The sequence below is a fragment of the Candidatus Paceibacterota bacterium genome (assembly GCA_035546035.1).
Classification (GTDB): Bacteria; Patescibacteriota; Minisyncoccia; order Phycocordibacterales; family UBA6065; genus UBA6065.
Genome location: DASZXC010000008.1, coordinates 113,039 through 223,305, shown reverse-complemented (window position 1 = coordinate 223,305; position 110,267 = coordinate 113,039). Strand labels below are relative to the sequence as shown.

Here is a 110,267-nt window from a genome sequence, read left to right as displayed (position 1 = left end):
TGTAGATCACACAGTTGATGTTATCGCTTGGCGCAAAGGAAGGGCCGAGTCCAAACACAATCTCTTCACGCCCATTACCAGGCTTCGGTACCTTAGCGGGCGGATAATTTATTTGCCAGCCTGTGATACTAAAAAACATCTGCGGCTCCTTAATCTTTTTGAAAGGTCGAATGTAGGCGCGCTTGCTTATGTGCTTATGACCATCCTGTTTCGCGGGGTCTTTGTATGTAATAGCCCCATCTTTGTGATATGAGATCTCGATCTGATCCCCTTGAAGAGGCATTCTTGGCCCATCTTGCCCAAACTTCTTTCCGGTAACGGTATCAACCATCGGACTCGGGCCATACTTCAGGCCTGAATATTTTAAAATAAGCTTGATCTCGTTCATCTCGCCGTCGACCAAATCGACCATGAGCTTCACGAGCTGGTGAAAAGTCCTGTCGTTCGCCTGAACGTAGAACTGGGTTATGAGGCTTTTGCGTTTGGGTTTTTCTGGAGGCATAAATTTATCGAATACCAACGCGGCGCAACAGCCACCCCACGAATAAATAGCTAGCTATACCCACGAGAGCGAGATAGATATCGGCCCAATCGCTCGTGAATATGCCGAGACCGAATATAGATACTATGGCTAGCAACGATCCCCAGTTGATAATCCTATAGAGGACCTGACCAAGCATCTTCCAGCGGCCTGTGAAGAGGTATTCAGCAAAAGCCATGAACAAAATCAAGAGAACGATACCGATTACAGCGAGCCAGTGTTGAGCAAGAAGTTCACGTACCACTCCCCAGATCATCTCGGCGGCCATTTTAGTACCCGACGCAAAAGCATCGATCATCATTTTGGCGACGTCTCTTGGAAAAGTCTTTGCGAAATCAGTGCTGGTTGCGTTCACGGGATGGTAAATGAGACAAATGAGACACACGTAGGTGCCATGGGCCTTATTTGCCCACACACTCTACTCCTTCCGAGGGAAAGAACAAATTCGACCCCTCCCCGCTATACTTAATATGCGAGGTTAAGGATCGGCATATGCGCATACGCCGAAATCGAGAGGGGTCTCACCTTAGCTGTACCACCTAAATTGTAAAAGGATTCATCAAACACATATGACCTCTTATCACGTCGGTTAAGCCAGTAAAAATATGTCTATAGAAACCATGAAGGTAGACCATGTTCCATCGAGCGTCTTGAAAGTGCCTGAGTATTACGTCCGCAAGCATTCGACCGAGGTAGCCGAACAGCTCAAGGAGTCGCTGAGGAAGTTCGGATGCCTCAATCCACTGCTCTGCAACAATGCCCCAAGCCGAGAGAACGTCATCCTTGGCGGCGTATTCAAATGGGAGATGATGAAGGAGCTGGGCTTTGAGACCGTCCCCGTCGTCTCCGTTAACATTACCGATCTCGACAAGGAGCGAGAGATCTCCCTCCGCTTGAACAAAGCTGTCGGCGAATTCGACTTCGAACTCCTTCAAGAGCATTTCGACGAGATCTTCCTTCAAGACGTCGGCTTCTCGTCAGAGGAGATCGACAATATCTTCGGTGAGGACGAGAAAGAAGAGATCTTCGACCTACAGAAGGAGCTGGAGAAGCTCGATATAAACAACATCGAGATAAAGAAGGGCGACGTCTACGATCTGGACGGCTCAAAGCTTATGTGCGGCGACTCGACTATCGAGGCCGACATGCTGAAGCTCTGCGGAGACGAGAAGATAGACATGGTCATGACCGATCCACCGTACATCCTCGACTACCTGCACGGCAAAGGAAAGAACGGCGAGGCCACAACGGGCTTCGGAACCAAGAAGAACCGTAGGTACCTCGAGACCGAGTCCATTCCCGACGATTTCACCGAGCTCTGGATGGGAAACGTCGCTAAAGTACAGGCCGAGAACTTCTCGATCATCGTCTACGAGAACTGGAAGAACATTCCCGTCATATGGTCCGAGCTAGCCAAGCATTGGAAGGTCAGGAACATGCTCGTCTGGCACCTCCCCAACAGGAATCAGGGCTATGCGGGCAAGCTCAAGTTCTTCTCCAAGCACGACATAGCCATGGTCGGGACGAGCGAGGAGCATTCTGGACTCAATCTCGAGCCAGAGGACGATTCGCTTCTCGAGAACGAGTATCAGACCGCCCTCTTCGCCATCCAAGGCAAGCCTCAATGGGAGGCGTACGGTAAAGGCAACAAGTACTGCCCGACCGACTTCATCGAATGCGTTGCTTCGGACGAGAAATCGTCCGGCCAGAGCATCATCTTCGGCACGAAGCCTGTCGAGATACTGATCCCGTACATCAAAGTTCTCACGAAGCGTGGCCAGCTCGTCCTCGAGCCCTTCGGAGGAAGCGGATCGACGCTTATAGCCTCGACACGACTCAAGCGCCGATGCTTCCTCATGGAAAAGTCGCCCGTCTACGCAGAAGTAATTAAAAAACGATGGGAGAATCTAACGGGACTCAAGGCCACGAAGATTCAATAAAGCATCGCAGAGCCTCTATCGCGGCTCGCCAGAGAAAAGAGAAGACTTTCCTTCTCGAGAAGCTCCGCGAGACACCCGTAATAGAGGTCGCGTGCAAGAAAGCGGGTATATCCCGTGCGACCTTTTACCGTTGGTATCACTCCGACAAGAGGTTCAAGAAGATGGCAGATGAGGCTGGCGAATACAGCCGACGCTTCATGAACGATATGTGCGAGTCGCAAATCATCTCCCTTATCCGAGAGAGAAAGATGCCCGCCATATCGTTCTGGCTCAGTCATAACGACCCAAGATATATGAAGGCGAAAGAAGTAAAACCCCATCAAACAGTAGATCCCGCAAAAGAAACCACTACGATAGCAACCGAGAACGTACGTAACTTTCTGATCGAGGGCGACAAGATGATAACCCGATGGTTCATGCAGAAATACATGCCGAATGACTATGGGACAACACCTCGTGAGAAAGAATTACTAGAGAAGCTCGACTTCCACAATGCAATGCAAGGTCATGTAGATATAAACACCCTCTCACTGAATATCCAGAAGGCTCTTATGGAACAGCGAGAGAAGGATCTTCAAGAACTCATTGCGAGCAAACCCTACCGAGACGCCAAGCTAGCGGAACTTCGTCAGAAGATAGAAGATGAGAATAAGAACCAGTATAAACCCCGTCACTGAAATGGCCGCGATTCTATCTGATTTCTTCTCCTCCGGACTCTTCTCTGTCTTAGGTTCAACAATCTCCTTAGATTCCTCTTGAACTGGAAGATCCGCCCCGCAGTACCTGCACTTGATCGCCTCCTTCTTAACAAGCTCGGCGCAATGGATACATTTCTTCATTCCCGCCTCGACCCTGCTCTGACTAGGCTTAGAGACTGCTACCGCCACAAAACCAACAAGAGGAGAAAAAACCATGGAGACAAAAAATCCAAGGAAGAATCCTCCCGCAGTTTTTCTGTTGCTCGCATACGCGCCCACCAACATAGACAACCCTAACCAAATAAAGAAAAACATATAAGAGCCTGCTAACTGGTAATCCCGGAAGGCTCTTTGAATACAAAAAGCCCCACACCAGGTGATAGCCCGAAGGCTATCCATACCAGTTTCCTGATATGACCGATTAAGTAGCCCTGATGGGGGCCTTTTTATACTTAATCGGATTTCCTTCGCCATGCCGCCGATTTCTCGAGGGTTTAGGCTACTTTTTTATTCAGTTGTAACTACATGATATCCCAAAAAGAGATACCAGTCAGTACCTTAGCTTAGATACAAAAGATTGTGTAATACCTCCAAAGACTTAGTGTTTAAGAGGTAAATCTAGTATCCATTGATCCTTTTAATTTGGAGTCGTCAGGAAAACCATACGTACCCGTAATATCTAACCTCCCTTTGAAATCTCTTCCCGCTAACGATCCTCCTATTATCTGTTTTTCTCCGAGAAGCGTCCAAAATATTTTGTATCCGGCATCATCAAGAAACTTTAAGAGCGCCTTTTTATCTATTAGAAGCGCAGACGGAAAAGATTCCTTGAAAACGTTAGTCGTATAGGAAATGATCTTATTATCTTTGTCAGAAAAAATACCGTCGAGATTTTTCTGCACCAATTGCATCTCATTTACTATAAACTTTGAGGGCATTCTTACAGATACAGCCCCTTCATGCGAACAGTCGAGCGTGAATTCATTTAGATAAGCATCGTCAGTAACGACGAGCGGTACATCAAGCTTATCATTTGCTTTCCTCCAAATATTATAGTCGCCTCTTAAATCATCGAAGGCAAAAGAATTAGGGTATTCACCAATAAATGTCTCGTAGAACTGGTGAGACTCTGGCAACCAGTTGCCGAAGCCCTTGGCATTAAGCCAGGATAGTGTTTTTTCATAGTCACTTTTTCTGATAATGAAACTTTTGAGGATATAGAAGACCTCTCGCGTCGGTATATCGTATTTTTTATGCTCCGGAGCAGTTTCTGCCTGCCAAACGAATATTCCTTGTAGAGTTAGCCACTTATTACCCGCATCATCTGCGATTTCTATTATATTTTTAGGATCGAGTAGATCATCTTTTACCTCCAACCAACTTTTGTCGTCTAGTGACAAATTCCAAGCATTGTACTTGCCAGATTTGCTCTTCCAATTTTCAAACGTTGCAACTTTCTGATTAGTTCGATCATTTTGCATGATGAAAGAAGGATCAATATCTCTTATCCGAGGCGTCCACGGACCTTTGTAGTGTTCAGAGGTTGCTCCCCAGCGTCTGCCACTGAACTCAAAATGGTCAGACACAAGCGCCATAAACTCATGATAGGCGATCCACTGATATTTTTTACCTATTCTCTCTGCCTTATGTTCCGATCTACCACTTCTATCGTAATAATTTACATTGGAATCGAATTCACCATGCAATTTTGGGTCGTAACCAATCTCTGTAACCCTGTTGAATATCTATCAGAGATTGGAAGATCTACGTTTAACTCAGGAGTATAACGAGCGTCCGCGATTACCCTGATCTGTTTTATATGATTTGTATACCACTCTTCTTTCATGTTTTTGCGTAGCAATCTTAACAAAAGATTAAACATCTCTCGGAATTAGTTACCAACTAGCCTCTTTGGGCGGGATGCGGCATTGATTGCTATATGAGCAATATAGCCCAAGCCCCAGCCGGAGTCATTATCAAGCCCTTACAAGCCCCTATAAAGGCAAAATACTGCCTTTACGCGCGTAAAAGCACCGAATCCGAGGAAAGACAGGTGCTTTCCATAGATTCGCAGATTAAAGAGATGCTGGAGCTCGCCTCGCGCGATAATCTCGAAGTCGTAGAAATAAAGCGTGAGTCGCATTCCGCCAAAGAGACAGGTCAACGGCCGATCTTCAATGAGATTATCGATGATATCGGTAAAGGGAAATTCAACAGCATCCTGACATGGGCTCCAGATCGAATCTCGAGGAACGCAGGAGACCTGGGAAAGGTTGTCGATCTCCTCGATTCAGGAAAACTCAAAGAAATCCAAACGTTCGGGCAACGATTCACGAATAGTCCGAGTGACAAATTCCTCCTCATGATCTTGGGATCACAGGCAAAGCTTGAGAACGATAATCGAGGTCTGAATGTGAAGCGCGGACTCAGAACTCGAGCGGAGATGGGATTATGGGCAGGCTTAGCTCCCCTCGGATATCTCAACCAGTACATGATGGATAAAAAGTGTCAGGTTGTACCTGATCCGATCAGAGCGCCAATCATCAAACAGATGTTCGAAAAAGTCGCGTATGAAAACTGGAGCGGGATGAAGCTCTACAACTGGCTGAAATTTGAATTAAACTTCCACACCCGAGGCAACAAGCCGTTCACCCTGAGCGGCATCTATCGCACACTCGACAACCCTTTCTATTACGGAGTCTTCGAGCGTCCGAAGAACAGCGGCAATTGGTATACGGGCAAACACGCTCCCCTGATATCAAAAGAGCTCTTCGATAAAGCGCAGGCTCAGCTGACCAGAGATAAGATTGTCCGTGAAAACAAAGAGTTCGCTTTCACAAAATTATTCAGCTGCGGTCATTGCGGTTCAGGAGTGTCTGCCGAAGAGAAATGGAAGGAGCGTAAAAATGGCGGTTCTCATCGCTATGTCTACTATGGTTGCAGCAGAGCGCGAGATCGCAATTGCAAGAATACTTATATACGAGAGGAGGAGCTAATTTCCGGGCTCCTGAAGATAATAGATCTTCTTGATATAAACGAACTTGGTATGAGACGAAAACTCGAGGAAGAAATCAGCCGATTCAACATCTTCCAAAGATCGGTCTTAGGAAGCCAAGATAAAGTCAAAAATAATACCGAGACTGATATTAAAAATTATGCAAAATATATTCTGAAAGAGGGTTCGATTATAGAGAAACGAGAATTATTGGGTAGCTTGAAGTCGAGAATAATTTACAAAGACAAAACCCTGGCTCTCGCTCAGTAACAAAAAATCCCATATTTGGGATTTTTTGTTTGCCTAATTTTAGGTACGTGGGTTTGTCCGATACCTTATTCACTATGCGGTGTAGTCGGGTTAAGTACCCATGAGGTAAGACCCCGTAAGGGCATAATAGCATTTTTCGGCAGGCGGAAATGAGGTACGTGGGTCGGGGTCGAATTTTGTGAATGAGACAAATGAGACACGGAAAGGGCTAGTTCGGATCATGTCTCATTCACAGGAATGTTACAAATGTTACAGCATAAAGGCCTTTTTGGACTGTAACATTGGCTCTGTTGACAGCTTTATCATAGGGTATATATTAGGGGTATGAAACTAGCTACCCTCCCCGAACCCAAGGCCATCAAACAGCAGATGAAAGCCGTTCACGCTTCATTAGGCGCGGATCCAGGCGTTAACTGGGAATCGATGGTCGTGTGGCATATGAATCAGATGCCCAAGTACTTTTGGGACTCGTGGAAAGACAAACTCAAAGCGCAAGGCTTCACGTGGGCCAAGTTCATGCACCTACTCCACTACAGGACGGACAATCTGCTCATGTGGTACCGAGGGATCATGCCGTGGAGCGATCTTGTGAAAACGGTTGAGGAGCTCGTCGAGGGGCCGCTTGGGAAAGATATTGCGAAACGCAGTTAGGGTCGTGACTGAAACAGTTTTGCGGTGGTGATGCCTAGACGTTTGAGGTCTTCGTTGAAGCAGACTACACCCTGAAAAGCCGCGAAATGACATTTCTCAAATGATTTATCTTTACCACAAACACACCGACCATGCGGACGAGGATTTCGTAGCTGTTTATCGTATTCCTTCCAATTTTTCTCTGGTCGTAAAGCGGCGGTAATTTCCCTCATACTTTCCTCTGTCTGTTTGTCGGGATTTTCTCCATAAAACTCAAGCATGCCGAGGACACCATGCGACCTTTCTCCCCATGGCCATTTTCGATACATATCGAAATGACTCAGGCCGTAAAGATACGGAATCACGAGATTCTCTATGAAGACCGATAGTGACGAGCCTGGCGGAAACTTTTTCTTTTCCTCTTGGCGCACACAGAGACAGGCCGTCTCGCTACCGATGTTGAAGTGGAGATCGCGCGGATCCTTGATCTTATACTTTTTAATTATGGTCGCAGTACGGCCTCCCACTTCCGACATAACTGGAGTCGAATTCGGATAGTTAAAAGGTATCCCGATTTTTATCTCGAACTTATCCTTCAGCGGCAGGCCGTTATACGAGGCATAGATGTTGAGCGTTCCTTTCCAAACACTTGGTGTGATGAGCTCAAGGCCATACCTTTGCCCGATTTCTGCTATCTCTTCTGGTGTGAAAACGTACCGCGTCACACTACCGTCTACCACGCCCATGGTTTTGAAGGATTGTTGATGATAGTCGGGCCAGCATCTGGAGTATATGAGCGTGAAGCGGTAGTACCTCGATCATTTTCCTCATGAAATACCGCCCTCCAATCAGAGAGATTAGTGGAATCCTCTATTTTAGAGAGTGTCTCATCCGCGACGTGAGAAACCATGACACGCTGGGATGAATCTATCGTCCTTGAAACGACGTTGTTCGAGTTTGCAGGATCAACAAGTTGCATTGATCCAAAATTATCTCGGAGAGCTTCCATGACTTTGATGAAGCCGCTACGAAGATCGCCCTTGTTCTGACTACCTTTGAGTACCTCGACAACGAAGAGCTCGAGAATGAAGGTCTTGATTGATACGTTATTTCGGACACTCCAGAGTTTTACGAGCCTGATTACTGGCACGCATCCGCTCTTGGCAATATGGTCGATATGCGTCTTGAGATTCGTCTGCATGCGCTCCTTGTCTCCATAGGCGACATGGATGAATACATCGTTGCTACCCTCTATGAATCGGCCCGGCACAACGTCTATGTGATAGCTCTCAGGCGTCTTAGCACCTTTGAGATTGGTTATCCTCTCAGCTGATGCCTTGTCCTGCATGACGTAGCGTTGGCTCAAATGATCCGACACCTCCTGACGGATTTCCTTGAGACTTCGTGTATCGGTGCTCGGGAAGTAGCACACGATGTCGAGGTCGTAGCTGTCGCGGATCATTGTGCCTTTCTCTCGGGACCCCGCGTATTTGATCTTGGGCTTATTGCCAAATTCAGCGACAAGGAAATCGGTCACCTCTTTTTTGTGCGTCTGAAGCGAGTTTTCCTGCTCGATGAGCAGATCTTGCGAGGCAAGCAGGCTGTTAAGAAATTTTTGTATATCCATGTTAATTAATTGTTAGAATCGGAATAAATCCACCTTGAGCGTTTTCGTGATCGTAGACCGTCATTTTCGGGTCTGACTTCGGCAGTATCTCTCGTCCGCAGACGACCGCAATCGGCGCGGGAATAGCCGGAAAGAGATGAATTACTGTTCCTCCGCCGTGAAGAGTCCTGATTTTGGTGAGAAGCTCACGATAGGCCAATCGAAACTTTTCGAGCTTCGGTCTTGAGGCAAGGAAGCCAGGCGCAGGAGTGGCAATGGTTATCTCATAGAGATGAGGTTTTTTAGCAAAGAGCTTATACACCTCATCGTAATGGATCTTACCGCTCAGGGACAAGACCACGGCTATATCGCCTCCAGTTTCTCCTTTCGTTTCCTTGACCTCATAGGCGAGATCATCTTGAGCCTCATTCTTCCATGTCCAGTTCTCAGTATCGCGGTGTCGCTGATACAGATCGGCGGAGATGGTATTACCTATGGCATTGCCCAAGTGGACAAGCAGAGGAATAGGACCAAGTGCGAATACGGAGATATGACTTGGCCGAGAACGGTCGTTGCCCGCCCTTAGCTCTTTCTCGACTCGTTCGCTTATCTCCGACGCGAAAGACGTCCAAAAGTCCGCCTTGCCTCGGCCTGGGCGGTTAGTGAAATCGAGGGCTATGCCGCGGTCATCTGCGGGATAACGTGGCAGTATCGCCTGATAAGCTTGTTTTGTGGAAACCTCCACAGGACGATCACCGATATTCGCTGAGAATCTCAAGACCGTGGTCGTCATCTCTGGCGACAGCTCTGTCTGACGGCGAATTCTGTCCTCATGAGATCGTTTGTATTCTCGCAGATACTCGATGGTGTAATCGCATTTGTTTTTGCCGTCTACGAGCTTCGAGTGATCAAAGCATAGGAGCATAAGGTTGTCATAGTCGGTAGCTAACTCTGGAGAAGCGACCTCATCGCCACGGGGACCGCCAGGGTTCGCCGCAATGATATGAGCCATGTGAGCGAAATTATCGTCTTTGAGGGTAAGGCCGTCTCGCCAGACATACTTGTTACAGCCCGGGAACTCGCAACGCGCACCAGAAAGCGCCCAGAGCTTGAGCTTTACCTGATCGGGTATGCTTGGGCGTTCAGGCATAGTTATTTTTCATAGCTGTTAATAGAGATCAGACGGCAATACTCCGACTACCACCCCCTGAACGATACAATTATTTGTTAATATGATCGGCTTGTGCGGGTCGGAAGACTTTGGGCGAAGAATGACCATGCCATTCTTTCGTTCGAGGACCTTGACTGTCGCGCTGTCGTCGATAAGCGCCACTACAATGTCCCCATCATCCGCAGTCTCCTGTCGCCTGACCAAGACGATGCTACCTTCGTCGATTTTGACCCCATTCACTTTCGCCATGTTCATCGACGTGCCCGTGACGCGAAGCAAGAAGTACTTCGAGCCAGGTTTCGCTATAGCGGTCGATACGGGAATCATCGCTTCGACATTCTCTTCTGCGAGGATCGGAGCACCTGCGGCAATCGTGCCGACAAGCGGTACCTCAATGGTAGAGATGGAAGCGTTTGGAGTTAAGCTCTGACTCATAAGTCGGATTTTTCCTCCCATCCTCCTCAGAAGACCGGCCTTTTCGAGCCTTTCGAGCGCAAGAACCGCCGATCGTGGGGACGACTTACCTGTCACTTTGTTTATCTCTTCGAGAGTGGGAGTCTTAAGGCCGTGGACTATCCTGTTACGGACGAGCACATAGACCTCTTTATCCTTGTCGCTTAGATATTGAAGCATAGGTATAAACAAGTATACACCAAAGTGGCCTTTTTTGCAAATAGGGCTATAATAGGGCCATGTCAGAGCAATTCCCTCACATGGAGCTATCCGTCATTAAAGACGCCCGAGAAAGCCTCGAACGCTTTGCTATACAAAGAGAAAGTGCGCTTGAATCCATAACCCCTATCATCGAGTCGATGGCTCCTGTGCTCGAAACCATAGAAAACGTCCGTAAGACGATGGGACCGTATCTAGAAAATATCCAGCGCATTCAAGCCATGGTACAGGATATTTCAAAAGCGTTCGCCGTGCCGAAATTCGATACCGTAGTCTTTCGCCAAAATACGATCGTCATGCGTAACGACAATGTCAGCGTACGACTTCATCCCGATGATCGAAAGGCCCTCGCGGAAGACATCGCAGGCCTTCTGCGGACGACGAAGGAGAATCGTAATCGTGCGGCATATCCTTTGCCCAATGGAGCGAAGCTTGAACGCCTCAAAATTAAGTTCGTCGACGGACATACGGTCAAGATGAAATATCCGGGCATGCCTACTATTAAGTTCGACTATAAAGATGTCGGGTTCCTTGATCGAAAGACTCAGAATCCGGATACGAAATGGGAGTTTCTCCGAGCCATAGCCGATAACGGAGGCAGTCTACCTGTATCTCAGTTCGATGCGAGATATAGCCGCAATGTGAAATACGAAACTTCAGAACGGCTCAAGACTTTCCTCGGCATAGCAGAGAATCCCTTCCACCCTTACCGCAAGAGCGAGGGCTACTATCCCAAGTTCTCCCTGATTTCAGAAGCCGATAAACACCCATTCGACGACGAAAACGTCATTTAATCGGAGCTAGTGAGCTAACTCATTTTTTATCGACACCAAAAGTCGCCTTGAATAAGGCGTTTTTTCTGTCATCACCACAAGAAAAAATGTTGAGTGTCATTAATGACCATATATCTATGAGAAAGCCGCTAAAGGCATCTCGAAATATATGAAAAACAAATTAATTTGGCATACCGAGAGCCACACAATCTCGGAGCTTGTCCCAAATAACAAGAACCCGAGAATGATGAGCGAAAAGCAGGTAGATGACCTCAAAAAGAGCCTCACAAAGTTTAACGTGGTCGAGATCCCCGTTATCGACACGGATGGCAAGGTCATAGCAGGCCATCAGAGGCTCATGGTTTTGAAGCTTCTCGGCCGTGGCGATGAGAAAATCGAGGTACGCGTGCCAAATAGGAAGCTCACGAAAAGCGAATATGACCAGTATCTCCTCACATCGAACCGCGTCCACGGCGATTGGGACTGGGAGAAACTCGCCGCCGACTTCGACATAGGTACGCTCCTGTCGAGCGGCTTTGACGACACCGATCTCACCCATCTTTTTGACGACCTCTCGATCGAGAACGATGACTTTGACATTGATAAGGAGCTTGAAAAGATCAAGAAACCGAAAGCGAAACTCGGTGATATATACGCCCTCGGCGAGCATCGCCTCATCTGTGCCGATAGCTGTGACCCAAAGACCCTGAAAAAGCTCCTCAGCACGACCAAGGTCGATGTAATCGATACCGACCCTCCATACAACATCGGCCTCTCATACGACAAAGGTATGGGTGGCAAGAAATCGTATGGTGGCAACGTTGATGATTCAAAATCGGATGTCGAGTACAAAAAGTTTCTAAAATCTGCTCTCGGAAACGCTCTCGCCCACACGAAGCCCAACGCTCACATCTTCACATACTGCGACCAACGGTACATCTGGCTCTTGCAAACCCTGTATCAAGAGCTTGGCATAGCGAACAAGCGAGTGTGTCTCTGGGTGAAAAACAACTCGACGCCGACTCCTCAGATCGCATTCAACAAGCAGTATGAACCGTGCGTGTATGGAACTATCGGCAAGCCATATATCTCCGAAAAAGTGCTCAACCTCTCGGAGATCATGAACAAGGAAGTCGGCACGGGCAATCGCACCATAGACGATATCTTCGACATGATCGACATTTGGCTCGCCAAGCGCATAAGCGGGGCCGACTATGAGCACCCCACGGAAAAGCCTCCGACCCTGCATGAGAAAGCCCTCCGGAGGTGCTCAAAAGCCGGTGATGTTGTTCTTGACCTCTTCGGTGGTTCAGGGAGCCTTCTCATCGCCTGCGAACAGCTGAAGCGCAAAGCATACTTGGTCGAACGCGAGCCGATATTCGTTGATTTAATAATCCGCCGTTATGAAAAACTCACTGGAAATAAAGCACGAAAGATCAGTTAAACAGGGCCAAGTCTGGAAGCTTGGCGACCACCGCCTTTTGTGCGGCAACGCCTGCGACGAAAAGCTTGTCACGAGCTTCCTTTCGAGTGCAAATATCCAGGCCATCGTGACCGATCCGCCATATGGCGTCTCGTATGCGGAGAACAAGACGAACGTCGGCACGCCGAAAGTAAACAAAGTAATCCTCAATGACAATATCTCATCGGAGAGCGAGTACCGAGAATTCTCGAAGAAGTGGCTTCTGCCCGTCATACCTCGTCTCGCCCGAAAGAACAGCATATACATATTCAACTCGGACAAAATGCTCTTCACTCTACGAAACGCTCTCGATGATGTCGGCATCTTCTTCTCCCAGCTCGTGATCTGGGTCAAAAGCCAAGCGGTCATCGGCCGCAAGGACTACATGCCTCAACACGAGCTTATTCTTTTCGGTTGGTACGGCACTCATGCGTTCAGGCGAAGCAAGGACAAATCCATCCTCTGCTATCCAAAGCCCAATAGCAGTTCGCTCCATCCAACGATGAAACCAGTGCCTCTCGTGGCCCACCTCATCATGAATTCAACCTCGATTGGCGATGCCGTATACGACCCATTTGGCGGATCGGGTACGACTTTGATTGCTTGTGAGCAAACGAAGCGCAGATGCTTCATGGTCGAAGAGGATTTGGAGTATTGCAGAACAATCATCGCACGGTGGGAGCATGTGACGAGCCTTAAAGCAGAAAAAATATGAACAAGACCGACAAAAACAAAGAGATATTGCTTGAGCAATTCAGAAAAACGCCCGTGATCCAAATCGCCTGCGAAAAGACGGGCGTTTCCCGCATGACCTACTACCGCTGGCTCAAAGAGGACAAGGAATTCGAGAAGCTCGCTCTTGAAGCCCTCGCCGAAGGCAAGCTCATGGTGAACGACCTGGCCGAAAGCCAGCTCATATCGGCCATCAAGGACAAGAACATGACGGCCATCATGCAGTGGCTCCGTCACCACCATCCTGAATACAAAAACAAGCTCGAAGTAACCGCCGTTACTCGCCAGGAAGAGCTCACTCCCGAACAAGAAGCCCTCGTCCGAGAGGCTCTACGCTTGGCTTCGGGTGAGGTCGAGACAGAGACAGCGGTCGCGGTCGACATTAACGACAATGGAAAACCAAACGATACAACCGAAAAGAGCGATGCCGCCCCAATTGGTGGAGGCGATGCTCAAGGACAGAAAAGTGAGGACGGCAATCACTAGGAAGAGTCACCATTACTTCTTCCATTTCTACCTCTCCCACTACGTCAAATACAGGACGGCTCCTTTTCATGAGGAGATATTCAGGCTCACCGAGAAAAGCGATAACAGCAATCTCTTCATCGTGGCTTTTCGAGGATGCGGCAAGTCGACCATCCTCACGACCTCGTATCCTCTGTGGGCCATTCTCGGCGAGCAGTCAAAAAGATTTGTGCTTATCGCCTGTCAGACCCAGAGCCAGGCCAAGCAGCATATGATGAACCTTCGACGTGAACTTGAAAACAATACCATCCTCAAGAATGACCTTGGGCCATTTCAAGAAGAGTCAGATCAATGGGGATCGTCGTCCTTGGTATTCTCGCAACTCGATGCCCGCATCACGGCCGTATCGACCGAGCAATCGATTCGTGGCCTCCGTCACAATCAGCACCGCCCCGATCTAATCGTCTGCGACGACATAGAGGATCTCGCCTCGACCAAAACCCGCGAAGGCCGAAGCAAGACATATCAGTGGCTCACGGCCGAGGTCATCCCCGCAGGAGATCGCGATACGAGGCTTGTCATCGTCGGAAACCTCCTCCACGAGGATTCGCTTTTGATGAGGATGAAAGAAGACATAGGCCGTGGAAAGCTCACGGGTACGTTTCGCGAATATCCCTTGATTCAAAATGAGAAGATTCTCTGGCCTGGAAAGTATGCGTCTCTTGAGGATATAGAGGATGAAAAGAAAAAGGCCGGAAACGAGTTCGCATGGGAACGCGAATACCTTCTCCGTATCGTCGCTGACGAAGAACAAGCGATACATCGCGAATGGATCCAATACTATGACGTAATTCCGCCTCCCGAGAAGGGCTTCGGCGGGTATATGACCCACATGGAAGTCCGTATCGGTGTCGACCTTGCCATATCGAAAAGCGACGCCGCCGACTACACCGCCATGGTTCCCGGCATGCTCTACGAGCTCTATAGCGGCTATCGCATCTATATCCTACCTAAAATCATCAATCGAAGACTCAATTTCCCCGAGACTGTCGACCTCTGCAAGGCTCTCGACGTGGCATATACCAAGGCAAGCGATGAGAGGCCAACCTTCATCGTGGAAGACGTTGCATATCAGAAAGCTCTGCCACAACAGCTCAAGGAAGAGGGTCTCCATAACGTCATTCCGACAAGGCCAGGAAACCAAGACAAGAGATCAAGGCTTGCCCTCACGGCGAATCTCATCAAGACAGGAAAGATACTCTTTCCCAAGGAGGGCGCGGAGGAACTGATTCAGCAGATCGTTCACTTTGGGGTCGAGAAGCACGACGATCTCGTCGACGCTTTCTCCATCCTCGTCCAGAGCGTCACCGAGCACGCACCCGTGCTTCCGAGGATATATTTCCTTTAGCTACTTCGCGATAGAACAGCCGCTCAAGATGATATTTCCGAGCTTGCCCGTGACCTTGCCCTGAAGTGTCATATATTCACCCTTCGAGATATTAGCGAGAATTGATTCTGCTGATCTTGGGAACATGCACTGCACGACCGATATGGAATACTGTCCTCCGGTTTTCAAAGCGATGTATGGTGTATCAACGATATCCTTGCCTATGGAGTCGACGATGCCCGTGACCGAGACAACGTTGTTCTTGTACTTGGCATCGGCGGCTACTTCGTTGGCGGTGTAGTCATCCATGATCTTATCGGCGGATATTTTTATGGTTGGAACCGGAGTGGGCGCAGGAGCTGTATTCGAAGCATCAGCGACAGTATTCGTCTCCGCTTCCTTCACCGCGCTCGACCCGATGAAGGCAAAGCCGGAGATCATGAGTATGAGAACGATGATGACACGAAGGCCCTTTGAGAGATTGACGTGCGCTTTATCCCTCAGAAGTTTGTTCATCGGAGGCAAAGCGATGAGAGCAGTGAGGATAAAAAGAATGCCTGATACGGGATGGATTGCGATGTTCGTGATGCCGAGGATGACAAAGATGACGCCGAGGATCCAACCGAATACGAGGCCGAAGGTTATATTTTTAGTCTTAACCTCAGAAGACTGTTTATTATTTTCCATTTTCTAGCGGGTTTTTAATGTGACTGAGAGACCGAATAACAAAGGGCTCCCAGCCATCGCGGCGAACCTTTCGGCCCGCCCGTATCCGTTTCCAGACACGACCCGCTAGAGCGACTCTGACTGGGAGTCCTTTGATCTCTAGCGGGAGATTTTTTGACCATGCTCTAGAAAAACGTGATTTTCCTAGAGGTTAGGCTTTCCTATTAAATTGTCATTGACCATGATACCCCGAAAGCGAATATCAGTCATGTACCTTAGCTCGAAAGGAGGGCTTTGCGAAGCCCCGTTGCCAACAGCTCAACAGAGCCATTTTGATGGCCCAAAAAGGGCTTAAACTAGGGCTTTTAAGGGTATTTCTATGGGGTGGCTTGGTTGAGGGCTAGTTCTTGGAGAGTCGAAAGGTGCCTGCACGATTGAGCTTGACAGAGAGCCATATTATGGTGTATAATTGCATGAGAATAGAACCTTGATAAGCCCCACGTTTGCCATAGCTCCGAGCCTCCTAATGCAGGTGTTTCGGAGCTATGGCAAACCACGTCGGTTGGCCAGAGGCAAAACGCAACACCGTACGCAAGTACATCGTTGCAAAACCAGGAAAACACGTCATGAATGACACGTTCGTATTGGGCCAAGGCCAGGGACATGAACTCGAGATGGCGCTCCGTCGCAATGATTGGACGAGCGCTCTCCTCAAGCAGGCGACGCAAGGCGACTTTCTCGCGAAAGTCAGGCTTGCGCTCGGAGACAAGGCGATGCTCCTCACGGAGCCGGTGCGAAGCGAAGGATTCTTCATCAGTTGGACTGATGCGCAGAAACTGGTGATGGACATCATCGTCAAGCACAGGCTCTACTACAAGAACCTCGGCCTTCAGCCGGGTGAACAGTGGCTTCCGACCGAGCCCATGAAAATGACTTGGTTCGAAGCTGTAGAGATCGCCGCGAGCTCGAGCTTCCTGCGACTCCCGCATTATTCTCATATGATCAGCCTCGCTGAGCATATGAAGAAGGGTGCGGAATGTCGTCCAGAGGAAGAGCTCAAGGAGGGAGAGTATTGGACCGTGTGCTCTGAGGGCGATGCACCGAACAAGAGCTACGCCTGCTGTCTCACTGCCGATCATCTCCACTTCGAGAGCCACCGCCTAAAAACGGAGCTCAAGTGGGTGAAGTTCGTCTTCCGTTCACCAGTTAACTGAGGGTCTGGTTAAACACCCTCAAATTGGGGAATCCTTAAACAAGATTCCCCACTTCATTGAGTTCACGATAGCGATATCGCGGATTCATAAAGTACAGCTCTTTGAATTTAAGACGGTCATAGGAATAAGGGAATAAATACTTACTCTTTTATTCCTATGACCACCAAAATCATCGTTACGAAAAAGTCATTCAAGTCCCAAAAGGACTTTAAGGGTTCCCTCCCCAAGAAATCACGTGTTGCGGACTCGAACGAGGCCATCAAGGCGGATCTGGATCTGCCTCATGTGTCTGAAGAACATGACGGCCTCACGGAGTGGCGCAGCAACGGGGTTATCGGGGTTTACGGGAGCCCGCTGAGTTTCCCTCTTTCAAAGGGAACCAGAGTTGCCATCGTCCAGGGATTGCCCTGAGACGATGTGACGGAGATGGAGAAAACCATCTTGGCAACAGAATCAAAAACACCGGAGACTCCAATCCGGTCTCTGTATCGGGATGCGTATCCCGACTGACGAGTCCAAAAGGACGAAACAGAATGTTCTTTGACTTGTTGAGTTTGGAAGGAAAGAAGCGATTGACTTGCTGGCTCGTTGCCAAGCGAATCGTAGATTTCCTCACTAAACTCAACTTACTTATGAAACCAATGACTTCAATTCTCCTCATCCTCGGTGTGTGGACGTTCACCATCGTCGCCCTCTTCGGAGGCTTCTGGCTGAGCGCGATCAAACGCCGTCGGAACGAGCGGAGGATGGCGCTCGAGACCGCTCGCCACATCATCGAATCGAAGGGCTATGAAAATCGCCATCGCTTCGTTGACGACGACACCATTGAGTATCTCTATCTGGTCCTTGGTGAGACCAGCAAAGGACCCGATCTGGTGTGGGCCATGGTGCGCGTCGGGCGCGAGACCACGACGGTGACGATCCAGCACATCGACACCAAGCTTCTCAAGCAGAATTCGCGCCAGATGGTGGCGGATGCCGCAAAGGATCTTCGGTGGGCTCTCACGAGCCTCGGCTACCAAGCCGAAATCGAGGCTGTCGCTTCGCCGCCAAATCGGTCGATGACGGGCGTTTCCCGTTTCAGTTAATTGAGAGTCTGGTTAAATACTCTCCAAATGGACGATTATAAAATATCGTCCACTCCATTAGATCCGCGACATGGTGTCGTTGATCTATAGAGTCACAGCTCTTTGATTTTATGGACAAAAAGAAAATCGGCGCGCTCCTTGCCGCAAAAAGGACTGCTCTTGGCCTCACAAGCCAGGAGATGGGAATGGAGATTGGTTGTAACCGAACGACCATCGACCGCATGGAAAGAGGCGATACGTGCATCAAGCGCTCTAAACTTACCCGCATTGCGCAGGCGTATGGAGTGCCAGCAACTGAGCTCGCCAACATGTGTGGCTACGATATGGACGGAGTTCCCGGCTACGAGGCGGATATTGAGATCGCGGTGACAGCCGATGACCTCAAATTCCTCCTTACGGTAGCCGAAGGACTGAAAGCGCCTTTGAACATCTCGCTAATCCGCGAGCTGCTCAAACGTCGTCAACAACCCTCAACGCAACCGCAAGCATGAATACGACGACAACCGTTTCGGCAGATGAGCTCATAAAGCAAAAAGCTGCCGAGATCGAAAAGGAACTAGCCGCATGGGCGGAAGCGAACCGAATCGTGGATGCAGGCGAAAGACTTGTCTTCAGCCTACGTCTCGTGAGAGTCCCTATTGTCGTATGCGAGGATGCACGGAATGTTACGGCGCTCCCCAAGAATCTTGAGAAGATTTCGCCTCGAGACGTATACGATGCTACTCGCCGTGTCATGGCTACCCTGAAGTCGGTTCGAAGGCTCAACCAGAATATGGTCGAGTCCGAACTCAACGCACCAGGGCTTGTCCAGTTCTTCCATAACTCGTGGAAAGGCATACCTTATCGTAAGGCCTACCAAGCGGCAAAGGCTAACAAGCCATTCGCCGAGGGAGAACGTTCATAGGTAATGAGATGGTTACCTGCAAACGCCATCCAAATAGAGAAGCTTAAAAACCTTCTCTACTCAATCAGATCCGCAACACGACGTTGTTGATCTGTAGAGTCGCTCTTTCAAACCCATGCTCTCCGAATCAATGGAGAAGAAGCTCATTGAGGCAATCTGCTTCTCCCCTAAAAATCCAGTAGGTCCGTGCCTCCATTCGGTCGATCACATTAACCTAATGAACGAGCTCGCCTCCGAAGAACAGCAGGAGGCCTTCCTCGCTCACCTGCGCTCCTGTCCCGACTGTTCCCAGGCTACGATGGAATTCATTGTGGCCGAGGATCATCTGAAAACACCCGAAGGCAAGGCGCAGATGAAGGTCTTTCGAGATCGTTTCCGCGAAGTGGAAGAAGGCGGAATCGAGGGCTTCATGTAAACCAGTTTCTTGAGAGTCTGGCTAAATACTCTCTGTGCCGTATTCGTACGGCATCCTATTGAACCCGCAAAGAAATTTGTTGGTTCATCGGATAAGTTCTTTGATACAAAATCACTGTTTGAGACGAGCTTTTTGCGGCCTATATCCTTAGGCACCAAAGAGCTCGTCTCAACTGAGGCAAGTCGTACCGAACGTTTTCGGCAAACCTAGAAGATGTCGCCAATGAAACCATTGTCCCCGTCTGTTACCGTTACGCATCGGGACCCCAAAGGTCTCAAGTTCATGTCCACCGTCGGGTCTGCATATGACAAAGCAAACCTCGACGACGACAGCGCACAACGCCTGAACGAGAATGCCGGCTTCGCCGCGTATCTTGCACAGGGCATCCGTCGCTTCTCGGCCAAAGCACCCGACTACGCACTGGCACAGTCAATCCTCGGCGAGGATTTCATCACGCCGGAGGAAGTCGCCAAGGCTCGCAAAGGGATCGTCTACACCGACGAACAGATCACGGCCCTCGCCGAAAGTCTGCCGTCGGAAGAAGTGCTCACGTGGTGCAAGGAGAACGGCTACGCCGTCATCCCCGCACCGCCCACGGCACTGTCGACACTCGATATTCGGGAGATCCAGTCAGCCCACTTCTACTCGAAGTCGGGCGGATGGTATGCCGAAGACAAGGAGACGTTCGCTCGCGAGGACAAAACGTCGTCGGGATGGATGGCCATCAAGAAGACGCCCGTCTCGAATTCGACCAACAAAACGTGGAAGGAGCAGACCAAGCTCCTGTCCAAAGTCGAGATTGTGCCGAACGCCGCCGAGATGAGCTGGTTCATCACGACCTATTTCGAGGTTCGTGGTGTCCGACTCTTCGAAGACGTCTACGTTCGGACTTCCAGTCTCGACTCGGGCGGCGGTCGTGTCCGCGTCGGCGGCTTCGATTCCGAGGGTCTCAACGTCGGCGACTGGAGCGACGGCCTCCACCATGGCCACATCGGCGTGTCGGCTGCCCGGAAGCAGTGATTCTTGATCCCTTGAGGGCTTGTCCCTCTTGAATCCTTGAGGCTTCGCGAAAATTTTTTTGCGAAGCCTCTTTTTTATAAAAATTTGGTATCATATCCGCATCTTGCTCATGTAGCTTGGATCACGGTTCAAGTTCGCGAGATATCTCACCTTTTTGGTGTCGCCAGAGTGCTAGTAGTCTATGGATTACGGCAGAGCGCGATTTGAGGATAGAGAGAACTTCTTGCCCGTTTCTAGAGGAGGTGCTTTCAGACGAAAGCTACTCTCGAATAAAATTCAGAGATGAGAGGATATAGACCTGCAAAGGTAGTAAACCTCAAATCTCGGTGTCATGGACGGAAACGGGCAATATCTCGACTCGGACGGCAATCGTGTCAACGTCGGCAACTTCGATTCCAAGGGTCTCAACGTCAACAACTGGAACGACGACAACCACAATGGCAACATCGGCGTGTCGGCTGCCCGGCAGTCATAGCTCTATCCCGAGAAAACCCACATATGTGGGTTTTCTGTTAGAGTCCCTTCGTGGATTTTATCCAGCCTCCGAGCATTCTTCCGATCTCATCGAGATTCGCCTCGATCACGATGTACTTCTTGGAATCGATTGCCTTGATGTCCTTCATGAGACGGATACAGACGCGGAGAAAGTTCAGTTTGACACTCGTCTTCTCCAAAGTCGGTAATTTCTCCAATTTCGACTGTTGGCTCGCGAAAAGGATGCCTTCGAGCACTTCAACGAGTAGACTCTCGCATTTCTGCCAGAGAGTATAGCGATCTTGCTTCGGCACCGATAGGCGGAGAGCATAGAAATCTTTGTAGAGATTATAGGATTTCTTGAATATGGGAATGTCTAGGTCGTTCATATGAAAATATATAAAGATTTATATTGGTCGATAATTTCTCCCCAGACGCTCTTTGACGCATGGGAAGTTTTCAAATCCGACAAGAAGAACAAGCCCGACGTGATGGAATTCGAGCTTGATCTTGAGCAAAATATTTTTGATCTGTATAGGGATTTGAAGAATGGAACGTACAAACACGGGCCATACAGAGGATTCTGGATCCATGACCCAAAGCTTCGACGAATCCACAAGGCCACGGTGCACGACAGGGTGCTCCACCATGCGATTTTCAAAGTGCTGATTTATATATTTGAGCCGGTCTATATTCCCGCATCTTTCTCTTGCCGTATTGGCAAAGGAACTCATCGAGGCGTCATGTATATCCGTGATGCCATCAGAAAAGTCAGCAAAAACTACACGCGGCCGTGCTATGCACTCAAGTGCGACGTACAGAAATTCTTTGACAGCGTCGACCAGGATTTCCTTATTGAAATTTTGAAAAAGAGAATTAAAGATCCGCAGACGATGCGGCTCCTCGAAGAAGTCGTGACGAGCTACGTTCGCGGAACTTGCGAGAGAGAGAGAGAGAGAGAGAGAGAGAGAGAGAGAGAGTACTTTCGGCGCTTCGCGCCGAACAGGCATACCTATAGGCAACCTGACGAGCCAGCTTTTCGCTAACGTGTATATGAATGAGTTTGACCAGTTCGTTAAGCATGAGCTGAAAGAGAAATATTATGCGCGCTACACGGACGATTTTGTCATCATATCAGACGATGCCAGCTATCTGAAATCGCTCGTGCCAAAAATCAAGCATTTCCTCAGGGAAAAGCTGAGGCTGAATCTGCATCCAAAGAAAGTTACCATTAGAAAATCTAGTCAAGGAATCGACTTCCTCGGCTATATCATCCTGCCGCATCGCATTGCGGTTCGCACAAAGACGAAAAAGAGGATGATACGGAAGTTGAAGTGGACTGTGAAGCAGTATCAAAGCGGTGAAGTGACTGAAGACAATCTTTCCGCGTCACTCCAGTCCTATCTCGGCGTTCTGTCTCATGCCGACGCGCACGAATTCTCAGAAGATCTGAAAAATCAGTTTCTGTTTTGGAAAAGCCGATAATCGATCTATTCGTTATCGAGGATCACGAACATGCAGACAGCGGCGGCCAGGTCGATAATTGCCCAGACGCCCCGGCTCAGGAATATCGGCGCGATCGGATTGAAGAGCACGGCGATTCCCGCCATGATGAAGACCCATCTCCTCCTCTGCTTCTTATTCGCCTCGTACGCGTTCACTATCGCAGTTGTGCACACTACCCATCTGAGTAACTGGAAATAGAAATACGGCCAGCCGAACGGAATAGCAGCCAGGAGCATTATGCCGGAAACGGTCGAGAGCGTTCCTGAATAGCCTTTATTGCGCATGTTGAGTATCCAATTTGTGATAGATCATACCAATCTTCAGAAGCCATATCTCGACCAAGAGAGTGACGATAAGGATGATCGGGAGGGCTATGAGCGTCGAGCTGACGTAGTAGAAAAGGAAAAGGAGCGCATATGCAAATTGTAAGAGCCAAACAGTCATGTGCGAGCCAGTCGCTTCTCGATCCTCTTTCGAAGCCATGTACGCGTATGGGCCCGTCGCTAATCCGTATCCGAAGAGCAGATACGGAAAGACATTCCCGTCTCCAGCGATGTTGAACATCAGTATGAAAATTCCTATCGTCCACACCAGGCCAATCACATGCGTGTATGTGAGATTCAGCCAACCTACAATGGCGACCAAGACCCTCCTGTTTTTCTCAAGCGATTTTAGGATGAGGTACATGAAGCCCATGGTTGGAAGGAGGAGTATCGAAATGACAAACGACGAGATCAATATGAAGATCACACCCATCACGACAAGCCGCCATTCGCCGAGAAACAAAAGCCAAATGGTACTTACTATGCTTCCCAAGACATTGAGCATGATGAACGGAACGATAGATATCGCCAGCATTCCGTTGATGACTTTTGAGAAGGATTCCATAGACTTGTTGGCTGCAATTGCCTTTACATTAAAAGTGTAGCACACGGAATCAGGTCTGGACTTCCGCCCCAATCGGCGTCATTCCTTGATGCGTGGACGACATCGAAGCAGTTATAAAGGCCACAGAACATATGCGATACGGCAAACCGCCAAGGAGCATGACATTGAATAAGCTCTCGCTCCTCTCCGAGCCGAAAAGCGACCTTAAGCGAAGCATCAAGGAGCGCATGAGCTTTCTCGCCGCATGCTATATCTCTCTTGCCACGTTCGTCGACGACGATGCTGTGGATTTTCTCCTTGATAGCAACTCGGTCTCCAGCGAAGAGAGGCTGAAGCGGGTTTCGGAGATATACAAGAAAGTGGTGCGCGATATGGACGAATACAGGAAAGAAATCGAGGATTTTAATCTCTTCGAGTTACCAACAACTAGCTCTCGGGATGCTCTGGACTCCTAGGGCGCGTTGCGTCATTCCTTGTGATGTATGAATAACAATATAGCCCAAGCGCCATTAGGGACCCTGGCCAAAGTAGCGGTCCCCGTGAAAGTGAAATATTGTCTGTATGCCAGGAAGTCGACGGAATCCGAGGAGCGTCAGATCCTGTCGATTGATAGTCAGATCAAGGAGATGCTCCAATTAGCCGAGCGAGACGGCCTCGAGATCGTCGAGATGAAACGCGAATCGCACTCGGCCAAGGAGACTGGCCAGAGGCCCGTATTCAACGAGATCATCGAGGAACTCAAGCTTGGGAAGTATAATGGAATACTGACATGGGCTCCTGACCGCATTTCTCGAAACGCAGGCGACCTCGGCCGCATCGTAGACCTCATGGATGCGAGCTTGCTTCAGGATATCAGGACGTTCAGTCAGAGGTTCTCGAATAGCCCGAACGACAAGTTCATGCTCATGATCCTCTGCGGGCAGGCAAAGCTTGAAAACGACAACCGAGGCATCAACGTGAAGCGCGGCCTCCGCACCCGAGCCGAGATGGGATTATGGGCAGGCACAGCGCCACTTGGGTACCTCAATCAAAAGCTCATGGACAAGAAGTGCCAGGTCATTATCGACCCCGTCCGTGCGCCGATCATAAAGAAGATGTATGAAAAGGTTGCCTTCGAGCAATGGAGCGGACGGAAGATATATAACTGGCTCCGCTTCGAGCTTAACTTCTATACCCGAGGCAACAAGCCTCTCACTCTCTCAGGCGTATACCGCATCATCCAAAACCCCTTCTATTACGGCATCTTCGAGCGTCCACGAAATAGCGGCAACTGGTACACGGGCAAGCACGAGCCCATCATCACCAAAGACCTCTTCGACAAGGCGCAGGAACAGCTGAAGCGCGACAAGATCGTGCGAGAGAACAAGGAGTTCGCCTTCACCAAGCTCTTCACCTGCGGATACTGTCAGTCGGGTATATCGGCCGAAGAGAAGTGGAAACTACTCAAAAACGGTACGTCCCAAAAATACATATACTACGGATGTTCCCGAGCGCGAGACCGAAATTGCAAGAACAAGTACATCCGCGAGGAGGAGCTAATAGACGAGCTCCTCAAGATCATGGACAAGGTGAGCTTAAACGAACTCGGCATGAGGATGAAGCTCGAAGAGGAGATCAAGCGATACAACGTCCTCCAGAGACTTGCGACCAAATCGGTCAAAAAGCAGACCATCGACGAGACCGAGATCAATACGAGAGAGTATGCCAAATACCTCCTGCGTGAAGGAAGCGTATCGGAGAAGCGAGAGCTTTTGGCGAATCTGCGGAGCAGGCTCTGCTACAAGGACAAGAAGATATCGTTTGTCGCGGAATAGGACCGTGAATTAAGAATCGGGATGTGAAATCCTGATATAATTACACCAATGCCAAACGTGACCCTCCTTAACAAACCCGAACTCTCTCTACACGACGTGGACAGAAAGTTCAACGACCGTCGGACGGGCCTTGTCCCAATGATAGAAGAGTACGTCTCGAAGCACGATCTCTTCAAAGGCAAGGACGTGAGTATCTACTTTATCGAGAAAGGCGCGGGCTCTCTCGTGGCTAAAATCGAAACGAACGATGAGAAACTCATCCTCAAGGTGCCTCTAAGCCTGGCTTTCTCAAAGGGCGAAGGCCTCTTCCTTAAGACATGGGAGAACGCAGGGGTGAAAGTGCCTCGCGTATATGAGGAAGGCTCGTTTGGCGAGCTCTCCTACATCCTCATGGAATACATCGACGCGCCAGTGATCACTGGCAGGTACAGCCCGGAAGAGTCGCTTAAGAAGAAAATATATGTCGACCTCGGAAAGACACTGAGAACAATGCATGCGCCGAAAGCGGAAGGCTTTGGCGGCGTCGTGGACGGCAAGGCGGAATATTCCCGATTCAGCGACTGGATCAACGGGCCAGACATGAAGAAACGCGTCGATTACGTGAAAGAGCACAAGCTGCTCGGTACGGAGCACGGATCATTGTCGACTGCGTACGAAATAATGACCGCTCACGTCGAGTCGGAAAATCGCAGTAGTTTTTGCCACGACGATTTCGGAACATCGAACATTTTTGACACGGACCCGATCACCGTGTTCGATCCGAATCCACGTTTTAATAACGGATACCTAGATTTAGGACGAAGCATCGTCATGCTTGCCACAGGACAAGCGGCCTCGCAGATAGAGCAACTGATCGAGGGATATTTTGGAGGTGAACCGTATAACGCGAAAGCGCTTCAGGCTGCAGTTTTGATCAATGCAACCATGAAGCTCCCGTACTCTCACAAGAAAGGAAGAACCGAAATGGTTTCCAATATCCAAAAATACCTTGCGGACAGAAGGAGTGTTTTAGAAAATTAATCGACCTCACCCAGACTAGCAAAGGCCGCATGCGGCCTTTGCAGATACCGAGTTTGCCGCGGGCTATGTGTTAATCTTTAGATGCGGATGCGGTCGGGATAAAGGATCGAGAGCTGGGCCATCACTTCGGCCCAGTTTCTCGTAGCTAAAGTCCAGTTCTGCGTGATGTCGGCCTGGGCGAGCCAGAGGAGCTTGAGTAGTGCATCGTCATGCGGGAAGACCGTCGTGGTCTTCGTCACCTTCCTAAACTGCCGATTGAGATTCTCTATCGTGTTCGTAGTGTATATGATGCGGCGGATGGCTTCAGGGAAGCTGAAGAAGGGCGCGAGATCGTGCCACTTCTGCTCCCAAGATTTGAGATACATGGCATAGCGGGGCCACCTCGACATCATGTCTTTGAGTGCCTGCATTCCTGCTTCCTCGCTCGGAGCTGTATACACCTCTTTGAGATCGGCGCAGAATTCCTCTCGATCTTTGAAAGGAATGAACATGATGGTATGGCGTATCTGATGGACAATGCATACTTGTACGTCCGTCTCGGGGAATACTGCCTTCACGGCCTCCGGAAAGCCCCTTAAGCCGTCGATACAGGCGAATATGACATCCTCTACGCCCCTGTTCTTCATGTCGTTCATGACGTGGAGCCAGAACTTTGAGCCCTCGCTCTCGGAGATCCATATACCAAGGATCTCCCTGTACCCGTACTGGTTGATGCCGAGAGCGATGTATGCAACCTTGGACGATATCTTTCCCGCCTCTCGTACCTTGAAGTGGAGCCCGTCCATGTATACGACGGGATAGCAGGATGAGAGCGGGCGGGATTGCCACTCTTTGACCAGTGGAAACACCTTGTCGGTTATGGCTGATATTCCTGGCTGTGAGATGTCCGCTCCATGATGGAGTTTCATGTAGCTTGAGATGTCGCGGGTCGTGAGGCCTTTGGCGTATAGTGTAATGACCATTGCCTCGTTGTCGTTTCCTGCGATGTCATACCAGGGAGTCGATGCCACGTCGACATCCTTTTCCCTCCGAGGTGCTTCGACTTGGATCGGTTCAGGGCGCTTAGGCTCGATCGCGACCGCTACAGGAGGCTTTTCTTCGACTGCCTCTGCCGGTGCAATGAGTTCCTCGGCGAACGCTTTGGCATCTTCGGGAGTGCGGATGGACCTTATTTTTCGCTGATATTCTGCGTATGAGAGCATTGTTTTCATGGTTGTTTGTGGTTATGCCCGCGTCAAAGATTCGGTATCCGATCCCGACATTAAGCGATACAATGATTCCATGCAAAAAGACTTCTCAAAGCAGCTCATCAAGGGCAAGATCGCCGAGCTCGTGTTCGACCAGATGTTCCGCGAAGCCGGAGAGTATACGGTCATCCCTTTCGGCTATGAGTCCGTCGTGCCAGAGCTCATGCAATACACCAAAGGCCTCGACAGGAGCATCCTCGATAATATACGGAATGCTCCCGACTTCGCCCTCGTGTCGCACGAGCCGAAAGAGGTATCACTCGTCGAAGTGAAGTATCGATCAAGGGTCGATATGGACGACATCCAAAAGAACGCTCAGGCTATCTGTGACAGGTGGAAGCTCGCGTGGATATTTATAGCGACGCCTGCGGGGTTCTATTTTGACAAGTGCACGGATCTCATAAAAACAGAAGCGGTGCCAACAAAATTATCAGAGGATCTGGTATCGAAAGAACTTCAGGAAAAATATGTTGTGCTCCTAACCGAATTTATCAGGCAATAGGAGCTAGACCATCTTAGACGGCTTCGCTTTCTTCTTACGGCGGGGCTTGTCTTCGAAATCGAACTCCATGCCATCCGGGGCGAGTTCCCCGTCTCTGCTTATCTCGCTAAATTCGAGGGCGCGTATACGGGCAAGTTCAGCGACCGCCTCTTTTCCTACGGCAAAAGCAAAGCCGTCCTCGATAGCGAACGCTTTTCTGTGAGCGATCGTGCTTTCCTGGTCGTACGAATCCGACCTCTCCTTGTCTTCGCCGTACGTCTCCATCGAGAGGTAGTGTGACGTCTTGGCGTCTCGCAACGCGTACATGTAATCGAGCCAGTCTCTCCTCAGTTTTTGCGTCATCGTCTCGTCGAATCGGTTCTCTCCTGCGAGCTTCGCGAACCAGACCCGCATGAGCTTGCGATAGATATACAGATCCCTTCGTGTGATGGCATCGGGCAGAAAAGTGTCTTCGAGATTCTTCTCAAAGCTCGTCTGCGCCTGAAGTACGGCTTCTTCGCTTATCCCTTCATCTTTTAACAAGGGAACGTCCTCTACCACCTGCGCTTGTTTAGGCGTGTTGCGCTGCTTATATATCCACCAGACGACGGCGGCGGCGATTACGATCCAGATCATGGAATAACTATAACTTGACCGAAACGTAATTGCTAACGCTTTTTAATGGCGGCGATCATCGCTTTCAGACGCCTCAAAAGGTCGTCGTACGTGATGATATCGATCACGCTCTTATATTTCCTCTTCACGACCTCGAGATCCTCCTTCTGGGCCGTCGACAGGTCATTGTCCCTGCCCATGATGATCATGCCGCACGGGTTTATGATCTTGATCTTGAAATCCTTCGGAAGCTTATCCTTGTATTTCTCGGTCAGCTTTTCTTCACCCTTCTTGCCTGATTTGTTAAGGTGAAAGATATACTTCTCGATCTGCATCACCGTGCCCGACAGATCACGAAGGGGTATGTGGTTATCGCGATACTTGCCCTGGGTGATTATCTGCTTGCCGAGCGGCCGCTTTATCTCGACGATATCAATGCTCCCGTTCGCGTCGACGAGGAGGAAATCGAGCTGCCTGTCTTTCTCGTTGTAAGCGTCCCGCACAGGAGCCTCCTTGAACGCGAAGAGGTATTTCGGATAGAGGAGCAGGATGATGTCGAGGATCTCGTTCTGCCACTGCTTCTCGTTATAGGCGGTCTCGCGCTCGAGCATCACTTGAAGCCTATCGAGCAACGTCTGGTATTTTACGAGCTCGTCTTGCTTGAACTCCTCCAGGAGGTCTTCGCTCTTCACGCTCTTGCGCTTGTTCATGTAGCGGTCGTATTTCTCCTCTACGTCCGAGGCGGAGTCGTAATAGTTGCTCAGGACCGAACCGATGCGGGCATGAACGTATTTCTTGACCTCATAAGGATTGGGAAAATCTTTGAGGAGCTTTCGGAACTCGCTCTCGGGTAACGAGGTCGGCGCGTCTCCGCCGATGTATATGTCCTCGCTGACGACCTCCGCTATTTTCTTGAAAATGGAAATATCGCTCGCGACCACGAAGAAGCGGTCGGTTATATCCATACTTTTATGGATATAGATCCTCTGTTTAATACCCAGGATTCTCGGCTCGATTTTGAAGTAGTCGCCCTCCGTGCGGCCAATGACGAACTCGACCTCGCTTTCGTCCTCATCTATGCGATCAGGCGAATACAAGTCACTTTTAAAGAATGTGAAAATCCCATTTTTTATGGAGACTTCATCAGCTCTCTCAAACCCACTCAAAACCCAAGGTGCCCTCGGGGAATAGGTCAGAATAAGGAGGCTGTCTTTTTGACCGACTTTGATCATGGGGCCATTATAGCCCAATGGGTGCTATAAACTCTTCATCCACCTATCGAGCGCACGCTGGCTATTGAACCTCAACACGGTCTTCTCCGGGAAGCGTGACAGATCATTCTCAATAGGCCGAAGCGTCCTCTCCGGGTACGTCCAGATGTATTTCACGAACTCGAAGTTGAACCTCTCGACGCAGTCGTCCTGCATGTCTGGCCTCGTCTTGTTCCAATGGATGATGTTCCTTTTCAGCACTCTCCAGATCGATACGAGGAAACCGAAGTCGAGAATGATGATGAGGTCAGCGGCGCGAATGCGGGACTCCAGAGCGACGCGCCTGTAATTGCCATCGATGACCCAGCCTTTGTTATCTACCAATATCTTCTCGACATCGATAGCCATCTCTGTCTTCGGACGCTCGACCCAGCCAGGGAGCCAGAACAGTCTATCCATATGAAAGACGGGCAGGCCGAATTTCTCTCCGAGCCTTCCAGCCAATATCGACTTTCCTGATCCCGACCTTCCCATGACCAGGATCCTTTCTATTGTCCGCTTAAATATCATTTTTATCCCGACCAGTCTCGCGGCGCTTTTCTCCATTGATTCTTGGCCCACAAGCTTTTCGCCCGTCTCGACAAAACCCATCTTCTTGTACCAATCGACTGATTTGGTGTGCTCGGCAGGATACGTGATCACGGGCTTGTAGGAAGGCATCAGTCTGATGGCCTCATTCCATAATTTTGTCCCGATTCCTTTTCCTACATGCAGAGGATGCACATAGAGTGTTCTTACCCGAATGTGATCGGGAAAATCAACGAGACGGATGATGCCAATAACCTTCTCGCCGCCCTTTGCGACGAGCGTGATGTCGTCATTCTTCGAGAGTCCGGCTCGGCGGCGGAACGCTTCCATCTGACCCTTCTCGCTTTTCGCATACATGAGGTCGATATCTTCTTTTGTGACACCTATCTCGGGAGTGACGTAGGTCGCATACCACGAGAGCTTGATGACCTCATTCATGCCTTCTGCGTCTTCTGGTGTTGGGCGAGAGATGGTAATCATGTGAAAAGTATAGCAAACAAAAAGAGCGGACTGATCCGCTCTTTTTGTCTTCCAACCGAGCACTCGGGTCGCCCTTCTATCAAAAGATATTAGGTCATGCCGATACTAAGTTGTCAATGCGGAGACGCAGGGATTCGAACCCTGGAACCAGTTTTACCCGGTTAACACCTTAGCACGGTGCCGCTTTCGACCACTCAGCCACGTCTCCGTAAAAGAGACGATACCATACCGGCGCTCTCTTTCCTATATCTCTATCTTCTTGAAATAATGAGCGCCCAGGAACAAGAATGCGACAGCGAGCACAGAGAGGACTGAAGCGGAGAGGGTCAGACTGAAATGCCCTTGATCGATAAGCACGGCGCGCATAGCGTCGATGCCGTACGAGAGCGGGTCGATATTGGTAGCGAACTGGAGCAGCTTCGGCAGATTGGTCAGCGGGAACATCGCGCCCGACAGAAGGAATAGCGGCATGATGAGGAAGTTCATGACGGCTTGGAATCCCTGCATATCTTTCAGTACCGAACCGATCATGGTCGAGAGCGACGTGAAGAGAAGGGATATGACGAACATGATGAGGAATGCCGGGACGATCATGAGCCAATTTTCGAGGCGGAAGCCGAGAAGCGTCGCCAAAAGGAGCACGACGAGCCCCTGCCCCGCCGCGATGGTCGCGGAGCCGAGCGTCCTGCCGAGCATGATATTGAATCGCGACATCGGCGCGACGAGCGTCTCTTTCAGGAAGCCGAACTGACGGTCCCAGATCACTTCCATGCCGGAGAACATGCTCGTGAATATGATATTCATGCCCACGATGCCGGGAACGAGGAATTCGATGTAATTGCCCTGTCCTGCCTGCTGGAACACCGAGCCGAGGCCGTATCCCATCGCGAGCATGTAGAGGATCGGCTGGAAAAGCGACCCGGCGATGCGCGATTTCGAGCGGAAATATTTTTTAACCTGTCGGAGCCAAAGTATGTATATCTTTTTCATTGTATTTCCGTTTAGCGTCCTCTTCTCATGCTTCGCATCGCCGCATACGCCATATTGTCGGCGCCCTGCTCGCGGATGGTCTTTCCGGTGAGGGCGAGGAACGCGTCTTCGAGCGATTTTGAGTTGGTCTGGCTCTTGAGGTCATCGGATGTGCCTGTGGCGATAATCTTGCCGTGGTCTATAACCGCGATCCTCTGGGCCGCGCGGTCGGCTTCTTCCATATAATGGGTGGTGAAGAAGATCGTGGTGCCCTCGTTCTTGTTGAGCTGGCGCAGGTATTCCCACATATGGTTGCGCGTCTGGGGATCGAGACCGAGCGTCGGCTCGTCGAGGAATATGATCTTCGGATGATGGAGGAAGCCGCGGGCGATCTCGAGCCTGCGCTTCATGCCGCCGGAGAACTCCTTTACCGGGCTGTCCTTGCGGTCATAGAGGTCGACAAGCTTGAGGAGCTCTTCGATGCGCTTGCGGCGGATATCGTCGGGAACGTCATAGAGGACGCCATGGAGATCCATGTTCTCCCATGCGGTGAGATCGTCATCGGTAGACGGGTCCTGGAACACGATGCCGAAGGATCGGCGGGCGGAATCCGGATGATGGACCGGGTCATGGCCGTTTATAGCGACATCGCCGGACGTCGGATGAAGGAGCGTCGTCAGTATCTTAATGGTCGTGGACTTGCCTGCGCCGTTCGGGCCGAGAAACGCGAAGATCTCCCCCGCAGCCACATCGAATGATATGCCGTCCACGGCGGTGAAGTCCCCGAATTTCTTTATAAGGTTGTTTACTTTGATCATATCGTTTTGAAGAAACCCTCTAATGATATAGTACGAACATGGATAGGCAAAGGTTTAAATCGCTAGTTATGGATTATTTCAGGAAGAGCGGCAGGCACGATCTGCCGTGGAGAGACCTGCCTGCCGATTCGAACGGCTTCCGCGACCCGTATCGGATATTCGTCTCCGAAATGATGCTCCAGCAGACCCAGGTATCGCGGGTCCTGAAGAGATACGACGAGTTCCTGAAGGAGTTTCCCGATGCGGAAGCGCTCGCCGGAGCGACGGCGGCGCAGGTCCTGCGTGCATGGCAAGGCCTAGGATACAATCGCCGCGCGCTTCTCCTGAAGCGCGCGGCCGAATCCGTCGTCCGCGACCATAACGGCGCATTTCCGCGCGGTGCAGACGAATTGGAATCACTCCCCGGCATAGGCCAGTCTACCCGCGGTGCTATCCTCGCATTCGCGTATGGCATTCCGAGCGTATTCATAGAGACAAACATCCGCGCCGTCTTTCTTCATTGCTTTTTTAAAGATAAAAAGAAGGTGCCTGACGCAAAGATATTGCCTCTCATAGAAGAAACCCTGGACCGAAAAGATCCTCGCTCTTGGTATTATGCCCTCATGGATTATGGCGCGCACCTCAAACAGACGCTTCCAAACCCTTCTCGCCGGAGCAAGCATCACGTCAAGCAGTCTGCGTTCAAAGGCTCCAACCGCGAAATCCGCGCCGCTATCGTGCGATTCGTACTCGGCGGAGCCCGGACCAAGGTCGATATAAAAAAATATATCGCGACAAAAATCGGTGACACGCCTCATGACATAGAGAAAAATATCGCCGCCCTCGTCCGCGAAGGCTTCATGAAGAAAACAAAAAGCGGATACGAAGCGTAATATGAACGATATGAAAACAGCGATAATAACGATAGTGGCGGCGCTCATCATAGGCGGAGGGATCTGGGCCTATTATGCGACCACGCGTCCCAGTAATACGCAGGAACAGGTCTTCTGCACCATGGACGCCAAGCTCTGCCCCGACGGCAGCTCTGTCGGTCGAACCGGTCCCAACTGCGAGTTTGCGCAGTGTCCGGGAGCTGCTTCAGGAACGAGCGCCAACGGATCGGTGAACGTCTACTAGATTGATTCCGGACAGGGCAAAAGAGCCGCACAGCGGCTCTTTTGTTTAATGCTCCGCGCATATACAATTACCCCGTGAATTTGAGCCATATCCTGGAAGAGCAGTTCCGATTGCAGGGTCCCGTCAAAGCGGCCCTCAAGCGTCTTGGAATAAAGACCATTGAAGATCTCCTCTGCCACTTCCCCGTCAGATATGGCGATACGGCTGAATCGCGCAATATCGAGAGCCTCCGCAAAGGCGATGCGGCCGTCATCTTCGGCACGATATCGAAACTGAAGACATCGAAAGGCTTCCGTACCAAGATCGCCATGGCTGACGGCATCATAGACGACGGTTCGGGCTCGATCAAAGCCGTCTGGTTCAATCAGCCGTACCTTGCCAAAATGATCCCTGACGGAGCGATGGTCCGCATCGAAGGAAAGGTCTCTCAAAGACGCGCGCGGTCAGGCGCGACAGACGGCGACTTATATCTCTCGAATCCGAAGATAGAGCAGGTGTCCGAGCTTCCGACGGCTGTCGGTGATTCTCTTTTTGGAAAAGACGGCGGCGCGCGCACGTTATACCCCGTATACCCCGAATCGCGCGGCGTTTCGTCTGACTGGATATATCATAAGATCCAGGCTGTCTTTAAAAGCGGCATCCTCGATACGCTCGCCGATCCTTTGCCCGAAGACATCCTCAAAAAATACAATCTCCCCTCTCTGACGACCGCCCTCGTATGGATCCATGCTCCGCAAAATGCCGATGACGCGGCCGCGGCACGAAAGCGCTTCGCATTCGAAGAGGTATTCTTTATCCAGCTCGAGCGCCAGCGCGAACGAAAGGCGTGGCAGAAGAATCTCGCATTCGTCATCGAGCCGAAGCAGGAGCTGATGCAGAAATTCGTGTCTCGATTCCCTTTTCCGTTCACCGATGCTCAGTCGCGGTCGGTCGCGGACATCATGAACGATTTTAAAAAGGGGCATGCCATGTCGCGCCTCCTTGAAGGCGACGTGGGCTCGGGCAAGACGGCTGTCGCTGCTACGACAGCGTATGCCGCGATCATGACCAGGCCTAACGGCAAAGACTACGGCGCCCTCCAGGTCGCATACATGGCCCCGACGGAGATACTCGCGACCCAGCATTTCGAATCATTCATAGAATATTTCGAGCACGCAGGCGTTTCGGTCGCCCTCATCACCGGATCGGGCTGCAGGAAATTCCCGGCCAAAGTCGCTTCGTTCAAGCATGGCGAAAAGCAAAATTGGACGGACATATCGCGCGCGCAGCTCCTCAAATGGGTAGCGAACGGCGAAATCCCCATCGTCATCGGCACGCATGCGCTTATCCAGAAATCGGTGAGATTCAAGAACCTCGCATACGCCATCGTGGACGAGCAACATCGATTCGGCACGGCTCAGCGCGCGAAGCTCGTGCGCAAGGACGACATCCACCCGCATCTCCTTTCCATGACCGCGACGCCGATCCCCCGTACGCTCGCTCTTACTATCTACGGAGACCTCGATATATCGCTCCTCGATTCCATGCCCCACGGCAGGAAGCCGATCATAACGAAGATCGTCGCTCCGGCGAAAAGCGTCAAAACGAGTGCCGACGTCATGGACCGGGAACAGGCATACGAAGCGATCCGCGCCCAATTACGCGAAGGCCGACAGGCGTATGTCATATGCCCCCGCATAGACGAGCCAGACCCGACCAAAGAGAGCGCCGTCCAGGCAAAATCGGTGAAAGAAGAGGCGAAACGCCTTAAAGAGACCGTGTTCAAGGAATGTGAGATCGGCGTTTTGCACAGTAAGATGAAAGACGCCGAGAAAGAGCGCGTCATGCTCGAATTCAAGCGCGGCAAGATACATATCCTCGTCGCCACCTCCGTCGTCGAGGTCGGCGTGAACGTGCCGAACGCTACGGTCATCCTGATCGAAGGCGCGGAAAGGTTCGGCCTCGCCCAATTGCACCAGCTCCGCGGCCGCGTCGTGCGCTCGAACCACCAGGCATATTGCTTCGTCCTCGCCGAAACACAGAGCGAAAAGACCATCAAGCGGCTGAAAGCGCTTTCGACCGCCAAAAACGGATTCGAACTGGCTGAATTTGACCTGAAGTTCCGCGGCACGGGCGAATTGTACGGCAGGAAGCAGTGGGGCATATCCGACATCGCCATGGAAGCGATACAGAATGTAAAGATGGTCGAAGCTGCCCGCAATGAGGCGCTCCGCCTCGTCGGCGAAGACGATTCGCTGACCCGCTTCCCCCGCCTCCGCGCAGAGCTCGAGCGCCGAGCCGGGGACAAGATACATTTCGAATGAGAGAAAAGACGAAGAATATCGGTCTCTCAGGAGTGTCGGCCTGCCAAGCATTCGAACGAAATAAAAGAGCCGCTCTTGCGGCTCTGATTTTAATCGTACCGGTGATCAAGGGCCCAAAGAAGCCAATAGGCTAGAGGCAGGACCAAGATCCACAGGGCAACTACTTCTAGCGCGAAGTTTTTAAGCACTCGCCTATCACTCTTCGTCAGCTTCGTTCTTTTTCGACTCATTGGAGGCTAATTGCACTCCGTCACACCATGTGGCGGGTAGCATCAAACCTCCAATGAGTATCCTTTGTGTATTATAGCACTTTCTATAGAAAAGTCAATCTACTCTCCCTCTTTGGACCTCATCACGATGAGATACACCGCCGGCACTATATAGAGCGTCAGGAACGACGACAGCATGAGGCCGAATATGACCGAGCTGCCGAGCGCGCGCCAGAATTCATCGGAAAGCGTCACCGGCAATATGCCGAATATGGTGCAGATGGAGGTGATGAAGATGGCCTCCAGTCGCGACTTGCCCGCATCGGCGACGGCGTCGACGAATGCGATGCCGCTCTTCAGGTTCAGATTGATCTTGTCCACCAGGATGATCGAGTTTTTGACCACGATGCCGAATAGGGCGAGAATGCCGATCAAACCGGGCAAGCCGAGCGACACGTCGAATACCGCCATGCCCCAGAATACGCCGATAAGCGCCAAAGGGATCGGCACCAGGACGATGATCGCCTTCCTGAACGAATTGAACTGGATGACGAGCGTCGAGACGATGAGCACCATGGCGATCAACATAGCGCGGAGTATAGACGCGAACGATTCGGCGTTCTGCTCGTTCTCGCCGCCGAACGTGATGGTGTAGCCTGCCGGCAAGCGGTAGTCGGCGGTCTTTTTCTGGAATGCGGCGAGGAGCGCTGGGCCGTTCGTCGTCGAGTCGGCGGCGGCGGTCAGGACGACCGTGCGCTTCTGGTCTATGCGCGTGATCGTGTCCACGGCCGGGCGCAATTCGATCGTCGCGACGTCTTTTAGGAATACCGGCTGCTTCTGTGCATTCAATATCTCGAGATTCTGGATCGAAGCGAGGTCAGGGATAGAGGCGCGGTCGAACGTCGCCTGAAGGCTGATCTCTTTCTCCCCTTTTATGACCTTCATCAATTCGACGCCGGAAACCGCGGTGCGAAGGGTCGTGCCGACGGAAGCGGCGGTCAGATAATTGCGCTCGAGCGCCGTCTGGTCGAGCTTGAACGTATATTCTGGGACGGAATCTTTAAGAGACGAATCCACATTCACCGCGCCCGGGATCGAAGCGACGATCGGCTTCAGATCATTGATGATCTTCGTCAGTACCGTCAGGTCGTCGCCTGCGATATTGGCCTGGAATGCCGCGCCTGCCGGAGGGCCGCCCGTCTGCGCCGACACGCTGATGGTCACGCCCGGAATATCCGCGTCGGTCAGGTCCTTTCGGATGATATCGGCGAGCTCGTACGACGTATGCGCCCTGTCTTTCTTGTCCTTGAGGGTAAGCGTTATGGACGCCAGGTTCGACGCGCCCGTGCCGCCGCCGAATCCCCCGCCCGCGATGCTCGACTGGCCGACGACGCTCGAATAGCTTCCGACTTCGGCATATCCCTGCACGCGCTTCTCTATAGGGGCGATAAGCCTGTCCGTCTGATCGAGCGTCGAGCCGACGGCCGCGCGCGCGTCTATATATACATAGTCCTGGTCAGACTGCGGAAAGAATTCGTTTCGGACGATTCCCGTCGCGACGAGCATGAGAGAAGCGATGAACAGAGCCGTCACGCCGCCCAAAACCCATCGGCGTCGCTTCTTGTCGAAGATATAGTGCTTGAGCGATCGCTCGTATATTGGGAGGAAGCGATGGAAATTGACGATGCCGTGTATGAAACGCGACGTGAGCGTATCGTGGTTCTTTGCGCCCTGCTCGGCGAGCTTGCGCCTGACCAGAGCGTCGTCCTTCCATTCCCTTTCGACGAGCCTCTCATTCTCGACCATCTTTTCGCGGCCGCCCTTCTCATACCAATATATGAGCCAGCCTTCGATAGCCAATGCGATGATGCCGAGGACGATCGGTATCATACCCGCGTTATAGAACATCATGCCCGCAAATACGACCAGGCCTGCTTCCGCGACATAGAAGAGCTTCTTGGTCATGCGAATGCGCTCGAGAACAGCCGCTAATGGATGATTGACCATGAGCGCGATCAGAAGCGACGAGACGAGCGTGATCGAGACCGTGATCGGAATGGATTTAAGGTATTCGCCCACGATACCGGACGCCATGAGGAGCGGCAGGAATGCCCACACCGTCGCCAGGGTCGTCGTGGTGAGCACCCATTTGAAGTCGTTGAGCACCAATAGGACCGCCTCTTCCGGCGTGAATTTGCCCGTATTGATATATTGCTTGGTTGCGGACACCACCACGATAGCGTCGTCCACGAGAAGGCCGAGCGAAAGTATGAGCGAGAAGAGCGACAGGAAGTTCAGCGTCATGCCGAACACGTGGAGAAAGCCGAAGCTCACGAAGAATACGAGCGGAATGGCGAGACCTGCCACGAACGCTTCCTTGAGGCCGACGATGAGGAACAAGATGACCGAAACAAGGAGCACGGTTATGAGGAAGTCGTGCGAAAGCTGATCGAAGCTCTTCTCGATCTCTTTGGCCATGTCGAGCGACACGTTGTACGTGATGCCCGGCGACGATTTCGCGATGGCGGCATTGACGACTGCTCGCGCCGCCGCAGCAGTCTCGAGAACCGATGCGCCCTGGCGCTTTACGACGGAAAGGCTGACCGCATTCTTCGGATCGGAGCCGCCGATAGAGAGCCTCGAATACGACGTTTTCTTTACGGCCTTTTCGGATACGTTGGCCACGTCTCGGACATAGACGGTTCCCCCGTCGGCCATATGGGTGACGGGAATGTTACCGATCTCGTCGGCTTCGGTCATGCGGCCGTCGGCACGGATCGGGAATATGAACGCGCCGCTCTCGAAGTTTCCGGCAGGAATGGCGACGTTCGCCGACAAGATAGCGCGGTTGGCGTCGTCGGCGCTTATGCCGTAAAAGATAAGATCGTCGGGCCTGTACGCGATCTCGTATTCGGTCTCGTCGCCGCCGGATATATGCACTTCCCTGACGCCCGGGATGCGCTCGAGCTGGTCTTTGACGTCTTCGGCGAATGCGCGCAAAGTGAATCCATCATAGGGTCCGGTAAGGGAGATCGCCCACATTGGCGTATCGTCGAGCGATATCTCGGTGACTATAGGATCCTTCGCTTCGGTCGAAAGGTCGGGCTTGGCATCGGCGACCTTGTCGCGAAGGTTTCGAATAGCGTCGGCCAGGTTCTCCGATGCGTTGAACTCGACCTGAACCGACGAAAGCGAATTGTAGGAATTCGACGTGATTTTCTTGACGCCCTTCAGGCCGGATAGCTTTGACTCGATCTTCTTGGTGACGAATTCCTCGACGTCGGACGGGGACGCGCCCGGATAGACCGTCGAAACGATGCCGATCGGTATCTTTACCTCGGGATTCGATTCGCGCGGCAGGCTCGCGAACGAATATATGCCCCACGCCGTGATGACGAGGATAAGGAGCATGACCACGCGGAAATTGGTGACGAAAAAGTTGAGCCACGTCTTTCGGAGCTCCGGATTGAACGTCAGGCGTTCGAGATATCGGCTGTCGGATGAATGCTCGTTATTCTTATGATCCATAATGATCTATGGCGCGCTATTCCGCGTCTACTTTCTGGCCTTCCTCCAATTCGTATACCGGCGAGACGATCCTCATGTCGTCGGCGATACCGCTCGTGACTTCGATGAAATCGCCCTGGACCGCGCCGAGCGTGACCGAATGCTTTACGAGCTTCGAATCAGCGTTGATGGTGAATATATACGCGTCGCCGGGGACTATCTTGACGTTCTGGATCGGCAGGAAGTACGAGCCCGCAGCATTCGCGCCCGTCTGCGACGCGCCTTTGATGGCCACCGAAACGCTCTGCCCTACGACGAGGTTCGTCCGATCGGGATTCGAGACGGCTATCGTCACCTCGACTTTCTTATTGGTCTGATTAACGCTCGGAGCGACGGCCGAAACGACGCCCTGGACCGCGCCGGCGATAGTCGCCGGCGCGCCTTTGGTGATGCGCGCTATGTCTTCCCCGCTCGCGAAGGCTTTGACCTGAAGGCCCTGGCTGCCGACGACGCTCGCGAGGAGAGTCCCCGGCGACGCCAGTTCGCCGACGCGGAGAGGCACCGCGGCGACCTTGCCATTTATAGGAGAGACGACGATCGTCTTGGCGAGCTCAGCTTCGAGGCTCTTTACGCCGGCTTCCGCCGAAGCAATAGACGCTTCTGCCGTCGTGCCGCGGCCCGACTGGGCGTTGCGGAGCGCCGTATCAGCCGACGTCACTGCCGCGCTCGCGCCCGAAACGGACGCCTTCGCGGACGAGACGACGGCCTTCCATCCTGAAATGGTGGCGGCATCGGATGATGACATGTCTTTGGACAAGGAATTGAGAGCCGTCGAGGCGTCGTCGAACAGTTTCTGCGCCGAAGCGAGGACGACCTTGGACTGGGCCAGCACGCCCAAGAGCTCGTCATTGTCGGAAGTATCGGTAAGCGAATCGACCTTAGCCTTCCAGGGAGCGAGATAGTTCTCGAGGTCGTCGCGATCGGCGTGGAGCTGGTCGATGAGCTTGGCGTCGGAGACGCGCGCGGAAAGGGGCTGAACGCCCGATGCAGCATTGAACAAGAACTGGTCGAGCTGGCCCCTCGCCGCCTGGTCGACGGCTGAATAGGCGTCCCTCGCCTTGTCGCGAGCGCCTGTCCGAGCAGAATCGAGCGACACCGTGCCCGTCTCGTACTGGCCCTGCGCCAATGCGAGAGAGGCCTTCGCTTGATCGAGGCGCGCACGGATGTCGGCGTTCTTCAATTCCAGGATGACCTGACCTGCATAGACGCTGTCACCCACCTGGGCATTTATAGACGAGACGGGCGCGGATGTCTGGCTTTTCAGGTCGGCCTGGGCGATAGATTCTACGGTGCCGTTCGCAGAGACGGTCGAAGCGTCTTTCCTAAAGGCGGACGCGGCGACCAATGCGACCTGGCGGGCGCCCAGATTCGTCTCTATCGCGGCGCCTTTGCGCGCGGCCATCCTGCCGGCGATGATCATCATTATAACGGCCACGATGGCGAGCGTCGTGGCGAGTACCGAGTGACGTTTGAGATAAGTGAATATATTCATTGCTTTCGATGCTTCCAATAATATCAGCTACGACCCGGTGCGCCTACTTGGATTCGAACCAAGGACCCTCGAGGTATAAGCTCGATGCTCTAACCAACTGAGCTATAGGCGCAAGATGCGGCAGGCTCTATATAATATAAGAGGCTCCGTTATACTAAACCAGACCGGGTGAGGATACAAATATCGGGCATGGGCTTATAATAGAGCGAGGAGGTACCATGATCTTCAATATAAAACCGGCACTTTACGTGTTCGCCCCGCTCACGGAGGACGGCAAGCTCGTCCTTCTTCCGTGGCAAGGCAGGCTCACCCTGCCCTACGGCATAAACGGCGCCCATTCGCATGACATCTTCCTCAACGGCCTGCTCCGACCCTATTTCGAGGACGTGTCGCTCTCTCGCATGGAGCCCGTGATCGAGACTCTGGAGCAGTTCTGGTTCGAGGGCAAAGACTGCGCCTGCAGTTTCTATTCTTTCGCCTTTCGGGGCAAGAGAAAGGAGCTGGGATCGGGAGCGAGCGTCATCCCGCTCGCGGAGATTCCGAGCCATGCGATCCGGATTGAATTCTCCGGACTCTTCCAAGAGCTTTTGGGAAAGCGCGCGACCGCGCGCTCATAGCAAGAGCCGCTCCTTCGGAGCGGCTCTTTTTTTATGGCTGGTGCTCTATGTCCTTTTTCTTCTTCGGGGTAACGCCGTGAGCAACGAGGAGCTTTTCGAATTCATCCCGCTCTATCGTCTCGACTTCCATCAATCGCTTGGCGATGGCGTCGAGCAATTTTTTGTTCGTCTTGATGGTCTTTTCGGCGCGGCTCATGCCCTCGGTCATGATGGCTTTCACTTCAGCGTCTATTTCAGACGCTACTTTTTCCGAATATTCTCCTTCTTCGACGCCGCGGCCGAACAATACGCGGCCGCCGGCGCCTTCCAATGCCACGGGACCGAGCGTCGCGGACATACCGTATTTGGTCACCATATCGCGAGCCAGTGCGGTCGAGACCTGCAGGTCATTCGACGGGCCGGTCGTGAGATCCGCGAACATCAGACGCTCGGCGACATATCCGCCGAGCGACACGGCGATGTCGTCGAGGAATTCTTTCTTGGATTGAAGCTTCCTGTCCTCGAGCGGCAGATGGAGGACATATCCCGCAGCCCGCCCGCGCGAGACGATCGATATCTTATGGACCGGATCGGCATAATCGAGCGTGGAAGAAACGACGGCATGGCCGGCTTCGTGATACGCAGTGATCTTTTTCTCCTCCTGCGACAATATATGGCTTTTGCGTTCAGGGCCGAGCATGACCTTTTCGATAGCGCGGATCAGGTCGTATTGCGAGACCTTGGTACGGTTCTCGCGCGCGGCCAGGATCGCTCCTTCGTTCATGAGCGAATACAGATCGGCGCCCGAGAAGCCCGGCGTGCGCTCCGCGATCACCTTCAGATTGACGTCTTCCGCGAACGGCTTCTTGCGCGCGTGTATCTTTAGGATCTCCTCGCGATCATTGCGATCAGGCACATCTATGGTGACGCGTCGGTCGAATCGGCCCGGCCTCAAAAGCGCAGGGTCCAGAACGTCAGGCCTGTTGGTCGCCGCCATGACGATCACTTTCTCGTTCGGCTCGAAGCCGTCCATTTCGACGAGTATCTGGTTCAAGGTCTGCTCCCTCTCGTCGTTGCCGCCGCCCATGCCGACGCCGCGGCTTCGTCCCACCGCGTCGATCTCGTCCACGAATATGATGGCCGGCGCCGCCGATTTCGCCATCTTGAACAGGTCGCGCACCCGCGAAGCGCCCACGCCCACGAACATCTCGACGAATTCGGAGCCTGATATAGAGAAGAACGCCACGCCTGCCTCGCCCGCGACCGCGCGCGCCAACAGGGTCTTGCCCGTGCCCGGCGCGCCCATCAAGAGAATGCCCTTCGGTATCACCGCGCCCAGGTCAAGGAATTTCTTCGGATTGCGGAGGAAGTCCACGATCTCCATCAACTCCTGCTTCGCTTCCTTCGCGCCCGCGACGTCCTTGAACGTCACTTTCGATTTCTTGTCGTCAGGATGGGTTATCCGCGCCTTCGACTGGCCGAACGAGAACGCCTGCATGCCCGCTCCCCGGACCTGCCGCGTCAGAAGCCATACGAGGAAGCCGATGAATATGAGAGGCACGATGAACGGCGCCAATGCGATGAACCAGTACGAAAATCCTGACGGCTCTTTTATCTGTATATCAACGGCAGAGATCTTTTGAGGCGTGACCCCATAATTAGTAAGGGTCGTCGTTAGAGGGCTGTCGGCCTCTTTCTTCGTCGTCTTGGTCGTGCCGTCGTTATACGTCGCGGTCAGGTCGGTGCCGTCTATCTGTATGACCTTGACTGCGCCCTTGCTCACGTCGTTAGAAAGCTCGGACAGCGATATCGCCGTCCCCGCATCGCCTCCTCCGGAAAGCAGCGAATAGAGCGCGATGAGGAAAAAGAATATGAGAAGCCCGGAACCGAAGCTGCCGAGGAATCGCATCATGCTCTGCCGAGGGATATCTTTCCTATTCTTGTTCTTAGGATTCTTTTGAAATTGCATTGCCATATGGGGCCAGTCTATAACAGAAAAACCGAAACGGCGAGCAGATGATTTGCGATGTGTGATAGCATGAACGCATGGCCCTCGCGGAAAACAAAAAAGCCTTCTTCGACTACGAGATCCTCGATGAATACGAGGCCGGCATCGAATTGCTCGGCCTCGAAGCGAAGTCCTTGCGCACGCACGGCGCCGTGCTCGACGGCGCCTATGTAACTATACGCGGCGGAGAGGCGTATATACTGCAGATGTCAATCGCTCCCTATCAGCCGACGAACACTCCGGCAGATTATGACCCGATGCGCATGCGCCGACTGATCATGACCAAGGCCGAAATACGCCAATTGGCTGATATGGAAGCCAAGAAGGGCTTGACAATAGTGCCAATTCGGGTGTATAATAAAGGAACAAAGCTCAAGGTAGCTATTGCAGTCGTCCGCGGCAAGAAGAAGTTCGACAAACGGGCTTCGATCCAAAAGCGCGAGACCGACCGGGACATCAGGAGAACATTGAAAGGACAAGAATAATGGGGATGACAGGCATAGACAGAGGGACAGCTTCCCTTTGCGCGCGATAGAGCAGGATACCTCTCTAAACTTTCCGCCCATCAAATGCAAAATCTGTAAAATCGCCTTTCGCGACGAACACGTTTTCATTCGCTTACGCGGCTGCTTAATAAGCCCCGCCTAAACGACATCGGCCCGCTCGCATTCCTGGCGCGGCAGGACCCGGTGTTATAGATCCAGGATAGATACGGAGACTCTTCGCTCCTTATCGAAGGGCTTCGGCCCGCGAAGATCGGCGTCCGCACGTTTCGCGAATCTTTATAGTGCGCCCGCTTAAAGCCTCACTGGCAAAAGACCGCTAGGTCGCGTAGAAGCAACTGGAACATCTTTCTGCACCCGAGTTCGACTCTCGGCATCTCCACAAATAAAAAAGCTCCCTCGAGGGAGCTTTTTGCTTAGGCAGCGTCTTTATGTCCCGTTACCTGGTCGAAATCAGCAGGGTCTTTCTCCCACGTCGGCATGAATACGGCGAGGATGAGATAGAGCGCGCAGCCCGTGCCCCAGAAGAGCACCGAACATACCCATGCGAATCGTACGAGCCACACAGGAGCGCCGATCCAATAGGCGATCCCGGAACAGACGCCGAACGCCGCGCGGTGGTCCTTCATCTTCTTCAATGTCCTTTTCATAGGGGTCTAGTATACCTAAACCCCTGCGATATGCACCACCATATATATGACCGCCATGCCTATGATGGTCGTGATGGTCGTCCAGCGGGTCGGGTGCTTATGATGGCTTTCCGGCAGGAGGTCGCTCGCGCCTATATATATAAAGAATCCGCAGAACACCATGAGGACGAGCGAGAGCGCTGATTCCGATATCGAGAAGAAATAGGTCGAGGCGATGCCGACGACCGGCGCGACCGCGTCCACGACGAGCCAGCGGAACGCCTGCCTCTTTTCCCCGCCGTGTCGGAGGATCATGCTCACCGTATTGATACCGTCGGAGAAATCATGGGCCAAGACCGCCGCCGCGACGACCGCACCGATGACCGGCGATACGTGGAAGGCGACGCCTATCGCCGCGCCGTCGAGGAAGCTATGGAACGAGAGGCTTCCCGCGCCGAATCGTCCGCGATGCGCGTGATGAGAGCGATGGTCATGGTCCTCTTCATGGCAGTGCATAAGGAACATCCGATCAAGGAGAAGATACGCGGTGAATCCCCCCGCTAGGGCGAGCATGAGCATGTCGAGGTTCCAATATCCCCCGCCGAGCTCTAATGCCTCCGGCATGAGGTCGAACAATGCGACGCCGATAAGAGCGCCCGCGGAAAAGCCGAGGATCAGATGGAGCTTGTCGCTCCATCTGAGAGCGAAGAGACCGCCGAAGAACGTAGCCGCTAATGCGCCGAGGGCAATCAGGATGATCATGATAGGACGAGCAAATATTAGATAGATAAAATCGAGGACTTGAGGCGAGATATCGTCTCGAAAACCATGATATTCTAGTTGCAAATCATTTGCAACTAGAATATCATGGTTTTATGCACAATCGCCGACCGTCGAACAAAAAAGACATCCTAGAAAAATATACGAGCGAAGAGATCGCCCTCGGCACCCATATATATACCGCGAAGCGCAAAGTGACTAAAGCCAGGATCCACATCTTGACCGCCCTCTCGCATTTCGATCGCCCTGTTTCGATAAAAGAGCTCCGTCGATCCGTGCAAAAACACGACACCGCAACTCTCTACCGCACCCTGGAGACTCTCCTGAAAGCAAAGCTCGTCCGCAAGATAGACATCGGCAGCACCGAAGCACTCTATGAGACCAATATCGGCCGACCGCATCATCATCACATCACCTGCACGGCATGCGGCGCCATGGAATCGGTGGACGCCTGCGCGCCGATGCCTTCGGCAAACTCGCTCGCCATGAAGCGCTTCGCGGAGATCACCGACCATACCCTCGAATTCTTCGGCATATGCAAACGATGCGCTGTATAATGAGCGCGGCATGAAAAGAATACTCTTTATCCTTATTTCCATCCTCGCTTTTGCCGCGAACAGCGCGCATGGCCAGGAGGTCATGCAGGACAAGCAAGAGATCGTGAGAGCCCAGGTGGTTCACATCATAGATTCGAATACGGAGATGATTCCGGGCACTGATACCCCTCATCTGATCCAGAATATCGAAGCGAAGATCCTTACCGGCCTCGCCGAAGGCAAGACCGTGACGATCAAAAACGATCTCATCCGCCTCGAGGAAGGCGAGACGTTCTATGCGGCGCACCTCGTGCCGTGGGACGGCGGCACCGAGACATTCATCGTCTCGGAACCCGATCGCCTGCCCCAGCTCGGCATGCTCGCGATCATATTCGTCATTCTCGTCGTCATATTCGGCGGAAAACAGGGCGCGCGGGGCATCGCATCTCTCATCGGCAGTCTCGCATTCATCGTTTTCGCCCTCATCCCCGGAATCATCCAGGGCTATTCCCCTATCCTGCTTTCGATCGTCGTCTCATCGGTCATCATCGTCCTCGGCTCGTATATAACGCACGGATTCAATAAGACCACGACGTCGGCGGTCATCGGCATGGTCGTCACCGTTCTCATCGTCGGGATCTTCGCCCATTTTGCGATCGGCTACGCGCGGCTGGCCGGTTTCGGGGACGAAGAAGCGACGTACCTCAATTTCAATTTCCGCGGCACGCTCGATCTGGCGGGCATACTTTTAGGCGGAATCCTCATCGGCCTGCTCGGCGTCATGTACGACGCCGCTATCGGCCAGGCCATATCGGTCGAAGAGCTCCACCGCATCGCCCCTCACGTCTCGCGCAGGACTATATACAGCCGGGCGATACGCATAGGCCGCGAGCATATCGGCGCGCTCGTGAACACGCTCGCCATCGCATATGTCGGCGCGTCGCTTCCCCTGCTCCTCCTCTTCTATTCGGCTTCAGGCGAATCGATCGGGCTCATATTGAACCGAGAGACGTTCGCGACCGAGATCGTCCGCTCCCTCGTGGGATCCATAGGGCTCATTCTCGCCGTCCCGGTGACAACCGTGATCGCCGTATTCATGCTCGTAAAGAATCCTTCCCCCGCCGACGATGATAAAAAGATAGAAGAAGAGATGCGCGTCATCGAGCACGCCGGCCATCGGCATTAGTTCCCGAACGTCAATGTGAACGCTTGGAGCCCCTTCCCCTGCGGGGAGAGCTCGAGCGTATGCTGGCCCAGAGCGTCGGTCGCATACACGTCATAGAGGCGCGCTTCATGGACCGTGATCGGAGCAAGGGCCTTTCCGTCTACGGAGACGTTTACGGCGACCGGGGAATCGGCCGACGCGACAAAGAACACCTTGCGCGCCACGAACGGGTAGACGATCTTTGCCGGCACCGCGGTGTTTTCGGCATGGTCAGGAAGGATGCTCCATTCGCCGCCAAGATAGAACCGGTTGAGCGTCGGTTTGTCAGGTATCGTGAACATGCCGCCTGTCGTCCGGCCCGGAGCGCCATTGCCGAAAAATTCGTTCCTCGCAGAACCAAAATACGTCTCCCTGCTCTGATCCAACGACTCCGGAGCCTGGCTCACCGCTTCCGGCATCGTCGGCATGTCGATCGACGATGACACGGCGGCGCCCAAGCCCAAAACGTCGGCGCGCTCCTTCAACAGATCCTGTATCTTTTCCTCGGTCTCTCCATAGCCCCCTTCACCGATATGGTCATAGCGGATGAATCCGTCTATGTCGATGAGATACTTTCTCGGCCAATAGAGATTCTTGTATGCCGACCATGTTCCATAGTCGTTATCGAGCACGACCGGGAACGTGATGCCGTATTTCTTCATCGCCGCGGTCACATTATCTATGTTCTTCTCGAAATCGAATTCCGGCGTGTGTATGCCGATGATGACGAGGCCCTTGTCTTCATATTTTTTATACCAATCGACGAGATACGGGAACGTGCGTATGCAGTTGATGCAACTGTAGGTCATGATGTCGAGAAGGACGACCTTCTTGCCCACGTATTGCGATATCGTGATCGGCTGGCCGTCCGTATTCACGAACCCGGACGGAGCGGCGATCTCTTTGGCCTTTTCATACATGGCGCTCTTCGCCGCGATGCGCGCCGCAGAATCGGCCGGCATCAGAGATGGAGACGCCTCGGCGGCCGTCACCTCCGCTGCAGGCGCGCCAGAGATGACCGGCTTCGCTTTGCCCATTTGGAGATACATGATGCTGACCACGATAACGACTATCGCGACCACGAGACCGACGATCTGCTTGTTCCTCATCATTTGATCAAAATATTATTGACGAAATCGAAATCAGCGACGCGCGAAAGCTCTTGGGTAAATACGAATATGCCGAGGACGACGAGCACGCCGCCGAATATCTTGGAGATAAGGGCGAACGTCCGCGCATAGCGTTCGATGAATGCCGAAGCCTTGCCCGCGAAAAGCCCCACGGCGAGGAACGGCGCGCCGAGCCCCATCGAATACGAGAGCAAAAGAAAGAACGCTGACCCTGGGTGCGACGCGGCCAGGGCGATGATGGCCCCGAGTATCGCGCCGACGCACGGCGTCCACCCCGCCGCGAAAGCGAAGCCGAACAGGAACGACGTGACGTTACGCGAGTGCTTCTTCGCCGATACCTTCATCGTGTGCGCGCGGGAAAGCCACGGGATATCGAGAAGGCCCGCCAGATAGAGGCCGAAGACGATGATGATCGAACCGCCGATCCGCGCGAGCCAGGTCTGAACGCCGTACGCCGCATCGGCGAGGACGGTATTCAGAAGTATGCCGAGAAGCGCGAACACGACCGAAAATCCGAGCACGAAGAAGACGCTCGCGAGGAATACGTCGCGAGAGTTCGTCCGGGACGCTTCTGATGACGCGGCCGAACCCGCTATGTATGCGAGGAAGCCGGGAATGATCGGCAGGACGCACGGAGACGCGAACGAGACAAGCCCCGCGAGGAACGCGACCGGAATGGATACATCGAACATGCTTCCATTATATGCCTAAATATGCTTTTATAGGGTCTCATGAGCAAAGACAGGACTCGAATAAATCACCAGATAAAAGCGCTGGAATTGCGCGTCATCGGCCCCGAGGGCGAGAACTATGGCGTCATTTCCCTCTCCGAAGCGCTCCAAAAGGCGCACGGCGCCGGACTCGACCTCATCGAGATCTCCCCTAACGCCGTCCCGCCTGTAGCCAAGATCACCGACTACGGCAAATTCTCGTACGAAGAGAACAAGAAGCAAAAAGCTCAGAAAGCAAAGGCCCATGTCATCGAGATAAAGTCGTTACAGGTCAAGATAGGGACCGGCGAGCACGATCTGGAGCTCAAGGCCAAGAAAGCGTCCGAATGGCTCAAAGAAGGCCACAGGATCAAGCTCGACCTCTTCCTTCCGGGCAGGTCTAAATACATGGATCCGAAATTCCTCGAAGAGCGCCTCAAGCGCATCCTCACTCTCGTGACCGAGCCTCATAAGCTAGCCGAAAAGCCCACGAAAAGCCCGAAAGGTCTTACGACCATCATCGAAAGGGCCTAACGCTGGACAAATCCGGGAAATGCGCTAATATAGCCCTATCGCCCATTCGGGCTATTTTTATCTCATGAAAACGAACAAGTCATTCGCGAAGAGGCTCAAAGTGACGAGGAACGGCAAGGTTCTCGTGCGCCGCGCCGGCCAGAACCACTTCAACGCCAAGGAATCGGGCCGATCGCAGATCAAGAAGGGCTCGACCGTCGAATTTCACATGACCCACAAGGAAAAGGCGCGCTTTCTCGCCGGCATCCGATAATTCTCGATATCTTTAACTTAAACACCCATGGCACGCGTCAAAAAAGGAGTAAATGCGCTTAAGACCCGCCGCAACGTCCTCAAGCAGGTAAAGGGCTATCGCTTCCGCCGTTCTACGAACGAGCGCGCGGCATACGAGGCTATCTCGCACGCGGGCGCATACGCGTTCGCCCATCGCCGCGACAAGAAATCTGACCGCCGCTCCCTCAATATAATCAAGATCAACGCGGCTCTCGACGCAAAGAGCCTCTCCTACTCGAAATTCATGGGCGCCATGAAGAAGGCGAACATCCAGATCGACCGCAAGATCCTCGCCGACCTCGCTCACAACAACCCGGAGACGTTCGACAGGATCGTTGCGAAGGTAAAGTAACTCCGAACGCATATAAAAACCACCCCGCCAAGCCCTGGGGTGGTTTTTATATGCGTTCGGAGTTTATTTTAGTTCGTACGACTTATTCTTCTCCGCCACTATCGCATTCGCCCCGATCTCATCGCGAAGGCGCTGGGCCAGGAAGGCGGAAGATTTAGTCTCTCCCATGGCGATGAACGCCCTCTTCAATCTCGGCAACGCATGCGACACGAATTCGACCATGCCGTTCGAATCTTTGTGCGAAGAATAGCCACTGATCTTCTCTATACGAGCGCGCACGCGCACCGGCTGGCCATTGATGACGAGCTTCGACGCGCGCTCCTCTATCTTCCTGCCGAGGCTGCCCGGCACCTGATAGCCGACGAGCAGTATCGTAGCGTCCGGGTCTCCAAGATAGAACGCTTCATGCGACAGGACGCGGCCGCCGACCGACATACCGGAACCGGCGATGACGATCTTGGCCCCTTTCATACCGTGGATCGCCGCGGATTCCTGCGGATTCCCGATGATGCGCAGGCCGGGAAAATCGAATATATCGTCGCCTCCTTCGATAGCGCCCTGTATCTTCTTATTGAAATCCGCCGTATGCCTGCGGTATACGTCCGTCACTTTTATGGCCAAAGGAGAATCAAGATATACCGGAGCGCGCGGAATAGCTCCTGATTCGATCAGGTTATTGATCTCGTACAGAATGACCTGCGTCCGCTCCAGCGAGAACGCGGGAATGACCACCGTCCCGCCGCGCCGGAGGCCTGCGCCGAGTATGTCTTTGAGCCTTTGGTCGCGGACATCCTTCGGCTCGTGGTTCCTGTCGCCGTAGACCGATTCCATGACCAAGTAATCGGCGTTCGTGACATATTCCGTGTCGCGCAGGAGCGGCGTCGGCGAATTGCCGAGGTCGCCTGTGAACGCGATCGTAACGCCCTTGTCGCCGGCGGCATTGCGGAGCGTCACTTCGATGATAGAGGAGCCGAGGACGTGCCCGGCGTCCTTGAAGAGCGCAGAGATATCCGGCGTTATGTCCGTCTGCGCATGGTATTCGATCGCCTTCCAGAGGCCCATGGCGCGGGCGATATCGGAGCGCTCGTACAGAGGCGCGATCTTCTTTTCTTTCGCTTCCCTGTCCAAGAGCCCTACCGCGTCGTCGAGCATGAGCGCGGCAAGCTCTTTCGTTTCCGGCGTCGAATATATGGTCCCGCTGAATCCTTCGCGGACCAGCTTCGGTATCCTGCCGACATGATCCATATGCGCATGGGTCACGAGGAGGAACGATACCTTGGGAATATCGAAAGGAAAGGGTTCTCGATTTTCATCTTGAGCGAACTGCGATCCCTGGACCAGGCCGCAGTCGACGAGGAACGACGTCTCCGGGGTCTCTACGAGGAAGTTCGCCCCTGTGGCATTCCCCACCGCCGCACATGCTGTGAGCGTGAATCCTTTCATTATGCGCGAGCGATAGTTCGGCGGGTAAGGCAGAACGCCGCGGCCGCGCCGAGAACGTCGTTCACGAGGTCATGGAACGTATCGAAGCCGTATCCCGCTTTGTAGAGGCTCGTCAGGCCGAAGAAAAGCTCATATCCCTCCCATGCGAGGCCGATGAGGAATACGAGGCCCAATACGGCTTCGAGCGAAGCGAACCGCTTGAAGCGACCCATATGCGGGAGATTGAATATCCAGAGCAGAAAGAGCCCGGACCAGACGCCGCCCAAAAAATGTACGGGCCAATCGTACCATGCGGTCGTAAAATAATAGCCTTCGGCCCCGCCTATCCAGTTCAGGCCGGCAACGGCGACCAGCGCGGCGAGCATCGGAAAGAGGAATCGGTTCCAGAACATAGAAAAAGTATAGCACGCGAAAAAATAGCCCCGTTCCGGTAAACCGGAACGGGGCTATGACGCGGCCTCAAGGGCTTGCCTGAGGGACGATGAACGCAAAACCGATCCCTCGCTTCCAAGTCTGGCCGGGCCTGACGCAATACGCATCCAGACAGCGGCCGGGCCCTGCGGCGAGGAGGCCGGGATCGCCATAGGGATCCTTGATCGGTTCGTGCATGGCGACGATCCAGCGGAGGCCCATCGCCTCGATCTCCTGGTCCGAGAGCGAGTCGCGGATAAGGCAGGCGAGGTCGGCATTCGGCCGTCCGAGCCCATGCCCGGCGGCGAAGACCCGGATATTCTCGGTGCTCCGATCGCAGCCGCGCCAGATCGCGTCCTTCAGGATCGCAACCTCCGCAGCGACGACGCCTTCGGCAGGTTTGAACTCCGACGTACGGAGCACGCTTCTGGCTTGGTCTTCGACCCGGATACCCCTGGCTTTGAAACGGGCAAGCCATTGCTCATCGGTCATTCCCCGGCCCGTGAGCTTGAAGCGGATGATCCCGTTCTGAACGCCGCCCCGTACAGGGCGAAACGCGCTTTCCCTACCGGCGAATCTCCTGAAGAGGGCGCCGAGCCGGCTAAACGCCGGAGCGGCGGCCGCGAATCCTGCATGTGTGCTCATTATTGTATCTCCTTGCCCTTATTCGGGCGGTTTTGGTTTCCTCTACTCAATGAACTTTATTATATTATACACCTTATAGTACTTTATGTCAAACGCCTCTGCGCGCCCGTCCGGAATAGAAAAACCGTTCTCACGGGGATGAGAACGGGTTCTCTGGGGGTCATTCGGAAGATTGTCCCTAGTTTGCACTAGGTGGGAAGCGTAACGTCCGACCAAGATCGGACTCAATGCGCTATTTCCCTAAAAAAATGTTATAGAGTTAATCTTTCGAATAACCCATTTCATTATAATCTCCCTTCTCCGAGGTACAAGTGGGGACAAAGCCTGCAAAACGAAAAAAGGAAAGAGTAAATGAATACGACCGGCGGTCGAAAAAGTTTCTAGCCGTAGAGAATCTCTTCCGGCTTGAACCAGTGCTTGATCTCCTGCTCCGCTTCCCCTACCGAACCCGATGCATGGACGAGATTTCGCACCGATCGGTCGTCGGCGTAGCTCATGGCATAGGAATCGAGGACGAAATCGCCGCGAATGGTGCCGACATCGGACGAGAGCGGCTCGGTAGAGCCTATCAATTTCCTGACGATGGCGACGGAATGGGCGCCTTCGAGCACCATCGGGATGATCGGCCCGCTCGTCATGTATTTTTTGAGCTTTTTCAGTATGACGTCCGTGACTTCGATAGGATCCTGGCTGACCGGATGTTTCTGGCCTTTGTCGGTATAGGCTTTGATGGTCTTCTCGCCTGTGACGCGGCGCCAGTTCGAATCCAAGGTGTAGTGCGCCTCGATATGTTCAGGCGTCGCGACCGTCATTTTTGCAGCGACGATCTTCAATCCGATGCGCTCGAACCTGCCGATGATCTCTCCGACCAGGCTTCTCTGGATGCCGTCAGGCTTCACGATGACGAGCGTGCGTTCTTTTTTCGGGTGTTGCATGCCCGACATTATACCCTATCGCGTGCCGAAGCAGTGGGATTATTTTGTCAGCACCTCCGCTCCCTTTTCGGTGATGGCGACGGTCACTTCGAAATGTGCGCTGCGCTTGCCGTCTTTGGTGCGGTAGGTGTATCCGTCCTTATCCAAAAAGATCCTGCCCGATCCTTCGGTGACGATAGGCTCGATGGCTATGACCATGCCGGGAACGAGAGCTTCGCCGTCGCCCGCGGTTCCGTAATTCGGAACGTACGGGTCTTCGTGGACCTCATATCCGACGCCGTGGCCCGCGAGCTCTTCGACGATGCCATAGCCGAGAGACGCGATGAACGATTCGACGGCTTCGCCGATATGTCCCGTGGTATTCCCTGCTTTGGCCTGTTTCACGCCGAGCTCGAGCGCCTTTTTCGTCGCTTTCAAAAGCGCCGCCGCTCCTTTGTCTATCTCTCCTGCAGGGACGGTCACGGCCATATCGGTGATGAAACCCTTATGGACGAGGCCGAGGTCGAGCGATACGATATCGCCCTCTTTGATGATATACGGCCGTTCGTTCGGTATGCCGTGAACGACCGCGTCATTTACGGACACGCAGAGGCTTGCCGGAAACGGGCGCTTGGCACCATAGGGCTTGTAGTTCAGAAACGCCGCTGCGTCGCCGCCTTCAGCTATCAATTCCGCCGCCCTATCGTCGAGCGCCTGCGCAGAGACGCCGGGAGCGACCATGCCGGCGAGCTCTTTTAATATGAAAGCGTGGCGCTTGCCGCCTTCGCGCATGATGGCTATGTCTTCCTTGGATTTGAGCCGTATGGCCATGACCACAGACTACCCTGTGACGGGCTTATAGTCTACCTTCGATCCCGATCGCGGCGAGTACGTCTTCGTGAACCTTTTCTATGGGCTGGTCGCCGTTCACGGTCACGAATTTCACGTGCGGGCTGGTTTTGAAATAAGTGACGGACGGCATTCCCTCTTTTTCGAATGCGGCAAGGCGCGATGCGATCTTCTCATGGGTGTCGTCGTGACGACCGCGCTTCAGAAGGCGCTTGGTGACTTCGTCATGATGGACGTCGAGCAAGATAACGACCGGCTTTATGCGGCCCAGGAATTGAAGCGCCGAGTCGAGGATCGGCCCTTCTTCCGGCTGGCGACAGACGCCGTCGAATACCATATGCTCTTCGCCCGTCTTGATCTCGTCCACGAAGAACTGCGTCCACATCCAGATAGGAATAAACGGGGGGAGGAATTTTCCGGCATGGATGACCTCATATATCCTTTTCGCCATGTATGACGGGCTCGTGCTCACGAAGTTCCTAAATTTCTGGCCAGTCTCCACGTATATGGTCGGGCGGGCGGCGTCCAGCCTTTCGAAGCTTTTAAGGAGAAGCGTCGCCTGCGTGCCCTTGCCCGCGCCCGACTTGCCGAAGAAGACCACCGTGATGGGATGTTTCATGCTTCTATTTTATAGGACTTTCAGGAAATAAAAAATCCCGCCGGAGCGGGATTTTTAAGGATTAATACTCTCGCATGGATACTTGCGCATCCAGCTTCTTGACCACATCCAGCACCACAGAGACCACGATGAGAAGCGCGGTGCCGCCGATAGCAAGAGTCGTGATGCCCGAAATGGTCCTGAGAACGAGCGGCAATACCGCGATGATGCCGAGGAACAGGGCGCCCACAAGAGTGATGCGCGTGACGATCTTGGAAAGGTATTCGGCCGTGGACTGGCCGGGGCGGACGCCCGGGATGAATGCGCCTGACTTCTGGAGGTTCTCCGATATCATCATCGGATCGAACGTCACCGCCGTATAGAAGTACGTGAAGACGAAGACAAGGATGAAGTAGAACGAGTCATAGAGCCACGGCGTGTTGATGAGGGAAAGTCCCACGGTCGAGACGTGCTTCAAGGCCTCGTTCGTCGAGACGGCAAAGAAATTGAAGAGCATCTGCGGGAACAAGAGTATCGAGAGCGCGAATATGATAGGAATGACGCCTGCCTGATTGAGGCGCAACGGGAGGTATGTCGAAACACCGCCGTAGACTTTCATGCCGCGGACTTGCTTGGCATATGTGACCGGGATCGGTCGCTCCGCCTCGGTGACGACGACGACGCCGTATATGATGACGGCCGCGAGAGCGACGATAGCGATATATACCGGAAGCTGGGACGGATCATACGATGCGAGCGCGCCCGAAATGCCCTGCGGGATCCGCGCGACGATGCCGGCGAATATGATGAGCGACGTGCCGTTGCCCAATCCGAATTCAGTGATGAGCTCGCCGAGCCACATAAGGAGCATCGAGCCGCCGGCGATGGTGAAGATGTTCAGAAGGAGGCTGAATACCGTGAGGTCGGCGATGATGCCCTGTCGCTGGAATATGACGATGAAAGAGAATGCCTGGATGAGAGCCAACGGCAATGCGAGTCGGCGCGAGTACTGCGCGAACTTCGCGCGGCCGGCTTCGCCTTCCTCCTGATACATGGCCTTGAGCGAGGGCACCATGATGGTGAGGAGCTGCATGATGATAGACGCCGTGATGTACGGACCGACGCCGAGCATGACGATCGACAGGTTCGAAAGGCCGCCGCCCGAGAATATGTTGAGAAGGCCGAGGAACTGGCTGTTCGCGAAAAGGGACGCCAATTTCGCCGTATCGATGCCCGGGATCGGGATCATGGTAAGGAGACGGAATATGACGAGCGCGCCGACGACGAAGAGGATGCGCTTGCGCAAGTTCTTATCCCTGAAGACGTGAGAGATTTTTTCGAAAAAAGCGTTCATATGAGGGGTCTAACCCGTCCTTTTAAGCATGCACCGTACCGCCCGCCTTTTCAAGGGCCACTTTCGCGCCCGCGGACACTTCGACGCCCGAAACGACGAGTTTCTTGGTGATCTCTACCGCGCCCTGCTTGGTCGAAGCCTTGGACGTGAGGAGCTTGATGCGAGGAAAGTTGCCTTCCGTCTTCTGAACGAGACCCTTGGCTACGAGCGTAGCCGGCTCGACGCGATCACCCGCCTTGAATTCCCTTTCGACGGCCGAAAGAGCGACGAGAACGGGTTTCTTCGCGAACGACTTGAACGCATAGCCGCGAAGCTTCGGCATTCGCTTGATGAAATCGCGGATCTCCGGACGCTTTTTGTTGCCGGCACGGGCCTTCTGGCCTTTGGTGCCGCGTCCCGAGGTCTTGCCGCGCTTGCCGCCGCGACCGATGAGGGGCGTCTTTGCGTTCGGGGTCTTCCTGCTGATGTTGTTAAGCTGCATATGATTTGTGTATTAAGCCTTTTTGGAGCCGACCGGTCGGACGAGGTTAAGGCTCTCGAGGGCGTCGATCGTGGCGCGGGCGATGTTGAGCTTGTTCTTCGAAGGAGAGACGATCTTCGCGGCGACGTTCTTGACGCCGGCGAGCTCGAGGACCGTTCGGACCGCCGAACCCGCGACGAGGCCGCGGTCTTTCACAGGGCGGATCGAGACGCGGGCCGACGAGTATTTCGACGAGACTTCGTGAGGTATGGACATGTCCTTGGTCGTATTGACCTTGATCATGTGCTTCTTGGCGTTGCGGGTAGCCTTGTCTATGGCAAGGGCGGTGTCGCCCGCCTTTCCGAGGCCGACGCCCACCATGCCCTTCTTGTTGCCTGCGACGAGAGCGACCGAGAATGCGAAGCGTCGTCCGCCGGCGACGGTTCGGGAAACGCGTCGGATATTGAGCATGACGGAGTCATACTCCGGCTTCGCGCGAGGGGCGCGAGTGTCGCCCTTGCGGGGACCGCGACCGCGGCCTCCCTGCCCCCTTCCTGCCTGATCGCGGAATCCGCGGAAATCGCGATCGCGGTTCTCTGCAGGAGCGGCCGAAGCCGTCGTCGAAGCGGCCGCAGCAGGAGCTGCAGTCGGAGCCGTCGTCTTGTTCTCGTTCTCTGGGTTCATACTTTTAATTATTAGAATTTGAGTCCGCCTTCGCGAGCGCCCGCAGCGAGAGCCGCGACGCGGCCCTTGAAGCCGAAGCCTCCGCGATCGAATACGACCGCCTTCACCTTGAGAGCGACCGCCTTTTCGGCTATTGCCTTACCGACCGCGAATGCGGCATCTACCTTCTTTGCGGACTTGGCTTTCGCCTTCTTGCCCGTATGCGACGTCGCCGACGCGATCGTTTTCGCCGCAGCGTCATCTATAAGCTGGGCGTACATGAACTTGTTCGAGCGGAATACCGCGAGACGCGGCTTTTCAGCGGTGCCCGAAAGGCGCGTCCTGATCGCCTTGTGGCGTCGTATCCTCTTTTCCTTTTTGATGTTGTGTTTCATAGGATTGTTACGAAGGATTACGCTGCTTTCTTACCCTGCTTCCTGCGGATGACCTCGCCCTCATATCGGATGCCCTTGCCCTTATACGGCTCCGGCTTCTTCAATGCGCGGATCTTCGAAGCGAATTCGCCGACCTTCTCGTTCGAAACGCCCGTGATGGTTATAACGTTCTTATCTGCGGTCACCTTAAGATCCTTCGGTATATCGAGGTCTATCGGATGCGAGAAGCCGAGCGAAAGAGCGAGCTTTGCCCCCTTGACATCGGACTTGAAGCCGATGCCTTCGATGATGAGCTTCTTGGTGAAGCCAGCGTTGACGCCCTTGATCATGTTCTTGAGGTGCGATGCATACGTGCCCCAGAGCATATAATCTTCCGGGCGATGGAGAGCGACGGTGACAGCATTGCTCTCTACCTTGAACTCGATGCCCGGCTTGAAGTCGCGGACCATCTCGCCCAACGGGCCCTTTACGGAAACGGTCTGGCCGTTAACGGCTACGGTCGTCTTCTCTGGTATCGCTATTGGTTTCTTTGCTACGCGTGACATGTGATTTTGTATGAGAAATTACCAGATCTGGAAGAGGATCTCGCCGCCGACCTTTTCTTTACGAACTTCGTCATCCGAGAGGATGCCCTTCGGGGTAGAGACGAACGTCGAGCCATAGCCCTGCTTGACCGGAAAGATCTCGGAATAGCCCTTGTAGAGGCGCTTCGAAGGCTTCGAGAGGCGCTTCACGTCCGTGATGCGAGCCTTACCCTCGACATAGATAAGACCTACTTCGAGGGTCTTCGCGACCTTCTTACCCTTCTTGATGCCGGGCTTTACATAGCCTTTACGCGAAAGAGCCGCGACGACGGCTTCGGTGAAATTGGAAAGAGGGACGGCCACGACGTCTTTCTTCGCGGCGGAGCCGTTCTTGAGGTTCGTTATGAGGTTTGAAATTGGGTCTCGCATGTGATTTAGCGTATAGCTTTCGGTCGTAACTGTCAGTGTCCTCCGATCGCTACTGCCTAAATTAATAATGGTCTACCAGGATGATTTCTTGATGCCTGGGATGAGGCCGTCGTTAGCCAACTCCCTGAAGCAGATGCGGCATACGCCGAAGTCGCGCATGAAGCCGTTCTTGCGACCGCAGCGGAAGCAGCGTCGAACAACCCTCGTAGAGAACTTAGGTTTCTTGTTCGCTCGCGCTACTACTGAAGTTTTTGCCATTTGCTGTGGGAAAGCCGGGAAAATGCCCGGCGAAAAATAAAAAGCCTTGGGAAAAGCTTTGTAAAGCCATCCTATCAAACCGACACCGCCCTGTCAAACTACGCCTTCTTGATCGGGAAACCGAGGAGTTCGAGGAATTTCTTGGTCTCTTCCTTCTTGCGGACGTTCGTGAGAACGGTCACGCCGAGGCCGAAGACGTCCTTGAGCTCTTCATCGGTCGTCTCCGGGAAGATCGAGTGCTCTTTGACGCCGATCGAGTAGCCGCCCATGCCGTCCATCGAAGCCGCAGGAAGGCCGCGGAAGTCTTTGGTTCGAGGGAGCGCGATATGCACGAGCTTCTCGAGGAAGTTCCACATCTTTACGCCGCGCAGCGTGACCTGGTAGCCCATTGGATCGCCTTCGCGCGATTTGAACGAAGCGATGGACTTCTTGGCGCCCTTCAATACCGCCTTCTGGCCGGTGATCTTCATGAGCCTATCGCCTGCGAGTTCGATCTTCTTCTTGTCCTTGAACGAGCCTACGCCGGCCGATACGACGACCTTGAGTACCTTCGGAGCCTGCATGGCGTTCTTGTAGCCGAAGTCTTTCTTCATGACTTCGAATGCGGCGACCTGCTTTTCTTTGAGAGTTTTCATAATGGTGTCGTTACTGAAATTACTTCGCCTTTGCGACGTTCGATGCGTGGAGGGGCATCTCCTTGTCTATGACCTGGCCTTTCTCGCCCTGCTTGCGAGGCCTCATGTGGCGCTTCATTTTATTGACGCCAGATACGATGACCTTGTTCTCCTTAGGCATAGACTTAACCACCTCGCCGGTCTTGCCTGCGTCCTTCCCTGCCAAAACTATCACTTTGTCTCCTTTCTTTACGTGCATGGTGGTGTGTATTAAACGATTTCGGCTGCGCGCGACGCGATGGTCTGGAAGCCCTTCTCCGCGAGCTCGCGAGGGATAGGACCGAAGACGCGTCCGGCGAGAGGCTCTTTCTTGCCCTTTTCGAGGATGACGACCGCGTTCTCGTCGAAGCGGATATACGAGCCGTCCCTGCGCTTCGCTTCCTTTACGGTGCGGACGACGACTGCGTGGAGGACGTCCTTCTTTTTGACGGCCTTGCGAGGCTCGGCTTTCTGAACCGAGAGCACGACGACGTCGCCGATCTCCGCATAGCGCTTCGCGGCCGAGCCGAGCACCTTGAAGATGCGGCCTATCTTTGCGCCGGAGTTGTCTGCTATTACGACTATTGAGCGTGGCTGAAGCATGGGAGTTGATTAAATGATTATGCGGCTACGATGAAATTCTTGTCCTTGGAGATAGGCGCGCACTCGACGATGGTGACTTTGTCGCCTTCTTTCTTGGTGTTGCCGGCGTCGTGAGCCTTGAACTTCTTCGAAACCTTCATGAAGCGCTCGTATTTAGGGACCTTTACGAAGCGGTCTACTTTGACGACGACAGTGTCCTTCATCTTTGCGGAGACGACGACACCCTGAAGGATCTTGCCCTCGCCGGCCTTAGCGGTCGTCGAAGAGGCGACGGATTTCGGGGCGTCCGCTTTCTTCTCTGCTGCTGGTTTTTTGCTAAAGATAGACATGGTATTAAGTGTTACGTCGTATTACGCGATCTCGCGGGAGATTATGACCGTCTTGGTCGGGAGCTTGGTGCCGCCCTTGCGGAGAGCCTCGCGGGCCATAGCTTCGTCGATGCCGTCCACTTCGAAGAGCACGCGGCCGGGCTTTACCGGAGCGCAGTAGCCCTGGAGATCGCCCTTGCCCTTGCCGAGCTTAACTTCGGCAGGCTTCTGGGTATACGGCATGTCCGGGAAGATGCGGATCCAGAGCTTGCCGTTCTTGCCGATCTCGCGAGAGATGACCTTGCGGGCCGATTCGATCTGCTCAGATCGGATGCGAGCCGCAGAGATAGCCTTGAGGCCGAACGATCCGAACGAAAGGTACGTGCCGCGGGTCTCCATACCCACTTTCGAAGGGTTCTTGCGCATCACGTGCCACTTCCTGTACTTTACTTTTTTAGGGACAAGCATGGGAGTTTGTATTATTTAGCGGCGTTAGGACGAGCGGCCTCCTTCTTATTGAAAACCTCGCCCTTATAGATCCAGACCTTGATGCCGATGTCTCCATAGGTCATGTGAGCCTTCTCGCGAGCGAAATCGATGTCGGCGCGGAAGGTCTGGAGAGGAACCTGGCCCTTCTTCATGTCTTCGACGCGCGCCATTTCAGCTCCGCCGAGGCGGCCGCCGAGGAAGATGCGGACGCCCTTCACATCGCGGTTAGCCATGACCTTTTCGACGGTCTGCTTCATGACGCGGCGGAACGGGAGGCGTTTCTCGAGGGATTCGGCGATCATGTACGCGACGATAGCCGCATTAGATTCAGGCGATCGGATCTCTTCGATGTCGATCTTGAGGTCCTGACCCTTTGCGAGCTTGGAGCCGTTCTTCTGCATGAACGAGAGGATATCGGACTTGAGCTTTACCGCGCCCTCGCCCTGTCGGCCGATGATTACGCCCGGTCGCGAGGTCGTAATGATGATGCGGACGGCTTTCTCGTTGCGCTCTATGTTGAGGTCGGCGACGTACATGCCGCGGAACTTCTTGGCGAGGAATTCGCGCAAAAGGACGTCGGACTTGAGGTTCTCCTGGTACTTGCCCTTACCTGCGAACCATCGGGACTTCCAGTCCCTGATGATGCCGAGGCGATGCGCGTATGGATGTACGGTGTGTGACATAGTAATTATTTGGTTGTCTTAGGAGCCTTTGCTTTGGCTGCTTTCTTGGCCTTCGGTTCCTTGGTCTCGAGGACGAGCTTTACGTGGCTCGACTTCTTCCTGATCGGGAACGCAGAGCCGCGGGCGCCCGGCATATAGCGGTTCATGGTGACGCCCTGGTTCACGGTGCACTCCTTTACGTAGAGGTTCTCTGTTGCTACGCCGAGGTTCTTGGCATTAGCGACTGCCGAATTAATGAGCTTGGCCAATGGATCCGAAGCGCGTTTTGTGGTCACGCCGAGCATATCGAGAGCCTGCGCGACGGTCTTGCCCTTGATCAAAGACGCGACGAGGCGGACCTTGCGAGGAGACTGGCGATAGTTAGTGAGAGATGCGGTGACCATGGGAATATATAGATATTAGGCCTTTTTCTCGGTCGTAGCGGCCTTAGCTGCCGATGCAGCCGCCATTTCAGACTCCTTCTTCTTCATTTCAAGCTCCTTCTGCATCTTGCCGCCGTGCTTGGTGAACTTGCGGGTCAAAGAAAATTCGCCGAGGCGGTGACCTACCATGTCTTCCGACACGAGGACCTCGACGAAGTCTTTGCCGTTATGGACGCCGAACTTGAAACCCACCATTTCAGGCGAAATGTGGCATGCGCGAAGCCACGTCTTAATAACGCCGGTTTCCTGGGGTTTCTTGCCCTCGATCTTCTTGAGAAGCCTTGGATCTACGTTCAGTCCTTTTGAAAGGGATCGCGTCATTTGCTGTGTTGAAACAATGGATTACAGCTCGGGCGTCTGGGCTATAGTTGCTAGAAACAACTGGTGGAAGATAAAAACTAGGCTTTTACCTAGTTTCTACCGTCTAGTGCCCATTCCGAAGCTAGTGGTGGATATCCTATCAGAGGACGGAAATAAGTCAAATATTTTGCATTACCAGCCTAAAATGTTAGACAAAGTTGCAAAAATAATGCCTATAGCGCCATATGCGACTGAAAATCTCCAAAACAAAGCCCATGCAAGTCCAAGTAACGTCATTTCCTTATGAGCATCTAAGAAATCGGAAACGTGCGGATTAAATCCCCTCCCCTTATCAAATTCTACTTTAATCATGTTTAATTAACATTGATCTATAAGGAACATTCTATCATCCAGGCTAAAGCCTAAGAAAGCAAACAAAAAGAGAGCTCCTTAGCTCTCTTGTGAATAGAGGGACTTAATCCCTCTGCTCCTCCATGCTCTTTGCTGATCTTGTTTACCAATTCGATGCATTTCGAAGGATTTTTGGAATCTTCGCGATGAACTGCCGCATAGAATCGTCCATGGGCGGAGCATCGCTGACGTCTGGGCTTATGGATGACATAGGTAAAAGACTTTTCGCTATTAAACAACGATTTCCTCAAAAAAACCCGACCAATGGAGTGGCCAGATTTGCAAAGAGATTAATCGACCTTAAGATCGTTGACGATCCCATCAAGGTTCGAATTGAAATCTTGAGCCCCACAATTACATTTCTCTCCTCCCGACGGTCCTTCGATGGGACACGTGGCCGCATGGAGTTTTCGAGGAATCTTCTTAATCTTTTCATTCGCGAGAGCCATCTTGCCGATAAGTTTTATTTCAAACGGAGTAGCAGTCATAAGTTAAAGAAGTTTAATCCATTCAAGCATAGAAACAAAAAAACGGCCATCCGGCCGTTTTTTTGTTTCATTACTGAATATTGTTCCTATCCTTTCCAACCTTGCGCCTCGAAACGATGAAGACGTTCGAGTACTTCTTCGGCGTACGGGTCTTCTGGCCCTTGCCGGCCGGCTTGCCCCATCGGGTCTTGAGCCTTCGGAGACCGCGGCCCTGTCGGCCTTCACCGCCGCCGTATGGATGGTCTACCGGGTTCTGCGCGGTACCACGGACCGTCGGGCGGATACCCAGCCATCGCGAGCGGCCTGCCTTACCCGAGTTCACGAGCCAGTGCTCGTCGTTCGATACCTGGCCGACGGTAGCGAATGCCTCTTCGTGGACCTTTCGGACTTCGGTCGAAGGCATCTTGATCATGGTATAGCCTGCGTCGTTACCGATGACCTGGGCGAATATGCCTGCTGCACGAGCCGCCTTTGCGCCGGAGTTCGGCTTAAGCTCGATGTTGTAGATGAAGGTGCCTACAGGGATCTTCTTCAAAGGAAGAGCGTTGCCTGGCTGGAGAGGAGCGGTGACGCCGGTCACGATGGTCGTGCCTGGCTTTACGCCCTTCGGAAGGAGGACGTAGCGTCGCTCGCCGTCGCGATATGCCGCGAGGCCGATGAAGCCCGATCGGTTCGGATCGTATTCAATGGACTTGATGGTCGCAGGAATGTCTTTCTTGTCATACATGAAAGAGATGTCGCGATAGAGGCGCTTATGGCCGCCGCCCTTGTGGCGCACGGTAACGCGTCCTGCCGCGTTTCGTCCTACGTCGCGCTTTCGGCCATAGGTGAGAGCCTTAACAGGATCCTTCTGGGTGATGTACTCCTTGAAGTTGATCGTCTGCATCTGGCGCCTGCCTGGAGATGTTGGTCGATATGATTTCATTGGATTGATAATTACTTAGATTATATGAATTCGATGGTCTGTCCCTTCTCGAGATAGACGTAGGCCTTCTTGCCTGCCGAAGTCGAACCCTTTCGGCCGCGAGCGAACATGGCCTTGCCCTTTACCGCAGCGGTCGAGACCTTTACCGGCGTGACCTTGTATGCGGCTTCGATAGCGTCAGCGATCTGGCGGACGTTCGCGCCTACCTTCACATCGAACGTGTATACGCCCGACTGCGAGAGGATGCCTGCCTTTTCCGTGACGCGGGGTTTGATGATGACCGACTTCTTGTCGAAGACGACGCCCGCAGCCGCTGCAGCGCGCTTTTCGTCCTTGGACTCCTTCTTTGCTTTTGCTTCCTTTTTATCCTCCTTGGCAGGCTTAACTACGGCGACGGCCTTGGTCTTCTTTGCCTTGTCCTCGCCTGCGGTCGCATTGCCGGCCTTCTTCCTTTGTGTGTTGAAAAGCGACATGGTATTAGATCTTATTTTCGATAACCTTGAGCGACTCCGTAGGATTCTCGATGACGAGGAATTTGTTGGTGAGGACATCGAGGAGGTTGACGTTTCGCACTTCGTCTACGGAGACTGCGCGGACGTTCCTGAAGGACTTCTCGACGTTGACGTCTTTCTTCGAAAGAGCGATGAATGCCGCGTTCTTAGGCTTCGTGACGAGCTTGCTGAAATCCTTATTCTTGGCGAGGCCGGCAAGAGCCGAGATAGCCTCAGCGGTCTTCGGAGCCGAGAACGAGAGCGATTCGACGAAGATGACCTCGCCGTCGCGGTACTTCTTGGAAAGGAGCGTGAGGAAAGCCTTCGCCTTCGCGCCCTTATTGACCTTGCGATCATAGTTCTTGTCGTTGCGAGGGCCGTGAGCGACGCCGCCGCCTACCCAAAGAGGCGATCGGGTAGAGCCGTGTCGAGCGCGACCGGTGCCCTTCTGGCGCCATGGCTTCTTGCCGCCGCCGCGCACTTCCCCGCGGGTCTTGGTATGAGCAATAGGCTGTCGAGCGGTCGACATCATCGAGTGCATGACCTGGTGGACAAGGTCAGCATTCCATGGAAGGCCGAAGACCTTTTCAGGGAGCTTGACCGTGCCTGCCGATGCGCCCTTGGTGTTATAGATCGTCGCCTCGAGGCCGACAGAAGCTTTTGCTGCCTTTGGAGCCTTCGCCTTTGGCGCTGCCGCCTTCTTTACTGCTTTAGTTTCGTTTTTCATATTCGTGTATGTGAAGATTACGCGACGATAGATACGAGAACTCCCTTTCGACCGGGAAGAGAGCCGTGGATAACGAGTTCATTGGTCTCCGGGCGGACCTGGAGGACCTTGAGATTCTTGACGGTGACCATGTCGCCGCCCATGCGTCCCGGCATGCGCTTGCCCTTGTTGACGCGGCCCGAGCTGTGGCGGCCTTTGCCGTTGATCGAACCGACTTCGCGCTCCGAGTGCTTCTGGCCGTGGGTTCGCGAACCGCCCTTGAAGTGGTGGCGCTTGACGGCACCCTGGAAGCCCTTGCCCTTCGATTCCGAGCGAACCGAAACCGTATCGCCTACGGCGAACATGGAAAGGTCGATCTTGTCGCCGACCTTGAATTTAGCGGCCTCTTCCGCGGAAACGCAGAATTCGCCGAGGTGTCGGAAATTGCCGGCGCCTTTGTCCTTCATATGTCCGACAAGAGCCTTACCGAGGCGAGACTCCTTCTGGTCGCCGAAGCCGACCTGGAAAGCCGAATATCCGTCGTTGTCTACCGTCTTTACCTGCGTGACCGTAACAGGGCCTGCCGAAAGGACCGTCGCCGGGAAGGCGCGGCCCTCTGCGTCGAAGACCTGCGTCATGGCCTTTTTAGTGCCAAGGATGAATTTCTTCATTGGTTTGCGCGAGCGCGGAGCTGGGGGCTCCGTAGGCTCTCTTAATATCCCAAATAAATAAAACTGAAATCAAAAAAGAAGCCGTGCTTCTCTTGTGGGGGTCATACTACCCCACTGGGGAAAATAAAGCAAATGAGGGCCGAAAACGCCTGCTATACTTATCCTCGAGCTGAAAAACACAGCATTATTAGTTTTTTGATCGATATGAAGAATTTGAAGAAAGGCTTTACCCTCATCGAACTCCTCGTTGTGATCGCTATCATCGGCATATTGTCGTCGGTAGTGCTCGCATCGTTGAATTCGGCGCGAAACAAGGGCAGCGACGCGGCCGTAAAGGCGCAGCTCGTCTCCCTTCGCCCTCAAGCGGAGCTCTATTTCGACGGCGCGGGCAATTACGGATCGGCGGCAGGCACGGTCTCGTCATGCTCGACCTCTGGCTCGATATTCGTCGCCGACCCGAAGATGAGCGACCAGATAGCGGCATTGGCATCTACGTCCCCTGCAGTGGCATGCTACGCATCCCCTGCCGGAACCCAGACGGCATGGGCGGTATCGGCGCAGCTCGTCTCGACCTCGACTTATTGGTGCGTAGACTCTATGGGCGCATCGAAGGGTTCGTCGGGTCCTGCCACGTCGTCGGTCTGTCCTTAGCAGAAACCTGCAATATAAAACCACCCCAGGCCTCGGCGGGGTGGTTTTATATTGCAGGTTTCTGCTTTAGATCATCTTGACGTCGATGTTCACGCCCGATGGGAGCGACATATTCGTAAGGGCTTCGATGATCTTCGCGTTCGGATTCAAGATATCGATGAGGCGCTTGTGGACTCGCATCTCGAACTGTTCTCGCGCATTCTTGTATACGAACGACGAGCGGTTCACCGTATATTTCTTGATCTCCGTAGGAAGAGGGACCGGGCCGAGAACCGTTACGTCGTAACGGAGAGCGGTGTCGATGATCTGCTTGACCGAAGCGTCGAGGATCTTGTTCTCGTACGCTCGCACGCGGATCCTCAAGCGAGGAGAGGTGTCTGCCGCTTTCGCTTTTGCCGGAGCCTTCTTCGGAGCTGCTTTTTTAGGAGCCGTAGCCATAATTACTTGTTGATCTTGGTGACGACGCCTGCGCCTACGGTCTTGCCGCCTTCGCGGATAGCGAAGCGCTGCTGCGCCTCAAGGGCGATAGGAGCGTGGAGCTTGACCGAAAACGTGACGGTGTCGCCAGGCATGACCATTTCAACGCCAGGCTTGAGGGTGACTTCGCCGGTAACGTCCGTGGTTCGAACGTAGAACTGCGGCTTGTAACCGTTGAAGAATGGAGTGTGGCGGCCACCTTCTTCCTTCTTGAGGATGAGGACCTCTGCCTCGAATTCGGTGTGAGGGGTGACCGAGCCCGGCTTTGCGAGGACCTGACCGCGATGGACGGCGTCCTTCGCGGTGCCGCGGAGGAGAACGCCGGCGTTGTCGCCCGCCATGCCCGACTGGAGCTGCTTGTTGAACATTTCGATACCAGTGATCGTCGTGTTCGTGGTGTCCTTGATACCGACGATCTCGACGGTGTCGCCGACTTTTACCTGACCGCGCTCGATACGGCCCGTGACCACAGTTCCGCGGCCTTCGATCGAGAAGATGTCCTCGATAGGCATGAGGAATGGCTTGTCCGTAGCGCGCTCCGGCATAGGGATATAGGTGTCGAGCGTATTCATGAGATCCTTGATCTTCATTGCCCACTCGTCCGTATTGTCCTTCGCTTCAAGAGCCTTGAGAGCCGATCCGCGGATAACAGGAGTGTTAGCGCCGTCATAGCCGTATTTCGTAAGGAGATCCCTGACTTCGCCTTCGACAAGGTCGATGAGATCCTTGTCTTCAACGGCATCGCATTTGTTGAGGAATACCACGATCCTTGGCACGCCGACCTGCTTTGCGAGGAGGATGTGCTCTCGAGTCTGCGGCATAGGGCCGTCGATCGCCGACACTACGAGGATAGCGCCGTCCATTTGAGCGGCACCCGTGATCATGTTCTTGATATAGTCGGCGTGGCCAGGAGCGTCGATGTGAGCGTAGTGGCGCGCGTTCGACTCGTACTCGACGTGAGCGAGCGAGATGGTAACGACCTTCGATGCATCGCGCACGGTACCGCCCTTGGCGATATCTGCGTATGCCTTGCCTACTGCAAGACCGTCTCGAGCCTGCGTCGCGAGGATCGCAGTCGTAAGCGTAGTCTTGCCGTGGTCAACGTGGCCGATGGTACCCACGTTAACGTGCGGCTTGCTTCGTGTGAATTCTGCCATAAGATTTTTCTTTTGTAGGCGGCCTAGATCTGTGCGCGAGAGATGCCAGATCCAGAGCGTCTACGAAATGAATGTTCTAAGGATAATAAAAGACGCAAAAATGCGTATGAGAGCATAGTATCAGAACGGACGCTGAAGTCAATTTATGTTAAGAAAAGGCCGCTTCCCTATCAGGGAGCGGCCTCGGACATCGATCGAAAGCGTTTCGGAGCCCGATTAGTCCGAACTCCCTGCCCTAGCCAGAGCTTCAAGCTCGATGAGCGCGCATTTGAGCTTGTCGAGCAGGAGCGAGCGCATCGGAAGCGATTCGCTGAATGTGACTTTCCGGTATGCGGCCCAGGCCGTGAGCCAGACCTGGAGATCGCTCGTCTTATGAGGATCGTCAGCGATATCGAGGTCTTTTTCGCTCGGCGTAAAGCCTGCAAGCAATTCGCTGACCGGGACCTGCGTCCCCGGCGGGAACGGATGCTCGAAGAACCGGCAGACGATGACGTCGGCGGCGAGAAGAGGAAGGCTCGGAACGGAGCCTTTCTGCCACGCCGGACTGCCCAGACTGCTATTCCAGAAGATCTTCCTGACATCGGCAGTCTCGCTGATGTCATCAAGGGGAACGCCATAGAAGACCTCTCCGAAGGCCTGCCAATACGGGGAAACGCCTCGCGCGAGGAGCTCGTCGATCTCTTTTTCGGTCGCCGGAAAGATCACTCCTTCGTAAGGCTCCTCGACGAGCCGGTCGTCCAATTGAATGACGCGACGCCATATGCCGTCGCGGCGGATAAGGAGCCCAGTTTCCGGAGGATTCCTTTTTGTTCTTTCAACGATTTTAATCATAATTGATGTACAAGTTTCGTCTCGATACTACCCTGCTTTCGCCACAGGTCAAGAAAAAGCCGCCTCGCGAGGCGGCTTTTTCTTGCAAGATTCGAATAAGGCTATTTCCTTGCCTCGACGATCGTCTTCTCGACGTTCGGAGGAACGACCTCGTAGTGGTCGAATTCCATCTGCGCGCTTCCCTGGCCCGAGGTCATCGAGCGGAGAGCGGTCGTATAGCCGAACATCTCGGCCAACGGGACCTTTGCGATGATCGAAACGGCCTGGCCCTTCGGGTTCGTGCCTTCGATCATGCCGCGCTTCGCCATGATGGAGCCGGTGACGTCGCCCATGAATTTCTCCGGGGCTACGACTTCGAGCTTCATGATCGGCTCGAGGATGACGGGCTTCGCACGCTTGGCGCCTTCCTGGAATGCCATCGAGGCGGCGATCTTATATGCGATTTCCGAAGAGTCCACGTCGTGGTACGAACCGTAGGTCAATTCGCACGATACGTTCACCATCTTGTAGCCCGCGACGATACCGCGATCCATAGCTTCGTGAACACCTTTCTCTACCGCAGGGATGAATTCGCCCGGGATGACGCCGCCCTTGATCGAGTCGATGAATTCGAAGTCATCGTATCGGGAGACGTTCTTCGGGATCTTCTCGCCTTCTATCAATGCAGGGAGAGGCTTGAGAGTGATCTTTACGTGGCCGTACTGACCCTTACCGCCCGATTGCTTGATGTACTTGTGCTCTGCTTCCGCGGTCCCGAGGATCGTTTCGCGATATGCCACCTGCGGCTTGCCGACGTTCGCATTGACGCCGAATTCGCGCTTCATGCGGTCTACCATGATCTCGAGATGGAGCTCGCCCATGCCTGCGATGAGGGTCTCGCCCGTTTCAGCGTTGGACGTGATGCGGAACGTAGGGTCTTCGTTCGCGAGCTTGCGGAGCGCCGTGCCCATCTTCTCCTGGTCGGCCTTAGTAGCAGGCTCGATGCGAAGCGAGATGACCGGTTCCATGAACTTGATGGCTTCGAGGACGATCGGATTGTTCTCGTCGCAGAGCGTATGAGACGTGAGAGCGTCCTTTAAGCCTACGGCTGCAGCGATCTCGCCTGCATAGACTTTCGTCACTTCTTCGCGCTTGTTCGCCTGAAGGCGCACGATGCGCGAGAGGCGCTCTTTTTTGCCCGTGGTCGAGTTATATATGTACGAACCAGCTTCTACGGTACCGGAGTACACGCGGAAGAACGTGAGCGCGCCGACGAACGGATCGTTCTGGAGCTTAAATGCGAGCGCCGCGAAAGGCTCCTTGTCGTCTGCGTGACGGAGGATCTCCTCGCCCGTATCAGGGTGATGGCCCTTAACCGCAGGAATGTCGAGCGGCGACGGGAGATAGTCCACGACGGCGTCGAGAACGAGCTGGACGCCCTTGTTCTTGAGAGCCGTACCGGTCATGACCGGGAAGAGCTTGCATGCGAGGGTCGCCTTGCGGAGGCCGGCCTTGATGGTCGAGATGTCGAACTGCTTTCCTTCGAGGTACGCGTTCATGAGGCTGTCGTCGGTTTCCGCGATCTTTTCGATGAGGATAGCCCGGTATTTGTCTGCCTCTGCCTGCATGTCCGCAGGGATTTCTTGTTCGATGACGTTGATGCCCATTTCGCCTTCGAAGGTATAGAACTTCATTTTAACGAGGTCTATGACGCCCTTGAAGTTCTCTTCCGCGCCGACAGGGATCTGGATGCGCACGCCGTTCTTATTAAGGCGTTCGAGGATCGATGCGAACGACTTTTCGAACGAAGCGCCCATGCGGTCGAGCTTGTTGATGAAACAGATGCGGGGGACGTTCGACTCGTCCGCATAGCGCCAGTTAGTCTCAGACTGCGGCTCTACGCCTGCCACGCCGTCGAATACGACGACCGCGCCGTCGAGCACGCGGAGGGATCGCTTGACCTCTACGGTGAAGTCGATGTGTCCCGGAGTGTCGATGACGTTGAAGCGGTGCTTCATGCTGTTGTCGCCCTTCGGCATGTACGTCGGATTCCAGAAACAGGTGATAGCGGCAGCCGTAATAGTGATGCCGCGCTCCCTCTCCTGTTCCATCCAGTCAGTGGTCGTCTCGCCCTCGTGCACCTCGCCGATCTTGTGGATCATGCCGGTGTAGTAAAGGATTCGCTCCGAAGTCGTGGTCTTACCCGCATCGATGTGGGCGATGACGCCGAAGTTCCGGACCTTATCCAATGGGTAGTCTCGATTCATAGATTAATTAATTGAACAAAAGAACTAGATAATTACCAAGCGAAATGAGCGAACGCCTTGTTGGCTTCGGCCATCTTATGGGTGTTCTCACGCTTCTTGACCGCCTCGCCTTCGTTCTTCGATGCGGCGATGATCTCGTCAGCGAGCTTCGCGGAGATAGGCGCGCCCTTCTTCGAACGAGCGGCGTCTATGATCCACTTGATAGAGAGAGCGTCCTTGCGCTTCGGCCTGACTTCGACAGGGACCTGATAGTTGGCGCCGCCGACGCGTCGGGAGCGTACTTCTACGTTAGGAGCGGTATTCTTGAGAGCCGCCTCGAAGACGTCGAGAGGATTCTCAGACTTGGTCTTCTCTTTGATGATTTCGAAGCATTTGTACACGTTCGTGCGGGCCTGGTTCTTCTTGCCGTCGTACATGATGTAGTTCATAAGCTTCGAGACCTTTTCAGACTGGTATTTTACGTCTGGAGCGAGGTCGCGCTTTATATTGATCTTGCGTCGCATGGGATTGTTGGTTTAAGGAATATAAAGCTTATTTAGCCGCCTTTGGCCTCTTGGTGCCATACTGGCTGCGACCTTTGCGACGAGTCTCCACGCCTGCGGAGTCGAGGACGCCGCGGACGACGGAGTATCGAAGACCGACGTCTTTGACGCGACCGCCCTTGAGAAGCACCACAGAGTGCTCCTGGAGGTTGTGGCCCATGCCTGGGACGTATGCGGTGACTTCCATACCGTTAGAGAGTCGAACGCGGGCGATCTTTCGGATTGCCGAGTTAGGCTTCTTCGGGGTCTTGGTCGTCACTTTGATGCACACGCCGCGCTTGAACGGCGAATAGAAATAACGAGGCTTGTTCTTGAGCACGTTGAAGCTCTTGGTGAGGGCGACGGACTTCGACTTCCTTTTGAGGGAACGTCGGTTTCGCTTCACCAGCTGGTGAATGGTTGGCATTCGTTGGTTTTGTTACGGAAGATGCGGTGACTTCGCGGTTCCGGACGAGGTTGTTCAGTGTCCGGCGCCGTTACTCGCCTCTTCCCTGTTAAATAGCGCCAGATACTTAAATCTGGGACGCCTCGTGAGATTACTATAAATAGAGAGTTTGGGCAAGAAAAAGCATAAAAGCAGGGATATGCTAGATTTGCAGTATGAAAACCGGCAATCAGCCCTATGAGCTATTCCGCAAGCACGCCCAGGAGCTCGACCTCGTCGAACCGCTTTTTATAGAGAGCGATGCCGATATCTTCAGGCCTGCGTTCTCTGCTGCTGGCGCCGCTGCCCAGAGCGCGGTCGTGTTCTTGCCTAAATCAAAGGGACTAATAGACATGACGCTCGCTCTCGTGTCGGGAATGGTCGCGGAAAACGGCCTGATCGTGCTCGCGGGCGCGAACGATGCGGGTATCAGGTCGGCGAAAGACCTGTATGAGAAAAATATAGGCCCCGTCGACCGAAAGATCGTCGGAAACCATTCAGCGCTCTATGTCGGTCGCAATAAAAGACTCGGCGCAGGCAAGACGTGGCGAGATTTTCTGAAGTTCTTCTCGCTTTCATATAAAAATCTGACGCTCGACATCGCCAATATCCCCGGCGTCTTCAGCGCAGGCGAATTGGATGAAGGGACCAAGCTGCTCTTGGATAATATTCCATACGACAAAGCTTCTATCCTCGATATCGGTTGCGGAGCAGGCATCATAGGCGCGGTATACAAGGAGACGAATCCGACGGCAGATGTGACCATGTCAGATACGAGCATGATCGCTGTGCATGCAAGCGAGGAGACGAGGAAAAAGAACGGACTGGCCGCGCAAGTCGTTCATTCAGACGCATTCGAATCGATCGAAGGCCGATTCGATCTCATCGTATCCAATCCCCCGTTCCATTCAGGCATCGAGACGAACTATTCATTCATAGAGAGATTCGCCGCGGGAGCGAAGAAGCATTTGAAGCCGGGCGGCGAATGCTATATCGTCGCGAACTCGTTCCTCGCATATGAAGGGACGCTTGAAAAATATATAGGCCCGACCGAAACGATAGCCGATGACGGCAAATTCAAAGTATTGAGGAGCCGCGTATAATCACACCGAACGACGCACGCCGAGAAGACTAGAGCGACACCCCCGTAATGACGCGGAAGAGCCAGGGAATGACCGGCTCGAAGATTGGCCAAAGGAAGACGAGGAATATAAGCACGCCGATAAAGCCGAGGCGCTCTATGGATTGGCGCACGCGCATCCACGATCGCGGGAGGATCGCGCTCAATATCTTTGACCCGTCGAGGGGCGGTATGGGAATAAGATTGAATATCGCGAGCGTGACATTCACGAGAGCGATGATGGCGCAGAGCGCGGCCGCCGGACCGGCGATCATGCCCTGCGGGGCTATATAGAAACGGATGATCAATCCGAATACGAAGGCTATCCCGAGATTGGACAATGGTCCGGCGGCCGCCACGATCGCTTCGCCCCAACGCTGATTGCGCAGGTTGTACGGATTGAACGGAACGGGCTTGGCCCAGCCGAAGAGGAAGCTTCCCGGAAGCATCAGCGACAGCGCGGGCAATATGATAGTGCCGACAGGGTCTATATGCTTGAGCGGGTTGAGCGTCAGGCGGCCTTCGTATTCGGCGGTGCGGTCGCCTTGGGCCAAAGCCGCATATCCATGGGCTACTTCATGGATGATGACCGAGAACAGAAGGACGATAAGCGAAAATATGAATTGAAAGGCCATATAAAGCGAAAAGCTTGCGAAAAGACATACGTATGATAGCATGACGGCCTATGGCAAAAATCTGCCCAGTCACAAAAAGGACGTCCCTCGTAGGAGGCGGATATTCGAACCGCACCCGTGCGACGCAGTTCAACCCTACCGGAAAAGTCCGCCGACACCTCAATCTTCAGCCGAAGAAGATCTATATCCCTGAGATGAAGAAGTCTATCCGACTCACTCTTTCGACTCGCGCCATCAAGACCATCAATAAGAACGGCGCGTACGCGACTCTCAAGAAGGCAGGCATCATCTAATGCGAAAAAACCCCGCCGGAGCGGGGTTTTTTCATTTTCGCCAAACCCTTTTTCCGTCGCTGACGAATTCGATCGTGCCTTCCCGATCAGTTCGGAGCACGGGAATATGGAGCGACCGCAAAATATCCAGGACTTCCTTGTGAGGATGGCCGTATCGGTTCCCCTCTCCGGCAGAGACGATGGCATATGCGGGAGACACCGCTTGGACGAAGGCTTTGCCCGACGATGTTCGCGATCCGTGGTGACCGAGCTTCAGAATATCGCTTCTCAAGCCTGCCGCATCGAGCTTCATAAGATGATTCTCTATTTTCTTCGGGGAATCGCCTGTGAGGAGTACCGTCGTCGAAGCGTAGACGACCTCCGCTACGATGGAGGCTTCATTCGTGTCTTTATAATTCGAGACGTCTTCGTCGGGAAAAAGGATCCTGAACGAGACGTCCGGGCCGATTTTATACGACTCTCCTCTCCGCGCGCGGATATCGCGGATGCCTTTCTCCGAAACAAGCTTTTTGATCTCGTCATCGATAGAATTCTTCGAGCCGATGCCGGGCTCGAGGAATGATCCGACCTCGAAATCCTCCAAAATGTCCGGGAAGCCGGAGATATGATCGGCATCGGGATGGGTTTCGACGACGACGTCTATTTTCCTGTCGCCGGGCGGCATGACGTCAGAGAGCTTCTCCCGCAAAACTTCCGCCGAAGGGCCGCTGTCTACGAGCATGTCGCTTCCGTCAGGCGCGCGGACATATATGGCGTCGCCTTGCCCTATATCGAGGAAATAGACATGAAGAAGCCCATCTTCGACGAAAGCTCGCCAGGCATCATGCGGACGCGCGATAAAGAACCGAACGAAGACGGCGCATACCAAAATCGCGAAACCGAAAACGATTCCCGTCCTTATCCTTGTATCCATTCGTATATCCATAGAGAGGAATATATCGGCCCTCTATGAAATAAAGATGAAGAGCGTATAATCAAAATATAACCATCACTACTATGAAGAAATTCGAAGAAAAGAAATTCAATATCCCTGCCCTCAAAGGCATCAGCGCCAAAAATATCGAAGAGCACCTTAAGCTCTATTCCGGCTATGTGAAGCACGTAAACCTCATCCTCGAGAAGATAGACGAGATGGCGAAGGATTCCGAGAAAAACGCGTATGCCCTTGGCGAACTCCAGAGGCGCTTCGGCTTCGAATGGGGCGGCATGAGGAACCATGAATACTATTTCGCCCATTTCGAAGGCGGTCCGAAGACCCTTGCCGATGGAAGCATCCTCCGCTCCGAGATCGAGGCTGAATGGGGCTCGTTCGACGGCTGGCTCGCGCGATTCAAGGCGATCGCTTTGACCCGCGGCGTGGGCTGGGCAATGCTCTATGCCGACAAGAAGACCGGCCGCCTCGTGAACGGCTGGGTGGACGAACAGCACCTTGGCCAGCTCGTAGACGCGTCCCCTATCCTGACCCTCGACATGTGGGAGCATTCGTTCGTGACTGACTATCAGCCTTCCGGCAAGAAGAATTACGTCGAAGACTTCTTCGTCAATCTCAATTGGCAGACGGCTGAGGAGAATTACGCCGCTTCCGCAGGAAAATAAGGACCGCGGCGAAGATCGCGTAAGAGACCGCGAAGAGAGGCGCCCCGAAGAGGGAGCCGCGCGCCTTTATCGTCGCGAACGGGAGCGAACCGAACACATCGACCGTCTTAAGCATGTATACAAGGAGCAGATTCGTCGCCCATGCAAAGGGTACGGCAATGATATGGCCGATGAATCCGGCCATGCCCAGTACGAATCCTCCAAGCATGGCGTACGGGACGCCCGGCAATACTAGAAGATTCGGTATGAGCGCTATGACCGATATCTCGCCCATCTTGGAAAGGATGAAAGGCAGGGTGAATATCTGCGTTCCGATCGTCATCGAAAGAGTTTCGCGCATGCCGAACCGTTCAGGGATGAATGAGAGCCGTTCTTTTATGAGAGGTGCGACGAATATAACGGCTATCGTCGCAAGGAACGAGAGCTGGAACGATATATCGAATGCCAGTATGCGCGGATTCTGAACGAGCATGACAAATGCCGAAAGGACGAGCGCCCGCACGACGTCATATCGCCTGCCCATGCCTTCGGCGAATAAATGCACAAGGGCCATGATCGTCGCGCGCACGGTCGTGGCGGATGCACCCGTCATCACGGCGAAAAGCACGACGGATACGGCGCCCGCGGATCTTCCCGCCGTTTTCGGCAGGAAAGAAAAAGCCGCCAGGAGGCTTTCGGCGACAACCGTTACGTTCGAGCCGGAAAGGACGAGTATATGCGTCAAGCCCGACCGGCGGAAATGTTCCGTTACGTCTTCGGGCAAAGCCCCCTTTTCGCCCAGAAGCAGTCCGCCGACGAATGACGACTGCGGTTCGGGCAAGGCATCGCGTATCCGGTCCATGAAAGCGGATTTGATGGCGATGAGCCCCGAAACGATCGGATTCCCTTTTCCCGAAGCGAGCCTTTTTATTTTGGGAAAAGACATTTTATAGCGGATGCCGTCTTTGCCGAGATATGAGATGTAATCGAATTCAGGGCCGCCTTCGAACGTCTCGAAATTCTCCGGCAATTTGAGCGTCGCCGTTATCAGAAGCTCGTCCCCATAGCGATATCCGGGAAATTTTGACGCGGAAACGACGATACGGTCAGGGCTCTTTTCAGGCTGAAAGCAAAACCTCTGCCCGTCCGCCTTTTGATCCGGCTCTGCGCAGACGATGCCGGAAACCGTCGTCTTTCTGCCTATATATTGATCCAGAGGATGATCGTCGCTCTTAGTAACGCCGAATCGCAAAGCTCCGACTATGCATACGAGCACGGAGCATGTGTATAGGAAAGGCTTCGGCCTGCCCCGCATCAGTATCAGAACAATCGCGCATGCGATCGCACCGCATATGAGAAATGCAAAAGGCATAGCGACAAAAGACGCCGCGAGCACTCCGGCGAAAAAAGATATGGATAAAAGATAGAATGCGAAGCTCTTCATACCGAAACTTTATCGAAGGAAGATGAAGGAAACGTGAAGTAGCGCAGAAAAAATCCCGATGGTAAGGTAGAAAAAGAATCATGAGGCCCATCGAATGGATACTGCTATCCGTGATCGCCATATTGATCATCGCGGTGACGATATTCGAGGTGTGGGATAAGCGGCGGCGGAACAGAATCGAATCTGCGCGAAGGCAATGGCTCGAAGCCCGGAAAAAGCGCGAAAAATGGCATACCGATCCGGCCCACCAGATCGGAAGCCCTCACGGCCAGTGGCTCCTTCGGGCGGAAGTCGGCGCGTTCGACTTCTATATGCTCGCGAAGCTCGAACCGGCAGTGACAGACAGGCGCTATTCCGAACAGCTCTGCGCAGGATTGATCGACGATCCGTACATCCAAGACCCTGAACCTCGGACATTCAAATAACCAGGCGGCGCGATGAGAATCGCGCCGCCTTTTATTTCCGCCTATTTCCCGATCCCTACATCCCCCACTCTTTAATGATAGCCGCTTCGTCCACGGCGCTCACTGATTTCTTGAATTTCGCCCCGCGAACGCCTTTGACGCGAGCCTCGCACTCGGTCCAGGTCTTATGCTTTTCCAAAACGCCGTCGACGAGAGACAGATACGAATATGCGGGAGCCGAAGACGATAGTCTTTTCGTCCCAGCGGCAGGCTTCGCATCGAGATCGATCGGGTACTGTTTGCGAGCGCCTTGATACAGACCCGGATCGCGCCCATCGGCGCAGGATGTCGCTATCTCGTCACAGCGTTCGTTGCCCGGATATCCCGCATGCCCTTCGACATATTTCCATTGTATAGAGAGACCTTTCACGGCGAACGCCAGAGCTTCCCAAAGGTCGCGATTGCCCACGTCTTTTTTGCCTGCGGTCTTCCAACCGTTCCTTTGCCAGCCCGAAACCCATTCGGTTATGCCCTGAATAACGTATTTCGAGTCGCTTTGAACGACGATCGGTCCCTCAACCTTGTTCTCGCTCACAAATACAAGGGAGTTTATCGCTGCCGAAAGCTCCATGCGATTATTGGTAGTATTCTCCTCCCTGCCGCCCAATTCAGTTACCTCATCGTCGGTGCGGATGATAGCTCCCCAGCCGCCGGAGCCGGGATTCCCTCGGGAGGATCCGTCGGTGAATATAGTGATGGACATGGCTAGAGTATATCAACAATGCGCAGGCGCAGTTCGGGATAATTCTTGAACGTCGATTTTTCTATATGAGCGACGATGTCTACGGGCTTTTGCGCTGCGACGTGCTTCGGGAGCGATTCCGTAGGCGAGAAAAACTGGATCGCCGATATCTTCCTACCCGCAAGGTCGCGGAAGATGAGTTCTGTGTGATTTCCTTCCTTGCCAAACGACTTCACCGCGTCAATGAACGCTCCCTTTACGAGGAACATCGGCTTCGGATTGCCTACGCCGAACGGCGCGAGCTTTTCTATGTCCTTATAAAGGTCCCAAGAGATTTCTTCGAGCGATATGACCGCGTCTACCTCGACCGCCGATTGCGCCAAAGCAGGATTTCCGTCGGCGTGCGCTGCCGAAAGCTCTTCAGCCGCTTTTTCGAGAGATTCGGCAAGCATATGAACGCTTTCATTCGAAACCTCAAAGCCTCCGGACGCTCCGTGGCCGCCGAATGCGATGAATGAAGCCGGCGTCTTCTGCATGATGGCAAGGACGCTCGCCGCACCGCCTGACGCATTCGTCTTCCCCGACCTGCACGAGCCCTTGATGACGCCTTCGCCGTCCCTGCCCCACAGGAATGCGGGCCTGCCGTATTCTTCGGCCAAACTATTGGCTACAAGCCCCAAAAGCGACGGCCTCCAGGCCGGATTTCCGAGGACGATCGCTTTTTTATCGACGATGTCGCGCTCGGCTAATATCTTTTTGACCTCTTTGACCAAGGCGGCAACGGTCCCCTTACGCTCGTTGTTCACGTGCTCGAGGGCGTCGGCATATGCGCCCGCCAGCGCTTCGTCCGATGTCGACAGCAGATCAAAGGCGACCTTCGGTTCGCCCATCCGCGACGCGGCATTGATGCGCGGAGTTATAGTGAATCCGACATCGTCTTCGGAGATATACTCGCGCTTTACGCGCAGCTTCCTGAAAAGCTGGGAAAGGCCGGGCCGCGCGGTCTTCTTCAGTACTTTAAGGCCATAGAACGCGAGCGTGCGGTTCTCGCCGGTCAAAGGTACCATATCGGAGAGCGTCGCTATGCCCACCATGTCGAGGAACCATTTCTCCCAGTCCTGCTTTATGCCGAATTCAGCGCCGTGCTTGCGGAAGAATGCCTGGACGAATTTAAAGACGACGCCCGAACCGCAGAGCATCTTCTCCGGATACGCGCACGACGCCACTTTCGGGTTGAGAATCGCGTATGCATCCGGCAATCTCTGCATTATCCCATCTTCGGCGAGCGGCGGCATATGATGGTCGGTCACGACGACGTCTATTCCCGCGCCCATCGCTTCAGCGACCTCTTCCAAATCGGCGATGCCGCAATCTATGGTGATGAGGAGCTTGGCGCCGCTTTCCTTGAATCCTTGGATCGCGCCGGAATTGAGGCCGAACCCTTCGTCGTGGCGGTGCGGGATGTAATTTTCGAAATTGTCATAACCGATCTTCTTCAAGGCATCATGCAAAACGACTCCGCCCGGTATGCCGTCGGCGTCATAGTCGCTGTATATGATGATCTTTTCGTTATTTTTGACGGCGCGATGGACGCGCTCGACCGCTTTGTCCATATCGCGCATCAGGAACGGATCGTGCGTATGGGAATCATAATCAGGGGTAAGGAATGCCGCCGCGTCTTCTGCCGTCCTGACGCCGCGTGAGTATAAGAGGTTCGCGACGACGTCCGAAAAAGCTCCGAGTTCGGCTGGTTTGTCTGCGAGAGGCGTCCGGACGGCGTAATTCATAAGCGTATTTTAGCATGTGATATCATCGAGATATGGAAAGCTGCATATTCTGTAAGATAGTTGCGGGAACGATACCCGCCCACAAGGTCTACGAGGACCCTGATTTCCTGGGATTTCTCGATATAAATCCCCTTTCGCCGGGACACGCGCTCGTCATACCGAAAAAGCACTATCGCTGGGTCTGGGACGTTCCGAATGCAGGCGCATATTTCGAGATCGCGCGCAAAATCGCCCTTGCCCAGAAAAAAGCCTTCGACACCGACTTCGTCCTCTCAAAGATCATAGGCGAAGAAGTGCCCCATGCGCACATCTGGATATATCCGGATAAGAATATCGCCGGGGATCCGAAAGATTTCGCCAAAAATGCAGAGCTTATCCGCGACAATCTCCGGACTTAGGCGCCAAGAGCTTCTATTCCCGGCAGGGTTCCCTTAGCGAGGAATTCGATCATGGCGCCGCCGCCCGTGGATACGAAAGAGAATCTATCCAGGAGCCCCATTTTAGCGACCGATGCGATGGTGTCGCCTCCGCCGATGATAGACCTCGCATGGCTGTCGGCGATGGCGCGGGCCAAAGATTCCGTTCCCTCCCCGAAACCGCTCTCATAGTCGCCGAGCGGGCCGTTCCAGAGCACGAATTCGATCTCGTTCAAAAGATCGGCGAGCTCGCTTATGGTGCGCGGCCCGGCGTCCATGATCTTTTCGCCGGGACCGACCAGTTCGGGATCGCGCACGACCCTCTCAAGAGGGCTCGATACGACGACGTCGGCCGGTATCATGAGGCGCGGGTTCTTTTCGATGTGCTTCAGATTGACGCGGGCTTTAGCAATAGTCGAAATGCCGACTTCATAGCCTTTCTCTTTGTAAATATCGTTCGCCAATGCGCCGCCGACGAAAACATAGTCGGCGATATCCAGGAATTTTTCGATGAGAGGCAATTTCGTGTCGAATTTCGCTCCGCCGAGGACGAACAAGAACGGATGCGGAGGGTTGAAGGCCTTTGAAAGCTCTCCCACCTCTTCTGCCAAAAGCGGGCCCGCGAAATGAGGGATCAGTCTCGGCACGGATACGATCGAAGCGTGCTCGCGATGCGACACGGCGAACGCGTCGTTCACGTAATAGTCGGCCAGAGACGCCAAACGGCCGGCGAATACGGGGTCGTTCTCCTTTTCCCCCGGATCCTGGCGGAGATTTTCGAGGATGATGATATCGCCGTCCTGCATGGTGTTCACGACTTTCTGAGCGTCTTCGAGTTTGGCGACGAATGCCTTGACCGGCATTTTCGCGGTTATATATGTGGCGACTCGCGATAGAGAATCCGTCACATCGCTTTCGATATGGCTTATGACGATGGTCTTAGCGCCCTTTTCGCGGAGCATTTTAAGCGTCGGCATCGAGCGCCGGATGCGGAAATCGTCTCGGACTTCCCCGCCGACGATAGGGACGTTCAAATCGAGGCGCAAGAGGATCTTCTTGCCCTTGATATCCTTTTCGTCTGCGATTTTCTTAAAGGGAGTCGGCATATTCGATGATCGCGCTGAAAGCCTTCGGATCGAGCGACTGGCGGCCGATCAAAAGCCCGTCGACGGACGATTCGGCGAGCATCGCTTTGGCATGCTCGAAATCGACGGAGCCTCCATAGAGGACGGGGATCTTGAGCCCGTCTTTTTTTCCGAGGGCTTCGGCCGCGACCTTGCGGATATATATAGTCATCTCGTGGATGTCTGACGGCGAGAGCGACGTGTCATAGCTTTTGCCGATCGCCCAGACAGGCTCATAGGCGATCGTAACCCACTTCGCAAGCTTCTTATTTACCGAAGAGAGTATGCCGATGACCTGCTCCCGCACGGCGCGTAGATACTGTGCATTCGGGTCGCGCTCGGATTCTCCGACGCAGACGATGACGCGGAGGCCCGCCTCAAGAGCCTGCGCCGCTTTTTTCGCTACGATCTCGTCCGTATCGCCTGCTTTGCGTCGCTCGCTATGGCCGACGATGGCGTATTCTGCGCCTGCGCTCTTGAGCTCGCGCGCCGATACCGAGCCGGTGAAAGCGCCCTCGGCATGTTCGGAAACATCCTGAGCGGAAATATGGATCGGTCCTTTTCCGACGAGCTCGCGGATAAAAGGCGCCGGAGGAGCTATGACGACCGTAGTCTTTCGAGCGTCCTTTGCGGCGCGCAGAATGGGCGAAAATATCGCCTTCGCTTCTTCGCGCGTAGCGGGATTCATCTTCCAATTGCCGACCAGTATGAAGCTTTTCTTTGCTATGCCCATCGCCCAATTATAGCAGAGGCGCTATTGGGTTTCTTTCCAGGTCTTTATGCCGAAAGAGCCTTCGGTCGTACCGCCGGTAAGGTTCAAACTCGCTACAGAAGGGTCATATATGAGGTTCGCCCCGCCGTCGGTCGTTATATGCTTTGCCGAAGCCGCTTTTGCGGTGGCGCCGCCGGTGATGAGGAGGCCGCCGTACGGCACGAAAACGACCGTATCATTCGCCCCGCCGTTTATGGTGATGGCCGGATCGGCCGTATTGGTGGAAACGAGGAGTATGTGGCCGTTTCCAGAGCTTCCGGTGATGCTCGCGCCGCCGTTGAGGCTTATCTTGCCGTCAGAGATGATGGCGAAGCTTTTGCCCGTTCCCTGCGGCATGACGGTCGCGCCGCCGTTTATCGTCACGTCGCCCGTGACCCATATTATGCCAGATACGACGAGCGTTCCGCCGCCGGAAACCGTCAGGTTGCCGCTTATCTTCTGCGGGCCGATGGTCGCGCCCGACCAATCGACGCTTCGATTGCCCGAATACGTGCCGCCTGCGGCTGCAGTAGCCTTCCAACCCGTGATGGTCGAGTCGGCCGCGGGATATTGCTCTATCGGAGGATCGCCGCGGGACGTGTCACAGGCCTTGTTATTCTCGCTTCCTGTCTGGCAGTAGAGCACGCCCGACGAGGTCACGTTCGATACGTTGTATCCATACGCGCTTCCGACCGTGAATCCGGTATAGCTGTCTATGCCTTCGATACTCGTCTGATTCGTGCCGATATAGATCCTGAAATACGCATCGAGAGTCGCCGGAGAGACGTTGCTCCACGACGTGTTGTATTTACCAAGCTTCGCCGAGCCGGAGCTATAGGCGTTATTATTCGCGGCGATGACGTAATAATTCGAGGAGTTGTTATTAGCGTCTATGACTATCCAATAGGTCGTGCCCATGGTCAGTATCGGATTGGCCGTGAGGGTGATGTCTTCCCATGAATACGACGTCGAAACCAGGGACGAGGAGAGTGTGCCGCTCGCAAGAACCGTATTCGACGGCGAGCCGGAACTATTCGTCGTGATCCTGATGGTCGCATTCGAAGGACTGCCCACTTTCTTTATATATAGCTGGAGATCGGCGATCGAAAGCGTCTGCGAAACAGTGAAGCTCTGCGCAAAGTCCTGGGCATTCGTCGTCGAAGCGAAGCTTATGGAATTAGTCGGCGTCGAAGGCGATGAATTATCTTGGTCCAAGTCAGCCGACGATCCGCCCGCTGCCGTGGCGAGGCCTGATATGCTGCAGAATCCGCAGCCGCGGATTGATCCGGTCGTATAGATATCGCCCGTAACCGAGCCGCTATTCAGGTCTATGCCCCCTACTCCGCCCTGGAGCACGAATGGGAATGACACGCCCGCAGTTATATCGAGCGTCGCTTCGGTCGTGCGGTTCGTGCCGACGACGTCGCTCGCCGAATCTATCTGCTTGTCGCCATCAGAGCCCGTAACAATAGTGGAAGTTGCCTTCGTCGTGCCGATAGCGAGCGTCTCGACCGATCCGATCTGCTTGCTGTTTTTGATCCTGTATATGGAGTCTTCGAGAGACGACTCAGACGTGTAGTAGCTCTGCTTGGAATTAGATTCGTTGCGGACCGTTTTGACCTCGCGCGAGACGGCGTCCGCGATGCCGCCCACGATCACCGCCCCGCCCACGAGGACAAATATGAGCGCGGTCATGAGAGCGAATCCTTTCTGCGTTTCGTATATTTTTTTCATGGAAGGCCTTAGTTATTCAAGATATGAGCCTCGCAGGACGTACGTGCCGTAGAAGTTAAGCGCCGGCACGGTTGTGGAAGCATCGGGAGCGAGCGTCATCTCTATCCTCACTGCCGTGGTCGAAGCCTGCGAGAATTTCCAGAACGTCAGGTTCGAAACCTGCATGTTGTCGGATGTCACGCTTCCGGCGTATACGCCGTCCTGCTCGACTTTGACCATGCCGTCGGCGGACAGATAGAATTTCGTCGTCGAAGACGTGCCGTCGGCATTCTTCATGATGAGAGCGAGCTTGCCTGAGCTCGCGGAGAGCGTACTGTTCACGATATCGATGGACGTAGCGCGGCGGATGTCGCGCGAGAAGCGACTGAATGCCGATATGGCCGCAGAGTTTATGTCGAGGAATGCGCGGGCGCGGCGCTCTGATTTCGATATCTGTGAGACCGCCGCCGCGAGCGCGCTGAAGAGGAGCGCGATGAGCGCGATATAGACGAGCATCTCGACGAGAGTATATCCTTTAGATGTTCGTGACATAAGCCTTATATGTTACGGTCGTCGTGGCGCCGCGATACGACCACGAGACGCTCGATTCGGTAAGGAGCGTATTCGCGTCGACGGTCCCGCCCGACGCGACGATGTCGTCGGACGAATTCCTTGATACCTGATAGACCCTTATGGTGCGGTAGAAATCGCCGTCGATCCTTTCAGGAGTCGTCGTGACGCTCCAGGCCGAGACGCCGACGGCCAGATATCGCGCCGTACCGGAAGGAATGCCGGAAAGGTTGTTCCAGCCCGCGGCCTTGATGAAGCGCATCGCCTCGAGGCCCTCTTCGGCGAGGAGGTCGCCCTTGATGAACAACATATTCCTTTCATGGACGCGCGTGAGGACAGCGAAGCTGCCGAGGAATGCGAGAGCGACGACGGCCATGATGGACGCGGCGACCACGACTTCGAGAATCACTGATCCTTTGGGATTCATCTATTGGATGCTTACGAGCCCCGTATTCTGTATGGAGACCGTCTTTTTCTGGACACCGGGGAGGCCAGGAAGGTACAGGTCAATTGTACCAGACGCCGACGCGTTCCCCGTCACGCGGGTGAACGTGACCGTGCGCATGGACGAAGACGAGGAAGCGGCCACGGGATAAGGGAACGTGAACGTCTCGTTCCCCGGGGTGGACGAAGAGAACGAAGAGCCCTTGAAGACCGTGAATATGTTCGTGTCGGTCTTCACGCCGTACTGGGAGGCGGAAACAGAGGCGAGGGTGCGCGCGCGGGCGTCGCGGAGCGCGCCGGCGAGAGCCGAAGCCGAGGCGGCGAGGCTTTGCGCGCGCGAGAAGTTCACATAGGACTGGACGGAAACGCCCACGACCAGGCTAAGAATGGCGATGACGAGGAGGAGCTCGACGATATTGAATCCGCGCGTTGTGGGAACAGGAGTTTTCATCTATATAGCGCTCGAGAGCGAGTAGATCGGCGATATCATGGCGAGCGCGAAGAAACCGACGCCGATGCCGATGATCACCATGAGCACAGGCTCGATGATAGTGGACATGTCCTTGGTCTTTTCCTCAACTTCGGCTTCATAGAACGACGCGACTTCGAGGAGAGTCTTCGAGAGCGTGCCTGTCTCCTCTCCCACCCCGATCATCTCGGCTATGAATGCCGGATATATGTCTTCGCGGCTGACGAAAAGCGACTGGAGCGTGGAGCCTTTTTGTATATCATCGGCGGCTTTCTGGAGCATCGCGCGATAATGGATGTTCTGGACGACGTCGCCCGTGATGCGGAGCGCCGCGACGACATCGACACCCGACGCGAGCATGGACGAAAGGGTTCGGGCCGTGCGGGCGGTATTTATATTGACCGCGATCTTGCCGGTGATAGGTAGCTTGAGGATGAGCTTGTGGATCGCCCTCTTGCCTCCGGCGGTCTTCGCCAATGCATATACGCCAAGGACGACGAGGATAAGCGCGACAAGGACGATGAGCCAGTAATGGCTGAAGAAATCGCTCGCCGCGATGACGGAGCGGGTAGCGAGAGGAAGCTCGGTATTGAATGAAGCGAACGTCGCGGTCAATTTCGGCACGACGAATACGAACATCATGACGCCGATCGCCGCCATGACGGTAAGGATGATAGCTGGATATATCATCGCGCCGCGGACTTTTTTCTGGAGGTTATGCGATTTCTCCAGCTGGTCCGCGACGATCAAAAGGGACTGGGAGAGCGATCCGGATTCTTCGCCCACGGCGACCATGGACGTGAGGAACGGCGGGAAATACTTCGGGAACGCTGCCAGAGCCTGGGAAAAGCTCGACCCTTTGGAGAGAGAGTCTTCGAGAGACGCAATGATCCCCTTCCACTGCTTCTTATTCATCTGGCGATCGAGGACCGCGAGCGAGCGCGACAGAGGAAGGCCCGCCTTGATCATAGCGGAGAGATTCTTGGCAAAAAGGATCCTGTCTTCGGCCTTTATGCCGCCGAGGCTAATCGATGCGAAGCGCTTGAGCGCGTTCGGCTTCGATCTCTTGTCGGAAACGGAGAGCACGGTCTCGCCGCGGGCATGGAGCTCTTTATAAAGAGCGAATTTGTCGGCAGCCTCGAGCGTATCCTCGTAATGGGTGCCGTCTTTTCGAACCGCTGTGTATGAGAAAAGCATTTTGTTCGAGATCTATTCGGAAACCACGCGGAGAACCTCTTCGATCGTCGTCAGGCCCTGAGCGGCGGAGAATATGCCGTCTTCGAGCATGGTGATCATTCCCTCTTTCTTGGCCTGCGCCTCGATCTCGGCGGACGTCGCTCCTTTCATGATCAGCTCCCTGATCGTCGGCGTCATCTTGAGCACTTCATGGATGCCGACGCGGCCCTTGTATCCGTCATTGTCGCCTTCGGCGCGAGGGGAGCCGAACATGACCTTAGCCCAATCGTCCTTCGGACCGATGATCTTCTCGTCGCGGAGAAGCGCGAGCATGCGGTCAAGATCCACGACCTTGCCCAATGCGCCGAGCTCGGCCTTAGTCAAAGGCTTGAGGTCTTTATTGTCCGCGAGGCGCCGCACGAGGCGCTGGCCGATGACGACGGCAAGCGTTGAAGCGAGCAGGAACGGCTCGATCTTCATATCCATGAGGCGCGGCATGGAGCCCGCGGCGGAATTGGTATGAAGGGTCGAAAGCACGAGGTGACCCGTAAGAGCCGCGTTCACGGCAAGGGACGCCGTCTCGTTGTCGCGGATCTCGCCTACCATGATGATGTCCGGATCCTGGCGGACAAGGGATCGGAGGCCCGACGCGAACGTGAATCCGATGTCGGGGCGGACCTGGGTCTGGTTCACGCGCGGCATCTGATATTCGACAGGATCTTCGACCGTCGCGATATTCACGTCGGGCTGGTTCAGGATATCGAGGACCGTATAGAGCGTCGTCGATTTGCCCGAACCCGTAGGGCCTGTAGCCAGGATCATGCCCGTCGCCAATCGCGTCGCATCGTGGATCCGTTCAAGCGCAGGGCCGTGGAAACCGAGATGCTCGAGCGTGAATCCGGAAACCGATTCACGGAGCAGGCGCATCACCGTCTTTTCGCCATAGAACGTCGGCATGATAGAGACGCGGAGCGAGACTTTCTCGCCGTTCATCTCTACTTTGAATCGTCCGTCCTGCGGAAGGCGCTTCTCGTCGAGCTTGAGGTTCGAGAGCACCTTGATGCGCGCCGTGATGGACATCTCGGCTTCTTTCGGCAGGACCATAGCGTCGTGGAGGAGGCCGTCTATGCGGTAGCGGACCAAAAGCTCTTTTTCCAGAGGCTCGATATGTATATCGGATGCGCCCTGGATGATGGCATGCTTTAAGAGCGTATCCACGATGCGGATGACCGGCAGGTCCTCGGCCATCTTCTTCAGGTCGTCGCCGCTCTTCCCTTTCGAACCGATCTCCTCGGAGAGCGCTTTCAGAGTCGCGGTCTCGTTTTTTATGAGATCGCCGAATTCGGCCTTAAGGCTCTTCTGATATTGGAGAAGGACCGATTTTATGGATTCGGTATCGGTGAGGCGCGAGAGGATCTTGAGGCCGGTCTTCTTCTTTATGAAATCGATGGCCGAAAGGTCGTCGGTGTCGAGCATGGCAACCTCGAGAGCCGAAGGGTCTTTCTTGAACGCGACGATATTATGGTTTCGCGCGATCGGCTCGGGAATGAGAGAGAGGATGGCGAAATCTATTTTCTGGCCCTTGAGATCCACGAACGGGATGCCAAGGATGTATGCCTGCATCTTGCGGAGATCGTCTTCGGATATCTTTCCGTGGTTGACGAGGATCTCTCCGAGACCCGTCTTCTTGGCTTTGGCTTCTGTCTGAGCATCGGTCATGTCTTTCTTCGAGACGAGGCCCGAATCAGCGATGAATTGCTTGAGCTGGGATTCTTCGATGTACATAGAGAGAGCGGTGTATCTATTATACCGCAAGACGGGCGCAGACGGCTAAACGGAAAAGAGCGGCCTTTAAGGCCGCTCTCGCAACGCTTCGGGGTATGGGGCTATTTTTCGGCATAATGGAACCCCTGCTCGTCTTCGATGCCTTTGGGAGCCTGCCTTGCCTTGAGCAAGACGAGCCACAGGCCGGTCGCGACGATGACTGCAAACCCCGCTATCACAGGATGGTCTAGAGGGTTCATACTAAGAAAATTATCCCTCGCCTGACAAAGGGCGTCAATCGGCCATTATTGGCTCAAACCAGCGCGGAGATTGTATTCAGTGCCTGAAAGCACGTCCCCCGAAAGATCCTGCTCTGCAGTCGTGGCCCCGCTTTGAGAGCCCGATGACGCCGCATTCTGCTGCGAGCCGCTATTCACAGGAACCGTCGTGACGGGAGTCTGGTCAACGGGCGTCTGAGCGGCCTCTTTCTGGAGATAGAGATAGAACGCGACGAGGCCCAAAGCAGCGAGGAGAGCGACGCCAGCGAGGATCATCCAGTATGCGCGGTTGCTTGAATTTTCTTGTGGGTTCATATGCGTTTATTTATTCGCCTCGGCGGCCTGAAGAACTGTAAGGGCGGCTTTCAAAGCGCCCTGCGCGGCGCGAATGGACGTGCGGGCGATTTCATCAGCCGACTCGAGAGCCGTCGCCGCCGATTCGACCGTCGATCTGCCTGATATCGAAGCAGCGATCGCCGTTACCGCCGCACGCGCGAGGGCGAGCTTGGCGTCCGCCATTGCGAGTTTAGCGTCGGCCTCAGAAGCCGTGCCGGCTGCCGCGCGCGCCTTCACTGCCTCGTTCCTCACGACGATCTTGTCGCGGGCCGCGACGAGCTTATCGATGGCGCCACGAAGCTTATCAGACACGATATTTGCATTCGACGAGAGCTGGTTCGCCGCATCGACCGGAAGGAGCGAAGAGATGGCGCCCGTAGCAGCGCTTGTCGTGCTTTTCACGGGAGCCGTGACGGGCGTATTCGTCTTTCCTGCCGTCGAAGCGCCGGGAGCGTTAAGGCTCGACAAAGGATCAGCCGTCGGCTTTGCCGTGACGTTTCCGACAGGAGCTTCGCCCGATGCCGAAGCGTTGCCGGGAGCCGCCAACGCGGTACCTCCCGAAGAAGCCGCCGTATTGGCGGCAGGCGCCGTCTCAGAGACGACGCTCGCCGAAGAACCTGCTCCGATCGCAGGGGTCGCCGGCGTCGGGGCTACGATGTTCGGAGGGGGCGGAGGCGGCGTTACGGTCTGCTGAGGGATCGCTTGAGCATGGACCGAAGCGGCGGCAAGGAGCGCAGCGGCGGCAGACGATGCTCGATATATGATTTTCATGTGTTTGATCATATTAAGTGTATCAGTTATCTGTCTTTCTTGAGGGCTTCGACTTCCGCCTTGAGCGCCTCGATCTCCTTCTGCTGAGCCTTTACGGCTTCTATGAGAGGAGCGACGAGGTTCTGATATTGGACCGCCTTGTATCCCGTCTTGTCATCGGTGGATACGAGCTCCGGAAATACTTTCTCGACGTCCTGCGCGATGACGCCGACGGAATGTTTGCCCGAATCCTTCCAATCGAATGCGACGCCGTTCAATTTTTCGATCTTCTCGATAGGATCGGCGATAGGCACGATATTCTTCTTGAGCCTCTGGTCCGACATGTTGTTCCACGAGCCCCAATAGTAGCCGTCGCCATAGAGATGTATCGTTCCTCCTCCTCCGCTCGCTACATGAGCGCCGAGCGAGAGGTCGCCGTCGATCTGGACATCGCCCTGCCCTCCGTATGCCGGGCCTCGGACCCAGACATATCCGTCGAGGTATGTCGTCACTCCTCCCTGCGCCCACAGAGCGCCGCCCGTTATATAGAGCGTCGACTGCATGTTCGCACCGCCCGGGAAGAGCGTATACCCGATCTTCGACGAGCCGTTCATATCGAGATAATAGTTCGTGTCGTTGCCGTCATAGATGATGTTCGGACGGATATCATTGAATCGCGACACGCTATGAGGGTCGACATAATAGGCCGAGTTGTCAGTGTCATAGAAGAAGGGCATGTACACGTTGCCGTAGAGCTGGGTCGTGGAATTATCCGTTCGCACTTTCCAGGAGCCGTTCGGCGAAAGGAGGCCGAAGTTGTTCGAACCGGCCGTTCCGTCCCAATAGAGGTAGCCCGTAACCGTTCCCGCGTAGCCGTTCCGAAGGACAAGGCCGTTGGTAGAGTTCAGCGCCCAATAGCTCGCGGATTCCGAATAGAAATGCTTGCCCGTGCTGGTATTGTAGAGGCCTTTGGCTGACGTCGAGTTGTAGAGCCAGTCGTTCGTCTGTATCTCGCCGTTCACGTCGAGCTTGACCGACGGCGTCATGCCGATGCCGACCTTGGCGTTCGATTCGATCGAGATCGCATTGCTGCCGCTGTCCCCCGTCGTGCCGCCGACGTCTATTTTAAGTCCGCCGTTCGCCGCGCGGAGGATGCCGTATCCGTAGTCCGATTCAGGAGGAGCGATAAAGAGGAGGCGCGCCGCGTCGTTCGACTGGATCTGGATAGACGACCTCCATTGGCCGGAATACGAGCCGAAGTTTATCTGGCCGTCAGCGTTATCGAGGATGGTGAGGGTCCTTGAACTAGCGGCCGACCCCGTGGTGCCCAGAATGGCGCCGCCGCCGAGCACATGAAGCTTCGCTCCCGGAGACGTAGCGCCCACGCCGACGTTTCCATATTGAACGATGAGGCCGTTCGTCGCGTTGCCGGTATTCAAGAGGAGTCCGCCTGCTTTCGATTGCGCGGTCGAGGACGTATTGAGAGGCGGAGCAGCATTGCCTGAAGGCGGGGTCGCTCCCGGCCCTGACCACTGCGCAGAGGCGGAAAGAGGCAGGACTGCGGCGAGAGCTATGACGAACGTCTTAAAGATCTTTCGGCTCATGGATTTTTATTGCGCTTGTAATGTTTTTAATATGTCTCCTTCTTCTTTCGATGGAGCGGCGGGAGCGGAAAGAGAATCGATGACTTTCTGGTCAGGCTTTGGGTTCGATGATGCGGTAAGCGTATCGATGACCTGCGCGCGGTATTCGGGAGTATCCTCCATGCCTTTATTATGTGCCCGCATCATAAGCGCGACAAGGCCCGCCACGACGGTAAGGAGAAGGATTGGAATGATCACTTTCGTTGTTTTGCTCATGATTTTATTCTTAGGCTTAGAATTCTTGGAATGCCGGGACGAAGGTCGTCGGCGTGAGGACGATATCTTTGGTATCAGCCGACGCTCCCGCGGCCGTGCCTGTGAGCGTCACCGTGAAATTTCCGGTGAATGCCGGGGCGCCGGAGACCCTCGTCACGCGGATCTTGAGCGTCGTACCCGATGAATACGGGCTACTGATGACGACGCTCGGCGGATTGGCGGAAAAAGCGCTGCCGCCGAGCGAATACGAGAAGGTCGTCGAAGCCGGGGCGGCCGGGAATCCAGTGATCGATATGGTGACCGGATTCGAAAAACCGCCGAATGCGCTCACGAATATGCTCTTCTGCTGGGATGTCGCCTCTCCTGCGTTGAGGAATTGGATGAAAGCGGTTTCGGACGGGCCTAGATCGAAGCCGGGCGGCTGGGAGGCGACGGTGAAACTCGCCGTCTTGGTAACGAGCGTCGAACCGCCGTTCATGCATTGTATCTGGAACGTGTACGGGCCTTCGGTCAGAGGGTCTCCCGATGCGGAACCCGAAGACGTTATGCCGCTTATAGTCGTGAATGCCGTGCCTCCGGAAGAGGTTTTGGAGACCGCGCATGTCGTCCCGACCGGAAGAGTCGTGAGGGTCCACTGGAATGTCGGGATAGTGCCGTAGGGGACCGAACTCGACCCGACGATGGTCGAGCCGCCGCTCGTTATGTCGAGAGACGCGTCGCCGGAGAGGCTGACGGCATAGCTCGCCGCTCCGCAGGAACTGTCAGAGAGGCAATTCCAGCTTATCCAGCCGACCGTATCGCTTCCCCATGCATAGCCGGTGAATGCCGTGCCTGAAAGAGTCACGCCGTAGCCCGTGCCGGAGAGCGCTATCCATCCGTCCCAGCCATTGCCGTCAGCCGCGACGGCTTTGACCCAGCCGATAAGGCTCGATCCGGACATTTGGGCATTTACCGCCGAAGTGCCGCCGCCCGTCGGAAAGCTCGAAAGGCCGCTGAACTGTATCCAGCCGACGTTCGAAGACCACGCATAGCCGTTGAGAGTGCCGTCAGCGTCTTTATTCACGCCATAGTCAGCGGTCGCACAGCTGCTGTCATTGGTACAGTTGAAACTGATCCAACCTATGGTCGACGACCAGGCGAAGCCTGACATATTATGAGCGGAACCGGCCGAAGAGACGGAAGGAAAGGCGAAGATGACCGCCGCGAGAGCGAAAAATATTGCCGCGAATCTATTTTTCATGACTGGCCCTATTGTACCACCCTGATACCGAGCATGACACCCAGTTTACAGAATACAGGATGAATGAAATAGGCAAGGATGACCGCCGCGACATATGCGACAGGGCGCATCGAGCCCATAAAGAGAAGCGCGGCTCCCGATAGGACGACGAAATTGGCACGATCTACCAGAGGAAGCGGACCCCCGTCAGCTACGCCCATCCTTCGCTTTATGAAACTGCCCAGAGCATGCCCAAAAAAGACCCCGAATGCTATGACATAGCCGTATGCTATGCCCCAAACGGACATAAGCGCCCCCGAAAGAGCACAGAGGATGAATCCGATCCAAGTCGTCGACGCGCCCAAAAGCCTCCTCCCGCCGATGGCGATCCGGAAATCGAATGGTGCGTCGAATCTCTCCAGACCGAAGCGGCGCTTAAGCGCGCCGAGTATATTGAGAGCGATATTCACGGCTCCTGCAAGAATTATGAGAGTCTCTGCCTCTTTGAAGAGAGTATCCATAGATCAGTAAGGCATGCCTGACTCGCCTAATCGCGGCAGGAGGATAAGATACGGCGCCCCCGCTTCATGAAAAAGCTCTGCGATGACGGTCAATGAACGAGGGACGCATTCTGAAAAGGAAACATCGGCGTCATATCGCTTCCACCCATCGCTCTCTCCTCGAAAGATAAGGCTGTCTATACGCGCGAGCTTGTGGACAACCGCCGGCTTGGCAAGGTCGAAGCGTGAGACGGCTTCAAGCGAGACACGCGCCGTCGCATTCTTGAACTCGCAGCTCTTCGTACGGATAGAGATAGGGCTATAGGCAGTACCCTCTCCAATCAGGGACGCCAAGCCGCCGATCGTAAGAGAAGAAGTGGTCGCGAACGAGCGTATAGAAAGAGACCCGATCCTCTCGTACGACTGTCCGAGCTCGGTGTCGCCGTAGGTGCCGATGAACGTCTGGATATACGATATCGGCGTCGCGGCATATTGCGCGTCGCGCGCGCCGAGACCGAAGAGAGACGCGAGAGACAACACCCCGGCAATGAGCCCGATGATAGCGGGGACCTTGGGAACACGATCCTCCGAAAGAGCGAACCAGCATATATATATGAGCATTAATCCGAATGCATGACGGAGATATTCCGCTGCTCCGCCCAAAGGCATGCCTGAAAAGCAGACCCCTGCGAGCGCGAAGCCTAGAGGCAAGATCGCGAGCCCGAGCAGAGCCTTCTTGGGCCGCGTCCCAAAAACGAGGAGCCCCAAGACGATGGTCGCCGGAATCGCTTCGTGGTTCGTCGCCCCTCCGTCAAATACGTTCTTTAGCGCGGATACCAGAGCGACGGCAAAGAGGATGACGAGGGAAAGCCTGCGCTCTCTCGCCGCGAAGCGGACAAAGAGCCATATCGCCAGAGAGACGAGCGCGGCGCAATCAGCGAAGCCCGCGAAGCCGATCCACGGCGGCAATGTCTTTGCGTATGCATAGCCGAAATCAGCCGAATTCTCCCATGCGAGCCTCGTATGCTCCGGAACAAGGCCGGCGATCGCACCAAAGGCCGCCTTCATCACATGGCTATGAAAAGGCTGCGTCGTCGAGATGTCGCGCTCGGCGATCGCGACGATGACCCGGTCCGGTCCGGCACCGAACGTCACATACGCATACCATGTGACGACGGCTCCCAGGAGGAATGATGCGCCCAAGGCCCAGAAAAATATCCTCTCCGGTATCCCTGCAGCCGCGCCTTTTTCGCCCTCTCTTCTCCGATAGTAAAGCCGCGCGCCGATAGCGATAAGAACAGCGACGGCAAGGAGCACGACTTTGATCACGCTTCTTCCCGACGCGAATGCGTTGGCTATAGCGTGAAGTATGAAGACGAAGTCCATACCGCGAAGCGCCTAGAATTCCTGGAATTGAGGATTCTTGGAATCAGGATGGACGGTCATGGTGAAATCCGCGCTCTTGCCGCCGCCCGAAGCGGCGATCGTCACCTGACACGGAGACGGGATAGGACTCGAGAAACCGACCCTCACCGCGAGATAGAGATTGCCTGAAGGAGCTGCATACCATCCGCTAGGATTCTGTCGCATGACCGTCGCCGGTGACGACGTATACGGACCGCCGTCGAACGAATAGCCGGAAACGTTCGGGCACGAGGTCGAACTCACTCCAACGGCGACATCGGAGTCGAACCCACCGACCGGATTCACCGTGACTGAAGCGACCTGGGATTCGCCCGACTGGGTTCCGATGAACGTGGCGCTCACGCTGTTCGGACCGGAGATGGTGAAGCCTGTTTGGGCGTTATTATTGTCGCCATTGTTTCCCCCGCCGCCATATGTGCATCCGCCGACCTGGCCGTAATTGTTGGCATTCGGATCCTCGCATACATTCTGCGGAGGATACGAGCACGAGCCTTCCTGGCCATAGTTCAAAGCGGACGGATCAGAGCATATCGGCGGATAGTCGCACGGAAGGCTTCCGCCATAGTTCGATGCCGAAGGGTCCTGGCATATAGTCACTGCAGGAGGATAGTCACAATCTCCCGGCTGGCCATAGTTTAGAGCCGCTGGGTCGTTGCAATACTGAATCGGCACATATTGGCATGGAAGCGAATTGCCGTAGTTAGAAGCGGACGGATCCGTGCAGAGAGCCGGAGGATAGTCGCACGGAAGGCTTCCGCCATAGTTCGATGCCGAAGGGTCCTGGCATGTATTCGGCGCGCATTGGGCATTTATGGCCACGACGCTGCCGTCAGGGCATTGTTTCGTCGTCGGAGGGCATTGGGCAGAGATATCAACCGTGCTGCCGTCAGGGCATTGTTTGGTGAGCGGAGGACACGAATCGTTTATGGCGACGACGCTGCCGTCCTGACATACCTTTGTGGTCGGAGGGCACTGCTGTCCCTCCGGGACCGTAGAGCCGTCAGGGCACTGAGTATCCATGCTGACGGAACCACCTCCTCCTCCATTGTCTCCGCCCTCATTAGGAGGCCAGAACTCGACGCGAACGCCGTCTATGTAGAGCGCGTCCGTATTAGGGTTAAAGCTATAGCCTCCAAAGCCGTAGTACCACTGAGCCGAAGCCGCATGCGGCACGACGATCAGCGCCAAGACGAGCACCGCTGCTGCGACCGAAACGTATTTCAACAGGTTCTTCATATGTTTCATATTAGAGTTGTTTCCTGTGCTTCTTTTCCCAGACCAGAAGCGCGGCGATCGCGAGGAGAGCGAGCGCGACGATGCCGGCGTATGTGGCCGTATCCTCTCCTGAGCTCTGGTCGCAAGAGCCGTCATCGCATGAATAGACGACCGATTTCGCGGCGATGACGCTTCCGTCCGCGGCATACGCGGTAAGGGCGAGCGTAAGAGGATTCTCGGCTTTTATATTCGGAAGTATATTGCCGATGAACTGAAGGAAGGGATTCGATGGGGTCTTGTGGAAAGCGCCTGAATATACGACGGAGCCTTTCGCATCGGTAAGAGTCACTTTTACCGCGGTCGCAGGGAGATTTCCGTTAGAGCTGTCGGCGATGCAGCCGAATACGGGAGTTGCGCCCGACGACGAGAGGGGAAAATCAGAGAGCACGAGCGATCGAACGACCGGTTCAGGCTTGTCTGTCCTGTTCAATCGCACGGCTACGCGCGAGACCTTCGATTGGTCGACGAGCTCGCCGACGACGAGATAGGTTCCCTTCTCCGCTCCGCTGAACGAATAGGATACAGCCTGCGTTCCACCCGCAGGGATAGTCACCGCCTCCGATTTCGTCGTTACGAGAGCGGCCTCGTCCGCGAAATAAGAGCTATAGACCCTCCAGCGCATCGTCGCCGATACCGCCTTTGAATGAGTGCTCTGGGCCACGACAGACACGGCATTCGAGGCCGATCTTACGTCGGCGACAAGATTGGCGAACGGCTTGGCTCCGTTGACGGCGACCGAAGAAGGCTTCAGGAACGAGACTTCCTTTGTTCCGCCTGCGATGCGGACCGGATAGCTTCCTGCCGGCACGCCGAGATATTCGTTCCCCCCTACGGCCGAATCGCCTGAATTAGCGAAGATATCGACGCGATACGGCCCTGCTACGAGATTTGCCGGCATATGCCACGCAAGGGCGATCTCTCGGGATTCGCCGGTCGAAAGAGAGACTCCTTTGGCCAGATCGATGCGGGCGACGGTATCGGTAGCCATCGCATATGCGTCGCCGGCCTTCTGAGCGAGCTTCGAGATGCGTGCGACGACATCCATGCCCCTTACCGGATAGGCGTTCTCGTTCGAAAGAGTGACAGAGAGGTCCAGATCCCCGCCTGCGACAGGAACTTCGCCTATGGGCGCAATGCGCGCCTTGACCCCGTTCAGCACGAGATCGCAGGAAGCGGGCACCGGTAACGTGGCGGTCCCCTTCGGGATCGCGGTGGCGCCGAAAGCAGCGGCTTGCGGCATGAGCAGTATCGCGATGATAAGCCCCCCTCGAAGGGCAAAAGTGCTTCTTATTTTTTTCATACGGATTAATTGTATCACGCGTATGCAGCCGTCAATCCTAGAACTCCCCTGTATCAGGGCGAGCGTCTACGATCTCGAGAGAGCCCAAGACCCCGTTCGCGTACCTGGCAACGTTTCGATCGGGCATGCCGAAGGTAGAGACGACGATGTCATAGAGCCCCGACTGGAATGCGAACGCGCTTTCCCGACCTTTTTCTCCCTGCCATTCAAATGCCAGGCCGTCTATATGATTGAATGTAGCGTCCTTTTCGTCGAACATGTTAGAGCCGAATTCCCTCGCGATGCGGAAAGAGATGTCCTCTCCGGGAAACGTATCGTTCCTGTAACGGCGTATAAGGACGACTTCTTTGTCCAAGGAAGAATCACTGATATCGAGGCCGTCGCCGTTAGCTGAATTGCGGACGAGGAGATCTGAAGCGTGGCTAAAGCGTATACCGAGGTCGAGAGACTGATACGATGTATCGAAAAGCGTCGTATTCATGAAGAAATAATAGGCTCCCGCACAGACAAGCAGTATGAACAAGAGGGCGGCAAATGCTTTCATACATATATTGTACTATACGCATGAAAGCATCCCTTACGGGTGCCGGAATTCGATTTGACATATTTCGGCGAAGTGATATGATAGAAATATCAGAGAAGTCCGCGCAGTTCGTCCATGGGGGCGGACTTTCTTTATTAAAAGCCCTTATAGCAGAAAAAATGCTTTTCGACCTTAAAACGATTCATTCCGTCCTCGGCCAGCTCGAGGAGGAGCGTGGCATACCGAAAGAGAAGATCATCGAGGCTATCGAGATGGCTCTCGCGACCGCATATAAGAAAGAATACGGCAAGCGGGGACAGATCGTGCGCGCGACGTTCGATTTGAGCACGGGCGCGACCGAATTCTTTCAGGTGAAAATCGTCGTGGATGACACCAAGGTCCTCGATATCCCTGAAGAAGAGGAGATGCCGGAGCTCGCCGCGGACGACGAGCGCGTCCGCTACAACCCGGAGCATCATATCTGGATCGACGAAGCGCGCCTCATCAAGAAGAACGCCGTCCTCGACGAAGAGATGCTCTTCCCTCTCGAGCCGAAGGAAGATTTCGGCCGCATCGCCGCTCAGACCGCGAAGCAGGTCATCATCCAGAAGATACGCGAGGCTGAAAAGGTCTCGGTCCTCGGCGAATACGGCAAGCGCGAAGGCGACATAGTATCGGGCACCGTCCAGCGCATCGAGCGCGGCACGATATTCATAGACATGGGCCGCGCCATGGGCGTGCTTCCTTTCGAAGAACAGATCCGAAGCGAGCACTACAAGCAGGGCGAGCGCATCCGCGCATATCTCTTCCGCGTCGAAGAGTCCCCTCGCGGCGTATTCCTCAAGCTCTCGCGATCGCATCCGAAATTCCTCGAAAAGCTTTTTGAAATAGAGGCCCCCGAGATCGCTAACAAGACCGTAGAAGTAAAGGCTGTGGCCCGCGAAGCAGGCTCGCGATCCAAGATTGCCGTTATGTCGAACGACTCCCATATCGACCCTATCGGCTCCCTCGTCGGCCAGCGCGGCGTCCGCGTCACGACCGTAACGTCGGAGCTCGGCGGCGAGAAGATTGATATCATCGAGTGGTCTCCAGACACCAAGAAGTTTATCCAGGACTCGCTCTCCCCTGCGAAGGTCTCTTCCATAGCTTTGGACGAGGCGTCGAAGACCGCGACGGTCGAAGTCGCCGACGACCAGCAGTCGCTCGCTATCGGCAAGGGCGGACAGAACGTGCGCCTCGCCGCAAAGCTGACCGGCTGGAAGATAGACATCCGCCCTATCGGCGGCGAGAAATCTTCGGCAGCCGAAGACGCGGCGGAAGAAGCATCGACTGAATAGGACTTTAACCAGATCATATGAACATCCTTCATTCCATAGCGCCGGGCACCGACGATTCGATCAACGTCATCGTCGAGATCCCTAAAGGCTCTAAGAACAAGTACGAGATAGACAAGGCGACAGGCCTCATCGCCCTCGACCGCGTCCTCCATACCGCGCAAGACTTCCCGTACGACTACGGCTTCGTCCCACAGACCCTCTGGCATGACGGCGATCCTCTCGACGTCGTGCTCCTCACGACCCACGCCCTCTTCCCGGGCGTTTTGGTCCGCGTGCGCCCCGTCGCTCTCCTTCATATGACCGATTCGGGCGACCGAGACGACAAATTGATTGCGGTCCCGTGCGACGACCCTCGCTGGAACGACGTTCAGGACCTCGCCGACCTTAACAAGCACACGCTTCTCGAGATCGAGCACTTCTACTCGACGTATAAGAAGCTTCAGAACAAGGAAGTAATCGTAAAGCACTACAAAGGCAAGAAAGAGGCGATCGCCGCATTCAAAGAGGCCATCGAGCTCTATAAAAAGGCGAACAAGGGCGCAAAAGCCAAGAAATAAGGACCTGTTCGCGGAAAACCGCCTCCAGATCATCATCCGAGGCGGTTTTCTTATGACCGTGCTATAATCCTCCGGTAGCATTTTTCCCTGGAAAAGCGCTCATCCCCCATAAAAATATGAAGAAAACCATTATTTTAGGCTCGGCTTTGGCCCTTTCGCTCGCAGGGACGCCCGTTGCCCATGCGCAGGAAGCGATCAGGCCTGTCCCTGCCATGAGGCCTGCGCTCAAAACGATCGCCTCGACTACCCGCGCCGAGATCAAAGAGGTCCGCGTAGAGGCAAAAGAAGCGATCCAGGACAAACGATCGGAGCTCAAGGCGGAGATCGAGGTCCGAAAGGAAGCTCTCGCCCAGAAACGCGCGTCGACTACGGCTGAAATCAAGGTCGCTCGCATAAACGAGACGCTTAAGAATGCCCAAACCCACTTGGCAGCGGAATCGAGCCGCCTCGACGAGATCAAGGAAAAGATAGACAGCCGCATGGACAAGCTCTCCGAGGCAGGCGCGGACGTCTCGAAGGCGCAGGCGAGCCTCGACCTCGCGATCACGGCCATGAATGGCGCCGATGCAAAGATCTCTGCCCTTGCATCCATAGACGCGTCGTCTGCCGACGCCTCGACGGAGATAAAGGCCGCGGTCAAAGACGCCCAGGCCGCGATAGATGCGGCGCAGAAAGCGCTCCTCCAAGTCGTTACGGATATGAGGACCGCCGAGATATCGGTGAAGAAGAGCTAGATTATCCACATTAGAGAATATCCATGGAAAAGAAACGATCAGTCGCTCCGATGATAAGCCTCATCGTCATAGTCGTCATCGTTATCACGACCGGTCTGTATTTCTGGGGCGGCAAGATCGCCATGAAGCCGACCGAGAACGCGGCCGCTACGATAGCTCCCGTATCGTCTTCGGATGATCTCGATTCTCTCGAAAGCGACCTTCGCGCGCCGAATTCCGCTCCGGACGTATCGGGAATCTAGGATTTAAAGAAAGCCCTGCTCCTCTTAATAAGAGGAGCAGGGCTTTTCATAGACAAAAACTGCCTTTGCGGATAGACTTCGGAAACACACAACATATGGCACACCATCATTCGTACAAAGCATCGGTCAAAAAGCTCCCGAAAACGAGCGAAGTCGAGATACAGAGCCAGATCTCCGCGGCTGAATTCGCAGAAGCGGTCAAAGACACCCTTTCTCATATAAAGAAAGACATGGAGCTTCCCGGCTTCCGCAAAGGAACGGCTCCGGAAAAATTAGTTCGGGAGAAGATCGGCGAAGCGGCGCTCTTGAAAGAAGCGGCGGAACATGCCATCTCTCACGCGTACGGCCACATCATCGAAGCAGAAAAGCTCGACGTCGTCGGCTATCCTAAAGTCTCGATCACCAAGATCGCGGAAGGCAATCCTCTCGAATTCACGATCGTGAGCGCGACCGTCCCTGAAATAACGGCATTCGATTACAAAAAGATCTCCGCGAAAGAGAATGCGAAGAAAGCCGAGCCCGTAACCGTTGCGGACGCCGACGTAGAGAAAGCGATCGAGGATATAAAGAAACGGACCGGCACGGCCGAAGTCACCGACGAGTCGGTCAAGAAATGGGGCGAGTTCAAAGACGTCGCCGATTTCAAGGAAAAGCTCCGCGAGAACATCAAGCTCGAGAAGGAGCACCGCGCCATGGAGAAGAAGCGCATCGAGCTCGTAGACGCCCTCACCAAAGACCTGGACGTCGCTATTCCCGACATCCTTATCGAATCGGAGCTCGGCCGCATGACCGAACAGATGAGGCACGATATCGAGCGCATGGGGCTCAAATTCGAAGACTACCTCAAGCACCTCAACAAGACGGCTGATGACCTCCGAAAGGAATGGCGCGCTGACGCGTCGAAGAGAGTCAAGCTCGACCTCATCCTTTCGCATGTAGCCAAAGAGGAAAAGATCTCTGCGGACAAAGCGAAAGTCGAAGCCGAAGCGAAACATGCGTCGGAACACCACAAGGACGTAGATCCGAACCGAGCGCGATCGTACTTCGAGCACATATTCCTCAATCAGGCGGTGTTCGAATTCTTAGAGAAGCAGAAGTAGGAAAACAGCGCCTTTATCTGGGCGCTGTTTTTTATTCTTTCTTCGCGTCGGCTTCGTCGCGGGCCTGGTCTGCTTTTTCTTTTGCGTCGTCAGACTTCGCTTTGGCGAGATCCGCCTTCGCATCAGCCGCATCTTTGTCGGCTTCCTTCGATGCTTTCTCCGCATCGGCTATTTTGTCTGGATCAGCCATATATTCGATCGATTGATTAAAGTAAGCGGCACTGCCGCTCTGATACTACGATCGATAGAGAAAGAGTGTTGCGACGACGATCGCAGCGGTCTCGGCACGAAGAATCGGAAGATCGAGTTTTGCGAGCGCCGCTTTGCGCGATCTGAAAAGCTCCGTCTCGGTATCGCTCCATCCGCCTTCCGGTCCGATGCAGAGGACGACATTGTCTATTTCAAAGACATCGGTCTTGGCCTTCTCGCCGTCAGTGTGGAACGCGACGACGTTCCTCGGCTCAGCGTTCAAAAAATCTTCGAGAGCGACAGGCTCGCGAACGAGAGGGATCGCTCCCCTTCCTGATTGCTCGCAAGCTTCGATGACGATCTTTTTGAGCCGCTTCATATTAAGAGCCTTCTTCTCGCTTCGCTCCGAGACGAGAGGAATGAACTCTGACACGCCGATTTCCGTACATTTTTGGGCGACCAATTCGAAATTGTCCTTTTTTATCAACGACAAAGCCAGAGCAACGTTCCGCTGTGGAACATGTTGCACGGGCCGCGTTTCAATCACGCGAAACAGCACCATGTCCTTTGAAAGAGAAACGATCTCTGAAACGTGTTCTACGTCCGATCCATCAAAGAAAACAGCCTTATCCCCAGCCTGTAACCTGAAAACGCGCCTCAGCTGGTGAGCGAGCTCTGGATCGGAGAGGGTATTATCTTTCTCCGCAAAGATTGCATAACGAACGTAAAAACGATGCAACCTCACAATGATTAGAGTGTACTCCTTCCGCTCGCGCTGGGAACTTGTGTTGCGCTCATTTCTGTTTTTGTATATTGTTCCGATATCAGTAATCAAAAAACCATGTCCATTCTCATCCCTACCGTCATAGAAAAAACGAACCTTGGCGAGCGCGCGTACGACATCTATTCGCGCCTCCTCAAGGAGAACATCATATTCCTCTCCGGACCGATCGATGACCATGTCGCGAACACGGTCATCGCCCAGCTCCTCTTCCTCCAGTCGGAGGATCCTAAAAAAGACATCCACCTCTATGTGAACTCTCCGGGCGGTTCGGTCACGGCAACTCTCGCTATGGTGGACACGATGAATCTCATCAAAAACGATGTCGCGACGTATTGCGTCGGCATCGCCGCATCGGGCGCGGCAGTCGTTCTCGCCGCAGGCAAGAAGGGAAAGCGCTTCATGCTCCCGAATGCCGAAGTTATGATCCATCAGCCGCTCGGCGGAGTCGAAGGCCAGGCATCGGATATCGCCATCACCGCGAAGCACATCCTCAAGACGCGCGAGAACCTCAACAAAATGCTCTCGTCATATACAGGCCGACCTCTCGCCCAGATCGAAAAGGACGTCGAGCGCGATTTCTTCATGGACGCGGACGAAGCGAAAAAGTACGGCATCATAGACAAGATACTTTCCTAGACAAGTAAGAAGGCTCCGAAATATCCCAGGGCTTGGCGGGATTGTTCCGGAGTCTTTTTATTTGCCTAAACGCGCTCTTATATGTACTATGACGTTGTTACCACTTTAAATTCCGGTTGCTGCTTTCCCGCTCTTCTTGAATTCCCTCCCGAATCGCCTTTGTCCCGCCGCTCTCACCCTCTGAAAATCCTAGTCATCAGCACTTCATCCAGATCTCGAAAGACGGCCGCCGCTTAACATAATGTCACTTACGATAGTCATATTCCTCGCGAGCGCGGCAGGCCTCGTAGGAATCGCTTTGGGCTATTACCTGCGCCTCATCATTTCCCTCGGAAAGAAGGGCTCGATGGAGCTGGAAATAAAAAAGATGGAAATGGACGCCGAAGAGGCGGCCAAGAAAGTCGTACTCAAAGCCGAACAGGAAGCGGCCGAGACCTTGAAGACGCTTCGCGAGGAAACAAAAGAAAAGGAAGAAAAGATGAAAGCGTCCGAAGAGCGCCTTTTGAAGCGCGAGGATGCCTTGGATAAACGACAGAAAGACATAGACAACGAAGTCGAGAGCCTTAAATCGAAAATAGCTGAAATCAAGACGATCAAAGACAAGGCCGATACCCTTTTGGGCGAGCGAAGCGCCGCCCTCGAACGCGTTGCCGGACTCTCTGAAGCGCAGGCGCGCGAAGACCTGGTCAAAGACATAGAAGAGAAATATTCCGATGATCTTCTCATTCGGATGAATAAAATGGAGACCGCGAACCAGGAAAAGCTCGAGATGCGCGCGAAAGACATCCTCTCGACCGCGATCCAGCGCCTCGGAAACTCCGTCGCGGCCGACGTGTTCTCGACTTCCATCACCATTCCTTCGGAAGAGATCAAAGGCAAGATCATCGGCAAGGAAGGCCGGAATATCAAGAGCTTCGAGCGCGTAACGGGCGTCGAAGTGATCGTCGACGACACTCCGGGCACTATTACCCTCTCCTCTTTCGATCCTGTTCGGCGCCAGGTCGCTAAAATGGCGCTTGAATCGCTCATCGCCGACGGGCGCATCCAGCCTGCAAAGATCGAAAAGCTCGTCGAAAAGGCCAAGGAAGACATAAATAAGGTCATAAAGGAAAAAGGCGAGCACGCCGCATTCGAAGTCGGCGTCATGAACCTCGACCCCCGCATCATATCGATTTTGGGCCGCCTTCATTTCCGAACGTCGTACGGGCAGAACGTCCTCGCCCATTCGGTTGAAATGGCGCACATCGCTGGCATGATAGCCGAAGAATTGGGCGCGAATGTCCAGATAGCCAAGGCCGGAGCCCTCGTTCATGACATCGGCAAGGCTTTGGACCATGAAGTCCAAGGCACGCATGTGGAAATAGGCCGTCGAATCCTGCAGAAATTCGGCGCTGACGAGGCCATAATCAAGGCTATGCAGGCCCATCATGAAGAATACCCATATGAAACCATCGAATCTGTCATCGTCCAGACAGCCGATGCTATTTCCGGTTCTCGACCGGGCGCGCGCCGCGATTCCGTCGAAAATTATCTCAAGCGATTGCAGGATTTGGAGGCGATCGCCGCCGGGTTCAAGGGCGTCGAGAAAGCATATGCGCTCCAAGCGGGCCGCGAGATACGCGTTTTCGTGAAGCCCGAAGAGGTTTCCGACATCGAAGCCAAAAATATGGGCCGCGGCATCGCGGATAAGATCGAAAAAGATCTCAAATATCCGGGAGAGATCAAAGTCACGGTCATACGCGAATCGCGTGTCGTGGAATTCGCACGTTAAACGGCCTCACAAGGCCGTTTCTCGGCATTCTCATTATTAAGGCTATTTCCTATCAACAGGTTCCCGACAGAGCCGTATTTTCGTTGCTTGCCCCAAAAAATGGCTTTATATATACTGGAGCGGTCAATTAGCAGCGTTATTTATAACAGATGAACAAAGCAGCAATCGTTGAAGCAGTCCACGGAGTGCTCAACACCACGAAGGTCCAGGCAGAACAGGTTGTAGACAAGGTTTTCGATTCGATCGTTTCCGGCCTCAAGAAAGGCGAGGAAGTATCGATCGCAGGCCTCGGCATCTTCTCTGTAAAGACCCGCAAGGCTCGCCAGGCTCGAAATCCTCGCACCGGCGAGACGATCTCGGTCCCTGCGATGAAGGTTCCGAAGTTCCGCGCCGCAAAGGCTCTCAAGGACGCAGTCAAATAAGACCTTACTGCTACTTCACAAAAAAACCGCCCCCGGGCGGTTTTTTGCTTTGGTGCCCCAAATGGGAATCGAACTTTTTCTAATCAAGCCTTGTAAGGCTTTGTTGGGAATATCAGCCTATTATTCTTGAGGCCTCCGCATAGGGCATCAACATATCCGTTTCCACCGTTTGAAAGCTTTAACATCAGACGAATTCAAATCGAACCATTCACCGTTCATTCTCTTCAACCCAAAACGTTTGTGCCAATAGGCTTCAATGCCGCTTGGATCGTCTGTTTTTATCTCGTGTATCAGATCAAGATTTTCTGGAAGCTGAATTCTTAACTCGTTGCCCCGCCGAACGGTGTCGTTCGACTTACCAATTTTGTAATATTTGCCGTGTTTGAAAAGGTAAACAGAGCCGATGATAACCTGTTCACCATCCGTCTCCTCACTCTCGCTATTCTTGGAATCTCCAACGATTGCTGTACATAATTCTACAATGTCTTCATGACCCTCTTTGTCTTTGCAATACTCGATTATTTTAGACGCTATCTGTTCTTGCCCACCAAGACGTTTCAAGGCTCCTCCAGCAGAGGGAAATTCCGGATTGTTGTTTTTCTCTAGGATGAACTCCCTAACCGTTGGGAACTTTCCCAGCTTTCGGATGAGCTTTATTATTTGATCAAATATAAAAGCATCCTCGTACGCTCCTTGTCGCTGGTTAGGAGAAAGGCCGGCTTCTTTTTGAGCGTCTCCAATTCTTGCCCAATATTTACCCCATTCGTGTGGTTTTATACCAGTCTCTTTTTCGAATCTGCTCGTACCTAAAGGCACTCCGCCATTCTCTTTTGCGGTTCTTTTTATTTCCTCTAAGACTTTCTCTTTAGTAATCACGTTAGCCGAAATATACCATAAAATAATGGTTTTATGAAGACTGAATATTTATAGCATCTCCGTGCTGTAAGTTGGACCTCAATATAGCTATAAAAGTTTCTTATTTATCTCTGATACGCTCGGGCTTTCTTTTATCCCCGCAATAATTTTTGTAATAGCACCATCGTCCATTTTCGGATAATTCATTGATCCGGTGTCTTCGATTTTTCTGATGAGATCATTCATAGATATTTCGAATACTTCGTTACAATTAAAAACACTTTCGGCAGAAAATACACCATACTCCTGCGGTGTAACCGACACGATAGTCTTCTCACTAATACCAGCCCTCTTCACAAATTCTCGCTTCTTGACGGCTTGCGTGGTGGATGTAACAAGAATGAGAAGCGTATCGGTCTTCGGATTTTTGTTCATCACTACGAAATAGCGATTTTTCGATTGGCGCTTTGAATCGTTGTGGTCTATGAAGAAATTGAATACCGATCCTTGTTCTATGCATAGCGACACTCGCACCTTGATCGGAATATCCATCGCATTTCAGTAGTTAGCGGGCAAAGAATTTCGAAACTTCCTTCATTTCATCAAAAGTTTCCTTTGCAAGCGCGAGATCTGATTTATTTTCCGCAAACAAAGGGTCATCCTTCTCCGTGCTTGAGAAAAAGTCCTCATAATCCATTTGCACTCGTTTCTTACCAGATTTGAGATAACGCTCATGTTTTGACCATTCAGGATATTGATGAGTTATATCTCGGAGTTCAAATTGATCCTTGTCGGAAAATTGTCCATATACAGCTTCCAAACATTCAAGATCGGTCTTTGAGAAAACATCAAGATCAACAGGCTTAACCGAAGTGACATAGTGTTTCTTTTCATCTGCAGGCTGTATGTATTTTTTTGCATACGATAAAGCACCTTCCGACATATTCGAAAGTTCTGCTGCTCTCTTAACTTGAGAGCCGACCGGGCCCATTTTCATCGCCCAATACATATCCCCAATGATCGGACGGCCATATTTACGGATGTGCAGACGATCAGCAAGATAGATCAGCTTAATAGCCTTCATCTTATTGATCTTTCCGTCTTTCTTTCGGGCGAGGAAGTTCAGGGCCTGGGTCGCTTTTTTATAGCTTGTTTCAGGCAAAGCAATCATGTTTGTATACTATCAATTTTTGAGACGTTTTTCAATCCATCATCTTACGGAGAATTATGAGGCCTCCGCATCGGCCTTAGTTGTGCGGGCGCCGGGAATCGAACCCGGACTTACTGCTTGGAAGGCAGTCATTCTACCACTAAATTACGCCCGCAATGAGACTCAATCTAGCATAGTTCGGCAGGCTTTTCTATTTATTTGCTTTTGTGACAAACAAAAACAGCGCCCGCAGGCGCTGCTCTTAAGACCTTACTGCTGAGGCATTGGAGGCTTCTTCTTGTCGTTAGGGTTGTTTGGATTGCCTCCTTCGTTGAGTCGGATCATAGTCTTGAATTGTATTTGTTAAAACCAGACCTTTTCGAAAGAAGGGCGTCCCCTCCTTTCACATATATTTATACGCCCTTCCCTGCCGTTTTTTTCAAAAGAGTCACGCTTCCCCCTGCCCTGTCAAAGCACACCCAGACGATTGACATTAATCAATCTTTGTTTCTTTATCTCAAAGCCTGCCGGGAAAGGCCCGCCGACGTTCGAACCTGGGCAAATTTTCTTTCACCACAAAAAATATTCGGTCATTTTTAAAAATTAAGTCAAACCAGACGATTTTCGCCGACCGAAACACCGCTTGACTACTTTCTTTCCGAAGACTTTTTAGAGATCGCGACGAATGCGTCGAAATCGTCTCCTTTCTGGAGCTTGTTCCTGCGCTCGAAACCACAGACAGCGCATCTATGCGTGATCACGTAATCGCTTCTCTCTTTTTCAGCCAGGACAGACTCCATCATGCCGCCGCATGCAGCAAGCCTATCGCCCGGATTCCTGTCTACGTGCTTTGACCACAGGCATTTCGGACAATGATTGGTATAGCCGTTTCCTATCACTGCGGCGCCGCAATGTTCGCACGTAAAGTCCTCTATCGTCCTCGTAAATCGCTTTGAACTGGCCACGTGAGCTATTTCGTGTCGGGGCGCTGGGATTCGAACCCAGAGTCACTTGATCCCAAGTCAAGCATGTTAGCCGTTACACCACGCCCCGTTATCTTTAGACCAAGACATACTAGCATAAACGTTAAAAAAGGCTAAGGTTTTGCCCAAATCAGGCCAGAATAATGTCCGAAAGCATCTTTATTCTGGCTCTTCTCTCTTGCATATCGAGGTACACGCAGGCTACGTCGAACTGCCAGTCCCCTATCCTGCGCCCCGTAATATAGGTTTCGATCATTCGACGGAGCTTTTTTTGTTTAAGGCTATGCATTTGATCTTCGGGTCTAAGGCCTGTGTTTTCATGTGTAACAGCTTTGACCTCGATAAAATGCGTTACTCCTCCCTTTCGAGCAACTATATCTATTTCTCCCCATGCTCGGGTGAAATTCTTTTCCACGATCAAGAAACCCTGATTGGTTAAATACGTACAAACTGCGTCTTCGCCGATCTTTCCTTTCTTTTGAGCATCAGATG

135 protein-coding genes, 4 tRNA genes and 1 other RNA gene (2 of these 140 running past the window's edge) are annotated in these 110,267 nt (G+C 53.7%); 48 read left to right on the top strand and 92 right to left on the bottom strand.

The genetic code is table 11. The features are described from left to right. Positions 1–502, bottom strand: the 5' portion of a protein-coding gene (locus VHE10_02605) for a hypothetical protein (GenBank protein ID HVU06654.1). Its footprint begins 347 nt before the window's first position; only the first 502 of its 849 coding nucleotides appear in the window; the start codon lies at positions 500–502; its stop codon lies off the left edge, out of view. 4 nt (positions 503–506) lie between these two features. Further along, positions 507–896 (bottom strand): hypothetical protein, encoded by a 390-nt coding sequence (locus VHE10_02600; protein ID HVU06653.1) that lies wholly within the window; start codon positions 894–896, stop codon positions 507–509. A gap of 250 nt (positions 897–1,146) precedes the next feature. On the opposite strand from VHE10_02600, the gene VHE10_02595 reads away from it, so the two are divergent. Both VHE10_02595 and VHE10_02590 read left to right on the top strand, forming a co-directional pair. Further along, on the top strand, positions 1,147–2,481 hold the full coding sequence (locus VHE10_02595) for a DNA methyltransferase (protein ID HVU06652.1): 1,335 nt from the start codon (positions 1,147–1,149) through the stop codon (positions 2,479–2,481). Next, positions 2,439–3,158, top strand: coding sequence for a hypothetical protein (locus tag VHE10_02590; protein HVU06651.1), 720 nt, complete (start codon positions 2,439–2,441; stop codon positions 3,156–3,158). Before VHE10_02595 ends, VHE10_02590 begins: the two co-directional genes overlap by 43 nt. Here the strand turns inward: VHE10_02590 and VHE10_02585 are convergent. Beyond that, a complete protein-coding gene (locus VHE10_02585; protein HVU06650.1) occupies positions 3,096–3,653 on the bottom strand; it encodes a hypothetical protein in 558 nt (185 codons plus the stop codon). The two genes, VHE10_02590 and VHE10_02585, sit on opposite strands and share 63 nt — an antisense overlap. 131 nt (positions 3,654–3,784) lie before the next feature. Beyond that, positions 3,785–4,774 (bottom strand): hypothetical protein, encoded by a 990-nt coding sequence (locus VHE10_02580; protein ID HVU06649.1) that lies wholly within the window; start codon positions 4,772–4,774, stop codon positions 3,785–3,787. A gap of 344 nt (positions 4,775–5,118) precedes the next feature. Between VHE10_02580 and VHE10_02575 the strand changes: the two genes are divergently transcribed. Continuing rightward, on the top strand, positions 5,119–6,444 hold the full coding sequence (locus VHE10_02575; GenBank protein HVU06648.1) for a recombinase family protein: 1,326 nt from the start codon (positions 5,119–5,121) through the stop codon (positions 6,442–6,444). A gap of 324 nt (positions 6,445–6,768) precedes the next feature. Beyond that, positions 6,769–7,095 (top strand): hypothetical protein, encoded by a 327-nt coding sequence (locus VHE10_02570; protein HVU06647.1) that lies wholly within the window; start codon positions 6,769–6,771, stop codon positions 7,093–7,095. Here VHE10_02570 and VHE10_02565 read toward each other — a convergent pair. From VHE10_02565 to lexA, 4 genes are read right to left on the bottom strand one after another with little or no spacing between them, the layout of a single operon-like run. Beyond that, the gene (locus VHE10_02565) at positions 7,092–7,820 is read right to left on the bottom strand and encodes a hypothetical protein (GenBank protein HVU06646.1); all 729 of its coding nucleotides are present in this window, start codon (positions 7,818–7,820) and stop codon (positions 7,092–7,094) included. The genes VHE10_02570 and VHE10_02565 overlap by 4 nt on opposite strands. Then, positions 7,808–8,701 (bottom strand): hypothetical protein, encoded by an 894-nt coding sequence (locus VHE10_02560; protein HVU06645.1) that lies wholly within the window; start codon positions 8,699–8,701, stop codon positions 7,808–7,810. The genes VHE10_02565 and VHE10_02560 overlap by 13 nt, the downstream gene beginning before the upstream one ends. Position 8,702: 1 nt before the next feature. Further along, on the bottom strand, positions 8,703–9,830 hold the full coding sequence (locus VHE10_02555; protein ID HVU06644.1) for an SAVED domain-containing protein: 1,128 nt from the start codon (positions 9,828–9,830) through the stop codon (positions 8,703–8,705). 18 nt (positions 9,831–9,848) lie between these two features. After that, the gene (lexA, locus tag VHE10_02550) at positions 9,849–10,484 is read right to left on the bottom strand and encodes a transcriptional repressor LexA (protein ID HVU06643.1); all 636 of its coding nucleotides are present in this window, start codon (positions 10,482–10,484) and stop codon (positions 9,849–9,851) included. 59 nt (positions 10,485–10,543) lie between these two features. On the opposite strand from lexA, the gene VHE10_02545 reads away from it, so the two are divergent. The 5 genes from VHE10_02545 (at position 10,544) to VHE10_02525 (ending at position 15,363) form a co-directional block, all read left to right on the top strand. Then, the gene (locus VHE10_02545) at positions 10,544–11,317 is read left to right on the top strand and encodes a hypothetical protein (GenBank protein HVU06642.1); all 774 of its coding nucleotides are present in this window, start codon (positions 10,544–10,546) and stop codon (positions 11,315–11,317) included. A gap of 148 nt (positions 11,318–11,465) precedes the next feature. Next, positions 11,466–12,740, top strand: a complete 1,275-nt coding sequence (locus VHE10_02540) for a DNA modification methylase (GenBank protein ID HVU06641.1) — start codon at positions 11,466–11,468, stop codon at positions 12,738–12,740. After that, positions 12,700–13,473 (top strand): site-specific DNA-methyltransferase, encoded by a 774-nt coding sequence (locus tag VHE10_02535; GenBank protein HVU06640.1) that lies wholly within the window; start codon positions 12,700–12,702, stop codon positions 13,471–13,473. Before VHE10_02540 ends, VHE10_02535 begins: the two co-directional genes overlap by 41 nt. Beyond that, the gene (locus VHE10_02530; protein HVU06639.1) at positions 13,470–13,976 is read left to right on the top strand and encodes a hypothetical protein; all 507 of its coding nucleotides are present in this window, start codon (positions 13,470–13,472) and stop codon (positions 13,974–13,976) included. Before VHE10_02535 ends, VHE10_02530 begins: the two co-directional genes overlap by 4 nt. Further along, the gene (locus tag VHE10_02525) at positions 13,915–15,363 is read left to right on the top strand and encodes a hypothetical protein (protein ID HVU06638.1); all 1,449 of its coding nucleotides are present in this window, start codon (positions 13,915–13,917) and stop codon (positions 15,361–15,363) included. The genes VHE10_02530 and VHE10_02525 overlap by 62 nt, the downstream gene beginning before the upstream one ends. On the opposite strand, the gene VHE10_02520 is transcribed toward VHE10_02525, so the two are convergent. After that, positions 15,364–16,029 (bottom strand): hypothetical protein, encoded by a 666-nt coding sequence (locus VHE10_02520; GenBank protein ID HVU06637.1) that lies wholly within the window; start codon positions 16,027–16,029, stop codon positions 15,364–15,366. Between the two features lie 605 nt (positions 16,030–16,634). Between VHE10_02520 and VHE10_02515 the strand changes: the two genes are divergently transcribed. From VHE10_02515 to VHE10_02480, 8 genes are all read left to right on the top strand, one after another. After that, positions 16,635–17,222, top strand: coding sequence for a hypothetical protein (locus VHE10_02515; GenBank protein HVU06636.1), 588 nt, complete (start codon positions 16,635–16,637; stop codon positions 17,220–17,222). A gap of 156 nt (positions 17,223–17,378) precedes the next feature. Continuing rightward, entirely contained in the window at positions 17,379–17,633 is a 255-nt protein-coding gene (locus tag VHE10_02510) for a hypothetical protein (protein ID HVU06635.1), read from the top strand. Positions 17,634–17,854: 221 nt separating this feature from the next. Further along, positions 17,855–18,310 (top strand): hypothetical protein, encoded by a 456-nt coding sequence (locus VHE10_02505; protein ID HVU06634.1) that lies wholly within the window; start codon positions 17,855–17,857, stop codon positions 18,308–18,310. 110 nt (positions 18,311–18,420) lie between these two features. After that, positions 18,421–18,801, top strand: coding sequence for a helix-turn-helix domain-containing protein (locus VHE10_02500; GenBank protein ID HVU06633.1), 381 nt, complete (start codon positions 18,421–18,423; stop codon positions 18,799–18,801). After that, positions 18,798–19,214 (top strand): hypothetical protein, encoded by a 417-nt coding sequence (locus VHE10_02495; GenBank protein HVU06632.1) that lies wholly within the window; start codon positions 18,798–18,800, stop codon positions 19,212–19,214. Before VHE10_02500 ends, VHE10_02495 begins: the two co-directional genes overlap by 4 nt. 217 nt (positions 19,215–19,431) lie before the next feature. Further along, positions 19,432–19,629 carry a hypothetical protein gene (locus tag VHE10_02490; GenBank protein ID HVU06631.1) on the top strand — a complete coding sequence of 66 codons (198 nt, stop codon included), beginning with the start codon at positions 19,432–19,434 and terminating at the stop codon, positions 19,627–19,629. Positions 19,630–19,851: 222 nt separating this feature from the next. After that, positions 19,852–20,649 carry a hypothetical protein gene (locus tag VHE10_02485; protein ID HVU06630.1) on the top strand — a complete coding sequence of 266 codons (798 nt, stop codon included), beginning with the start codon at positions 19,852–19,854 and terminating at the stop codon, positions 20,647–20,649. A 331-nt stretch (positions 20,650–20,980) separates the two neighbouring features. Then, complete coding sequence (locus VHE10_02480) at positions 20,981–21,124, top strand: hypothetical protein (GenBank protein ID HVU06629.1); 144 nt, start codon at positions 20,981–20,983, stop codon at positions 21,122–21,124. 37 nt (positions 21,125–21,161) lie between these two features. On the opposite strand, the gene VHE10_02475 is transcribed toward VHE10_02480, so the two are convergent. Beyond that, complete coding sequence (locus VHE10_02475) at positions 21,162–21,512, bottom strand: four helix bundle protein (GenBank protein ID HVU06628.1); 351 nt, start codon at positions 21,510–21,512, stop codon at positions 21,162–21,164. On the opposite strand from VHE10_02475, the gene VHE10_02470 reads away from it, so the two are divergent. After that, positions 21,513–22,169 (top strand): reverse transcriptase domain-containing protein, encoded by a 657-nt coding sequence (locus VHE10_02470; GenBank protein HVU06627.1) that lies wholly within the window; start codon positions 21,513–21,515, stop codon positions 22,167–22,169. A 1-nt stretch (position 22,170) separates the two neighbouring features. Next, positions 22,171–22,608: an RNA-directed DNA polymerase gene (locus VHE10_02465; GenBank protein HVU06626.1), complete on the top strand. Its 438-nt coding sequence runs from the start codon at positions 22,171–22,173 to the stop codon at positions 22,606–22,608. A 5-nt stretch (positions 22,609–22,613) separates the two neighbouring features. Here VHE10_02465 and VHE10_02460 read toward each other — a convergent pair whose 3' ends face one another. Together VHE10_02460 and VHE10_02455 are read right to left on the bottom strand one after the other, a co-directional pair. Beyond that, entirely contained in the window at positions 22,614–22,913 is a 300-nt protein-coding gene (locus VHE10_02460) for a DUF6804 family protein (protein HVU06625.1), read from the bottom strand. Further along, positions 22,903–23,517 carry a hypothetical protein gene (locus VHE10_02455; protein HVU06624.1) on the bottom strand — a complete coding sequence of 205 codons (615 nt, stop codon included), beginning with the start codon at positions 23,515–23,517 and terminating at the stop codon, positions 22,903–22,905. Before VHE10_02455 ends, VHE10_02460 begins: the two co-directional genes overlap by 11 nt. 131 nt (positions 23,518–23,648) lie before the next feature. On the opposite strand from VHE10_02455, the gene VHE10_02450 reads away from it, so the two are divergent. Genes VHE10_02450 through VHE10_02440 form a run of 3 tightly spaced genes read left to right on the top strand, consistent with a single transcriptional unit; the run spans position 23,649 to position 26,351 of the window. Then, on the top strand, positions 23,649–23,972 hold the full coding sequence (locus tag VHE10_02450) for a hypothetical protein (GenBank protein ID HVU06623.1): 324 nt from the start codon (positions 23,649–23,651) through the stop codon (positions 23,970–23,972). Between the two features lie 27 nt (positions 23,973–23,999). Continuing rightward, positions 24,000–25,331, top strand: coding sequence for a recombinase family protein (locus tag VHE10_02445; GenBank protein ID HVU06622.1), 1,332 nt, complete (start codon positions 24,000–24,002; stop codon positions 25,329–25,331). Between the two features lie 48 nt (positions 25,332–25,379). Beyond that, positions 25,380–26,351 (top strand): aminoglycoside phosphotransferase family protein, encoded by a 972-nt coding sequence (locus tag VHE10_02440; protein ID HVU06621.1) that lies wholly within the window; start codon positions 25,380–25,382, stop codon positions 26,349–26,351. Positions 26,352–26,428: 77 nt separating this feature from the next. Here the strand turns inward: VHE10_02440 and VHE10_02435 are convergent, their stop codons facing one another. Then, entirely contained in the window at positions 26,429–27,553 is a 1,125-nt protein-coding gene (locus tag VHE10_02435) for an IS256 family transposase (GenBank protein ID HVU06620.1), read from the bottom strand. Positions 27,554–27,632: 79 nt separating this feature from the next. Between VHE10_02435 and VHE10_02430 the strand changes: the two genes are divergently transcribed. Continuing rightward, the gene (locus VHE10_02430; GenBank protein HVU06619.1) at positions 27,633–28,100 is read left to right on the top strand and encodes a hypothetical protein; all 468 of its coding nucleotides are present in this window, start codon (positions 27,633–27,635) and stop codon (positions 28,098–28,100) included. A gap of 3 nt (positions 28,101–28,103) precedes the next feature. On the opposite strand, the gene VHE10_02425 is transcribed toward VHE10_02430, so the two are convergent. From VHE10_02425 to VHE10_02400, 6 genes are all read right to left on the bottom strand, one after another. After that, positions 28,104–28,715 carry a hypothetical protein gene (locus VHE10_02425; GenBank protein ID HVU06618.1) on the bottom strand — a complete coding sequence of 204 codons (612 nt, stop codon included), beginning with the start codon at positions 28,713–28,715 and terminating at the stop codon, positions 28,104–28,106. A gap of 32 nt (positions 28,716–28,747) precedes the next feature. Next, the gene (locus VHE10_02420; GenBank protein ID HVU06617.1) at positions 28,748–29,659 is read right to left on the bottom strand and encodes a Shedu immune nuclease family protein; all 912 of its coding nucleotides are present in this window, start codon (positions 29,657–29,659) and stop codon (positions 28,748–28,750) included. A 291-nt stretch (positions 29,660–29,950) separates the two neighbouring features. Then, a complete protein-coding gene (locus VHE10_02415) occupies positions 29,951–30,973 on the bottom strand; it encodes a GNAT family N-acetyltransferase (GenBank protein HVU06616.1) in 1,023 nt (340 codons plus the stop codon). 119 nt (positions 30,974–31,092) lie between these two features. Further along, positions 31,093–31,181: transfer RNA gene (locus tag VHE10_02410), tRNA-Ser, on the bottom strand. Positions 31,182–31,216: 35 nt separating this feature from the next. After that, positions 31,217–31,963 carry an ABC transporter permease gene (locus tag VHE10_02405; GenBank protein HVU06615.1) on the bottom strand — a complete coding sequence of 249 codons (747 nt, stop codon included), beginning with the start codon at positions 31,961–31,963 and terminating at the stop codon, positions 31,217–31,219. A gap of 11 nt (positions 31,964–31,974) precedes the next feature. Next, positions 31,975–32,760, bottom strand: coding sequence for an ATP-binding cassette domain-containing protein (locus VHE10_02400; protein HVU06614.1), 786 nt, complete (start codon positions 32,758–32,760; stop codon positions 31,975–31,977). Positions 32,761–32,798: 38 nt separating this feature from the next. Here VHE10_02400 and VHE10_02395 point away from each other — a divergent pair, with 38 nt between their 5' ends. The 3 genes from VHE10_02395 to recG all read left to right on the top strand — a co-directional run bounded on the left by VHE10_02395 (position 32,799) and on the right by recG (position 36,179). Continuing rightward, a complete protein-coding gene (locus VHE10_02395; GenBank protein ID HVU06613.1) occupies positions 32,799–33,632 on the top strand; it encodes an A/G-specific adenine glycosylase in 834 nt (277 codons plus the stop codon). A 10-nt stretch (positions 33,633–33,642) separates the two neighbouring features. Further along, the gene (locus VHE10_02390; GenBank protein HVU06612.1) at positions 33,643–33,876 is read left to right on the top strand and encodes a hypothetical protein; all 234 of its coding nucleotides are present in this window, start codon (positions 33,643–33,645) and stop codon (positions 33,874–33,876) included. 74 nt (positions 33,877–33,950) lie between these two features. Then, complete coding sequence (recG, locus tag VHE10_02385) at positions 33,951–36,179, top strand: ATP-dependent DNA helicase RecG (protein ID HVU06611.1); 2,229 nt, start codon at positions 33,951–33,953, stop codon at positions 36,177–36,179. Positions 36,180–36,508: 329 nt separating this feature from the next. On the opposite strand, the gene VHE10_02380 is transcribed toward recG, so the two are convergent. From VHE10_02380 to VHE10_02370, 3 genes are all read right to left on the bottom strand, one after another. Further along, positions 36,509–39,916, bottom strand: coding sequence for an efflux RND transporter permease subunit (locus VHE10_02380; protein ID HVU06610.1), 3,408 nt, complete (start codon positions 39,914–39,916; stop codon positions 36,509–36,511). A 16-nt stretch (positions 39,917–39,932) separates the two neighbouring features. Then, positions 39,933–41,447 carry an HlyD family efflux transporter periplasmic adaptor subunit gene (locus tag VHE10_02375; protein ID HVU06609.1) on the bottom strand — a complete coding sequence of 505 codons (1,515 nt, stop codon included), beginning with the start codon at positions 41,445–41,447 and terminating at the stop codon, positions 39,933–39,935. Positions 41,448–41,485: 38 nt separating this feature from the next. Then, positions 41,486–41,559, bottom strand: a tRNA-Ile gene (locus VHE10_02370). A 106-nt stretch (positions 41,560–41,665) separates the two neighbouring features. On the opposite strand from VHE10_02370, the gene VHE10_02365 reads away from it, so the two are divergent. Continuing rightward, on the top strand, positions 41,666–42,064 hold the full coding sequence (locus tag VHE10_02365; protein HVU06608.1) for a hypothetical protein: 399 nt from the start codon (positions 41,666–41,668) through the stop codon (positions 42,062–42,064). Positions 42,065–42,095: 31 nt separating this feature from the next. Here the strand turns inward: VHE10_02365 and ftsH are convergent, their stop codons facing one another. Next, complete coding sequence (gene ftsH, locus VHE10_02360; protein HVU06607.1) at positions 42,096–44,018, bottom strand: ATP-dependent zinc metalloprotease FtsH; 1,923 nt, start codon at positions 44,016–44,018, stop codon at positions 42,096–42,098. 71 nt (positions 44,019–44,089) lie between these two features. On the opposite strand from ftsH, the gene smpB reads away from it, so the two are divergent. Then, positions 44,090–44,536 carry an SsrA-binding protein SmpB gene (gene smpB, locus VHE10_02355; protein HVU06606.1) on the top strand — a complete coding sequence of 149 codons (447 nt, stop codon included), beginning with the start codon at positions 44,090–44,092 and terminating at the stop codon, positions 44,534–44,536. 1 nt (position 44,537) lies between these two features. Further along, positions 44,538–44,939, top strand: a transfer-messenger RNA (tmRNA) gene (ssrA, locus tag VHE10_02350). Positions 44,940–44,970: 31 nt separating this feature from the next. Here ssrA and VHE10_02345 read toward each other — a convergent pair. After that, the gene (locus VHE10_02345) at positions 44,971–45,204 is read right to left on the bottom strand and encodes a PspC domain-containing protein (GenBank protein HVU06605.1); all 234 of its coding nucleotides are present in this window, start codon (positions 45,202–45,204) and stop codon (positions 44,971–44,973) included. A 15-nt stretch (positions 45,205–45,219) separates the two neighbouring features. Further along, a complete protein-coding gene (locus tag VHE10_02340; protein ID HVU06604.1) occupies positions 45,220–46,029 on the bottom strand; it encodes a ZIP family metal transporter in 810 nt (269 codons plus the stop codon). A 29-nt stretch (positions 46,030–46,058) separates the two neighbouring features. Here VHE10_02340 and VHE10_02335 point away from each other — a divergent pair, with 29 nt between their 5' ends. Continuing rightward, positions 46,059–46,520 carry a transcriptional repressor gene (locus VHE10_02335; protein ID HVU06603.1) on the top strand — a complete coding sequence of 154 codons (462 nt, stop codon included), beginning with the start codon at positions 46,059–46,061 and terminating at the stop codon, positions 46,518–46,520. 10 nt (positions 46,521–46,530) lie between these two features. Next, entirely contained in the window at positions 46,531–47,685 is a 1,155-nt protein-coding gene (locus VHE10_02330; GenBank protein HVU06602.1) for a YibE/F family protein, read from the top strand. On the opposite strand, the gene VHE10_02325 is transcribed toward VHE10_02330, so the two are convergent. Together VHE10_02325 and VHE10_02320 are read right to left on the bottom strand one after the other, a co-directional pair. Then, positions 47,682–48,815, bottom strand: coding sequence for a redoxin domain-containing protein (locus VHE10_02325; protein HVU06601.1), 1,134 nt, complete (start codon positions 48,813–48,815; stop codon positions 47,682–47,684). The genes VHE10_02330 and VHE10_02325 overlap by 4 nt on opposite strands. Then, on the bottom strand, positions 48,812–49,525 hold the full coding sequence (locus VHE10_02320; protein ID HVU06600.1) for a cytochrome c biogenesis protein CcdA: 714 nt from the start codon (positions 49,523–49,525) through the stop codon (positions 48,812–48,814). Before VHE10_02320 ends, VHE10_02325 begins: the two co-directional genes overlap by 4 nt. A 39-nt stretch (positions 49,526–49,564) precedes the next feature. Here VHE10_02320 and infC point away from each other — a divergent pair, with 39 nt between their 5' ends. From infC to rplT, 3 genes are all read left to right on the top strand, one after another. Then, positions 49,565–50,077, top strand: coding sequence for a translation initiation factor IF-3 (gene infC, locus VHE10_02315; protein HVU06599.1), 513 nt, complete (start codon positions 49,565–49,567; stop codon positions 50,075–50,077). 64 nt (positions 50,078–50,141) lie between these two features. Beyond that, on the top strand, positions 50,142–50,330 hold the full coding sequence (locus tag VHE10_02310) for a 50S ribosomal protein L35 (GenBank protein ID HVU06598.1): 189 nt from the start codon (positions 50,142–50,144) through the stop codon (positions 50,328–50,330). A gap of 27 nt (positions 50,331–50,357) precedes the next feature. After that, a complete protein-coding gene (gene rplT, locus VHE10_02305; GenBank protein ID HVU06597.1) occupies positions 50,358–50,702 on the top strand; it encodes a 50S ribosomal protein L20 in 345 nt (114 codons plus the stop codon). 63 nt (positions 50,703–50,765) lie between these two features. Here rplT and VHE10_02300 read toward each other — a convergent pair whose 3' ends face one another. The 26 genes from VHE10_02300 to rplC all read right to left on the bottom strand — a co-directional run bounded on the left by VHE10_02300 (position 50,766) and on the right by rplC (position 66,795). Continuing rightward, entirely contained in the window at positions 50,766–52,145 is a 1,380-nt protein-coding gene (locus tag VHE10_02300; protein ID HVU06596.1) for an MBL fold metallo-hydrolase, read from the bottom strand. Next, positions 52,145–52,537, bottom strand: coding sequence for a hypothetical protein (locus tag VHE10_02295; GenBank protein ID HVU06595.1), 393 nt, complete (start codon positions 52,535–52,537; stop codon positions 52,145–52,147). Before VHE10_02295 ends, VHE10_02300 begins: the two co-directional genes overlap by 1 nt. A 67-nt stretch (positions 52,538–52,604) precedes the next feature. Continuing rightward, the gene (locus VHE10_02290; GenBank protein ID HVU06594.1) at positions 52,605–53,201 is read right to left on the bottom strand and encodes a hypothetical protein; all 597 of its coding nucleotides are present in this window, start codon (positions 53,199–53,201) and stop codon (positions 52,605–52,607) included. A 380-nt stretch (positions 53,202–53,581) separates the two neighbouring features. After that, positions 53,582–54,136 carry a nucleoside-diphosphate kinase gene (locus tag VHE10_02285; GenBank protein ID HVU06593.1) on the bottom strand — a complete coding sequence of 185 codons (555 nt, stop codon included), beginning with the start codon at positions 54,134–54,136 and terminating at the stop codon, positions 53,582–53,584. Positions 54,137–54,175: 39 nt separating this feature from the next. Beyond that, the gene (gene map, locus VHE10_02280) at positions 54,176–54,946 is read right to left on the bottom strand and encodes a type I methionyl aminopeptidase (GenBank protein ID HVU06592.1); all 771 of its coding nucleotides are present in this window, start codon (positions 54,944–54,946) and stop codon (positions 54,176–54,178) included. A gap of 25 nt (positions 54,947–54,971) precedes the next feature. Beyond that, a complete protein-coding gene (locus VHE10_02275) occupies positions 54,972–55,583 on the bottom strand; it encodes a nucleoside monophosphate kinase (GenBank protein HVU06591.1) in 612 nt (203 codons plus the stop codon). 61 nt (positions 55,584–55,644) lie between these two features. Further along, positions 55,645–56,916 carry a preprotein translocase subunit SecY gene (gene secY / locus VHE10_02270; GenBank protein HVU06590.1) on the bottom strand — a complete coding sequence of 424 codons (1,272 nt, stop codon included), beginning with the start codon at positions 56,914–56,916 and terminating at the stop codon, positions 55,645–55,647. Positions 56,917–56,938: 22 nt separating this feature from the next. Further along, positions 56,939–57,397 (bottom strand): uL15 family ribosomal protein, encoded by a 459-nt coding sequence (locus tag VHE10_02265; protein ID HVU06589.1) that lies wholly within the window; start codon positions 57,395–57,397, stop codon positions 56,939–56,941. Positions 57,398–57,409: 12 nt separating this feature from the next. Continuing rightward, entirely contained in the window at positions 57,410–58,060 is a 651-nt protein-coding gene (locus VHE10_02260; GenBank protein ID HVU06588.1) for a 30S ribosomal protein S5, read from the bottom strand. 11 nt (positions 58,061–58,071) lie between these two features. Next, positions 58,072–58,434, bottom strand: a complete 363-nt coding sequence (rplR, locus tag VHE10_02255; GenBank protein ID HVU06587.1) for a 50S ribosomal protein L18 — start codon at positions 58,432–58,434, stop codon at positions 58,072–58,074. A 17-nt stretch (positions 58,435–58,451) separates the two neighbouring features. Beyond that, positions 58,452–58,979, bottom strand: coding sequence for a 50S ribosomal protein L6 (rplF, locus tag VHE10_02250; protein ID HVU06586.1), 528 nt, complete (start codon positions 58,977–58,979; stop codon positions 58,452–58,454). An 18-nt stretch (positions 58,980–58,997) separates the two neighbouring features. Then, positions 58,998–59,387, bottom strand: coding sequence for a 30S ribosomal protein S8 (rpsH, locus tag VHE10_02245; GenBank protein ID HVU06585.1), 390 nt, complete (start codon positions 59,385–59,387; stop codon positions 58,998–59,000). A 72-nt stretch (positions 59,388–59,459) separates the two neighbouring features. Then, positions 59,460–59,645 carry a type Z 30S ribosomal protein S14 gene (locus VHE10_02240; GenBank protein HVU06584.1) on the bottom strand — a complete coding sequence of 62 codons (186 nt, stop codon included), beginning with the start codon at positions 59,643–59,645 and terminating at the stop codon, positions 59,460–59,462. A gap of 98 nt (positions 59,646–59,743) precedes the next feature. Then, positions 59,744–60,280 (bottom strand): 50S ribosomal protein L5, encoded by a 537-nt coding sequence (rplE, locus tag VHE10_02235; GenBank protein HVU06583.1) that lies wholly within the window; start codon positions 60,278–60,280, stop codon positions 59,744–59,746. A 19-nt stretch (positions 60,281–60,299) separates the two neighbouring features. Further along, positions 60,300–60,518, bottom strand: coding sequence for a 50S ribosomal protein L24 (gene rplX, locus VHE10_02230; protein ID HVU06582.1), 219 nt, complete (start codon positions 60,516–60,518; stop codon positions 60,300–60,302). An 11-nt stretch (positions 60,519–60,529) separates the two neighbouring features. Continuing rightward, complete coding sequence (gene rplN / locus VHE10_02225; protein ID HVU06581.1) at positions 60,530–60,901, bottom strand: 50S ribosomal protein L14; 372 nt, start codon at positions 60,899–60,901, stop codon at positions 60,530–60,532. 17 nt (positions 60,902–60,918) lie between these two features. Beyond that, positions 60,919–61,134, bottom strand: coding sequence for a 30S ribosomal protein S17 (rpsQ, locus tag VHE10_02220; GenBank protein ID HVU06580.1), 216 nt, complete (start codon positions 61,132–61,134; stop codon positions 60,919–60,921). A gap of 117 nt (positions 61,135–61,251) precedes the next feature. Continuing rightward, positions 61,252–61,677 carry a 50S ribosomal protein L16 gene (rplP, locus tag VHE10_02215; GenBank protein HVU06579.1) on the bottom strand — a complete coding sequence of 142 codons (426 nt, stop codon included), beginning with the start codon at positions 61,675–61,677 and terminating at the stop codon, positions 61,252–61,254. 11 nt (positions 61,678–61,688) lie between these two features. Then, the gene (rpsC, locus tag VHE10_02210) at positions 61,689–62,381 is read right to left on the bottom strand and encodes a 30S ribosomal protein S3 (GenBank protein ID HVU06578.1); all 693 of its coding nucleotides are present in this window, start codon (positions 62,379–62,381) and stop codon (positions 61,689–61,691) included. 5 nt (positions 62,382–62,386) lie between these two features. Continuing rightward, entirely contained in the window at positions 62,387–62,764 is a 378-nt protein-coding gene (gene rplV, locus VHE10_02205) for a 50S ribosomal protein L22 (protein ID HVU06577.1), read from the bottom strand. Between the two features lie 15 nt (positions 62,765–62,779). Beyond that, positions 62,780–63,124, bottom strand: a complete 345-nt coding sequence (gene rpsS / locus VHE10_02200) for a 30S ribosomal protein S19 (protein HVU06576.1) — start codon at positions 63,122–63,124, stop codon at positions 62,780–62,782. Positions 63,125–63,295: 171 nt separating this feature from the next. Continuing rightward, positions 63,296–63,475: a hypothetical protein gene (locus VHE10_02195; GenBank protein ID HVU06575.1), complete on the bottom strand. Its 180-nt coding sequence runs from the start codon at positions 63,473–63,475 to the stop codon at positions 63,296–63,298. A gap of 597 nt (positions 63,476–64,072) precedes the next feature. After that, the gene (rplB, locus tag VHE10_02190; GenBank protein ID HVU06574.1) at positions 64,073–64,927 is read right to left on the bottom strand and encodes a 50S ribosomal protein L2; all 855 of its coding nucleotides are present in this window, start codon (positions 64,925–64,927) and stop codon (positions 64,073–64,075) included. Positions 64,928–64,947: 20 nt separating this feature from the next. After that, on the bottom strand, positions 64,948–65,400 hold the full coding sequence (gene rplW, locus VHE10_02185) for a 50S ribosomal protein L23 (GenBank protein HVU06573.1): 453 nt from the start codon (positions 65,398–65,400) through the stop codon (positions 64,948–64,950). Positions 65,401–65,404: 4 nt separating this feature from the next. Further along, on the bottom strand, positions 65,405–66,145 hold the full coding sequence (gene rplD, locus VHE10_02180; protein HVU06572.1) for a 50S ribosomal protein L4: 741 nt from the start codon (positions 66,143–66,145) through the stop codon (positions 65,405–65,407). 17 nt (positions 66,146–66,162) lie between these two features. Continuing rightward, positions 66,163–66,795 carry a 50S ribosomal protein L3 gene (gene rplC, locus VHE10_02175; protein HVU06571.1) on the bottom strand — a complete coding sequence of 211 codons (633 nt, stop codon included), beginning with the start codon at positions 66,793–66,795 and terminating at the stop codon, positions 66,163–66,165. A 204-nt stretch (positions 66,796–66,999) separates the two neighbouring features. Here rplC and VHE10_02170 point away from each other — a divergent pair, with 204 nt between their 5' ends. Then, a complete protein-coding gene (locus VHE10_02170; GenBank protein HVU06570.1) occupies positions 67,000–67,446 on the top strand; it encodes a type II secretion system protein in 447 nt (148 codons plus the stop codon). Positions 67,447–67,512: 66 nt separating this feature from the next. Here VHE10_02170 and rpsJ read toward each other — a convergent pair whose 3' ends face one another. The 6 genes from rpsJ to rpsL all read right to left on the bottom strand — a co-directional run bounded on the left by rpsJ (position 67,513) and on the right by rpsL (position 73,105). Next, positions 67,513–67,887, bottom strand: coding sequence for a 30S ribosomal protein S10 (gene rpsJ / locus VHE10_02165; GenBank protein HVU06569.1), 375 nt, complete (start codon positions 67,885–67,887; stop codon positions 67,513–67,515). Next, positions 67,887–69,080: an elongation factor Tu gene (tuf, locus tag VHE10_02160; protein HVU06568.1), complete on the bottom strand. Its 1,194-nt coding sequence runs from the start codon at positions 69,078–69,080 to the stop codon at positions 67,887–67,889. Before tuf ends, rpsJ begins: the two co-directional genes overlap by 1 nt. A gap of 216 nt (positions 69,081–69,296) precedes the next feature. Next, on the bottom strand, positions 69,297–69,911 hold the full coding sequence (locus VHE10_02155) for a hypothetical protein (protein HVU06567.1): 615 nt from the start codon (positions 69,909–69,911) through the stop codon (positions 69,297–69,299). A 101-nt stretch (positions 69,912–70,012) separates the two neighbouring features. Continuing rightward, positions 70,013–72,157: an elongation factor G gene (gene fusA / locus VHE10_02150; protein ID HVU06566.1), complete on the bottom strand. Its 2,145-nt coding sequence runs from the start codon at positions 72,155–72,157 to the stop codon at positions 70,013–70,015. A gap of 32 nt (positions 72,158–72,189) precedes the next feature. Further along, a complete protein-coding gene (gene rpsG / locus VHE10_02145) occupies positions 72,190–72,660 on the bottom strand; it encodes a 30S ribosomal protein S7 (GenBank protein ID HVU06565.1) in 471 nt (156 codons plus the stop codon). A 28-nt stretch (positions 72,661–72,688) separates the two neighbouring features. Continuing rightward, complete coding sequence (gene rpsL / locus VHE10_02140; protein ID HVU06564.1) at positions 72,689–73,105, bottom strand: 30S ribosomal protein S12; 417 nt, start codon at positions 73,103–73,105, stop codon at positions 72,689–72,691. A 194-nt stretch (positions 73,106–73,299) separates the two neighbouring features. Here rpsL and VHE10_02135 point away from each other — a divergent pair, with 194 nt between their 5' ends. Further along, complete coding sequence (locus VHE10_02135) at positions 73,300–74,226, top strand: class I SAM-dependent methyltransferase (GenBank protein HVU06563.1); 927 nt, start codon at positions 73,300–73,302, stop codon at positions 74,224–74,226. A 28-nt stretch (positions 74,227–74,254) separates the two neighbouring features. Here the strand turns inward: VHE10_02135 and VHE10_02130 are convergent, their stop codons facing one another. Then, a complete protein-coding gene (locus tag VHE10_02130; GenBank protein HVU06562.1) occupies positions 74,255–74,878 on the bottom strand; it encodes a site-2 protease family protein in 624 nt (207 codons plus the stop codon). A 50-nt stretch (positions 74,879–74,928) separates the two neighbouring features. On the opposite strand from VHE10_02130, the gene VHE10_02125 reads away from it, so the two are divergent. Beyond that, positions 74,929–75,171: a bL28 family ribosomal protein gene (locus VHE10_02125; GenBank protein ID HVU06561.1), complete on the top strand. Its 243-nt coding sequence runs from the start codon at positions 74,929–74,931 to the stop codon at positions 75,169–75,171. A 31-nt stretch (positions 75,172–75,202) separates the two neighbouring features. Here the strand turns inward: VHE10_02125 and VHE10_02120 are convergent, their stop codons facing one another. After that, on the bottom strand, positions 75,203–76,096 hold the full coding sequence (locus VHE10_02120; protein ID HVU06560.1) for a ComEC/Rec2 family competence protein: 894 nt from the start codon (positions 76,094–76,096) through the stop codon (positions 75,203–75,205). A gap of 71 nt (positions 76,097–76,167) precedes the next feature. Here VHE10_02120 and VHE10_02115 point away from each other — a divergent pair, with 71 nt between their 5' ends. After that, positions 76,168–76,767, top strand: coding sequence for a Fe-Mn family superoxide dismutase (locus VHE10_02115; GenBank protein ID HVU06559.1), 600 nt, complete (start codon positions 76,168–76,170; stop codon positions 76,765–76,767). Here VHE10_02115 and VHE10_02110 read toward each other — a convergent pair. Beyond that, entirely contained in the window at positions 76,718–78,190 is a 1,473-nt protein-coding gene (locus VHE10_02110; protein ID HVU06558.1) for a ComEC/Rec2 family competence protein, read from the bottom strand. The two genes, VHE10_02115 and VHE10_02110, sit on opposite strands and share 50 nt — an antisense overlap. Positions 78,191–78,270: 80 nt before the next feature. Here VHE10_02110 and VHE10_02105 point away from each other — a divergent pair, with 80 nt between their 5' ends. Continuing rightward, entirely contained in the window at positions 78,271–78,615 is a 345-nt protein-coding gene (locus tag VHE10_02105; GenBank protein ID HVU06557.1) for a hypothetical protein, read from the top strand. A 55-nt stretch (positions 78,616–78,670) separates the two neighbouring features. Here the strand turns inward: VHE10_02105 and rnhA are convergent, their stop codons facing one another. Both rnhA and recJ read right to left on the bottom strand, forming a co-directional pair. Then, entirely contained in the window at positions 78,671–79,357 is a 687-nt protein-coding gene (gene rnhA / locus VHE10_02100) for a ribonuclease HI (protein HVU06556.1), read from the bottom strand. A gap of 2 nt (positions 79,358–79,359) precedes the next feature. Next, entirely contained in the window at positions 79,360–81,123 is a 1,764-nt protein-coding gene (recJ, locus tag VHE10_02095) for a single-stranded-DNA-specific exonuclease RecJ (protein ID HVU06555.1), read from the bottom strand. A 32-nt stretch (positions 81,124–81,155) separates the two neighbouring features. Between recJ and VHE10_02090 the strand changes: the two genes are divergently transcribed. Beyond that, positions 81,156–81,521, top strand: a complete 366-nt coding sequence (locus VHE10_02090; protein ID HVU06554.1) for an HIT domain-containing protein — start codon at positions 81,156–81,158, stop codon at positions 81,519–81,521. On the opposite strand, the gene pgk is transcribed toward VHE10_02090, so the two are convergent. The 19 genes from pgk to VHE10_01995 all read right to left on the bottom strand — a co-directional run bounded on the left by pgk (position 81,518) and on the right by VHE10_01995 (position 99,036). Then, positions 81,518–82,645, bottom strand: a complete 1,128-nt coding sequence (pgk, locus tag VHE10_02085) for a phosphoglycerate kinase (protein ID HVU06553.1) — start codon at positions 82,643–82,645, stop codon at positions 81,518–81,520. The two genes, VHE10_02090 and pgk, sit on opposite strands and share 4 nt — an antisense overlap. After that, positions 82,629–83,396 (bottom strand): triose-phosphate isomerase, encoded by a 768-nt coding sequence (gene tpiA, locus VHE10_02080; protein HVU06552.1) that lies wholly within the window; start codon positions 83,394–83,396, stop codon positions 82,629–82,631. Before tpiA ends, pgk begins: the two co-directional genes overlap by 17 nt. Before the next feature lie 21 nt (positions 83,397–83,417). Continuing rightward, a complete protein-coding gene (locus VHE10_02075; GenBank protein HVU06551.1) occupies positions 83,418–85,148 on the bottom strand; it encodes a choice-of-anchor R domain-containing protein in 1,731 nt (576 codons plus the stop codon). A 12-nt stretch (positions 85,149–85,160) separates the two neighbouring features. Beyond that, positions 85,161–85,679, bottom strand: a complete 519-nt coding sequence (locus tag VHE10_02070) for a prepilin-type N-terminal cleavage/methylation domain-containing protein (GenBank protein ID HVU06550.1) — start codon at positions 85,677–85,679, stop codon at positions 85,161–85,163. Further along, positions 85,663–86,124 carry a hypothetical protein gene (locus tag VHE10_02065; GenBank protein ID HVU06549.1) on the bottom strand — a complete coding sequence of 154 codons (462 nt, stop codon included), beginning with the start codon at positions 86,122–86,124 and terminating at the stop codon, positions 85,663–85,665. Before VHE10_02065 ends, VHE10_02070 begins: the two co-directional genes overlap by 17 nt. Next, a complete protein-coding gene (locus VHE10_02060; protein ID HVU06548.1) occupies positions 86,125–86,592 on the bottom strand; it encodes a prepilin-type N-terminal cleavage/methylation domain-containing protein in 468 nt (155 codons plus the stop codon). Continuing rightward, positions 86,593–87,807 (bottom strand): type II secretion system F family protein, encoded by a 1,215-nt coding sequence (locus tag VHE10_02055; GenBank protein ID HVU06547.1) that lies wholly within the window; start codon positions 87,805–87,807, stop codon positions 86,593–86,595. 12 nt (positions 87,808–87,819) lie between these two features. Further along, entirely contained in the window at positions 87,820–89,571 is a 1,752-nt protein-coding gene (locus VHE10_02050; protein ID HVU06546.1) for an ATPase, T2SS/T4P/T4SS family, read from the bottom strand. Positions 89,572–89,672: 101 nt separating this feature from the next. Next, positions 89,673–89,810, bottom strand: a complete 138-nt coding sequence (locus VHE10_02045) for a hypothetical protein (GenBank protein HVU06545.1) — start codon at positions 89,808–89,810, stop codon at positions 89,673–89,675. A 45-nt stretch (positions 89,811–89,855) separates the two neighbouring features. Further along, positions 89,856–90,143 carry a hypothetical protein gene (locus VHE10_02040; GenBank protein HVU06544.1) on the bottom strand — a complete coding sequence of 96 codons (288 nt, stop codon included), beginning with the start codon at positions 90,141–90,143 and terminating at the stop codon, positions 89,856–89,858. 6 nt (positions 90,144–90,149) lie between these two features. Continuing rightward, complete coding sequence (locus VHE10_02035) at positions 90,150–90,935, bottom strand: hypothetical protein (protein ID HVU06543.1); 786 nt, start codon at positions 90,933–90,935, stop codon at positions 90,150–90,152. 26 nt (positions 90,936–90,961) lie between these two features. After that, positions 90,962–92,518 (bottom strand): tail fiber domain-containing protein, encoded by a 1,557-nt coding sequence (locus tag VHE10_02030; protein ID HVU06542.1) that lies wholly within the window; start codon positions 92,516–92,518, stop codon positions 90,962–90,964. 6 nt (positions 92,519–92,524) lie between these two features. Then, a complete protein-coding gene (locus VHE10_02025; GenBank protein HVU06541.1) occupies positions 92,525–92,773 on the bottom strand; it encodes a hypothetical protein in 249 nt (82 codons plus the stop codon). Positions 92,774–92,789: 16 nt separating this feature from the next. Then, positions 92,790–94,013, bottom strand: a complete 1,224-nt coding sequence (locus VHE10_02020) for a hypothetical protein (protein ID HVU06540.1) — start codon at positions 94,011–94,013, stop codon at positions 92,790–92,792. A gap of 8 nt (positions 94,014–94,021) precedes the next feature. Further along, positions 94,022–94,513 carry a CDP-archaeol synthase gene (locus tag VHE10_02015; protein ID HVU06539.1) on the bottom strand — a complete coding sequence of 164 codons (492 nt, stop codon included), beginning with the start codon at positions 94,511–94,513 and terminating at the stop codon, positions 94,022–94,024. A 3-nt stretch (positions 94,514–94,516) separates the two neighbouring features. Then, positions 94,517–95,878 (bottom strand): hypothetical protein, encoded by a 1,362-nt coding sequence (locus VHE10_02010; GenBank protein ID HVU06538.1) that lies wholly within the window; start codon positions 95,876–95,878, stop codon positions 94,517–94,519. A 12-nt stretch (positions 95,879–95,890) separates the two neighbouring features. Continuing rightward, a complete protein-coding gene (locus VHE10_02005; protein HVU06537.1) occupies positions 95,891–97,162 on the bottom strand; it encodes a hypothetical protein in 1,272 nt (423 codons plus the stop codon). Between the two features lies 1 nt (position 97,163). Beyond that, the gene (locus tag VHE10_02000) at positions 97,164–98,492 is read right to left on the bottom strand and encodes a hypothetical protein (GenBank protein HVU06536.1); all 1,329 of its coding nucleotides are present in this window, start codon (positions 98,490–98,492) and stop codon (positions 97,164–97,166) included. A 37-nt stretch (positions 98,493–98,529) separates the two neighbouring features. Continuing rightward, positions 98,530–99,036: a hypothetical protein gene (locus VHE10_01995; GenBank protein ID HVU06535.1), complete on the bottom strand. Its 507-nt coding sequence runs from the start codon at positions 99,034–99,036 to the stop codon at positions 98,530–98,532. A gap of 77 nt (positions 99,037–99,113) precedes the next feature. On the opposite strand from VHE10_01995, the gene nusA reads away from it, so the two are divergent. The 5 genes from nusA (at position 99,114) to VHE10_01970 (ending at position 102,985) form a co-directional block, all read left to right on the top strand. Then, positions 99,114–100,352 carry a transcription termination factor NusA gene (gene nusA / locus VHE10_01990; GenBank protein ID HVU06534.1) on the top strand — a complete coding sequence of 413 codons (1,239 nt, stop codon included), beginning with the start codon at positions 99,114–99,116 and terminating at the stop codon, positions 100,350–100,352. Between the two features lie 17 nt (positions 100,353–100,369). Further along, on the top strand, positions 100,370–100,909 hold the full coding sequence (locus VHE10_01985) for an inorganic diphosphatase (GenBank protein HVU06533.1): 540 nt from the start codon (positions 100,370–100,372) through the stop codon (positions 100,907–100,909). Between the two features lie 116 nt (positions 100,910–101,025). Beyond that, the gene (locus VHE10_01980; protein HVU06532.1) at positions 101,026–101,643 is read left to right on the top strand and encodes a hypothetical protein; all 618 of its coding nucleotides are present in this window, start codon (positions 101,026–101,028) and stop codon (positions 101,641–101,643) included. Between the two features lie 23 nt (positions 101,644–101,666). Further along, on the top strand, positions 101,667–101,885 hold the full coding sequence (locus VHE10_01975; protein HVU06531.1) for a hypothetical protein: 219 nt from the start codon (positions 101,667–101,669) through the stop codon (positions 101,883–101,885). 95 nt (positions 101,886–101,980) lie between these two features. Then, positions 101,981–102,985, top strand: a complete 1,005-nt coding sequence (locus VHE10_01970; protein HVU06530.1) for a trigger factor — start codon at positions 101,981–101,983, stop codon at positions 102,983–102,985. A 31-nt stretch (positions 102,986–103,016) separates the two neighbouring features. Here VHE10_01970 and VHE10_01965 read toward each other — a convergent pair whose 3' ends face one another. Both VHE10_01965 and VHE10_01960 read right to left on the bottom strand, forming a co-directional pair. Beyond that, positions 103,017–103,175 carry a hypothetical protein gene (locus tag VHE10_01965; GenBank protein ID HVU06529.1) on the bottom strand — a complete coding sequence of 53 codons (159 nt, stop codon included), beginning with the start codon at positions 103,173–103,175 and terminating at the stop codon, positions 103,017–103,019. A 45-nt stretch (positions 103,176–103,220) separates the two neighbouring features. Beyond that, positions 103,221–104,135 carry an RsmE family RNA methyltransferase gene (locus VHE10_01960; GenBank protein ID HVU06528.1) on the bottom strand — a complete coding sequence of 305 codons (915 nt, stop codon included), beginning with the start codon at positions 104,133–104,135 and terminating at the stop codon, positions 103,221–103,223. Between VHE10_01960 and VHE10_01955 the strand changes: the two genes are divergently transcribed. The 3 genes from VHE10_01955 to VHE10_01945 all read left to right on the top strand — a co-directional run bounded on the left by VHE10_01955 (position 104,016) and on the right by VHE10_01945 (position 106,787). Then, complete coding sequence (locus tag VHE10_01955; protein HVU06527.1) at positions 104,016–104,594, top strand: ATP-dependent Clp protease proteolytic subunit; 579 nt, start codon at positions 104,016–104,018, stop codon at positions 104,592–104,594. The genes VHE10_01960 and VHE10_01955 overlap by 120 nt on opposite strands. Positions 104,595–104,835: 241 nt before the next feature. Then, entirely contained in the window at positions 104,836–106,365 is a 1,530-nt protein-coding gene (gene rny, locus VHE10_01950) for a ribonuclease Y (protein HVU06526.1), read from the top strand. Positions 106,366–106,514: 149 nt separating this feature from the next. After that, entirely contained in the window at positions 106,515–106,787 is a 273-nt protein-coding gene (locus VHE10_01945; GenBank protein HVU06525.1) for an HU family DNA-binding protein, read from the top strand. Between the two features lie 147 nt (positions 106,788–106,934). Here VHE10_01945 and VHE10_01940 read toward each other — a convergent pair whose 3' ends face one another. The 7 genes from VHE10_01940 to VHE10_01910 form a co-directional block, all read right to left on the bottom strand. Beyond that, positions 106,935–107,663 carry a GIY-YIG nuclease family protein gene (locus VHE10_01940; GenBank protein ID HVU06524.1) on the bottom strand — a complete coding sequence of 243 codons (729 nt, stop codon included), beginning with the start codon at positions 107,661–107,663 and terminating at the stop codon, positions 106,935–106,937. An 87-nt stretch (positions 107,664–107,750) separates the two neighbouring features. Beyond that, entirely contained in the window at positions 107,751–108,194 is a 444-nt protein-coding gene (locus VHE10_01935) for a hypothetical protein (protein ID HVU06523.1), read from the bottom strand. A 13-nt stretch (positions 108,195–108,207) separates the two neighbouring features. Next, a complete protein-coding gene (locus tag VHE10_01930; protein HVU06522.1) occupies positions 108,208–108,813 on the bottom strand; it encodes a Panacea domain-containing protein in 606 nt (201 codons plus the stop codon). Positions 108,814–108,896: 83 nt separating this feature from the next. Continuing rightward, positions 108,897–108,967 (bottom strand) — tRNA-Gly (locus VHE10_01925). A gap of 472 nt (positions 108,968–109,439) precedes the next feature. Beyond that, positions 109,440–109,757, bottom strand: coding sequence for an RNHCP domain-containing protein (locus tag VHE10_01920; protein ID HVU06521.1), 318 nt, complete (start codon positions 109,755–109,757; stop codon positions 109,440–109,442). A 15-nt stretch (positions 109,758–109,772) separates the two neighbouring features. Continuing rightward, positions 109,773–109,845 (bottom strand) — tRNA-Pro (locus VHE10_01915). Between the two features lie 60 nt (positions 109,846–109,905). Continuing rightward, positions 109,906–110,267 carry the 3' portion of a YraN family protein gene (locus tag VHE10_01910; protein ID HVU06520.1) on the bottom strand. 13 nt of this gene lie beyond the right edge of the window, so the window shows 362 of its 375 coding nt (coding positions 14–375); its start codon lies off the right edge, out of view; its stop codon occupies positions 109,906–109,908.

Coding starts and splice junctions, on each gene's coding strand:
- VHE10_02455 (HVU06624.1), bottom strand. CDS start 23,517: ATGGAATCCTTCTCAAAAGTCATCAACGGAATGCTGGCGATATCTATC.
- VHE10_02125 (HVU06561.1), top strand. CDS start 74,929: ATGGCAAAAATCTGCCCAGTCACAAAAAGGACGTCCCTCGTAGGAGGC.
- VHE10_02135 (HVU06563.1), top strand. CDS start 73,300: ATGAAAACCGGCAATCAGCCCTATGAGCTATTCCGCAAGCACGCCCAG.
- rpsG (HVU06565.1), bottom strand. CDS start 72,660: ATGCGACGCAAGATCAATATAAAGCGCGACCTCGCTCCAGACGTAAAA.
- VHE10_02260 (HVU06588.1), bottom strand. CDS start 58,060: ATGAACCCAGAGAACGAGAACAAGACGACGGCTCCGACTGCAGCTCCT.
- VHE10_02570 (HVU06647.1), top strand. CDS start 6,769: ATGAAACTAGCTACCCTCCCCGAACCCAAGGCCATCAAACAGCAGATG.
- VHE10_02155 (HVU06567.1), bottom strand. CDS start 69,911: ATGATTAAAATCGTTGAAAGAACAAAAAGGAATCCTCCGGAAACTGGG.
- tpiA (HVU06552.1), bottom strand. CDS start 83,396: ATGGGCATAGCAAAGAAAAGCTTCATACTGGTCGGCAATTGGAAGATG.
- VHE10_02295 (HVU06595.1), bottom strand. CDS start 52,537: ATGTTCTGGAACCGATTCCTCTTTCCGATGCTCGCCGCGCTGGTCGCC.
- VHE10_02535 (HVU06640.1), top strand. CDS start 12,700: ATGAAAAACTCACTGGAAATAAAGCACGAAAGATCAGTTAAACAGGGC.
- VHE10_01965 (HVU06529.1), bottom strand. CDS start 103,175: ATGGCTGATCCAGACAAAATAGCCGATGCGGAGAAAGCATCGAAGGAA.
- VHE10_02575 (HVU06648.1), top strand. CDS start 5,119: ATGAGCAATATAGCCCAAGCCCCAGCCGGAGTCATTATCAAGCCCTTA.
- VHE10_02240 (HVU06584.1), bottom strand. CDS start 59,645: ATGGCAAAAACTTCAGTAGTAGCGCGAGCGAACAAGAAACCTAAGTTC.
- rplD (HVU06572.1), bottom strand. CDS start 66,145: ATGAAAAACGAAACTAAAGCAGTAAAGAAGGCGGCAGCGCCAAAGGCG.
- VHE10_02300 (HVU06596.1), bottom strand. CDS start 52,145: ATGAAAGGATTCACGCTCACAGCATGTGCGGCGGTGGGGAATGCCACA.
- VHE10_02595 (HVU06652.1), top strand. CDS start 1,147: ATGTCTATAGAAACCATGAAGGTAGACCATGTTCCATCGAGCGTCTTG.
- rnhA (HVU06556.1), bottom strand. CDS start 79,357: ATGTCCATCACTATATTCACCGACGGATCCTCCCGAGGGAATCCCGGC.
- VHE10_02265 (HVU06589.1), bottom strand. CDS start 57,397: ATGCAGCTTAACAACATCAGCAGGAAGACCCCGAACGCAAAGACGCCC.
- VHE10_02075 (HVU06551.1), bottom strand. CDS start 85,148: ATGAAAAAAATATACGAAACGCAGAAAGGATTCGCTCTCATGACCGCG.
- VHE10_02115 (HVU06559.1), top strand. CDS start 76,168: ATGAAGAAATTCGAAGAAAAGAAATTCAATATCCCTGCCCTCAAAGGC.
- VHE10_02195 (HVU06575.1), bottom strand. CDS start 63,475: ATGATTAAAGTAGAATTTGATAAGGGGAGGGGATTTAATCCGCACGTT.
- VHE10_01995 (HVU06535.1), bottom strand. CDS start 99,036: ATGAAAGCATTTGCCGCCCTCTTGTTCATACTGCTTGTCTGTGCGGGA.
- VHE10_02120 (HVU06560.1), bottom strand. CDS start 76,096: ATGGATATACGAATGGATACAAGGATAAGGACGGGAATCGTTTTCGGT.
- rplR (HVU06587.1), bottom strand. CDS start 58,434: ATGAAACACAACATCAAAAAGGAAAAGAGGATACGACGCCACAAGGCG.
- rpsC (HVU06578.1), bottom strand. CDS start 62,381: ATGTCACACACCGTACATCCATACGCGCATCGCCTCGGCATCATCAGG.
- VHE10_02590 (HVU06651.1), top strand. CDS start 2,439: ATGGGAGAATCTAACGGGACTCAAGGCCACGAAGATTCAATAAAGCAT.
- VHE10_02405 (HVU06615.1), bottom strand. CDS start 31,963: ATGAAAAAGATATACATACTTTGGCTCCGACAGGTTAAAAAATATTTC.
- VHE10_02445 (HVU06622.1), top strand. CDS start 24,000: ATGAATAACAATATAGCCCAAGCGCCATTAGGGACCCTGGCCAAAGTA.
- VHE10_02460 (HVU06625.1), bottom strand. CDS start 22,913: ATGCGCAATAAAGGCTATTCAGGAACGCTCTCGACCGTTTCCGGCATA.
- VHE10_02090 (HVU06554.1), top strand. CDS start 81,156: ATGGAAAGCTGCATATTCTGTAAGATAGTTGCGGGAACGATACCCGCC.
- VHE10_02435 (HVU06620.1), bottom strand. CDS start 27,553: ATGCTCTCATACGCAGAATATCAGCGAAAAATAAGGTCCATCCGCACT.
- VHE10_01975 (HVU06531.1), top strand. CDS start 101,667: ATGGAAAAGAAACGATCAGTCGCTCCGATGATAAGCCTCATCGTCATA.
- VHE10_02470 (HVU06627.1), top strand. CDS start 21,513: ATGAAAATATATAAAGATTTATATTGGTCGATAATTTCTCCCCAGACG.
- infC (HVU06599.1), top strand. CDS start 49,565: ATGAGCAAAGACAGGACTCGAATAAATCACCAGATAAAAGCGCTGGAA.
- VHE10_02285 (HVU06593.1), bottom strand. CDS start 54,136: ATGCAACACCCGAAAAAAGAACGCACGCTCGTCATCGTGAAGCCTGAC.
- VHE10_02130 (HVU06562.1), bottom strand. CDS start 74,878: ATGGCCTTTCAATTCATATTTTCGCTTATCGTCCTTCTGTTCTCGGTC.
- VHE10_02345 (HVU06605.1), bottom strand. CDS start 45,204: ATGAAAAGGACATTGAAGAAGATGAAGGACCACCGCGCGGCGTTCGGC.
- VHE10_02495 (HVU06632.1), top strand. CDS start 18,798: ATGAATACGACGACAACCGTTTCGGCAGATGAGCTCATAAAGCAAAAA.
- VHE10_02065 (HVU06549.1), bottom strand. CDS start 86,124: ATGAATCCCAAAGGATCAGTGATTCTCGAAGTCGTGGTCGCCGCGTCC.
- VHE10_02110 (HVU06558.1), bottom strand. CDS start 78,190: ATGAAGAGCTTCGCATTCTATCTTTTATCCATATCTTTTTTCGCCGGA.
- rplN (HVU06581.1), bottom strand. CDS start 60,901: ATGCTTCAGCCACGCTCAATAGTCGTAATAGCAGACAACTCCGGCGCA.
- tuf (HVU06568.1), bottom strand. CDS start 69,080: ATGGCAGAATTCACACGAAGCAAGCCGCACGTTAACGTGGGTACCATC.
- VHE10_02015 (HVU06539.1), bottom strand. CDS start 94,513: ATGGATACTCTCTTCAAAGAGGCAGAGACTCTCATAATTCTTGCAGGA.
- rpsL (HVU06564.1), bottom strand. CDS start 73,105: ATGCCAACCATTCACCAGCTGGTGAAGCGAAACCGACGTTCCCTCAAA.
- VHE10_01935 (HVU06523.1), bottom strand. CDS start 108,194: ATGGATATTCCGATCAAGGTGCGAGTGTCGCTATGCATAGAACAAGGA.
- VHE10_02425 (HVU06618.1), bottom strand. CDS start 28,715: ATGATCTGGATCGTAATCGCCGCCGCCGTCGTCTGGTGGATATATAAG.
- rplX (HVU06582.1), bottom strand. CDS start 60,518: ATGCACGTAAAGAAAGGAGACAAAGTGATAGTTTTGGCAGGGAAGGAC.
- VHE10_02030 (HVU06542.1), bottom strand. CDS start 92,518: ATGAGCCGAAAGATCTTTAAGACGTTCGTCATAGCTCTCGCCGCAGTC.
- VHE10_02375 (HVU06609.1), bottom strand. CDS start 41,447: ATGAATATATTCACTTATCTCAAACGTCACTCGGTACTCGCCACGACG.
- nusA (HVU06534.1), top strand. CDS start 99,114: ATGATAGAAATATCAGAGAAGTCCGCGCAGTTCGTCCATGGGGGCGGA.
- rplV (HVU06577.1), bottom strand. CDS start 62,764: ATGGTCACCGCATCTCTCACTAACTATCGCCAGTCTCCTCGCAAGGTC.
- VHE10_02475 (HVU06628.1), bottom strand. CDS start 21,512: ATGAACGACCTAGACATTCCCATATTCAAGAAATCCTATAATCTCTAC.
- VHE10_01970 (HVU06530.1), top strand. CDS start 101,981: ATGGCACACCATCATTCGTACAAAGCATCGGTCAAAAAGCTCCCGAAA.
- smpB (HVU06606.1), top strand. CDS start 44,090: ATGGCCCTCGCGGAAAACAAAAAAGCCTTCTTCGACTACGAGATCCTC.
- recJ (HVU06555.1), bottom strand. CDS start 81,123: ATGAATTACGCCGTCCGGACGCCTCTCGCAGACAAACCAGCCGAACTC.
- rpsH (HVU06585.1), bottom strand. CDS start 59,387: ATGCGAGACCCAATTTCAAACCTCATAACGAACCTCAAGAACGGCTCC.
- VHE10_02510 (HVU06635.1), top strand. CDS start 17,379: ATGACCACCAAAATCATCGTTACGAAAAAGTCATTCAAGTCCCAAAAG.
- VHE10_01980 (HVU06532.1), top strand. CDS start 101,026: ATGAAGAAAACCATTATTTTAGGCTCGGCTTTGGCCCTTTCGCTCGCA.
- ftsH (HVU06607.1), bottom strand. CDS start 44,018: ATGGCAATGCAATTTCAAAAGAATCCTAAGAACAAGAATAGGAAAGAT.
- VHE10_02565 (HVU06646.1), bottom strand. CDS start 7,820: ATGGGCGTGGTAGACGGTAGTGTGACGCGGTACGTTTTCACACCAGAA.
- VHE10_02035 (HVU06543.1), bottom strand. CDS start 90,935: ATGAAAATCATATATCGAGCATCGTCTGCCGCCGCTGCGCTCCTTGCC.
- VHE10_02060 (HVU06548.1), bottom strand. CDS start 86,592: ATGAAAACTCCTGTTCCCACAACGCGCGGATTCAATATCGTCGAGCTC.
- VHE10_02025 (HVU06541.1), bottom strand. CDS start 92,773: ATGAGCAAAACAACGAAAGTGATCATTCCAATCCTTCTCCTTACCGTC.
- VHE10_02335 (HVU06603.1), top strand. CDS start 46,059: ATGCACAATCGCCGACCGTCGAACAAAAAAGACATCCTAGAAAAATAT.
- VHE10_02325 (HVU06601.1), bottom strand. CDS start 48,815: ATGATGAGGAACAAGCAGATCGTCGGTCTCGTGGTCGCGATAGTCGTT.
- rplE (HVU06583.1), bottom strand. CDS start 60,280: ATGAAAACTCTCAAAGAAAAGCAGGTCGCCGCATTCGAAGTCATGAAG.
- VHE10_02400 (HVU06614.1), bottom strand. CDS start 32,760: ATGATCAAAGTAAACAACCTTATAAAGAAATTCGGGGACTTCACCGCC.
- VHE10_02105 (HVU06557.1), top strand. CDS start 78,271: ATGAGGCCCATCGAATGGATACTGCTATCCGTGATCGCCATATTGATC.
- map (HVU06592.1), bottom strand. CDS start 54,946: ATGGCCATACGGCTCAAATCCAAGGAAGACATAGCCATCATGCGCGAA.
- VHE10_02545 (HVU06642.1), top strand. CDS start 10,544: ATGTCAGAGCAATTCCCTCACATGGAGCTATCCGTCATTAAAGACGCC.
- VHE10_02530 (HVU06639.1), top strand. CDS start 13,470: ATGAACAAGACCGACAAAAACAAAGAGATATTGCTTGAGCAATTCAGA.
- VHE10_02430 (HVU06619.1), top strand. CDS start 27,633: ATGCAAAAAGACTTCTCAAAGCAGCTCATCAAGGGCAAGATCGCCGAG.
- VHE10_02580 (HVU06649.1), bottom strand. CDS start 4,774: ATGGCGCTTGTGTCTGACCATTTTGAGTTCAGTGGCAGACGCTGGGGA.
- VHE10_02310 (HVU06598.1), top strand. CDS start 50,142: ATGAAAACGAACAAGTCATTCGCGAAGAGGCTCAAAGTGACGAGGAAC.
- VHE10_02330 (HVU06602.1), top strand. CDS start 46,531: ATGAAAAGAATACTCTTTATCCTTATTTCCATCCTCGCTTTTGCCGCG.
- VHE10_02020 (HVU06540.1), bottom strand. CDS start 94,013: ATGAAAAATAGATTCGCGGCAATATTTTTCGCTCTCGCGGCGGTCATC.
- VHE10_02420 (HVU06617.1), bottom strand. CDS start 29,659: ATGGATATAACCGACCGCTTCTTCGTGGTCGCGAGCGATATTTCCATT.
- VHE10_02395 (HVU06613.1), top strand. CDS start 32,799: ATGGATAGGCAAAGGTTTAAATCGCTAGTTATGGATTATTTCAGGAAG.
- VHE10_02040 (HVU06544.1), bottom strand. CDS start 90,143: ATGAACCCACAAGAAAATTCAAGCAACCGCGCATACTGGATGATCCTC.
- VHE10_02505 (HVU06634.1), top strand. CDS start 17,855: ATGAAACCAATGACTTCAATTCTCCTCATCCTCGGTGTGTGGACGTTC.
- VHE10_02045 (HVU06545.1), bottom strand. CDS start 89,810: ATGAACCCTCTAGACCATCCTGTGATAGCGGGGTTTGCAGTCATCGTC.
- pgk (HVU06553.1), bottom strand. CDS start 82,645: ATGCCGACTCCCTTTAAGAAAATCGCAGACGAAAAGGATATCAAGGGC.
- VHE10_02555 (HVU06644.1), bottom strand. CDS start 9,830: ATGCCTGAACGCCCAAGCATACCCGATCAGGTAAAGCTCAAGCTCTGG.
- rny (HVU06526.1), top strand. CDS start 104,836: ATGTCACTTACGATAGTCATATTCCTCGCGAGCGCGGCAGGCCTCGTA.
- rpsS (HVU06576.1), bottom strand. CDS start 63,124: ATGACGCGATCCCTTTCAAAAGGACTGAACGTAGATCCAAGGCTTCTC.
- lexA (HVU06643.1), bottom strand. CDS start 10,484: ATGCTTCAATATCTAAGCGACAAGGATAAAGAGGTCTATGTGCTCGTC.
- VHE10_02320 (HVU06600.1), bottom strand. CDS start 49,525: ATGTTCGATGTATCCATTCCGGTCGCGTTCCTCGCGGGGCTTGTCTCG.
- VHE10_02480 (HVU06629.1), top strand. CDS start 20,981: ATGGACGGAAACGGGCAATATCTCGACTCGGACGGCAATCGTGTCAAC.
- VHE10_02440 (HVU06621.1), top strand. CDS start 25,380: ATGCCAAACGTGACCCTCCTTAACAAACCCGAACTCTCTCTACACGAC.
- VHE10_02485 (HVU06630.1), top strand. CDS start 19,852: ATGAAACCATTGTCCCCGTCTGTTACCGTTACGCATCGGGACCCCAAA.
- VHE10_02490 (HVU06631.1), top strand. CDS start 19,432: ATGAACGAGCTCGCCTCCGAAGAACAGCAGGAGGCCTTCCTCGCTCAC.
- VHE10_02070 (HVU06550.1), bottom strand. CDS start 85,679: ATGTCACGAACATCTAAAGGATATACTCTCGTCGAGATGCTCGTCTAT.
- VHE10_02520 (HVU06637.1), bottom strand. CDS start 16,029: ATGGAAAATAATAAACAGTCTTCTGAGGTTAAGACTAAAAATATAACC.
- VHE10_02170 (HVU06570.1), top strand. CDS start 67,000: ATGAAGAATTTGAAGAAAGGCTTTACCCTCATCGAACTCCTCGTTGTG.
- rplW (HVU06573.1), bottom strand. CDS start 65,400: ATGTCGCTTTTCAACACACAAAGGAAGAAGGCCGGCAATGCGACCGCA.
- VHE10_02275 (HVU06591.1), bottom strand. CDS start 55,583: ATGAAACATCCCATCACGGTGGTCTTCTTCGGCAAGTCGGGCGCGGGC.
- rplF (HVU06586.1), bottom strand. CDS start 58,979: ATGTCACGCGTAGCAAAGAAACCAATAGCGATACCAGAGAAGACGACC.
- VHE10_02560 (HVU06645.1), bottom strand. CDS start 8,701: ATGGATATACAAAAATTTCTTAACAGCCTGCTTGCCTCGCAAGATCTG.
- VHE10_02290 (HVU06594.1), bottom strand. CDS start 53,201: ATGAGCACACATGCAGGATTCGCGGCCGCCGCTCCGGCGTTTAGCCGG.
- VHE10_02380 (HVU06610.1), bottom strand. CDS start 39,916: ATGGATCATAAGAATAACGAGCATTCATCCGACAGCCGATATCTCGAA.
- VHE10_01945 (HVU06525.1), top strand. CDS start 106,515: ATGAACAAAGCAGCAATCGTTGAAGCAGTCCACGGAGTGCTCAACACC.
- VHE10_02055 (HVU06547.1), bottom strand. CDS start 87,807: ATGCTTTTCTCATACACAGCGGTTCGAAAAGACGGCACCCATTACGAG.
- rplB (HVU06574.1), bottom strand. CDS start 64,927: ATGAAATCATATCGACCAACATCTCCAGGCAGGCGCCAGATGCAGACG.
- VHE10_02415 (HVU06616.1), bottom strand. CDS start 30,973: ATGATTACCATCTCTCGCCCAACACCAGAAGACGCAGAAGGCATGAAT.
- VHE10_02390 (HVU06612.1), top strand. CDS start 33,643: ATGAAAACAGCGATAATAACGATAGTGGCGGCGCTCATCATAGGCGGA.
- VHE10_02585 (HVU06650.1), bottom strand. CDS start 3,653: ATGGCGAAGGAAATCCGATTAAGTATAAAAAGGCCCCCATCAGGGCTA.
- rplC (HVU06571.1), bottom strand. CDS start 66,795: ATGAAGAAATTCATCCTTGGCACTAAAAAGGCCATGACGCAGGTCTTC.
- VHE10_02450 (HVU06623.1), top strand. CDS start 23,649: ATGCGATACGGCAAACCGCCAAGGAGCATGACATTGAATAAGCTCTCG.
- fusA (HVU06566.1), bottom strand. CDS start 72,157: ATGAATCGAGACTACCCATTGGATAAGGTCCGGAACTTCGGCGTCATC.
- rplP (HVU06579.1), bottom strand. CDS start 61,677: ATGCTTGTCCCTAAAAAAGTAAAGTACAGGAAGTGGCACGTGATGCGC.
- rplT (HVU06597.1), top strand. CDS start 50,358: ATGGCACGCGTCAAAAAAGGAGTAAATGCGCTTAAGACCCGCCGCAAC.
- VHE10_01930 (HVU06522.1), bottom strand. CDS start 108,813: ATGATTGCTTTGCCTGAAACAAGCTATAAAAAAGCGACCCAGGCCCTG.
- VHE10_02005 (HVU06537.1), bottom strand. CDS start 97,162: ATGAAACATATGAAGAACCTGTTGAAATACGTTTCGGTCGCAGCAGCG.
- VHE10_02500 (HVU06633.1), top strand. CDS start 18,421: ATGGACAAAAAGAAAATCGGCGCGCTCCTTGCCGCAAAAAGGACTGCT.
- VHE10_01960 (HVU06528.1), bottom strand. CDS start 104,135: ATGGTCATCGATCGGTCCGGAGAGGAATATGATGTTCTCCTTGAGGAG.
- VHE10_02525 (HVU06638.1), top strand. CDS start 13,915: ATGCCGCCCCAATTGGTGGAGGCGATGCTCAAGGACAGAAAAGTGAGG.
- VHE10_01955 (HVU06527.1), top strand. CDS start 104,016: ATGTCCATTCTCATCCCTACCGTCATAGAAAAAACGAACCTTGGCGAG.
- VHE10_02050 (HVU06546.1), bottom strand. CDS start 89,571: ATGTACATCGAAGAATCCCAGCTCAAGCAATTCATCGCTGATTCGGGC.
- VHE10_02540 (HVU06641.1), top strand. CDS start 11,466: ATGAAAAACAAATTAATTTGGCATACCGAGAGCCACACAATCTCGGAG.
- VHE10_02365 (HVU06608.1), top strand. CDS start 41,666: ATGATCTTCAATATAAAACCGGCACTTTACGTGTTCGCCCCGCTCACG.
- secY (HVU06590.1), bottom strand. CDS start 56,916: ATGAACGCTTTTTTCGAAAAAATCTCTCACGTCTTCAGGGATAAGAAC.
- VHE10_02010 (HVU06538.1), bottom strand. CDS start 95,878: ATGGACTTCGTCTTCATACTTCACGCTATAGCCAACGCATTCGCGTCG.
- VHE10_02515 (HVU06636.1), top strand. CDS start 16,635: ATGAATGACACGTTCGTATTGGGCCAAGGCCAGGGACATGAACTCGAG.
- VHE10_02000 (HVU06536.1), bottom strand. CDS start 98,492: ATGAAAAAAATAAGAAGCACTTTTGCCCTTCGAGGGGGGCTTATCATC.
- VHE10_01985 (HVU06533.1), top strand. CDS start 100,370: ATGAACATCCTTCATTCCATAGCGCCGGGCACCGACGATTCGATCAAC.